This window comes from Leptolyngbya sp. FACHB-1624 (genome assembly GCF_047649235.1).
GTDB lineage: Bacteria > Cyanobacteriota > Cyanobacteriia > Leptolyngbyales > Leptolyngbyaceae > Leptolyngbya > Leptolyngbya boryana.
In genome coordinates, this window is record NZ_CP180258.1 from 6,255,911 (window position 1) to 6,367,585 (window position 111,675).

Annotated in this window: 121 protein-coding genes, 1 tRNA gene and 4 pseudogenes (2 of these 126 only partly in view); 58 read left to right on the forward strand and 68 right to left on the reverse strand. The window is 46.0% G+C overall.

Annotated features, from left to right (window positions below; genetic code table 11):
- The 10 genes from ACMUEV_RS29710 to ACMUEV_RS29755 all read left to right on the forward strand — a co-directional run.
- A protein-coding gene (locus tag ACMUEV_RS29710; protein WP_190650137.1) for a hypothetical protein crosses the window boundary here: on the forward strand, window positions 1-343 show its final stretch. It extends 503 nt beyond the left edge of the window; only the last 343 of its 846 coding nucleotides appear in the window; the start codon falls outside the window, past its left edge; it ends in the stop codon at window positions 341-343.
- 9 nt (window positions 344-352) lie between these two features.
- Complete coding sequence (locus ACMUEV_RS29715) at window positions 353-937, forward strand: WcaF family extracellular polysaccharide biosynthesis acetyltransferase (protein ID WP_415354716.1); 585 nt, start codon at window positions 353-355, stop codon at window positions 935-937.
- A complete protein-coding gene (locus tag ACMUEV_RS29720) occupies window positions 934-1,689 on the forward strand; it encodes a glycosyltransferase family 2 protein (protein ID WP_017285603.1) in 756 nt (251 codons plus the stop codon). Before ACMUEV_RS29715 ends, ACMUEV_RS29720 begins: the two co-directional genes overlap by 4 nt.
- On the forward strand, window positions 1,686-2,627 hold the full coding sequence (locus ACMUEV_RS29725; protein WP_190650135.1) for a UDP-glucose 4-epimerase family protein: 942 nt from the start codon (window positions 1,686-1,688) through the stop codon (window positions 2,625-2,627). Before ACMUEV_RS29720 ends, ACMUEV_RS29725 begins: the two co-directional genes overlap by 4 nt.
- A gap of 71 nt (window positions 2,628-2,698) precedes the next feature.
- Window positions 2,699-3,742: an MraY family glycosyltransferase gene (locus ACMUEV_RS29730; RefSeq protein ID WP_017285601.1), complete on the forward strand. Its 1,044-nt coding sequence runs from the start codon at window positions 2,699-2,701 to the stop codon at window positions 3,740-3,742.
- Between the two features lie 316 nt (window positions 3,743-4,058).
- Window positions 4,059-4,760 carry a response regulator transcription factor gene (locus tag ACMUEV_RS29735; RefSeq protein WP_017285600.1) on the forward strand — a complete coding sequence of 234 codons (702 nt, stop codon included), beginning with the start codon at window positions 4,059-4,061 and terminating at the stop codon, window positions 4,758-4,760.
- Window positions 4,761-4,963: 203 nt separating this feature from the next.
- Complete coding sequence (locus ACMUEV_RS29740) at window positions 4,964-5,890, forward strand: glycosyltransferase family 2 protein (RefSeq protein WP_190650133.1); 927 nt, start codon at window positions 4,964-4,966, stop codon at window positions 5,888-5,890.
- Window positions 5,887-6,483 (forward strand): hormogonium polysaccharide biosynthesis acetyltransferase HpsU, encoded by a 597-nt coding sequence (gene hpsU, locus ACMUEV_RS29745; protein ID WP_190650131.1) that lies wholly within the window; start codon window positions 5,887-5,889, stop codon window positions 6,481-6,483. Before ACMUEV_RS29740 ends, hpsU begins: the two co-directional genes overlap by 4 nt.
- A gap of 205 nt (window positions 6,484-6,688) precedes the next feature.
- Entirely contained in the window at window positions 6,689-7,606 is a 918-nt protein-coding gene (locus ACMUEV_RS29750) for an NAD(P)-dependent oxidoreductase (RefSeq protein ID WP_347277597.1), read from the forward strand.
- Between the two features lie 70 nt (window positions 7,607-7,676).
- Window positions 7,677-9,182, forward strand: coding sequence for an aldehyde dehydrogenase family protein (locus tag ACMUEV_RS29755; RefSeq protein WP_190650127.1), 1,506 nt, complete (start codon window positions 7,677-7,679; stop codon window positions 9,180-9,182).
- 135 nt (window positions 9,183-9,317) lie between these two features.
- Here ACMUEV_RS29755 and galK read toward each other — a convergent pair whose 3' ends face one another.
- The 5 genes from galK to ACMUEV_RS29780 all read right to left on the reverse strand — a co-directional run bounded on the left by galK (window position 9,318) and on the right by ACMUEV_RS29780 (window position 14,571).
- Window positions 9,318-10,403, reverse strand: a complete 1,086-nt coding sequence (gene galK / locus ACMUEV_RS29760) for a galactokinase (RefSeq protein ID WP_190650125.1) — start codon at window positions 10,401-10,403, stop codon at window positions 9,318-9,320.
- 10 nt (window positions 10,404-10,413) lie between these two features.
- Complete coding sequence (locus tag ACMUEV_RS29765) at window positions 10,414-11,577, reverse strand: M24 family metallopeptidase (RefSeq protein ID WP_190650123.1); 1,164 nt, start codon at window positions 11,575-11,577, stop codon at window positions 10,414-10,416.
- A gap of 281 nt (window positions 11,578-11,858) precedes the next feature.
- Window positions 11,859-12,959, reverse strand: a complete 1,101-nt coding sequence (galT, locus tag ACMUEV_RS29770) for a galactose-1-phosphate uridylyltransferase (RefSeq protein WP_190650121.1) — start codon at window positions 12,957-12,959, stop codon at window positions 11,859-11,861.
- A 3-nt stretch (window positions 12,960-12,962) separates the two neighbouring features.
- The gene (locus ACMUEV_RS29775; RefSeq protein ID WP_347277594.1) at window positions 12,963-13,232 is read right to left on the reverse strand and encodes a hypothetical protein; all 270 of its coding nucleotides are present in this window, start codon (window positions 13,230-13,232) and stop codon (window positions 12,963-12,965) included.
- Window positions 13,233-13,329: 97 nt separating this feature from the next.
- Window positions 13,330-14,571, reverse strand: a complete 1,242-nt coding sequence (locus ACMUEV_RS29780; RefSeq protein ID WP_190650119.1) for a dicarboxylate/amino acid:cation symporter — start codon at window positions 14,569-14,571, stop codon at window positions 13,330-13,332.
- Between the two features lie 118 nt (window positions 14,572-14,689).
- On the opposite strand from ACMUEV_RS29780, the gene ACMUEV_RS29785 reads away from it, so the two are divergent.
- Window positions 14,690-15,271, forward strand: coding sequence for a cytochrome b/b6 domain-containing protein (locus ACMUEV_RS29785; RefSeq protein WP_190650117.1), 582 nt, complete (start codon window positions 14,690-14,692; stop codon window positions 15,269-15,271).
- A 5-nt stretch (window positions 15,272-15,276) separates the two neighbouring features.
- A complete protein-coding gene (locus ACMUEV_RS29790) occupies window positions 15,277-15,978 on the forward strand; it encodes a molybdopterin-dependent oxidoreductase (protein ID WP_190650115.1) in 702 nt (233 codons plus the stop codon).
- Window positions 15,979-16,121: 143 nt separating this feature from the next.
- Here the strand turns inward: ACMUEV_RS29790 and ACMUEV_RS29795 are convergent, their stop codons facing one another.
- Window positions 16,122-17,564, reverse strand: a complete 1,443-nt coding sequence (locus ACMUEV_RS29795; RefSeq protein WP_017285581.1) for an ATP-binding protein — start codon at window positions 17,562-17,564, stop codon at window positions 16,122-16,124.
- Between the two features lie 432 nt (window positions 17,565-17,996).
- Here ACMUEV_RS29795 and ACMUEV_RS29800 point away from each other — a divergent pair, with 432 nt between their 5' ends.
- The gene (locus ACMUEV_RS29800; protein WP_017285580.1) at window positions 17,997-18,254 is read left to right on the forward strand and encodes a hypothetical protein; all 258 of its coding nucleotides are present in this window, start codon (window positions 17,997-17,999) and stop codon (window positions 18,252-18,254) included.
- A gap of 14 nt (window positions 18,255-18,268) precedes the next feature.
- Here the strand turns inward: ACMUEV_RS29800 and ACMUEV_RS29805 are convergent, their stop codons facing one another.
- The 3 genes from ACMUEV_RS29805 to ACMUEV_RS29815 form a co-directional block, all read right to left on the reverse strand.
- Entirely contained in the window at window positions 18,269-19,318 is a 1,050-nt protein-coding gene (locus tag ACMUEV_RS29805) for a tetratricopeptide repeat protein (protein WP_017285579.1), read from the reverse strand.
- Between the two features lie 127 nt (window positions 19,319-19,445).
- On the reverse strand, window positions 19,446-20,339 hold the full coding sequence (locus ACMUEV_RS29810) for an alpha/beta fold hydrolase (protein WP_017285578.1): 894 nt from the start codon (window positions 20,337-20,339) through the stop codon (window positions 19,446-19,448).
- 36 nt (window positions 20,340-20,375) lie between these two features.
- Window positions 20,376-20,870 carry a hypothetical protein gene (locus tag ACMUEV_RS29815; protein ID WP_190650113.1) on the reverse strand — a complete coding sequence of 165 codons (495 nt, stop codon included), beginning with the start codon at window positions 20,868-20,870 and terminating at the stop codon, window positions 20,376-20,378.
- Window positions 20,871-21,028: 158 nt separating this feature from the next.
- On the opposite strand from ACMUEV_RS29815, the gene ACMUEV_RS29820 reads away from it, so the two are divergent.
- Window positions 21,029-21,100, forward strand: a tRNA-Gly gene (locus tag ACMUEV_RS29820).
- A 234-nt stretch (window positions 21,101-21,334) separates the two neighbouring features.
- On the opposite strand, the gene ACMUEV_RS29825 is transcribed toward ACMUEV_RS29820, so the two are convergent.
- On the reverse strand, window positions 21,335-21,754 hold the full coding sequence (locus ACMUEV_RS29825; RefSeq protein WP_190650111.1) for a transposase family protein: 420 nt from the start codon (window positions 21,752-21,754) through the stop codon (window positions 21,335-21,337).
- A 139-nt stretch (window positions 21,755-21,893) separates the two neighbouring features.
- Between ACMUEV_RS29825 and ACMUEV_RS29830 the strand changes: the two genes are divergently transcribed.
- Window positions 21,894-22,106 (forward strand): transposase family protein, encoded by a 213-nt coding sequence (locus ACMUEV_RS29830; protein ID WP_242044329.1) that lies wholly within the window; start codon window positions 21,894-21,896, stop codon window positions 22,104-22,106.
- 240 nt (window positions 22,107-22,346) lie between these two features.
- On the opposite strand, the gene egtD is transcribed toward ACMUEV_RS29830, so the two are convergent.
- The 4 genes from egtD to ACMUEV_RS29850 form a co-directional block, all read right to left on the reverse strand.
- Window positions 22,347-23,369 (reverse strand): L-histidine N(alpha)-methyltransferase, encoded by a 1,023-nt coding sequence (gene egtD / locus ACMUEV_RS29835; protein WP_242044328.1) that lies wholly within the window; start codon window positions 23,367-23,369, stop codon window positions 22,347-22,349.
- A 137-nt stretch (window positions 23,370-23,506) separates the two neighbouring features.
- Entirely contained in the window at window positions 23,507-24,232 is a 726-nt protein-coding gene (locus ACMUEV_RS29840; protein WP_190650107.1) for a DUF2808 domain-containing protein, read from the reverse strand.
- A gap of 279 nt (window positions 24,233-24,511) precedes the next feature.
- The gene (locus ACMUEV_RS29845) at window positions 24,512-27,169 is read right to left on the reverse strand and encodes an MGH1-like glycoside hydrolase domain-containing protein (RefSeq protein WP_190650105.1); all 2,658 of its coding nucleotides are present in this window, start codon (window positions 27,167-27,169) and stop codon (window positions 24,512-24,514) included.
- Window positions 27,170-27,210: 41 nt separating this feature from the next.
- Window positions 27,211-27,573: a hypothetical protein gene (locus ACMUEV_RS29850; protein WP_190650103.1), complete on the reverse strand. Its 363-nt coding sequence runs from the start codon at window positions 27,571-27,573 to the stop codon at window positions 27,211-27,213.
- 196 nt (window positions 27,574-27,769) lie between these two features.
- Between ACMUEV_RS29850 and ACMUEV_RS29855 the strand changes: the two genes are divergently transcribed.
- Entirely contained in the window at window positions 27,770-28,057 is a 288-nt protein-coding gene (locus ACMUEV_RS29855) for a hypothetical protein (RefSeq protein WP_190650101.1), read from the forward strand.
- A gap of 171 nt (window positions 28,058-28,228) precedes the next feature.
- On the opposite strand, the gene ACMUEV_RS29860 is transcribed toward ACMUEV_RS29855, so the two are convergent.
- The 11 genes from ACMUEV_RS29860 to msrB form a co-directional block, all read right to left on the reverse strand.
- A complete protein-coding gene (locus ACMUEV_RS29860) occupies window positions 28,229-29,395 on the reverse strand; it encodes a helix-turn-helix domain-containing protein (protein ID WP_190650099.1) in 1,167 nt (388 codons plus the stop codon).
- A gap of 452 nt (window positions 29,396-29,847) precedes the next feature.
- Entirely contained in the window at window positions 29,848-30,582 is a 735-nt protein-coding gene (locus tag ACMUEV_RS29865; protein WP_190650097.1) for a DUF2808 domain-containing protein, read from the reverse strand.
- Between the two features lie 156 nt (window positions 30,583-30,738).
- A complete protein-coding gene (locus ACMUEV_RS29870) occupies window positions 30,739-31,809 on the reverse strand; it encodes a VOC family protein (RefSeq protein ID WP_190650077.1) in 1,071 nt (356 codons plus the stop codon).
- A 22-nt stretch (window positions 31,810-31,831) separates the two neighbouring features.
- Entirely contained in the window at window positions 31,832-33,079 is a 1,248-nt protein-coding gene (gene egtB, locus ACMUEV_RS29875; RefSeq protein ID WP_190650075.1) for an ergothioneine biosynthesis protein EgtB, read from the reverse strand.
- Window positions 33,080-33,086: 7 nt separating this feature from the next.
- On the reverse strand, window positions 33,087-33,893 hold the full coding sequence (locus ACMUEV_RS29880; RefSeq protein WP_190650073.1) for an MIP/aquaporin family protein: 807 nt from the start codon (window positions 33,891-33,893) through the stop codon (window positions 33,087-33,089).
- 29 nt (window positions 33,894-33,922) lie between these two features.
- Window positions 33,923-34,432 (reverse strand): YkgB family protein, encoded by a 510-nt coding sequence (locus tag ACMUEV_RS29885; protein WP_190650071.1) that lies wholly within the window; start codon window positions 34,430-34,432, stop codon window positions 33,923-33,925.
- A gap of 16 nt (window positions 34,433-34,448) precedes the next feature.
- A complete protein-coding gene (locus ACMUEV_RS29890) occupies window positions 34,449-36,011 on the reverse strand; it encodes a GMC oxidoreductase (protein WP_190650069.1) in 1,563 nt (520 codons plus the stop codon).
- Window positions 36,012-36,162: 151 nt separating this feature from the next.
- Complete coding sequence (locus ACMUEV_RS29895) at window positions 36,163-36,738, reverse strand: NADPH-dependent FMN reductase (protein ID WP_190650067.1); 576 nt, start codon at window positions 36,736-36,738, stop codon at window positions 36,163-36,165.
- A 1-nt stretch (window position 36,739) separates the two neighbouring features.
- Window positions 36,740-37,537 (reverse strand): SDR family NAD(P)-dependent oxidoreductase, encoded by a 798-nt coding sequence (locus tag ACMUEV_RS29900; RefSeq protein ID WP_190650065.1) that lies wholly within the window; start codon window positions 37,535-37,537, stop codon window positions 36,740-36,742.
- A gap of 303 nt (window positions 37,538-37,840) precedes the next feature.
- On the reverse strand, window positions 37,841-38,899 hold the full coding sequence (locus tag ACMUEV_RS29905) for an aromatic ring-hydroxylating oxygenase subunit alpha (RefSeq protein ID WP_017285560.1): 1,059 nt from the start codon (window positions 38,897-38,899) through the stop codon (window positions 37,841-37,843).
- A gap of 54 nt (window positions 38,900-38,953) precedes the next feature.
- On the reverse strand, window positions 38,954-39,442 hold the full coding sequence (gene msrB, locus ACMUEV_RS29910; protein WP_190650063.1) for a peptide-methionine (R)-S-oxide reductase MsrB: 489 nt from the start codon (window positions 39,440-39,442) through the stop codon (window positions 38,954-38,956).
- 243 nt (window positions 39,443-39,685) lie between these two features.
- Here msrB and ACMUEV_RS29915 point away from each other — a divergent pair, with 243 nt between their 5' ends.
- On the forward strand, window positions 39,686-40,360 hold the full coding sequence (locus ACMUEV_RS29915) for a response regulator transcription factor (protein WP_017285558.1): 675 nt from the start codon (window positions 39,686-39,688) through the stop codon (window positions 40,358-40,360).
- A gap of 28 nt (window positions 40,361-40,388) precedes the next feature.
- Here ACMUEV_RS29915 and ACMUEV_RS29920 read toward each other — a convergent pair whose 3' ends face one another.
- The 14 genes from ACMUEV_RS29920 to msrA form a co-directional block, all read right to left on the reverse strand.
- Window positions 40,389-41,495, reverse strand: coding sequence for a sensor histidine kinase (locus ACMUEV_RS29920; RefSeq protein ID WP_190650061.1), 1,107 nt, complete (start codon window positions 41,493-41,495; stop codon window positions 40,389-40,391).
- A gap of 272 nt (window positions 41,496-41,767) precedes the next feature.
- Window positions 41,768-42,469 carry a molybdopterin-dependent oxidoreductase gene (locus tag ACMUEV_RS29925; protein WP_190650059.1) on the reverse strand — a complete coding sequence of 234 codons (702 nt, stop codon included), beginning with the start codon at window positions 42,467-42,469 and terminating at the stop codon, window positions 41,768-41,770.
- A 13-nt stretch (window positions 42,470-42,482) separates the two neighbouring features.
- Window positions 42,483-43,082 carry a cytochrome b/b6 domain-containing protein gene (locus ACMUEV_RS29930; RefSeq protein ID WP_190650057.1) on the reverse strand — a complete coding sequence of 200 codons (600 nt, stop codon included), beginning with the start codon at window positions 43,080-43,082 and terminating at the stop codon, window positions 42,483-42,485.
- A 12-nt stretch (window positions 43,083-43,094) separates the two neighbouring features.
- Window positions 43,095-43,787: a cytochrome c biogenesis CcdA family protein gene (locus tag ACMUEV_RS29935; protein ID WP_190650055.1), complete on the reverse strand. Its 693-nt coding sequence runs from the start codon at window positions 43,785-43,787 to the stop codon at window positions 43,095-43,097.
- A complete protein-coding gene (locus ACMUEV_RS29940; RefSeq protein WP_190650053.1) occupies window positions 43,784-44,395 on the reverse strand; it encodes a thioredoxin family protein in 612 nt (203 codons plus the stop codon). The genes ACMUEV_RS29935 and ACMUEV_RS29940 overlap by 4 nt, the downstream gene beginning before the upstream one ends.
- 39 nt (window positions 44,396-44,434) lie before the next feature.
- Window positions 44,435-44,770 (reverse strand): pentapeptide MXKDX repeat protein, encoded by a 336-nt coding sequence (locus ACMUEV_RS29945; RefSeq protein ID WP_190650051.1) that lies wholly within the window; start codon window positions 44,768-44,770, stop codon window positions 44,435-44,437.
- A gap of 138 nt (window positions 44,771-44,908) precedes the next feature.
- Entirely contained in the window at window positions 44,909-45,349 is a 441-nt protein-coding gene (locus ACMUEV_RS29950; RefSeq protein WP_017285551.1) for a PadR family transcriptional regulator, read from the reverse strand.
- Window positions 45,321-46,292 (reverse strand): class I fructose-bisphosphate aldolase, encoded by a 972-nt coding sequence (locus tag ACMUEV_RS29955; RefSeq protein ID WP_190650049.1) that lies wholly within the window; start codon window positions 46,290-46,292, stop codon window positions 45,321-45,323. Before ACMUEV_RS29955 ends, ACMUEV_RS29950 begins: the two co-directional genes overlap by 29 nt.
- Before the next feature lie 34 nt (window positions 46,293-46,326).
- Complete coding sequence (gene fbp / locus ACMUEV_RS29960; protein WP_199329411.1) at window positions 46,327-47,304, reverse strand: class 1 fructose-bisphosphatase; 978 nt, start codon at window positions 47,302-47,304, stop codon at window positions 46,327-46,329.
- Entirely contained in the window at window positions 47,301-48,803 is a 1,503-nt protein-coding gene (gene zwf, locus ACMUEV_RS29965; protein WP_190650047.1) for a glucose-6-phosphate dehydrogenase, read from the reverse strand. Before zwf ends, fbp begins: the two co-directional genes overlap by 4 nt.
- Window positions 48,800-49,789: a phosphogluconate dehydrogenase (NAD(+)-dependent, decarboxylating) gene (gene gnd, locus ACMUEV_RS29970; RefSeq protein WP_190650045.1), complete on the reverse strand. Its 990-nt coding sequence runs from the start codon at window positions 49,787-49,789 to the stop codon at window positions 48,800-48,802. Before gnd ends, zwf begins: the two co-directional genes overlap by 4 nt.
- 31 nt (window positions 49,790-49,820) lie before the next feature.
- Window positions 49,821-52,709: a bifunctional transaldolase/phosoglucose isomerase gene (locus ACMUEV_RS29975; RefSeq protein WP_190650043.1), complete on the reverse strand. Its 2,889-nt coding sequence runs from the start codon at window positions 52,707-52,709 to the stop codon at window positions 49,821-49,823.
- A gap of 15 nt (window positions 52,710-52,724) precedes the next feature.
- Entirely contained in the window at window positions 52,725-53,765 is a 1,041-nt protein-coding gene (locus ACMUEV_RS29980; protein ID WP_190650041.1) for a glucokinase, read from the reverse strand.
- A gap of 5 nt (window positions 53,766-53,770) precedes the next feature.
- Window positions 53,771-54,532 carry a peptide-methionine (S)-S-oxide reductase MsrA gene (msrA, locus tag ACMUEV_RS29985; RefSeq protein WP_242044327.1) on the reverse strand — a complete coding sequence of 254 codons (762 nt, stop codon included), beginning with the start codon at window positions 54,530-54,532 and terminating at the stop codon, window positions 53,771-53,773.
- A gap of 342 nt (window positions 54,533-54,874) precedes the next feature.
- Between msrA and ACMUEV_RS29990 the strand changes: the two genes are divergently transcribed.
- From ACMUEV_RS29990 to ACMUEV_RS30005, 4 genes are all read left to right on the forward strand, one after another.
- Window positions 54,875-55,285, forward strand: a complete 411-nt coding sequence (locus ACMUEV_RS29990) for a DUF5367 family protein (RefSeq protein WP_190650039.1) — start codon at window positions 54,875-54,877, stop codon at window positions 55,283-55,285.
- A gap of 10 nt (window positions 55,286-55,295) precedes the next feature.
- Window positions 55,296-55,718 carry a hypothetical protein gene (locus tag ACMUEV_RS29995; protein ID WP_190650037.1) on the forward strand — a complete coding sequence of 141 codons (423 nt, stop codon included), beginning with the start codon at window positions 55,296-55,298 and terminating at the stop codon, window positions 55,716-55,718.
- 71 nt (window positions 55,719-55,789) lie between these two features.
- The gene (locus tag ACMUEV_RS30000) at window positions 55,790-56,344 is read left to right on the forward strand and encodes a chlorite dismutase family protein (protein ID WP_190650034.1); all 555 of its coding nucleotides are present in this window, start codon (window positions 55,790-55,792) and stop codon (window positions 56,342-56,344) included.
- Window position 56,345: 1 nt separating this feature from the next.
- Entirely contained in the window at window positions 56,346-56,795 is a 450-nt protein-coding gene (locus tag ACMUEV_RS30005) for a GNAT family N-acetyltransferase (protein WP_190650032.1), read from the forward strand.
- Window positions 56,796-56,800: 5 nt separating this feature from the next.
- On the opposite strand, the gene ACMUEV_RS30010 is transcribed toward ACMUEV_RS30005, so the two are convergent.
- From ACMUEV_RS30010 to ACMUEV_RS30025, 4 genes are read right to left on the reverse strand one after another with little or no spacing between them, the layout of a single operon-like run.
- Complete coding sequence (locus tag ACMUEV_RS30010; RefSeq protein ID WP_348251529.1) at window positions 56,801-58,066, reverse strand: ATP-binding protein; 1,266 nt, start codon at window positions 58,064-58,066, stop codon at window positions 56,801-56,803.
- A gap of 33 nt (window positions 58,067-58,099) precedes the next feature.
- A complete protein-coding gene (locus ACMUEV_RS30015) occupies window positions 58,100-58,648 on the reverse strand; it encodes a DsbA family protein (protein WP_190650031.1) in 549 nt (182 codons plus the stop codon).
- A 49-nt stretch (window positions 58,649-58,697) separates the two neighbouring features.
- The gene (locus ACMUEV_RS30020) at window positions 58,698-59,438 is read right to left on the reverse strand and encodes an SDR family oxidoreductase (RefSeq protein ID WP_190650029.1); all 741 of its coding nucleotides are present in this window, start codon (window positions 59,436-59,438) and stop codon (window positions 58,698-58,700) included.
- Window positions 59,439-59,496: 58 nt separating this feature from the next.
- A complete protein-coding gene (locus tag ACMUEV_RS30025) occupies window positions 59,497-60,711 on the reverse strand; it encodes a hypothetical protein (RefSeq protein ID WP_190650026.1) in 1,215 nt (404 codons plus the stop codon).
- A 191-nt stretch (window positions 60,712-60,902) separates the two neighbouring features.
- Here ACMUEV_RS30025 and ACMUEV_RS30030 point away from each other — a divergent pair, with 191 nt between their 5' ends.
- A complete protein-coding gene (locus ACMUEV_RS30030; RefSeq protein ID WP_190650024.1) occupies window positions 60,903-61,400 on the forward strand; it encodes a DUF2721 domain-containing protein in 498 nt (165 codons plus the stop codon).
- On the opposite strand, the gene ACMUEV_RS30035 is transcribed toward ACMUEV_RS30030, so the two are convergent.
- From ACMUEV_RS30035 to ACMUEV_RS30055, 5 genes are all read right to left on the reverse strand, one after another.
- Window positions 61,401-62,027, reverse strand: coding sequence for a response regulator (locus tag ACMUEV_RS30035; protein ID WP_017285532.1), 627 nt, complete (start codon window positions 62,025-62,027; stop codon window positions 61,401-61,403).
- A gap of 27 nt (window positions 62,028-62,054) precedes the next feature.
- The gene (locus tag ACMUEV_RS30040; RefSeq protein ID WP_190650022.1) at window positions 62,055-64,781 is read right to left on the reverse strand and encodes a GAF domain-containing protein; all 2,727 of its coding nucleotides are present in this window, start codon (window positions 64,779-64,781) and stop codon (window positions 62,055-62,057) included.
- Between the two features lie 124 nt (window positions 64,782-64,905).
- Window positions 64,906-65,403, reverse strand: coding sequence for a MauE/DoxX family redox-associated membrane protein (locus ACMUEV_RS30045; RefSeq protein WP_190650021.1), 498 nt, complete (start codon window positions 65,401-65,403; stop codon window positions 64,906-64,908).
- Between the two features lie 39 nt (window positions 65,404-65,442).
- On the reverse strand, window positions 65,443-66,870 hold the full coding sequence (locus ACMUEV_RS30050; RefSeq protein ID WP_190650018.1) for an NAD(P)/FAD-dependent oxidoreductase: 1,428 nt from the start codon (window positions 66,868-66,870) through the stop codon (window positions 65,443-65,445).
- Window positions 66,871-67,008: 138 nt separating this feature from the next.
- On the reverse strand, window positions 67,009-67,416 hold the full coding sequence (locus tag ACMUEV_RS30055) for a response regulator transcription factor (RefSeq protein ID WP_190650016.1): 408 nt from the start codon (window positions 67,414-67,416) through the stop codon (window positions 67,009-67,011).
- Between the two features lie 276 nt (window positions 67,417-67,692).
- Between ACMUEV_RS30055 and ACMUEV_RS30060 the strand changes: the two genes are divergently transcribed.
- Together ACMUEV_RS30060 and folE are read left to right on the forward strand one after the other, a co-directional pair.
- Complete coding sequence (locus tag ACMUEV_RS30060; RefSeq protein ID WP_017285526.1) at window positions 67,693-68,187, forward strand: hypothetical protein; 495 nt, start codon at window positions 67,693-67,695, stop codon at window positions 68,185-68,187.
- 118 nt (window positions 68,188-68,305) lie between these two features.
- Window positions 68,306-68,791 (forward strand): annotated as a pseudogene (gene folE, locus ACMUEV_RS30065) (GTP cyclohydrolase I FolE); the annotation flags it as partial.
- Window positions 68,792-68,867: 76 nt separating this feature from the next.
- Here folE and ACMUEV_RS30070 read toward each other — a convergent pair.
- Window positions 68,868-69,086: pseudogene (locus tag ACMUEV_RS30070) on the reverse strand (EamA family transporter); the annotation flags it as partial.
- A gap of 137 nt (window positions 69,087-69,223) precedes the next feature.
- Between ACMUEV_RS30070 and ACMUEV_RS30075 the strand changes: the two are divergent.
- Window positions 69,224-70,381 carry a transposase gene (locus ACMUEV_RS30075; RefSeq protein WP_415354608.1) on the forward strand — a complete coding sequence of 386 codons (1,158 nt, stop codon included), beginning with the start codon at window positions 69,224-69,226 and terminating at the stop codon, window positions 70,379-70,381.
- Window positions 70,382-70,397: 16 nt separating this feature from the next.
- Here the strand turns inward: ACMUEV_RS30075 and ACMUEV_RS30080 are convergent, their stop codons facing one another.
- Entirely contained in the window at window positions 70,398-71,213 is an 816-nt protein-coding gene (locus ACMUEV_RS30080) for a DMT family transporter (protein ID WP_415354717.1), read from the reverse strand.
- 148 nt (window positions 71,214-71,361) lie between these two features.
- A complete protein-coding gene (locus tag ACMUEV_RS30085; protein ID WP_199329725.1) occupies window positions 71,362-71,748 on the reverse strand; it encodes a hypothetical protein in 387 nt (128 codons plus the stop codon).
- A gap of 211 nt (window positions 71,749-71,959) precedes the next feature.
- Between ACMUEV_RS30085 and ACMUEV_RS30090 the strand changes: the two genes are divergently transcribed.
- From ACMUEV_RS30090 to ACMUEV_RS30100, 3 genes are all read left to right on the forward strand, one after another.
- Window positions 71,960-72,304 carry a hypothetical protein gene (locus tag ACMUEV_RS30090; protein ID WP_190653403.1) on the forward strand — a complete coding sequence of 115 codons (345 nt, stop codon included), beginning with the start codon at window positions 71,960-71,962 and terminating at the stop codon, window positions 72,302-72,304.
- A gap of 148 nt (window positions 72,305-72,452) precedes the next feature.
- On the forward strand, window positions 72,453-72,941 hold the full coding sequence (locus ACMUEV_RS30095) for a hypothetical protein (RefSeq protein ID WP_190653402.1): 489 nt from the start codon (window positions 72,453-72,455) through the stop codon (window positions 72,939-72,941).
- Window positions 72,942-73,301: 360 nt separating this feature from the next.
- Window positions 73,302-75,572 carry a glycosyltransferase gene (locus ACMUEV_RS30100; protein ID WP_190653401.1) on the forward strand — a complete coding sequence of 757 codons (2,271 nt, stop codon included), beginning with the start codon at window positions 73,302-73,304 and terminating at the stop codon, window positions 75,570-75,572.
- Between the two features lie 112 nt (window positions 75,573-75,684).
- On the opposite strand, the gene ACMUEV_RS30105 is transcribed toward ACMUEV_RS30100, so the two are convergent.
- Both ACMUEV_RS30105 and ACMUEV_RS30110 read right to left on the reverse strand, forming a co-directional pair.
- Complete coding sequence (locus ACMUEV_RS30105) at window positions 75,685-76,371, reverse strand: response regulator transcription factor (protein WP_415354718.1); 687 nt, start codon at window positions 76,369-76,371, stop codon at window positions 75,685-75,687.
- Window positions 76,368-77,399 (reverse strand): sensor histidine kinase, encoded by a 1,032-nt coding sequence (locus tag ACMUEV_RS30110; protein WP_242044814.1) that lies wholly within the window; start codon window positions 77,397-77,399, stop codon window positions 76,368-76,370. Before ACMUEV_RS30110 ends, ACMUEV_RS30105 begins: the two co-directional genes overlap by 4 nt.
- A 322-nt stretch (window positions 77,400-77,721) precedes the next feature.
- On the opposite strand from ACMUEV_RS30110, the gene ACMUEV_RS30115 reads away from it, so the two are divergent.
- Both ACMUEV_RS30115 and ACMUEV_RS30120 read left to right on the forward strand, forming a co-directional pair.
- Entirely contained in the window at window positions 77,722-78,321 is a 600-nt protein-coding gene (locus tag ACMUEV_RS30115; protein ID WP_190653398.1) for a Crp/Fnr family transcriptional regulator, read from the forward strand.
- Window positions 78,322-78,460: 139 nt separating this feature from the next.
- Window positions 78,461-79,702: a GAF domain-containing sensor histidine kinase gene (locus ACMUEV_RS30120; protein WP_190653397.1), complete on the forward strand. Its 1,242-nt coding sequence runs from the start codon at window positions 78,461-78,463 to the stop codon at window positions 79,700-79,702.
- 89 nt (window positions 79,703-79,791) lie between these two features.
- On the opposite strand, the pseudogene ACMUEV_RS30125 reads toward ACMUEV_RS30120, so the two are convergent.
- Window positions 79,792-80,444: pseudogene (locus ACMUEV_RS30125) on the reverse strand (IS1 family transposase); the annotation flags it as partial.
- 89 nt (window positions 80,445-80,533) lie between these two features.
- On the opposite strand from ACMUEV_RS30125, the gene ACMUEV_RS30130 reads away from it, so the two are divergent.
- On the forward strand, window positions 80,534-80,869 hold the full coding sequence (locus ACMUEV_RS30130; protein ID WP_190653395.1) for a TipAS antibiotic-recognition domain-containing protein: 336 nt from the start codon (window positions 80,534-80,536) through the stop codon (window positions 80,867-80,869).
- 163 nt (window positions 80,870-81,032) lie between these two features.
- Here the strand turns inward: ACMUEV_RS30130 and ACMUEV_RS30135 are convergent, their stop codons facing one another.
- The gene (locus tag ACMUEV_RS30135; protein WP_190653407.1) at window positions 81,033-81,191 is read right to left on the reverse strand and encodes a hypothetical protein; all 159 of its coding nucleotides are present in this window, start codon (window positions 81,189-81,191) and stop codon (window positions 81,033-81,035) included.
- 542 nt (window positions 81,192-81,733) lie between these two features.
- Here ACMUEV_RS30135 and ACMUEV_RS30140 point away from each other — a divergent pair.
- The 14 genes from ACMUEV_RS30140 to ACMUEV_RS30205 all read left to right on the forward strand — a co-directional run bounded on the left by ACMUEV_RS30140 (window position 81,734) and on the right by ACMUEV_RS30205 (window position 92,713).
- Window positions 81,734-84,025, forward strand: coding sequence for a PAS domain S-box protein (locus ACMUEV_RS30140; protein WP_190653394.1), 2,292 nt, complete (start codon window positions 81,734-81,736; stop codon window positions 84,023-84,025).
- A complete protein-coding gene (locus ACMUEV_RS30145) occupies window positions 84,022-84,681 on the forward strand; it encodes a response regulator (RefSeq protein ID WP_268242457.1) in 660 nt (219 codons plus the stop codon). Before ACMUEV_RS30140 ends, ACMUEV_RS30145 begins: the two co-directional genes overlap by 4 nt.
- 463 nt (window positions 84,682-85,144) lie before the next feature.
- Window positions 85,145-85,582, forward strand: a complete 438-nt coding sequence (locus tag ACMUEV_RS30150) for an RDD family protein (protein ID WP_190653393.1) — start codon at window positions 85,145-85,147, stop codon at window positions 85,580-85,582.
- A 331-nt stretch (window positions 85,583-85,913) separates the two neighbouring features.
- Complete coding sequence (locus ACMUEV_RS30155) at window positions 85,914-86,594, forward strand: GOLPH3/VPS74 family protein (protein WP_190653392.1); 681 nt, start codon at window positions 85,914-85,916, stop codon at window positions 86,592-86,594.
- 104 nt (window positions 86,595-86,698) lie between these two features.
- On the forward strand, window positions 86,699-87,256 hold the full coding sequence (locus tag ACMUEV_RS30160; protein ID WP_190653391.1) for a DsbA family protein: 558 nt from the start codon (window positions 86,699-86,701) through the stop codon (window positions 87,254-87,256).
- Between the two features lie 65 nt (window positions 87,257-87,321).
- Window positions 87,322-87,777 (forward strand): peptidoglycan-binding domain-containing protein, encoded by a 456-nt coding sequence (locus ACMUEV_RS30165; protein WP_348251651.1) that lies wholly within the window; start codon window positions 87,322-87,324, stop codon window positions 87,775-87,777.
- 47 nt (window positions 87,778-87,824) lie between these two features.
- A complete protein-coding gene (locus tag ACMUEV_RS30170) occupies window positions 87,825-88,112 on the forward strand; it encodes a hypothetical protein (RefSeq protein WP_026148303.1) in 288 nt (95 codons plus the stop codon).
- 51 nt (window positions 88,113-88,163) lie between these two features.
- Window positions 88,164-89,126 carry a CPBP family intramembrane glutamic endopeptidase gene (locus ACMUEV_RS30175; RefSeq protein WP_190653390.1) on the forward strand — a complete coding sequence of 321 codons (963 nt, stop codon included), beginning with the start codon at window positions 88,164-88,166 and terminating at the stop codon, window positions 89,124-89,126.
- A 35-nt stretch (window positions 89,127-89,161) separates the two neighbouring features.
- On the forward strand, window positions 89,162-89,884 hold the full coding sequence (locus tag ACMUEV_RS30180) for a CPBP family intramembrane glutamic endopeptidase (protein WP_190653389.1): 723 nt from the start codon (window positions 89,162-89,164) through the stop codon (window positions 89,882-89,884).
- A 28-nt stretch (window positions 89,885-89,912) separates the two neighbouring features.
- Window positions 89,913-90,704 (forward strand): CPBP family intramembrane glutamic endopeptidase, encoded by a 792-nt coding sequence (locus ACMUEV_RS30185; protein WP_190653388.1) that lies wholly within the window; start codon window positions 89,913-89,915, stop codon window positions 90,702-90,704.
- Between the two features lie 53 nt (window positions 90,705-90,757).
- Window positions 90,758-91,453 (forward strand): stage II sporulation protein M, encoded by a 696-nt coding sequence (locus ACMUEV_RS30190; RefSeq protein ID WP_190653387.1) that lies wholly within the window; start codon window positions 90,758-90,760, stop codon window positions 91,451-91,453.
- A 107-nt stretch (window positions 91,454-91,560) separates the two neighbouring features.
- Complete coding sequence (locus ACMUEV_RS30195; RefSeq protein ID WP_017285487.1) at window positions 91,561-91,869, forward strand: hypothetical protein; 309 nt, start codon at window positions 91,561-91,563, stop codon at window positions 91,867-91,869.
- Between the two features lie 226 nt (window positions 91,870-92,095).
- Window positions 92,096-92,497: a RidA family protein gene (locus tag ACMUEV_RS30200; protein WP_190653386.1), complete on the forward strand. Its 402-nt coding sequence runs from the start codon at window positions 92,096-92,098 to the stop codon at window positions 92,495-92,497.
- Window positions 92,498-92,563: 66 nt separating this feature from the next.
- The gene (locus tag ACMUEV_RS30205) at window positions 92,564-92,713 is read left to right on the forward strand and encodes a hypothetical protein (protein ID WP_199329724.1); all 150 of its coding nucleotides are present in this window, start codon (window positions 92,564-92,566) and stop codon (window positions 92,711-92,713) included.
- A 32-nt stretch (window positions 92,714-92,745) separates the two neighbouring features.
- Here the strand turns inward: ACMUEV_RS30205 and ACMUEV_RS30210 are convergent, their stop codons facing one another.
- From ACMUEV_RS30210 to ACMUEV_RS30220, 3 genes are all read right to left on the reverse strand, one after another.
- Window positions 92,746-93,537 carry an IS5 family transposase gene (locus ACMUEV_RS30210; RefSeq protein ID WP_415354614.1) on the reverse strand — a complete coding sequence of 264 codons (792 nt, stop codon included), beginning with the start codon at window positions 93,535-93,537 and terminating at the stop codon, window positions 92,746-92,748.
- 115 nt (window positions 93,538-93,652) lie between these two features.
- Window positions 93,653-94,561: an SDR family oxidoreductase gene (locus tag ACMUEV_RS30215; protein WP_415354719.1), complete on the reverse strand. Its 909-nt coding sequence runs from the start codon at window positions 94,559-94,561 to the stop codon at window positions 93,653-93,655.
- Window positions 94,562-94,626: 65 nt separating this feature from the next.
- A complete protein-coding gene (locus ACMUEV_RS30220) occupies window positions 94,627-95,028 on the reverse strand; it encodes an ester cyclase (protein ID WP_415354720.1) in 402 nt (133 codons plus the stop codon).
- Between the two features lie 12 nt (window positions 95,029-95,040).
- Here ACMUEV_RS30220 and ACMUEV_RS30225 point away from each other — a divergent pair, with 12 nt between their 5' ends.
- Together ACMUEV_RS30225 and ACMUEV_RS30230 are read left to right on the forward strand one after the other, a co-directional pair.
- The gene (locus ACMUEV_RS30225) at window positions 95,041-95,832 is read left to right on the forward strand and encodes an IS5 family transposase (RefSeq protein ID WP_415354614.1); all 792 of its coding nucleotides are present in this window, start codon (window positions 95,041-95,043) and stop codon (window positions 95,830-95,832) included.
- A gap of 254 nt (window positions 95,833-96,086) precedes the next feature.
- The gene (locus ACMUEV_RS30230; protein ID WP_190650627.1) at window positions 96,087-97,058 is read left to right on the forward strand and encodes a helix-turn-helix transcriptional regulator; all 972 of its coding nucleotides are present in this window, start codon (window positions 96,087-96,089) and stop codon (window positions 97,056-97,058) included.
- Here ACMUEV_RS30230 and ACMUEV_RS30235 read toward each other — a convergent pair.
- A complete protein-coding gene (locus ACMUEV_RS30235; protein ID WP_017291500.1) occupies window positions 97,055-97,627 on the reverse strand; it encodes a dihydrofolate reductase family protein in 573 nt (190 codons plus the stop codon). The genes ACMUEV_RS30230 and ACMUEV_RS30235 overlap by 4 nt on opposite strands.
- A 215-nt stretch (window positions 97,628-97,842) precedes the next feature.
- Here ACMUEV_RS30235 and ACMUEV_RS30240 point away from each other — a divergent pair, with 215 nt between their 5' ends.
- From ACMUEV_RS30240 to ACMUEV_RS30275, 8 genes are all read left to right on the forward strand, one after another.
- Window positions 97,843-98,475: an FMN-dependent NADH-azoreductase gene (locus tag ACMUEV_RS30240; RefSeq protein WP_190650625.1), complete on the forward strand. Its 633-nt coding sequence runs from the start codon at window positions 97,843-97,845 to the stop codon at window positions 98,473-98,475.
- Between the two features lie 15 nt (window positions 98,476-98,490).
- Window positions 98,491-98,988 carry a DUF1772 domain-containing protein gene (locus ACMUEV_RS30245; RefSeq protein WP_026149050.1) on the forward strand — a complete coding sequence of 166 codons (498 nt, stop codon included), beginning with the start codon at window positions 98,491-98,493 and terminating at the stop codon, window positions 98,986-98,988.
- Between the two features lie 6 nt (window positions 98,989-98,994).
- The gene (locus tag ACMUEV_RS30250) at window positions 98,995-99,555 is read left to right on the forward strand and encodes a putative glycolipid-binding domain-containing protein (RefSeq protein ID WP_190650623.1); all 561 of its coding nucleotides are present in this window, start codon (window positions 98,995-98,997) and stop codon (window positions 99,553-99,555) included.
- Window positions 99,556-100,118: 563 nt separating this feature from the next.
- The gene (locus ACMUEV_RS30255; protein WP_190650621.1) at window positions 100,119-100,523 is read left to right on the forward strand and encodes a VOC family protein; all 405 of its coding nucleotides are present in this window, start codon (window positions 100,119-100,121) and stop codon (window positions 100,521-100,523) included.
- Window positions 100,524-100,544: 21 nt separating this feature from the next.
- Window positions 100,545-101,111 (forward strand): GNAT family N-acetyltransferase, encoded by a 567-nt coding sequence (locus tag ACMUEV_RS30260; RefSeq protein WP_017291494.1) that lies wholly within the window; start codon window positions 100,545-100,547, stop codon window positions 101,109-101,111.
- Between the two features lie 105 nt (window positions 101,112-101,216).
- The gene (locus ACMUEV_RS30265) at window positions 101,217-101,831 is read left to right on the forward strand and encodes a type 1 glutamine amidotransferase family protein (protein WP_017291493.1); all 615 of its coding nucleotides are present in this window, start codon (window positions 101,217-101,219) and stop codon (window positions 101,829-101,831) included.
- 72 nt (window positions 101,832-101,903) lie between these two features.
- Window positions 101,904-103,400 (forward strand): serine hydrolase domain-containing protein, encoded by a 1,497-nt coding sequence (locus ACMUEV_RS30270; protein WP_190650619.1) that lies wholly within the window; start codon window positions 101,904-101,906, stop codon window positions 103,398-103,400.
- Between the two features lie 74 nt (window positions 103,401-103,474).
- Complete coding sequence (locus ACMUEV_RS30275) at window positions 103,475-103,747, forward strand: hypothetical protein (protein ID WP_190650617.1); 273 nt, start codon at window positions 103,475-103,477, stop codon at window positions 103,745-103,747.
- A gap of 211 nt (window positions 103,748-103,958) precedes the next feature.
- Here the strand turns inward: ACMUEV_RS30275 and ACMUEV_RS30280 are convergent, their stop codons facing one another.
- From ACMUEV_RS30280 to ACMUEV_RS30300, 5 genes are all read right to left on the reverse strand, one after another.
- Window positions 103,959-104,474 (reverse strand): DUF1579 domain-containing protein, encoded by a 516-nt coding sequence (locus tag ACMUEV_RS30280; RefSeq protein ID WP_190650615.1) that lies wholly within the window; start codon window positions 104,472-104,474, stop codon window positions 103,959-103,961.
- Window positions 104,475-104,539: 65 nt separating this feature from the next.
- Window positions 104,540-105,268 carry a DUF899 domain-containing protein gene (locus ACMUEV_RS30285; protein ID WP_190650614.1) on the reverse strand — a complete coding sequence of 243 codons (729 nt, stop codon included), beginning with the start codon at window positions 105,266-105,268 and terminating at the stop codon, window positions 104,540-104,542.
- A 27-nt stretch (window positions 105,269-105,295) separates the two neighbouring features.
- Window positions 105,296-105,538, reverse strand: a complete 243-nt coding sequence (locus ACMUEV_RS30290) for a hypothetical protein (RefSeq protein ID WP_242044360.1) — start codon at window positions 105,536-105,538, stop codon at window positions 105,296-105,298.
- Window positions 105,507-105,704: a VOC family protein gene (locus tag ACMUEV_RS30295; RefSeq protein WP_242044358.1), complete on the reverse strand. Its 198-nt coding sequence runs from the start codon at window positions 105,702-105,704 to the stop codon at window positions 105,507-105,509. The genes ACMUEV_RS30290 and ACMUEV_RS30295 overlap by 32 nt, the downstream gene beginning before the upstream one ends.
- 83 nt (window positions 105,705-105,787) lie before the next feature.
- Window positions 105,788-106,144 (reverse strand): YciI family protein, encoded by a 357-nt coding sequence (locus tag ACMUEV_RS30300; RefSeq protein ID WP_026149049.1) that lies wholly within the window; start codon window positions 106,142-106,144, stop codon window positions 105,788-105,790.
- 161 nt (window positions 106,145-106,305) lie between these two features.
- Between ACMUEV_RS30300 and ACMUEV_RS30305 the strand changes: the two genes are divergently transcribed.
- On the forward strand, window positions 106,306-106,509 hold the full coding sequence (locus ACMUEV_RS30305) for a hypothetical protein (protein ID WP_242044357.1): 204 nt from the start codon (window positions 106,306-106,308) through the stop codon (window positions 106,507-106,509).
- A 198-nt stretch (window positions 106,510-106,707) separates the two neighbouring features.
- Window positions 106,708-107,562: an RNA polymerase sigma factor gene (locus tag ACMUEV_RS30310; protein ID WP_415354721.1), complete on the forward strand. Its 855-nt coding sequence runs from the start codon at window positions 106,708-106,710 to the stop codon at window positions 107,560-107,562.
- 329 nt (window positions 107,563-107,891) lie between these two features.
- On the opposite strand, the gene ACMUEV_RS30315 is transcribed toward ACMUEV_RS30310, so the two are convergent.
- A complete protein-coding gene (locus tag ACMUEV_RS30315; RefSeq protein WP_415354722.1) occupies window positions 107,892-108,500 on the reverse strand; it encodes a hypothetical protein in 609 nt (202 codons plus the stop codon).
- 135 nt (window positions 108,501-108,635) lie between these two features.
- Between ACMUEV_RS30315 and ACMUEV_RS30320 the strand changes: the two genes are divergently transcribed.
- Window positions 108,636-108,866 carry a DNA/RNA non-specific endonuclease gene (locus ACMUEV_RS30320; RefSeq protein ID WP_190650612.1) on the forward strand — a complete coding sequence of 77 codons (231 nt, stop codon included), beginning with the start codon at window positions 108,636-108,638 and terminating at the stop codon, window positions 108,864-108,866.
- Window positions 108,867-109,272: 406 nt separating this feature from the next.
- Here ACMUEV_RS30320 and istB read toward each other — a convergent pair whose 3' ends face one another.
- The 3 genes and pseudogenes from istB to ACMUEV_RS30335 form a co-directional block, all read right to left on the reverse strand.
- On the reverse strand, window positions 109,273-110,070 hold the full coding sequence (istB, locus tag ACMUEV_RS30325; RefSeq protein ID WP_415354657.1) for an IS21-like element helper ATPase IstB: 798 nt from the start codon (window positions 110,068-110,070) through the stop codon (window positions 109,273-109,275).
- A 379-nt stretch (window positions 110,071-110,449) separates the two neighbouring features.
- Window positions 110,450-111,505, reverse strand: a pseudogene (gene istA, locus ACMUEV_RS30330) (IS21 family transposase); the annotation flags it as partial.
- A gap of 117 nt (window positions 111,506-111,622) precedes the next feature.
- Window positions 111,623-111,675, reverse strand: partial view of a hypothetical protein gene (locus ACMUEV_RS30335; protein WP_190652213.1) — the 3' portion only. It continues 484 nt past the right edge of the window; 53 of the gene's 537 nt are visible here — the last part of the coding sequence; its start codon lies beyond the right edge, outside the window; its stop codon occupies window positions 111,623-111,625.

Sequence of the window (111,675 nt, forward strand, 5' to 3'; positions counted from 1 at the left end):
GATCGCGGATGCCTCTGACTTTATCACGCCATCGCTGTATACCTTTTATGACGATGTTCCCGGATGGGTGACTTATGCCAGCGGAAACATCGAAGAAGCACAACAGTTTGGTAAACCTGTGTATCCGTTTCTCTGGTGTCGCTATCATCCGAGCAATCGTCAGCGGCGCAATCAGTTTATCGATGGAAACTTCTGGCGAACGCAGCTAGAAACAGTGCGCGATCGCGGCGCGAATGGTCTAGTACTGTGGGATTGGGCAGGGCATGACAATCCCAGAACAAACGTCTTAGACACTCGGCAGGCTTGGTGGCAAGAAACCGTCAAATTCAAAGCAACGCTCTGAGATAGAACTGTGACAGTTATTCATCTTGATCAATATACAATTCGCGAATATACTCCCGGCGCACCTGTTTGGAAGCAATTGCTTTGGTTTTTCATCGGAGATCCGATCGTCCGAAGTCGATTGCTCCCGATCTCTAGTCTCAAAGTTAGGGTACTCCGATCGTTTGGCGCATCGATCGGGCAAGGTGTCCGAATTAAACCGGGAGTCCAAGTAAAATTTCCGTGGCGATTGACGATCGGGAATCATTGCTGGATTGGAGAAAACGCCTGGTTTGATAATCTTGCTCCGATTGTTTTAGAGGATCATATCTGTGTGTCCCAATCGGTTTATTTCTGTACTGGAAATCATGATTGGACAGCTTCAACTTTTGATTTGCGAGTTGCACCCATTACCGTAAAATCTGGCGCTTGGTTAGCCGCACGATCGACGATCGCTCCCGGTGTTGAAATTGGCGAAGGCTCGGTTCTGAGCTTGGGAAGCGTTGCTGTAAAATCACTTGATTCTTGGACAATCTACGCGGGCAATCCTGCGGTTGCGATTAAACCTCGCGCTATCAAAGAGCAAAGCTTTTCTTCTAGTCTGTTAAACCCATGAAAGTTTCTATCATTACTGTTACCTACAATGCTGCTGCCACGATTCGAGACACGATCGAATCCGTTCTTGCTCAGGATTACCCCAATATTGAACACATCATTATTGATGGAGCATCCAAAGATAATACGGTCGAAATTGTTCAATCTTATGGCGATCGCATTGCTCGATTTGTCTCAGAACCCGATCGCGGCATGTATGACGGAATGAATAAAGGCATCAAGCTCGCGACAGGCGACGCGATTGCAATTCTGAATGCAGATGATGTGTATCTCAATTCACACGTTATTTCCACGATCGTCAATCAGTTCGAGCAGCACCAAGTCGATTCTGTATTTGCAGATCTCGTATACGTGAAGCATGACGAGCCAGATAAAATCGTGCGCTACTACAGTTCTGCCCATTTCCATCCGGATAAATTTGCTTATGGTTGGATGCCTGCTCATCCGACTTTTGTCGTAAAACGATGGGCATTTGATCGCTATGGTTTTTTCAAAACCGATTATAAGATTGCAGCAGACTACGAACTCTTGATTCGGTTTCTAGCAATTCATCAAATGAGCTATCACTACATTCCACAAGTTCTCGTCAAGATGCGGACTGGAGGAGCTAGCACTGCAAACCTCTCAAGCAATTGGATTCTGAACCGAGAGATCGTTCGAGGATGCCTAGAAAATGGCATCCAAACAAACATGACCAAGGTTCTGTCTAAATACTTTGTTAAGGTCTTTCAACTCGTCGCACGCCCCGCATGAACTTTTTGATTACTGGCGCAACTGGCTTTGTTGGCTCAGCCCTCTGTCAGCTTTTAGAACATTCAGAACATACCGTTTATGGCGTAGTTCGCAGTGATGCAGTGTTACCTCCCTCTGTAACACCAATTTTAGTCTCCTCGATCGCAGAATTGGATAATCATCCCATCCTGCCTCAAATCGATGTTGTCATTCACCTTGCAGCCCGAGTCCATCAGATGAACGATACTGCGGCTGATCCCTTGAGTGAATTTCGGGCAGTCAATACTGAAGCGACCAAATCGCTCGCGATCGCTGCTGCTACTGCTGGAGTCAAACGCTTTGTCTATCTCAGTTCGATTAAAGTCAACGGAGATGGACAAGCATCACCTTACACCGAGCGCAGTACGCCTCAACCTGCTGATGCCTATGGCATCAGTAAATGGGAAGCAGAATGTGCGCTCAATGAGATTGCAGCCACCACTGATTTAGAGATTGTAATTTTGCGCCCCCCATTAGTTTATGGAGCAGGGGTCAAAGCGAATTTTCTCAACTTGATGAACCTAGTCAAAACAGGCATTCCACTCCCGCTCGGTGGAATTCACAACCAGCGGAGTCTAGTCTATGTCGGCAATTTAGTGGATGCGATCGTCACTTGCGCCACACATCCTCAAGCCGCTGGACAGACGTTTCTTGTCAGTGATAGCACAGACGTTTCTACCCCAGAACTCGTTAGAAAAATTTCGGAATCGATGCGGAAACCTGTCCGGTTGATGCCAATCTCGCCTGTAATACTAACTAACCTCGCCCGGATCTTGGGTAAAACGGCAACGCTCGATCGTTTATTTGGTTCACTGACGATCGATAGTTCAAAGCTTCGCCAGACTCTTAACTGGCAGCCTCCGTTTACCCTCGAACAAGGTCTGGAACAAACTGCGAGAGGGTTCCAAGATACACACTGACTTGTTGAAGTAAAAAAAGCTGAAGGGGTCTATCTAAAAGCGGCTCAAAAAATCGTTTCGGTTTCGTTCCTATGAATATTTTTCCCAGTCTGCTACTGGCAAGTGGTGGCTTGAGTTTTGTGCTAGTCGCCTCGATTAGACAGTATCTCAGTCAGTATCTTCTTGATGTGCCAAACCATCGCAGTTCGCATACTCAACCGACACCCCGTGGAGGAGGACTTGGGTTTGTGATTGCATTTGCTCTCGTGAGCGCTATGCTAGCGTGGCTGGATTGGCAAACCTTCACTGCTAGCAATGCGTTATTCATTTGGGCGGCTTTAATTCCGTTAATTATTGTTGGCTTTTTCGATGATCGCGGTGATGTTCCCGCTCGAATTCGCTATCTTGTACAACTTAGCTCTGCTGGAATTGCGATCGCAGCGTTCAGCCCTTTTCCTCAACCTTGGCTAGCTCCACTGGGCATGGTTGGAGCGATGCTTGCGATTGCATTAACCATGATTGGGATGACTGCGCTGATCAATTTCTATAACTTTATGGATGGGTTAGATGGATTAGTTGCAGGCGTGTCTTTTGTGCAATTCACGTACTTAGCGATCGAATATAACCAGCCAATGCTCGCGCTGCTGGCGATTTCATTGCTCGGCTTTCTCTGGTGGAATTGGTCACCTGCCAAAATTTTCATGGGGGATGTCGGCAGTACTGTTTTGGGCGCGATGATTGCAATCTCGCTGCTAAATCAGTCTGGTGGTGCGGTGCAGGCTTGGTCATCTTTAGCGATTACATTACCACTGATTGCAGATGCGATTTACACGCTGATTCGGCGTGTGATTCGGAAAGAGAATATCTTTCAGCCGCATCGCACTCACCTTTATCAGAGACTACAGCAATCGGGCTGGAACCACGCTCAAGTTGCTAGCACTTATATTCTGGTCACGCTTGCGATCGCGCTGAATTTACATTTTCTACAGGAATTTGGAGCATGGCTCAGTTTGAGCGAAGTTGTCTGTGCGATCGCGCTTGGAGAAAGATATCTGAGCCATCAGCAAGGCATCAAAATGCGAACGGTAATTTATTCGTCTGTTCGGAACTTAATTATGGGAACCCGAGCTGGATGACGAAAAAATAGTCAGATTGAGCAGTGTTTAACGAGATGGAGAGAGATACAGTCAGTAATTTTGCTGAAATCTTCTATGATCTCTCTCAATCTCTTTCACAAAAGCTTAAAGAAATTACGAAAAGATACTGAAATTGGTCAAGTTCTTGTGTAGGATGTACTGTATAGCGATTAAGTTTGGCGAAAGTAAATTTGCAAACCTTGATCGATAGGCTTCAAAGGGGTTGATCTACAAGGGCAAGTTCGACAGATTTGCTCTCATCGCTTCGGCAGAGAAAGCGGATTGCTAGCCAGTGCAGTTTACCTTGGGATAGTCAATGAACAGTGTTTTAGTGATCGAAGACGATCAAGAAATCTTAGAAAATATTGAAGAGATTCTAGAGCTTCAAAGTTTCCAAGCACTGACGACGAGTAGTAGTGTTGCCGGGTTGCAATTGGCGAAAGAAGCACTGCCGAGCCTTGTGATCTGTGATGTCGTCATGCCTGAAATGGATGGCTATACGGTGTTGAGCGAATTACGTCAGCAGGCTGAAACGGCAACGATTCCGTTTATTTTTCTGACCGGGCGTTCTGAGCGCACAGATGTGCGAATGGGAATGGAATTGGGCGCAGATGATTATCTGACCAAGCCTTTTACTCAAGAAGAACTGATCGGCGCGGTGCAGAGTTGCTTAAATAAGTACGATCGCTTAACTCGTCAGTCTGAGGCACAAGCACAAGCTGCCCAATCAATTGAGAAGCAACTCCAAACCAGTCAAGAGCTAGCTGAGATGAATAGTATGCTGTTGCAGAAGCTATCCCAAGGCTTACGGCATCCTGTCTCGAATATTACGATCGCGACTTATATGTTGAAACAACATATCTCTGATCAAGATCTCGATCGCTATATTGCAATCTTAGAAGAAGAATGTGCTCGCAGTACATCGCTGTTGAATGAAGTTTCAGGATTGCAAGAGTATTTGAATCCATCAAAGATTAATTTGCTGCGTGGTAAGTTAAAGCTTCGGATTCCCTTGTAGGAGTTGGGAAAATGGAGTGCTCCGAAGACAGTGATCAATACTTCTTCCGTGATTACCTCAGTCTCTATTCAAGCAAATTTTCACTAGACGATCAGGCGTTATCTACAAGAACTTTTGGACAAGACTTTTGAGTGTGATCCCAAAATTGGATTGGGAATACTGGGAGCGACGTGGTTGCGTCAAGCCCTTTCTGCACCCGAATTATGTCTAGTCTCTCTAAACTCCCAGTTTCTGTTCTAATTCCCGCCCGTAATGAAGAAGCAAATTTGCCCGCTTGTCTAGAAAGTGTTGCGCGAGCGGATCAGGTGTTTGTCGTCGATTCGCAAAGTAGCGATCTCTCTGTGGAAATTGCAGAGAGCTATGGGGCGAATGTGGTGCAGTTTCACTTCAATGGACGCTGGCCGAAGAAGAAAAATTGGTCGCTGGAAAATCTTCCATTTCGCAATGAGTGGGTGTTGATTGTAGACTGCGATGAGCGGATCACACCAGAACTGTGGGATGAGATTGAGACTGCAATTGAAAATCCAGAGTACGAAGGGTACTATCTGAATCGCCGTGTGTTCTTCTTAGGACAATGGATTCGCTATGGTGGCAAGTATCCCGACTGGAATTTGCGCTTGTTTAAACACGCAAAAGGTCGCTACGAAAACCTCAGCACTGAGGCAATTCGCAACACGGGGGACAACGAAGTCCATGAGCATGTTGTCATGTCTGAGAAAGTGGGCTATCTGCAAAATGATATGCTCCACATTGACTTCAAAGATCTTTATCACTGGCTAGACCGACACAATCGCTATTCTAATTGGGAAGCGAAGGTTTACCTAAATTTGCTCAATGGCAAAGACGATCAAGGAACGATCGGTGCAAATTTCTTTGGCGATTCGGTACAGCGCAAGCGATTTTTGAAGCGGATCTGGGTAAGATTGCCCTTCAAACCGACGCTAAGGTTCTTACTGGCTTATGTGTTCCGGCTTGGATTCCTAGATGGGAGAGCAGGCTATATCTATGCACGGTTGCTCAGCCAGTACGAGTTTCAAATTGGGGTGAAGCTGTATGAGCTACAGCAGTTTGGGGGAACGTTAAACACCCCGAAACCGAATCCAACTCCGATCGTACAACCAGAATCATGACAAGTTTGAAAGGGTCTGCGATCGACATAGATGCGCCTCCGCTCGTCGATTTACATTGTTATGATCAATCCTGGTACGATCGCGGTCGTCCAGGCTGGTATGTCTTACTATGGTGGTTGGTTCAATCGATCGTATTTCCCATCACTCCTCAACCTTTGAATCAAGTTCGCTGTGCCGTGTTGCGACTATTTGGGGCAAAAGTTGGCAAAGGGGTGCTCGTTCGTCCGACGGCACGGTTTACTTATCCCTGGAAAGTTGAGATCGGGGACTATAGCTGGATTGGCGATAATGTCGTGTTTTATAGTCTCGATCGTATTTCGGTTGGTTCTCATTGTGTGATTTCACAAAAGAGCTATCTGTGTACGGGAAGCCATGATTTGAGCGATCGCGCGTTTGGACTTGTCACACAAACGATTGAGATTGGGCATGGAGCCTGGATTGCGACAGATTGCTTTATTGCACCGGGAGTGCAGATTGGTTCCAATGCAGTGATTGGGGCGCGGAGCACCGTACTCAAGTCGATGCCAGCGCAATCAGTTTGTTGGGGGTCTCCTTGTCGATCGCACTATTTGCGAGAGATGCGAGTGCATTAGAGGAATCGCGAAGTATCCTATCGTTCTAGAGCATATTGATTCTGAGAATTGTGCAGAGAATTCCAGTTTCTCTCTCGTTCGTTAGAGGAGCAGAATCAATTGCGTCTCTAGGATGATCTGATGTCGCGTGAAAAGATTGCTCCTTTCCCGAAGTTTTCTGGACTCACTGCTTCAGTTGCTCCGAGAGTAATCTTTACGCAACAAGATTGCTTCAACCTCATGCAAGGACAATTTCATGGAACGAATTGCCTATTTAGGGCTAGGAACGATGGGTAGTGGTATGGCAGCTAATCTACTCAAAGCAGGATATTCTCTGACTGTTTGGAATCGCAGCCCAGAAGCCGGAAAGGCACTTGTCGAAAAGGGTGCAACTCAAGCAGAAACTCCTGCTCAAGCCGTCCAAGATGCGGATGTAATTTTCTATTGCCTTGCAAATGATCAGGTCGTTGAAGAAGTCGTCTTTGGACAGAATGGGATTTTATCGAATGTGCGATCGGGACAAATTGCGATCGACCAAAGTACCGTGCATCCCAGTACATCTCAGCGTCAAGCCGCAGCTTATGCAGAAAAACAAGTTGAGTTTCTAGATGCTCCAGTGTTTGGGAGTAAAAATGAATCGGCGGCAGGTGGATTGTGGATTGTAGTTGGCGGAAAACGAGCAGTCTTCGATCGTGTGCAGCCGATGCTCAATGCAATGAGCGAATCTGTTCACTACATGGGCGACACAGGCAAAGGCGCATCAATGAAGCTTGTAGGTAATTCGATCGTAGCAACTCAAATCGAAGCCCTTGGCGAAGCACTGGTGCTAGCAACGAAAGCAGGACTAAATCCGAAAGATGTCTTAGACGTGCTACATCGGGTTGATTTTCGTTCTCCGCTGTTTGATGGAATGGGTCAGACCCTCATCGATCGCGATTTCACACCGAGCTTTGCACTCAAACATTTACTCAAAGATGCCAACTTGATTGCTCGATTTGCTCAAGATCTAAACGCTCCAACTCCTGCGGCAGTCGCCGTACGAGAAACTATCAAAGCCGCTGTAAATCAAGGATGGGGCGAAGAAAATGCGTCTGCATTTATCAAAATGCTGGAACTCGAAGCAGATGTAACGATTGCACCTTAAATTGCAGATTTCCATCACTTTTTAACCAATCATTTTTTGACTAATCACGTTTTAATCAGGAGAAGCTACCATGACTGCTACCGCTCCAAAACGCCCCCCTCAATCGACTGCACCTACTCCCTACACAGGTCTCGATCGCTTATTTATCGGTGGACGCTGGGTACAAGGTCGCTCTGAACACAAAGTTACTTTGATCGATCCTTATCGCAAAACCTCGATCGCTGAATTTCAAGCTGCGAGTGAACAAGACATTCAGGAAGCTTATCAAGCGGCGAAGAAAGCTCAAATTGAGTGGGCACAGGCATTACCGAGTGAGCGATCACAAGTCATGCAGCGAGCTACCGAAATCATGAAAGCGCGTCAAGAAGAAATTGTCTCTTGGCTGATTCGAGAAGCAGGCAGCCCGCGCAATAAAGCGATGCTCGAATGGCAAGCGGCTTATGCGCTCATGCAGCAAGCGGTTGGAATTCCGTATCAAGCAGAAGGTCATGTGCTACCTGCTGACCTGCCTGGAAAAGAAAGTCGCGTGTATCGTCAACCTGTGGGCGTTGTTGGGGTTGTCAGTCCTTGGGATTTTGCGCTACACCTTGCGAATCGATCGATTGCTCCTGCTCTAGCCCTTGGCAATGCAGTTGTACAAAAGACACCTTCGACTACTCCGATTTCTGGTGGTCTAATCCTTGCCAAAATCTATGAGGAAGCGGGTCTTCCGCCGGGTGTGTTTAGTGTGATTGCTGGAAAAGCTAGTGAGATCGGTGATGTTTTTGTGACGCATCCGATTCCACGAGTGATTACCTTTACAGGTTCAACTAAAGCAGGGCGGCATATTGGACAACTCGCGATGAGTAGCCCAATTATGAAACGAGTGTCACTTGAACTCGGTGGAAGTAGTCCATTTGTTGTCTTAGATGATGCAGACCTAGAGCTTGCTGTGAATGCTGCGGTGTTTGGTAAGTTCTTGAATTCCGGTCAGATTTGTATGAGCATCAATCGCTTTGTGGTTGATCAGCGGGTGCATGATGAATTTGTCGATCGCTTTGTCGATCGAGTTCGCGCTCTTAAAATCGGCGACCCGAATGATCCGGATACTGTGATTGGTCCAATCATTGATCAAGCTCAGCTCGATTCACTGCTAGAGCATATCGAATCGGCTCATCAAGAGGGTGCGCGTCAATTGTTAGGCGGTGAACCAGAAGGATTAGTTCTACCGCCGCATGTCTTTGTTGATGTAAACAATGAAATGCGAGTGGCACGCGAGGAAATGTTTGGACCGATCGCTTCAATTCTGAAAGTACGCGACGAAGCAGAAGCGCTACAGATCGCAAATGCGACTGAATATGGACTATCGAGTGCAGTATTCACTCGTGATGAAGGTCGAGGATTGCGGTTTGCACTGCAAGTCGAAGCAGGCATGACACACATCAATGATCAGACTGTGAATGATTTACCGAATGCACCGTTTGGCGGTGAGAAAAACAGCGGAATTGGTCGATTTGGAGGCAGTTGGGTGGTTGAAGAATTTACCACTGACCATTGGATCACAGTGCAACATACACCGCGTGTTTATCCTTTCTAGCTAGAGATCGTAGAGGATGCTTTAAGAGTAATTGTTGAGACGCATTTGCCTGCCCCGGAATGCATTCGGGGCGGAGGCAGGTCACACGTCGGAACCTTTGACGCACACTAATTTACCAATTTCTTAAAACACACTCTAAGGACGATCAACTAAGATTTTGCCAGTATAGCCTGCGTTATGATAGCGATCGAGAACTGCTTGGATCGCATTTTTAAGCTCAGCATTAGAATCAATTAGAGCTACACAAGCCCCTCCAAATCCTGCACCTGTCAGTCTTGCTCCTAATACGCCTGGGGTCTCCTGCAGGATTGCGACCAGCATATCTAATCCTTCCACCGACACATCATAGTCATCTCGTAAGCTTGCATGAGACGCATTCATCAATTGCCCAAAACGTTGAGCAGATACCCCAAGGCGTGCTTCTAAAACCCGATTATTTTCTGTAATGACATGACGCGCACGTTCTTGTAGCGGACTCGGTAAAGCAGCGATATCGCTGATATCCTGAACATCTCTCAGCGCTGGAACACTGAGCAATCTTGCTGCTTCCTCACATTCTGACCGACGCTGATTGTATCCACTCCCTGCTAACGTGCGCGGAATCCCACTATCTATCACCAAAAATGTAGATGCTTCTGGAAATGGCAGTAATTCTCGATCGAGTGTTCGCGTGTCAAGAAATAAAAGATGCTCAGAATCAGCTAGGCTTGATGCCATCTGATCCATAATGCCGCACTGTACGCCAGCAAAAGTTCGTTCTGCATACTGCCCAAACTGTGCAATCTGAACATCATCGATTTTGAGATTGAGAAGCGATCGTAACGCACGTAGCATCGCCACTTCTAACGCAGCACTACTCGATAAACCAGAACCAATCGGAACAGAAGACGTGACAAAGATATTCAGCGGTGGAATAACTATACCTTGTTCTTCGATCGCACGAATACAGCCGATCACATAGCGACTAAATCCTTGAGGAATCGGATCACGCGAAGAGAAATTGACTTGCTCTTCTAAATCGTGAGAGTAAATATGAAATTGATCATCGGAGCTAGTTCCAAGGCAAACCGTAGTATGTTGGGGAATTGCTGTGGGCAGAACAAAGCCGTCATTGTAATCAGTATGTTCGCCGAGTAAATTCACTCGTCCGGGTGCGATCGCTTGCACATCGGGAGCAGCGTTAAAAATTTGCTCAAATGTAAATGTAGTGGCTGTACTCATATCAGTCAAACTAGATTCGTTCTAGAGGCAGAGGACGTTGTTGCTGATGCACTTCGATGCTATTCCAGCTTGGATCAAGGGTGAGATTTTCGAGATGATCATCTTCGTGGAGCAAGAAGGTATCTTCGATTTTTGCTCCTGATAAACTGGGATTCCAAGCGATCGCTGTATTTGCAGCTAAGCGATCGCTTGTAGTCGGGGTTGCAATCACTTCACGGGATAAATACCCAGTTGTTCCACCCTGATGATGTTCACGAATCGCATTTGGATAACCATGCTGTTCGTATGCTTGTTGTAAAGTGAGATAAATCTGATCTAGGGGCGTTCCCACTCGACATTGATTGAGCGCCGCAGCTTCAATTTCTCGAACTTGATGGTGTAAGCTTGCTTCTGTCTCTGAGAGACGATCGAAGTAAACAAAGCGGGTCAGATTGGCATATAGACCGAATCCACGCGCACAAAAGACTAGCATCGCAGCTCGTCCAATTTTTTCTTGTTTAGGAAGCGTATGGCGATATTTTTGCAGACGTTGTTCTCCAGCAGCTAGAGTCAAAGCAGGATGAAGTCCTCTTGTCCAAAGAGCAGCAGCTCCCGCTCCCGCAAGTTGCACTTCTGTCCAATCGGGGCGAGCCTGGGTCAGCACTTCGGTCATGGCTGCGCTAGCGAGTTTTCCAATTTGGCGATAGCGCTCGACTTCACTAGGCAACAGCGATCGTTTACGATTTACCAACGTATTCGGCAGAGATGTTTCTGCTAGGATAGGGCGATCGTTGAGAGTCATCAAGGGTAAATCACTGATGATTCGTCCGCCTTGAGTTGTCTCTCGCACAAAAGCTTCTCGAATATCGATCTCTGTCCAGGGATTGACGGTGAACTGATAAGCAGATCCAGCGGAAAGTTCTTCGTCTTGAAGCCGTTGAGCTTCGATTTCATCCGTCAAAATCCAAGCTCCGTCTAGGGTAACCAGTACTTCAGCCACACCTGTCTCAGCAGCTAGTAAAACCATATTCGAGCCGCCTGCGGTTGCCCAGGAAAACCAATCAATTCCGCGCAACCGCAAACCCGTCGCATGAGTTTCGTGCAACGCTTTACGCATCCAGCTTAGTTTTTGTTCGATCTCCGCATTGCGTTGCTGGTTAAGCGTTGAGGGATGGTCGCTGAGTTGGGTTCGCATTATTGTTCTCCTGATTCTAAGATGGGGATCGCAGTACACTAGCTCCGTTTAATGTTTAAATTCTCTGTTAAAGAATGTTCTAAAGGTCATCGTTGAGATGCATTCACCTGCCCCGGACTGGAAGTCGGGGCTAATTGAACGAAGTCCCTGCAGGGGACTAACAGCCAATCAGAATTAGGTCTTCAGTCCTTTTCAAAGGACTTCGCACTGTTAGCCCCGACTTCCAGTCCGGGGCGAGATAGAACGCAGCGAGGAAACCGTTGATATTTTTAAACATCCTCTTAAACCTTCACTCTGTCATCTAGTTGGACTGTTACAGCTTGTAGTTCTTTGACTTTATCTTCGGGAAGGGCATCATTCGCAAACATACCTGCTGCTAGTTCTGTGCCTGCTAGATATTTGAGTCGATCTGAGGTGCGGTAAGGCGGATAGAACTCTGCATGTAAGTGCCATTCAGGATGTGCTTGTCCATCTATCGGCGCTTGATACCACGCCATAAGGTAGGGAAACGCTCGCTGCCATAAGCCATCAAATTTCAACGTGACAGTTTTGAGTGCTCTTGCTAGCCCTTCACGCTGCTCAGGCGTTAAATCCATCAAGGTTGCAACTGGCTCAATCGGAGCGACCCAAACTTCGTAAGGATAGCGGGCACAGACGGGAACAAACGCGATCGCAACTTCATCCCGATACAAAATTCGTTGATCATCCGCAATTTCTTGCTGAATGAGGTCTTGTAATAGTCCGCGCTGGTGGCTTTGATAGTAAGCTTGCTGCTGCTGTCCCATGCGAGCTGGAACAGGCGGCACAAAAGGATAAGCATAGATTTGCCCATGCGGGTGATGAAGTGTAACACCAACTTCGACTCCTTTATTCTCAAACGGGAGAACATATTGAATCTGAGGAACTGCGCTCAACACACGAGTGCGATCGCCCCAAACTTGGATGAGCAACTCTAAGTGATCTAATTCCAGCGATGCTAGGGAAGCTTGCGGATCTTGAGTGAAGACAACAACTTCGCAAGCACCATTCGCAGGGAGCGTTTCAACAATTTCATGCGGCGCAGTTGTTGCTGTGACTAGCATCGAAGGAAACCGATTTTCAAACACTGCGACATCATAGTTTCCTTGGGGTAACTCGGTTGGAAATTCAGGATCACGGGTTGGAGCTAGGGGATTGTATTCTGGAGGCGGCATAAAGGTTCGCCCTTGACGGTGGCTTGCATAACAGACCCACTCGCCGCGCAAGGGATGCCATCGCAGATGAGGATTTGCCTGAATCGGCTCAGGGCTTGGGCTAGGAGCAATGATGTTTTCAGCGATCGCATTTCGACTATACAGAGTCAGTTTGCGACCATCCGGTTTGAGCAAAGTTTGAGAATACATACTCTATTGGCGCGCGAGGGTTTCGATAGACGGGGAAGACATCTCTTCTGATGCTGAAGTTATCTGATCAGGCTGTTGAGCATGTCGCTTTTGATGCCATTGCCACGCATGACTCAGAATACTCCGCAAATCAGCATGTTGAGGCTGCCATTTTAGAATTTGGCGTGCTTTCTCACTGCTGCCAACCAGAATCGGCGGATCGCCTGGACGACGATCGCGTTCTATCACCTGAATCGGGCTTCCTGTCACCTGTCGCGCCGTCTCAATTACCACTCTTTACGCAGGTTACTCTGGATCTTGACTCAGGAACTTCGCTAATTCTGGGTAACGTTACTTTATGACTAGTACTCAGATTTTGGCTGTGTATCCCTCAGTCGATAGCTCTCAGCATTTCATTTTGAGATTCTGACGGTTGCGGAGCTTCCCAGCGATCGAGAATCACTGCATTTGACACATTACCGATGATATTCATCACCGTTTTAAATCCATCCGTTAACCGGTCAACGCCTGCAACGATCGCAATTCCCTGTAACGGTAAACCTGCTGCGCTCAGAACAGTTGTCATCATAATAATTCCAGCGCCTGGAACTCCTGGGGTACTAAAAGAAACCAAAAAAGTACTGAGTGAGATCGCTAAAACTAAAGATGTGGTCAGTGGAATATCGTACATTTGAGCAATGAACACAGCATTGAATCCTTGCAGAATGGCAGAGCCATCGCGTTTTAAGGCTGTCCCTAACGGAATTGCGAAACTTGCGATGTCTTCGCGCAATCCATACTCTTCCTGAACGTCTTTGAGTAAGATCGGGAGCGCTGCGTTAGAACTGGCTGTTCCAAATGCTAAAGATAGCGCAGGAACTAGACTTTGTAGTAATTTGATCGGTTTTGCTTTGAGAAAAAAGAGGATCAATAGATAAAAGCCCACCATCAGCAGACTACCAACGAGGAGAAAGAACACATAATTAAAGAGCTTAAGAATCAGTTGCAATCCCTCTGTCGCAATCACCGAGCTAATCAAAGCAAACACACCGATCGGGGCGACGTACAAAATGAGAGAGAGAACTTTCTCAAAAATTGCATAACAGCTCTCAACAAAGCTGACGAAACTCGCTGCCTTTTCTCCAACAAGCTGAATCGCTACGCCGATCAATGCTGATGAAAAAATCACCTGAAGCAAATTTCCATTGCTCAACGCTTCGATCGGATTCGTCGGGATCAAACTGACCAGCCAATCAATCAGCGACTGAGATTGTGCGATCGCTTCCATATCGATTGTTCCAGACCCAGATACACCAACTCCAGGACGGATCACCACTGCCAGCACCAATCCCACAACGACGGCAACTCCGCTTGTTAAGCAGTAACTCAAAATCAGCTTGACGGCATAGCGTCCAACCTGAGCCGCATTTTGAATCCGAGTCAGTCCCAAAATTAGTGAAGAAAACACGATCGGGACAACCACGAATTGGATCAATCGTAAAAAAGAAGTCCCCACGGGTGTGAGCAAATACTGATCGAGTGGAGCGATCGCACTCGGAAAGAAATCATGTAACACTGACCCAAATCCAATCCCAATTCCCATCGCCACGAGGATGAGCGTTGATAAACTCATAGCTGACATCAAGTAAAAACTGCCCTCAATCTATCATCGTCGATTGCCCCAAACTGCTTGACGCGCAACTTTCACAGTTTTATGTCACATTACAAGATGTAAAGATTGCGCGATCCCGATGGAATTAAAAGTTCTCCCAAAACAGGCAATTCTTGCCAAAACCTTTCACTGGATCAATGTTGTCAGTTTATTTATCATGCTGACCAGTGGAATCCAGATCTACAATGCCAATCCTGTGTTTGGAGGACGGCAAGGCATGACCATTCCGCCCATTTTTGCCTTAGGAGGATGGCTGGCAGGTGGGCGAGATTGGCACTTTGCAGGCATGTGGCTTTTCTCACTCAATTTACTTTGGTATGGGATTTACGTACTTGTGACCCGGCGATGGCGGCATCGATTTGTGGGCACAAACGATATTCAAGCCCTGCAAACTGGAAAGAATCCCAAACGCAAAGCGTATGCGTGGCATCGACTCGTTTATACGTCGATCGTGCCGATTCTCCTGCTTGCCATTCTCAGCGGGATTGGTATGTATAAACCCGCTCAATTTCCTTGGATTGTCGAGATGTTTGGCGACTGGCAAGCGTTGCGAGTGGTGCATTTCCTAAGTGTGCCAACGGTGATTGGATTTGCGATCGTTCATTCTCTCCTCGTGCTGAAAGTCGGCGGCAGTCGCCTCATCGATTCAATGTTCTGGTAAACCTCATGCAAAACTTTTCGCGACGTGACTTTCTCAAAATTGCTGGCATTTCAAGCTCAGGGTTAATTCTGGGTGGCTGTGGAGTCCCTATCTTTGCAGATGTGGTTGGAGCCGTTTCAGAACCCTTCAATCAAAAATTTGAAGAACTGCTATTCAAGCCCCAAACTCCCGTGCCAGAATTCGCAGTGAGTCAGATTGAACCGGCTCAATTGATCGTCAACACCTTCGGATTCACCCCACAAATCGATCCTGCTCGCTTCCGTCTGATCATTGATGGCGAAGTCAATCAACCGATGTCACTTAGCCTAGAAGACATTTACAAATTACCCTTGACCTCAATGATCATTCGTCACGTGTGTGTCGAGGGTTGGGCAGCGATCGTGCAATGGGGCGGAGTTAGACTGCGCGATTTAATTCAACTCGCACAGCCTAAACCCGGTGTGCAATATGTCTATTTTCAATCTGCCGATCGCTATTTAGAAAGTTGGGATCTGCGATCGTGTTTGCATCCTCAAACACTGATGGCTTATCAAAAGAACGGTCAACCCTTACCGATCGAAAATGGCGCACCTCTCCGCCTCGCCTCCCCGATCAAATTAGGCTACAAACAAAGCAAATGGGTGACTCGCATTACGCTCGTCAGCCAACTCGGTCGCTCAAAAGGCTACTGGGAAGATCAAGGCTACGAATGGTTTGCAGGATTATAAAGTCTTACATTCAATGTTCATGTTTCACCTGTGCTCAGCCTTCAAAACCGACACAATTTGTGGGCTGAGCAGAGCCGAAATCCGATCATCGCAGTCTATTTAATTCAGTCTTTTTGAATCAGGTTCTCTCAAATATTTAAGACTTACCCTTCTTCTGATCCTCGATAAATCGGCAGTAGCACATTAAACGTCGATCCATCTCCTACCCGGCTCTTTACCGAGATAGAACCTCCGCAATGCAGCAACAATTTTTGAACGATCGTTAAACCCAATCCAGCCCCGCCCATATCTTCATCCACCGCTTGCCGCACCCGATAAAAGCGATCGAAAATCTTCGGAATCTCTCCAGCCGCAATGCCAATGCCCGTATCGCGAAACTCAAGCTGCACATAATCACCCTGCTGCTTCGCTCTCACCCAGACCTGTCCCCCTCGCGGTGTGAACTTGATTCCGTTGTGCAACAGATTAATCACAATCTGCTTCAACCAAGTCGGAAAGCACGAAATTGCAGGCAAATTCTCTGGAATCGTATAGGCTAACCGCACCCCTTTCTCTTCTGCTAGTGGTTGATATGTACTCACGACTCCCGGCACAATATCCCCCAAACTTAACGCCTGAACCGTGGTTTGCTCTGCCATCTGATCTAAGCTCACGAGATCGAGCAAACTTGTAATCAGTGAACTTTGGCGATCGCATTCTCTCGCCAACAAATCCATATAGCGCTGCTTTTGAGGCGGCTTTAGACTCGGCGAATTTAGCAACGTCAATGCCGTTTTCATATTGGTCAATGGCGTGCGTAACTCCTGCCCTACATTATGCAGAAACTCATCTTTCAACCGAATTGTACTCAGTAATTCCTCATTCTGAAGCTGAAGCAAATTCGCCATTTCAGCTTGTTTGCGATGGGTACTTGCCCGCTGCCATAATTCCTCTTGTCGCTGAATATGCTTTGTTAACAATTGATTGACGAGCATCGGATCGAACGTCTCCCACTCTGGCAACGTCGCACTCCTAGGCATAAGAGGCTGTAAACTTGCGATCGCTTCGCGCACGACGATCGGATCAACGACCAAAAATGCCATCAAAGACTGCTTCTTCTCAGTGCCGTCTTCATCCACTTGAACCAGCGTATCCCCTTCCCGTAAAACCGGGGCAAGTCTTGCCCGATGCCCCACTAACAAACCACAAAACTGTTTCGACCAGATCAGCAAAAAATATTCTCGTCTTAACGGACTCTCCGGCGATACTAAAACTGTTGAGGGCTGGTTTGTCCCCGTCCGCTCAAGCCCTGCGAATGCCTGTTTTAAGTCAGCATCGGGATTGTCGTCTCGCTGATTCTTAAAGCAGTGAATTTGTTGATCCGCCCCTGCTCGCTCCAAATAGCGATCAAACTCTGTTTGCCACGCATCTCCCTTCGGTAACTTTACCCATACCGAAGCTGTATCATTCTGCTCAACCAGTAGATCGAGGAGGCTACTCATCAATGCCTTAAATGTCACCGGGCTAACTTGCATCGCAAACGGCGCTGAAGTCGAACCCGCGACCAGTTCATATAAAGAAATCTCAGAAGCCAAAACTGATGTCATAGAAAGTTATCAAGGGAAATGGGGAACAAAAAGCAGAATCGTGCAATCTGAATGTTCTTCTATATCTATCCGCAATTCAAGAAAATAGATAAGAAATTTTGAATAATCTTCAGATATATAGAAAAAAAAGCCGGAAATTACGGAGAAAATAGCGTTTTTAGGAATAAACGCCATACTTTCATCTCAGCGACTGTTCCTCAGCAGTTTACTCTTCCTATGTCATTTCAGCACGAGGGATCTGACCCTAGAATTCGTCAGATGCCTCGATTTCTATCCCCATTAATCATCCGCAAGATATAATTCTTTGACCCATAATTCTGCCTTTTTATCAATGATTTTTAATAAATGGTGACATAATGTGGGCGTAATCAGTTGAGAGGCGACTGAAGCCTTTCAATATCAACCGTCGTTTTCACTGGAGAAATCACTGCAATGGCTGGACAAATGTGCTGGTTGGCAGGATTGGGTGGGGGTACGAAGATTCTGCATTTACGTGAACAGTCCCACCAAACTTGGACACCTTATCACTCGTTTCCCCAATACCGCGTTCCCGATTTACAAATTCGCGGCGCATCGAAGGGATGGACAACTTATCAGAAGCTTCGCAATGCCGGATGGTCTCTGATTGCAACGGCAGATGCCTACAAACCCCAATATTCTCAGTCGGAAGCAATCAATCGACCGTCTTAGATTGCAACTTCGCACTAGCCTAGTCTTGCTTGTGCGCTATATTCACTCGCTTTGGTATAGTCTCCAAGCATCGAGAATGCTGACTTGAGATTGCTGAGTAAATACAACTCCAATCGCTCATCCTGGTTCTGACGTGCCAGTTCCAATCGCTGCTGATAATATTTGATTGCGCAAGTCGTTCGACCTAATGCTTCATAAGCCACACACAGGCTCCCCAACGCTTGTTCCTGTGTGCGGACATCACCTAATTTTTGTGCAATCTCAACTCGCCGCAGATTATATGCGATCGCAGTTTCATAATTTCCGGTCACATTACAAGCGTTGCCTAAATTCCGTAAAACCTGCAATTCCAACCGCTGGTCACCTAATTTACCTGCTAACTCTAATCGTTGTTGGTAATAAGCGATGGCTTGCTCAAAATCGCCGAGCGCGTAGAAGGCGTTGCCTAAATTCTTCAAAATCTGTCCCGTGGCGACATAATCTTGCAATTTCTGGGCGATTTCCAATGCTTTCTGCTCACACTTGATCGCGATCTCCGGTTCATTTGCTGCCTTGTAGGCTAATCCCAAATTGTTCAGGGCTGCCATCTCACTCCGCTGATCGCGAAGTTCCTGCGCTAACATCAAACTCTGTTTCTGATAGTCGATCGCTTTCTCGTGGTCTGCAAGATGTCGATACGCATTTCCGAGTGTTCCCAACAGTTTGACGCTACTGAGATACTGCCGAATTTGCTGCGCTAGGACAAGACTCCGCTGCGAATAATCGATCGCTTTTGCATACTCGCCCAACGTATAGCAGACTTGTCCTAATGCCTCAAGAGCCTGCTTTGCGCCTTGCTGATCATTCATTTCCCAATACAGAAGATGCGCTTTCTGCAATGTATTGAGCGCTGCATGGAGTTCTCCGCGTTGATGTAACTCTATTCCCAAGTTCAACAGTTGATTTGCCTCGGCACCATCTGCATGGAATGATTCTGAGACAACTCTGTTCGCATCTTCGATCGGGAGAACAGTGTCGCGCTCCACTGAAAGCTGATCGTGCTTGGGATTTGAATCAAGAGTCATAGCAACACCCCGCCCTACGTTAGGATTTCAGGAATTTCACCCTAGAGCCTAGCTTGTTCATCCCTGTGGAGCGTTCCGTGAAACTGCGAGTTTTACTTCTCCAAGCACGGTGCCAGCTAAAATCTGCCTATTTCTGTTCGGTGAGCCACTGAATAATGAACTCATTGACAACCTCTGGACGCTCGTCATGGGGGCAATGTCCTGCATTAGGAATTGAGACGAATTGCACAGGCTGGGAGTGGACAAGGGATTGGTAGATTTGTGATCCTGCGATCGGTGTCCAAGGGTCTGCTTCCCCCCAAATCACCAGAAGCGGGGATTGAATATTCGGTAATAACTCGGTTGGTTTCGGTCCCGGCGGTGCCATCAACACAGATGCAAAGACTTGCTGAGCGCCTGGGTGACAAGACGGCTCATGCAATAAATCCACTAATTCATCTGTGATCGCCTCCGGATCGCGGTAAACCTGCCTGAGACTGTTGCGAATTCGTCCTTTCTGACGCACTTGATCAAACATCCATCGTCCAAACTGCTTTGATCCAACCAATTTGGCAAATGTTCCCATGACCAATCGCAACGGCAGGTTTAACTCCTCCGGGCGATGATTCAGTCCGCCTGCTGGATTGAGCAAAACTCCACCTGCTGCGATTTCAGGGTGATTCGCTAAAATCATGAGGCAGAGCAATCCCCCGATCGAATTTCCGATAAACACGGTGGGTCGCTGAATGTTTGCTGCCCAAAAATCTCGAATTAATTCCACCCAAAGTTCAACGGTGTAGTCGAGTGCAGGCTTTGCCGATCCTCCAAATCCGAGCAGATCGATCGCATATACCTGATATCCTGCCTGTGCCAAGACTGGAATATTTTTTCGCCAATGCCCGATCGAAGCTCCGAACCCATGAATCAATACCAAAGGCTCCCCAGTTCCCAGGACGGTGTACTGAATCGAATGCCCTTGCCAATCCCACGTCAGTTTCTCAAACGTGGGCAGAGAGACGACTTGATTTGCAGTGCCAGTCATTTTATGAAGTTTTCTTAACTAATCTTCACTTATATTCTACTTCTTTCTCGGCTCTGGCTCTGAGGATTGCAATGCCCGATCTAAAATGGTGCGGGCTTGTTCGGCTTGCGATCGCGCTTCTCGATATCTCAGATTAGTCTGGGCATAGCTTTTCAAAACTTTAAAACCTTCTTTCAGCCCATTGATTTCTTCTTCGGTGACGAGATCATCTGTGAAGAGAACATCGATATGCTTCCGAACTTGGAGGGCTTCCGATCGAGATTCCTGTGCCTTTAATTTCAAAGTTGCCAGACTGCTTAACGTTTGCACAGCTTGATTAATCGCGTCTTCATCACTGGAAGGCTGACTACCAGGGTCTTTAATTTCGATAAAATTTTGCGGTCCGAAGCCATCTGCCAAGTCTGTTGGTAGTTTCTCTTCATCCATCAGTTCCATGAGTTGATCCATTGCTTTCTCGCGGGCTTTGGGCGAGTCTTTACCGGAAACAGTGAGGATAATTTCGGGGCTTTGAGCGAGGGTGTACTGAACCATTGAATGTAGCGCTAATTAACAATAAGAATATACATACTAACCTTATCTCTGAATAATGCGAATTGACCGGGGAGATCTCTGCAGTTAGGTCTCGAATTTTTTTGTTGGAGTTTCTTGACAGTTCCAAGTTAGTGTGCGATATTAATAAAGTACCAAATGCGGGTATAGCTCAGTGGTAGAGCGTCACCTTGCCAAGGTGAATGTCGCGCGTTCGAATCGCGTTACCCGCTTTCTAAAAGAAGTCTTCAAAAAGCCTTTGTTCCAAAGGCTTTTTGGGCCTTAAAGTGATATTTCTCTGACAGCAAACTTAGTGTAGTAGTGCTATCGTTTGGGTGTTTTTCAGGCGATTCCGGTAGTTTATTGAGGTAAGATTGGGGTAGATCTGAACCCCTTATCCCTGGAGAATTTTATGTACTTAAACTCTCCAGGTAAAGCTTTCAAGGAATCGGTTCAGGTTAAGAATTCTAAAGACTACTGCCACTGACGACATAGCCCAGTTGTTTCACAAGAGTTGAGCCAGCAGCACCGCCCACTAACCCGAACTGCTGCAATTGCTGCACCAAACGCAGTGTTTTTCTTGCCCAAGGTGCTGCCACTGCTGGAATCCGCTCGGTAAAGATTCGACGCAAACAGGTCGGATTGAGACAGAAGAACTTTCGCACTTTGACCTGGAGCGTCAGGCGGCATTGTGCCATTGACAAGTCTTCTAAGGTTCGTTGATAACGGCTATGCACTCGTTGGCTAGATTGACGACAAGCCGGGCATTCCGCCCTTGTCTGAGTTGAGGTGACGACCGCCCATAAGTGAGGTTCTGAATCCTTAAAATGCCAATGTTCGAGCCGAAGTTTTTGAGAGTCAGGCAGAAAATGTTGGAGGAGTTTCACAGCCTCTAGAATCCTGACGAGACGGATAGTTCTATTATGAGGCAAGATCACCAAAAGCTCGGAAGTTCCACATCAGGTACTTGTCCAAATTTGGTGAAGCAATTCGCTAGAATAGGGCAAGGAACGCTTCAGATGACTCGTGGAACTTTTACAACTACTACCTGACTCAGAACACATACAGATTCAAACCTATGAGCTAGATCGCGTTCAGAAGCAAGTGCAAATCAGTCTTTGCTCAACGCAAGCTTCTGCGCCCTGTCCAATTTGTCAGCAGGAAGCAATTCGAGTGCATAGCCGATATGAACGAACAATCGGGGATTTACCGTGGGAGGACTATCGGGTGGTGATGTAATTTGAAGTGCGAAAATTCTTCTGTGATAACGCCTCCTGTCATCGTCGGATCTTCAGCGAACGACTACATGAGATCGCTGCACCTTGGGCACGAATTGACGGGAGACACTCCCTGATCCAATTCCCTATGTCTAGAACACTACCCATTTCACGACCTAAGCCCAGGAAAGCTGAGACAAATATGAGAATTTGCTGAGAAGCTCCAAAGAGAAGCTTCTTTCAGCATAGTAGACATCAAAATTTATGGACAATCCAGCGAAGTACATTGACGCTGACAGAGGAGAACTCCAAAATGAGATCGCGCATCAGTCCAGATTTGGAGAGGGTGCAATGCGTGATGTTCAAGCTCTAGCTCTAGAATCGGGAGATGGAACTTATGAGAGAGTTCAGTGCGAATCGTTTCCCCTACCTGTAATGCAACTTGATAGTTTAGTGCATCTAACTTAACAATCTGATTGATGAGACTTTGTAAATGCATTTCAATGCGATCCTCTACAGGATTGTAAAAAGCGAGATGCTGAAACTGGGTGAGATCGAAATTGCCCTGAAATTGCTGATTGAGATGCTGCAAAATATTGAGATTAAATGCGGCCGTAACTTCCTGAGCGTCGTTATAAGCAGCTTCGAGAAGATCAACCGACTTCTGCAAGTCTACCCCTAACAAGAAAAACTCCCCAGGCTTGAGCGCATGTTGGATTTGTGTGAGAAAGCGATCGCGCTCTGACTGATCCAAATTTCCTAGAGTACTTCCTAGAAAAATTAGCATTCGATTTTCTAATTCAGAGGAGGGCAGTTCTGCTAAGGCTTGTTCGTAAGTTCCAGCTAACCCACAAACCCGCAAAGTTGGATACTGATTTAATAGATCGAGAGCAGTACTTCTGAGAATGCCTTCGCTGACATCGATCGGAAAATAATAGAGAGGTTGCTCCAACTGCCCATAAGCTTCGAGGAGGACACGAGTTTTCCGAGAACTGCCACTACCCAGTTCAATCAATTCACAATTTCCTGTCAGTTTCACAATCTCTGGGGCATATCTTTCTAAGATGCCTTGTTCAGTGCGGGTTGGATAGTATTCTGGGGTATCACAGATCTGCTCGAATAGTTGTGAACCGCGATCGTCATAAAAATAACGGCAAGGCAGCGTTTTCGGATTGCCTGCTAGTCCTTGAATGACTTCTTCACCTGTATCAGCTTGGGGAATTGATTTGCTCAATGGAATCCAGCGAAAGCGATCGAGTTGTGAGTTCTTTTGTGTTGCTATCATCGGGTGCTTCATGAATGAGATCTACCTGAATTCGTCTAGATTGATAGTCGAAAATCAATTGAATGTGTGTTAACAGAACAATGGCTGTAATTCGTTATCAATCACAGCCGAAATTATGGTTCTAGGTCAACTTCGTTTTATTGCGCCCCACCACTATAGAAATTGAGCCGTCCAAATCCTAAGAATTGGCTCATACTCTGCTCTCCAACTGGAAAAGCAGTGACTCCGAACTCATAGATTCCACCAGAAGCTGGATTTGCTTTTGCTTCTAAGACAACAGTGACTGTACTTCCAGGTTGAACAGGTTGATCAAACACGATCGTAGCTTCTCCCGGAACTGATTCTCCTCCAACATTCGCCAAAGGAATTTCAGCACCGCTTGCATACCGAGCGCCTGCAAATGCTTTGCTTCTGCCGACATCAAACTTCACGGTTTCTAAGTTGCGCTCTTGAGCAATTCGTACTGCTTTGAGCGCCGGTCCTGCATCCGAGGGAACAACCAGAGTAAACTCATAAGTCGATGGCACGTAAGCTTGCGATTGAGACGTATAAGCGCGCATGAGGCGAGGGGGATGTGAGAAAAAAGCTTGCCCACCATTGAACTGGACTGGAGCCATTTGGGATTCAGTCATCTGTGTAGGCATCATTGTTGACATTCCAATCTCAGAGAGCCTAGGCTGAGTCGAATTCTTAAATTGACTGTGAGTGGGTGGATGCAAGGAAAAGGTTGGGGATGTGCCAATTTCAGAGAGCCGGGTGTGTGTTGGGTTGCTGGCGTTAGTTTGCGAGAAGGCTGAGGGTTGGGTGCTGATAGTTGCAGCGATCGCGATCATCATTCCTAGTGCAAGTCTTTGAAATAGCATCGTCAAATCTCCTTGTGAAATGAAAGGTTCTGGTTTCAGTTAAGTTAAGTGAACTTCTGAAGCTTCACTCTAATTAAACGAAGTGAAACTGAGAGCCGTATGAGGAAAAAACGTCGGATGTGCTAAATCTTTCCTGAGAAGAAGCTGAGAAATCTCACGTAGTCGTTACTATCTGAATCACAGCACATTGTTCTGTTACCCTTGGATTCTATTCCGGGGCGGATAGGCAACAAAGCATAGGGATCTGATTTGATTGCCTATCCTTTAACTGCAAGAAGGTTAACCTTCTGCATACTGGCTAATCTGGTGAATCAGTTTTGCAACTAATCCTGTCCATCCGGTTTGATGGCTGGCTCCAATTCCAGCCCCGTTGTCTCCATGAAAATATTCATAAAACAGCATCAAATCTTGCCAATTCGGATCAGTTTGAAAAAGCTCTGTTGCCCCATAGACAGGTCGCCGCCCAGATGGATCTTGAAGAAAAATCTGAATCAGCCGATGTGAGAGTTCTAAAGCAACTTCCCAAAGAGTTAGCCATTGCCCTGAACCAGTTGGGCACTCTACTTTGAAATCATTGCCTAAGTAATGATGAAACTTTTGCAGTGACTCAATCAGTAAGAAATTGACCGGAAACCAAACAGTCCCCCGCCAATTCGAGTTTCCTCCAAATAGACCACTGCTAGATTCAGCAGGTTCATAGTCTACTCGAAACTGTGTTCCATCCACATCAAACGTATAAGGATGTATCGCATGATGTTTCGAGAGTGCCCGAATTCCGTGAGAACTGAGAAATTCAGTTTCATCCAGCATCTTCTGTAAAATTCGTCGAAGCTTGTCTTGAGACACGATCGCTAACAATCTCCTGGCTTGCATCCCTTTTGTCTCCATACAAGCCACATTACGCCTCAAGTCAGGACGATGTTGAATAACCCATTCTAGCCGCTTCTTAAAAGCAGGTAATTGATGAAGTGTTTCTGGCTCTAATGTTTCGATCGCGAATAAAGGAATCAGCCCGACCATCGATCTCACTTTCAATTCAATCTGCTGGTCATTCGGTAAGTGTAGAACATCATAGTAAAATCCATCGGTCTCATTCCATAGTGAAGTTTCTGCTTCTCCAATACGATTCATTGCATCAGCAATGTAGAGATAATGTTCAAAGAATTTAGTCGCAATGTCTTCATAGACTGGATTGGTTTGAGCAAGTTCAAGCGAGATCGCAAGTAAATTTAAACAATACATCCCCATCCAACTTGTGCCGTCGGATTGATCGATATGGCCGCCTGTTGGAAGTGTTGCACTACGATCGAACACTCCAATATTGTCGAGTCCTAGAAATCCACCTTGAAAGATGTTTCTCCCTTCTACATCTTTGCGATTTACCCACCAAGTAAAATTTAGTAAAAGCTTTTGAAACACGCGCTCTAAGAAAACGCGATCGCTGCGTCCATACATTTTCTGCTCAATCTTATACACACGCCAAGTTGCCCAAGCATGAACCGGCGGATTCACATCACCGAACGCCCATTCATAAGCTGGAATTTGCCCATTGGGGTGCATGTACCATTCCCGCGTCAAAATATCTAGCTGATATTTCGCAAACTCCGGATCAATCATCGCCAGTGGAATGCAATGAAATGCTAGATCCCAAGCTGCAAACCAAGGATATTCCCACTTGTCAGGCATCGAAAGAATGTCATCTGTATGAAGATGGAACCATTCACGATTGCGTCCATATTTGCGCTCTGAAGGAGCAGGAGCAATCGGATCGCCTTTGAGCCAAGCTTCTACACTGTAATGATAGTATTGCTTGCTCCAGAGCATTCCAGCAAATGCTTGACGTTGGACATTTCGCATCTCATCGCTCAGTGGAAAGGGTGTAATGCGATGGTAGAATTCATCAGCTTCTTGTTGTCTAGCTCTGACTATCGCATCAAAATCAGCAAAAGGAGTCGTTAAATTTGCACGATCGCTGAGCCGTAATTGAATTGTTTGAGTCGCATACGCTGGAATGATCAATTGATAATGTACGGCTGCTTTTGTGCCGATTTTATCTGGGTTCACGGCTTCCTCATTGCCATGAATAATATAATCATTGATACCATCCTTGACATAAGCAGAATGATTCGCGGAACTCAGGATTCTCTCATTGTTGGTTTCGTTTTCTGTGAAAAGTAATCCTTCACCTTTCTCACAGTACAACCATCGCTTGTTGAGGGTTGGATGATCTGCTTCGATTACATCATAGGTATGATTCGATCGCACAATTTTGAGTGAGGGCTTTGAACTATCTTGAGTCCAAGACCAAGTATTCCGAAACCACAGGGTTGGAAGGACATGAATAGGCTTTGTTTCGGAACTACGATTGGTGATTTTAATTTGAATCAGAATATCTTCAGCATCCTGCTTTGCATATTCAACCATCACGTCAAAGTAGCGCTGCTGATCAAATATGCCTGTGTCGAGGAGTTCAAATTCTGGCTCTTGGCGAGTTCGATGCTGATTTTCTTTAACGAGTTGCGTGTAAGGGAAAGTGCTTTGTGGATATTTGTACAGCGCTTTCATGTAGGAATGAGTTGGCGTGTTATCCAAGTAGAAATAGTACTCTTTGACATCTTCGCCATGATTCCCTTCGTTTCCGGTAAGTCCAAACAATCGTTCTTTCAAAATCGGATCGGCTTTATTCCACAGCGCGATCGCAAAACATAGTCGTTGATGATTGTCTGAAATTCCCAATAAACCATCTTCACCCCAACGATAAGCACGCGATCGCGCTTGATCATGAGAAAAGTAATCCCAGGCAGTTCCAGACGGACTGTAATCTTCGCGAACGGTTCCCCATTGTCGATCGCTGAGATAAGATCCCCATCTGCGCCAATGAGCTTTGTGGGTTCGAGCAGCTTCCAATCTAAGTTCTTCTTGAGTTGGAACAGTCATGGTTTAGTACCTTGATGAAAAGTGAGCGATCGCGAAGTAATCTAGTGGCTATCAATTCCAGAGATTTGAAGATTCACAGCATTGAGATAACCCCGATCATTCAAAGTGCTAGCAGGCAGTCGATTTGTAACAATCGCCGCTTGAACAATATCTTTTGCGTGAACTCGCCCAGCTTTGTAATCATAGATCAGTTGGCTGTAGCTCGAAATTCCTTGATCGCGTAAATAGCCACGATAAGCTAAATTGGCTAGATCGCTCGGCGTGAGCGTGTTGTTCAGAACTTGGCTTGGCACCGATTGAATCATACTCAGTTCTTGATCAATTCGAGTTTCAGCATGGGCAGCCGTTGCGGTTACAGCAGATAACAGTAAAACAGATAATCCTGCAATGAGTTGACGTTTCATAGGAATTGCCTCATTAATGATTGAACTGCTTCCTAGAATGAACGATGCGGCTGAATATCCGTTGATGATTAGCTGAGAATTTAGTGAGTAAAGGTAGAATCGATATTTTACTTTGTTCAGTCTTTTCTCAGCTTTGACTCAGAATGCTTGAAGCATCGATCGATATACTAAAACGAATTGAGTTCAAGACGATATCATGCAAACGAAAACATCAGCAATTGCATTACTATTAACGCAGGCAGATCAAGCACATCACGACTATGAACAAAGCGTATTGAAAGGTCTGTATGACCAGGATTGGGCAGACTGGTATGCTGAATATGTGATTCAGAATGGCTTAAGTGAATTGTTGGAACAGGAGGTCACAGTTCAGCAAGTCAGCCAGTTTTTTACCCAAAGTTATGAAGCGTACAAGGGCAAAAAATCTGGAGAGAGTTGGGCGGATTACACAGCAAAGGAAATGCAACAGAGACAATTTGTCTGAAGAAGTGCGATCGCATTAATCAAAATCTCGTTTATTAGATTGTGAAATACTGCGATCGCTGAGGAACTAATCAGATAACGTTCGTGATCAGTGGCGGCTAGTAACTTTTGTAGTCCAACCAAGATCTTGATACCAATCGCTGCAACATAGTTGTTCGACGTTAGTCTGACTCTAGATTTTGAAAAAATTAGTCTGCCCCATAGACATCAAATCTTCTATTGTCAGAGAAGACTCGCTTAGTGAAGCAGATATTGTAAGAGTCAGCTCAGAGGGGTAAGGAAGATTATCGGCATAAACTGCTCCGACAAGATTATCGCGATTTTCGGTTTTCTTACCGATGTAGAAGACATCAGAGAACACTCTCCTCCCTGGCTGTAGATCTCCACAATCAATCTCAACAGTTAGTTGGTTAGCCGCTTGATTGATGCATACACTCCCTGGTGTCTTAGGTCTGTTAAATCTCATTCTACTTAGGTCAGGGCCGAGAGATTGTTTTTCGGGCATTTTAGGAAGATCTTTCTTTTCAAGCATCTCTATCTGCATTGAAGAGTTAACTGAGACCTCAACTCTGACATTCCGTGCAGCGACACGCCCAATATTTGAGATAGATAGCCGAACTGGGCGAAATAGTTTGCATATGTAGATGTAGTGAGCTAGCTCATGGTAATATTTTCGATTTGTTCTATAGATTGATATTGAATCAAGTCCATAGATATTTTTGGGTGGATCAAGCAAAGATGGGATGCTTTGAGATGACGGCAAGTTGAATAATTCAGCTTCAATTGATAAGTGTGAGCCAATCAGTTCCGCTGTATGTGGATTGGAAAATTCAACCGAAAGATTAGCGTCAATCTCTTCAGGTTCCACCCTCATTCGTGCAATTTCTTCCAAACGAGCTGGTTTTGTTGGATCGGTTGAACTTCCTCTCCTCACATACACCTGCTCTTTATCTAGCTTTCCATATTTCCTCTTAAGATATATTGGTCTTGTTTGCTGTTCAATCCGGATAACACCTACTTGCTTGCCCTCAATAGCGACAGCTTCATAATGAAAGAGAACTGGCTGATTAGTAAGGTTATTGATAAATTGCTGAAGTGTGTGATCATCGAGATGATTTTGTATTCCTACTACCTTACTCTTCCCTCCACGTATTTCCTCTACTCCAATCAAGATGTATGCCTCGGATCTTCGCCATACGTTTGCGAATCCTAGAATATCCTTGACAAGTTCAGACTTCTCGTCCTCAGTTGCCTGTGAGAACGGATATTGCTCTTTTTTAAAGTCAAGCGTTGGACTTTCTTCTTCGTAAAGCAGGCTTTCAAGTAGTTGAGTTTTCATTTAATTGATTTTGCTTCCCACGGATTAGCCTCTGTATCAGCTTACAGTGTTGAATCGTAGTTTAGAGGTGTACGTCGAAATTATTTTTAGACAGATCTAGCTCTTTCTACATTCAGCACGTTATCCGAACGCAAATCTGTATAACGCCCTAAATCAGCACATTGTACAGACGAAGATCTGTATAACATCCCAGAATTGAATGATTAGGCAGACAGGGATCTGTGTAACACCCCTGTACGGCATTTTATCCAGATCGGCAGTTTGGATAATAGCTGCGTTTATTGAAGTGCATTTATATTTCTTCAGCAAATCTTTATTCACTGGTTTTTAGCCACGACGATCGCTATCACAACAAATGAGCTTTCGTACAGAATGAGGGCTAAATGATGCCTGGAAAGCTCTGCTGATCGCGATCAGCAGAGTCTCAGTTAAGCACTCGTCTCAAATCATACCTATTCACCACCACTATAAAGATTGATTCGTCCAAAACCTAAAAATTGACCTACCCCGTTGTCTCCTGCCGGAAATGCGGTCACTCCAAATTCATAAGCGCCTCCAAATTCTGGATTAGCCTTCGCTTCAAGTGCAACCGTCACTGTGCTACCAGGCTGTACGGGTTGATCAAATACGATCGTAGCTTCCCCAGGAGCAGGCTTCTCACCACCGACACTTGCCAGAGGAATCTCCGCTCCTGCTGCAAATCGTTCTCCTGCAAATGCTTTACTTCTGCTCGCATCAAATTTCACTGTGCCCAAATTTCGTTCCTGAGCAATCCGAACTGCTTTCAAAGGCTGTCCAGCATTAGCGGGAACAGTCAAAGTAAACTCATAGGTCGATGGAGTATAGGCTTGGGTTTGAGAAGCGTGAACACGAACTAACTGAGGGGAATGAGAGAAGTAAGCTTGTCCATTGTTCAGTGGAGCTTGGCTCATTGGAGCCTCAACCATTTGAGTCATCGGAGACTGCATCGAGTTAGAGGTGCCAATTTCAGACAATCTGAGGTGAGTGGAATTCTTAAATTGGCTTTGAGAGGGTTGACGCGAGATATTTGTTTGAGCAGTGCTGATTTCCGAAAGGTAGGGATGAGTCGGGTTCTTGAACGTTGTTTGAGAAAAAGCTGAGGATTGTGTGCTGACTGTTGCAGCGATCGCGAACATTGTACTGATTGCCAATTTCTGAAATAGCATGATCAAATCTCCATAAAATTAGAAGTAGATTGCGCCTCGTCAAATTCGGGATTGACTTGAAGCTTGAGTATGATTAAACGCTGTCTGTCTGAGAGTCGCCTAAAGAAAAGCTTGAGTTAGATAAACGTTTACTGAGAAAAAGATGAGAATGAGCAACTATTTTTCAACCAAGCGCATCACATGACCATCTGGATCGCGAACCAGTAATCCTCGTTTAAACCCCAAAGTCTGCCCTGGGATCGTTACAACATTGGAAGAAACAAGCTGCGATCGCTTTAGTTGTTGCGCGATCGCTTTCACATCATTCACTACCAAAGTTGTTTGCCAACTGAGTAAATCATTGGGTCGAGCATCCATAGGAAGTGATCGACCATCACGCGGCTCCAAGTATTCTAAAAATTCAATTCCCACTCCAGTCGGCGCTCTTAATCCACTAATATGCAATCTCGCTCCTTCCACATTGTTCAGATGTGCTTGCTCTGTTCCATAGTTCATACTTTCTCCTACTACTTTTAGACCAAGCAGATCCCGATAGAAGCTCAAACTATTTGCAGTATTGGAAACAACGATCGCAGTATGATCAATCCCTAGAAATATCTGATTCGTAGACTTTTGCCATTTCGGATTGCCTTTTCCTGGAGGGAAGTAAATGAGTTCTAGATTGTGACCATCTAGGTCTTTGAAATAGAAGGCACGAATTCCAGCTGCTGCTTTATTCCAATCTGGAATTCGTTGAGGAGCAGTAGAAGTATGTTGAACTTTATATTTTCGTAGGTGCTGATATGCTTTATCGATGTCGTTGACCACGATCGCAATGTGTTGAAACCAGCGATCGTGACTCCGGGAATCGATCGGAATAGGTTTACCTTTGGGTGTGAGGTACTCTGTAAGTTCAAGCACTTCACCGCCCAGTTGCATTTTGACGACTCGCATCCGAATCCCGAATAGCCCTTGAAGTTGTTCATAGTTTGAACCCAGAACTTCTACATCCGAAATTTTCTGAAAGGGCAAAACTTGAGAATAGAATGAGATAGCTTTATCCATATCAGAAACTGTTATTCCAACAGATTCGACTGCTAGCACAGGTTGCTGAGATTGAGCAGCACTTTGAACAGCCTGAGATGCTACTTGTGGATAAGCTTGCTGATAAGGAGAAATTGAGATCGCAAACAATGTAAAACAAGCAAGCACCGTGTATCGAATTCTTCTATGGATTGTAGTCTTCATGATTCAAATCAAGATGTTGAACTTACTGAGCAAGTCGAATTCCTGAAAACTGCCAACGGGTTGACGCTGGAAAGAAATTGCGATAGCTAGGACGAATATGACTCTGAGGCGTAACACATGAGCCACCTCGTAGCACCATCTGATTGCACATAAATTTTCCGTTATACTCTCCAACGGCTCCCTTCGCAGGCTGAAATCCTGGATAAGCAAGATAAGCGCTCTGTGTCCACTCCCACACATCGCCAAACATCTGAGCAGGTCGAGTCATTCCCTGCGCTCCAGAAGGATGTAATCGCCCACTCTCCAAGAAATTTCCTTGTATTGCAACCTGTCTTGCTGCAATTTCCCATTCTGCTTCAGTGGGTAGTCTTTTCCCTGCCCAACGCGCATAAGCATCTGCTTCGTAAAAGCTCACATGACACACAGGCTCATTGCTGTCTAGAGGACGCAATCCTGCAAGTGTCATGATCCACCAAGTTCTATCCATCTGTTCCCAATATAAAGGCGCAGACCATCGCTCTGCTTGCACAGTTGCCCAACCATCAGAAAGCCAAAATTCTGGCCGATTGTATCCACCTGCTTGGATAAACTCTAGATACTCTCCATTTGTAACTAATCGATCGGCGAGTTCATAGTCTTGTAGATACACTGAATGACGTGGAGACTCATTATCAAACGCAAAGGATTCGCCTTCATGCCCGATCGTATAAATTCCCCCGCAGTAGCTCAACCAACCCATTTTTGAAGCAATAGATGCAGGCAAGGAAAGGTCTGATCGATAAGCTGGACGCAGTGGATTGAGTGCTAGATTGTATTTAATATCCGTGAGCAGCAGTTCTTGATGTTGTTGTTCATGCTGTAAGCCGAGTAGAATCAAAGATTCCAAAGGTACTTCTGCAAATTCCTGCAAAAATAATCCCATTGCTTGATCCACGTAAGCGCGATAACGATAAATCTCTTCGACTGTTGGACGAGAGAGCAATCCTCTGTGAGGTCGCGGGTGACGACTTCCTACTGCTTCGTAGTAAGAATTGAACAAATAGTTAAACTGGGGATGAAACACTTCATAACCTGGCAAATATGGAACCAGTAGAAAAGTTTCAAAAAACCAGGTGGTATGTGCTAAGTGCCATTTTGGAGGACTGACATCGGGCATCGCTTGCAGGATGTAGTCTTCGATCGCTAAAGGTTGACAGATCTGTTCACTGACTCGACGTATAGACTGATAGCGATCGAGGAGTGCGGTTTGAGGTTTAAGTTGAGAAAGCATAAGAGATTCAGATGTCTGGTAGTTGATCGCTCAATTTCTGAGCTTTGAATCCGCATCTAAAAATGCAGCGTTTGTGATTTTGGTGATGAAGTTTGGCACAACAAACGGCCTGCTGTCCCTTGATTCGCACATAGATCTCAGAAGCTAAAAACATCCCAAGAATCGGTGCGGTTAAGTAAACCCAAATCGCAGTCCAATTGTTTGCCGGAATTGCAGAAGCAATGGTTCGAGCAGGGTTCATACTCATCCCGGATAATGGAGCCTCGATTATGATATAGGTCGCCACCAAAGCTCCTGCAAAGAGTCCTGTCCATCGTGCGAGTCGTGCCGTGTTTGACACTGTGAGAACAGTCATCATTAAACCGAAAGAAATGACCAATTCAGCAAAAAACGCAATGATTGCTCCTTGAGTTCCTGGAATTGTCACAATGTAGTCAACTGAAGGATGTGAGAGCATGTTTCCTAATAACCCTGCTGCAATTAAAATTCCGAGTGATCCACCGATCAATTGAGCAATGACATAGCAAAATGCATCTTTCGGCTTCACTTTACCTAAGCGGAGAAACGTTAACGTCACCGCAGGATTGTAATGTGCACCTGATTGCTTTCCCCAAGGAGAATAGATCAGCGAAATTGCTGTCAGTCCCATGCCAATTCCGATCAACGATCGCTGAAGTAACGGATCGATCTGAGAGATCGGCGAACTAGGATGTACGACTGCTGCTGTAATCACCGCAGCAGCAACCATGAAAATCCCTAATCCTGCTGCTTCCATCAAATATTCAGGATAGTGATGACGAATTGTATTGATCATGGTTAGACTCTCTAAGTGCTGCCTCAGTGCTATCGGATTCTCTGCAATTCACGATCGCTGTGACGAACACCCTTCACTGCCCGCAGAGATTCTCCCAATGACCAAACTGCACCGCCCAGGAGCAAGATATCTTTGAGTAAAAATTGTCCCGGTACAACTGATAAAGCCGGAAATCCGAGTGTCGGTTCCCAACCTGGTGTAGAAAATAAAAAGCTCAAGGTTAACAAGCAGGTAACTACTGCCATCCCACTGCCAACGACAGAAGCAATCGGTAACCACGAGCGCAATGCCATCAAGACCGCAGTTGCAACTTCAATCACACCAATCAGATTAGACACTCCCTGAACACTGATAACGCGATACATCCAACTCATGAATGGGCTATGTTCTACAAGTGGCTTAATTGCATTCGCTTCGTAAGGTGTAAACTTCATCAAGCCGATCCAAAATAAAATCAGCACGATTCCATACCGCATCAGAGCAAGCCCAATGAGTTCTAGAAGTCGGCTAACTGCTTTTCGATCATTTGTCGTTGCCATTTTTAATTCTCCTTATTTATCTCAATCGATCAATCAAGTGATCTCCTACCCGCAAGGCATTCGCAATGATTGTCAGAGTTGGATTGACCGCAGCACTAGCCGGAAAGAAGCTACCATCGACAACATACAAATTGTCCACGTCATGAGTTCGACAGTTGATATCCAGCACAGAGGTTTGTGAATCTTCTCCATAGCGGCAAGTTCCACATTGATGCGCGACCCCTTGAAGTGGGATTTTTTTACGGAAGTAGAACGAACAAGGTAAGAAGCGATCGCCACAATCAATCGATTTCAAAACTTCTGTCCAGCGATGTAATAATCGATCGAATGCAACCGTGTTATTGTCTTTGTAGCTTAGATGAATCTTGTCTCCTTTCACCTGTACACGATTGTTTGGATCAGGTAAATCTTCTGCTGTGAGCCACCAATCTACAGAATGACTGGCAAGCGATGCGAAGACTTCACGATCTTGAAATGAAACTCCAGCAATCTTCGGAGAATCCAGTGCAATCATGTCAGCATTGACCTTGCCGAGCAGTTGAATATGACCCATTGGATAGTCAAATCCTGCTTCTCCCCAGTAAAAATCATTCACAGCTAGGGTTTTCTGAAATTGAGTTGGATTTGGCTTTTTCGTCAATCCAACGATCGCACCATTCTGATGCCTCATAAAATTCCGTCCAACCTGATCAGAACGATTCGCTAATCCAGTTGGGTGTTGATCATTCGCAGATCGTAGTAGCAGAGCCGCAGAGTTAATTGCACCACAAGAGACAACAACAATATCTGCAGAAAACATCTGGATTTGACCTGCAACATCGACCTCAACCGCTGTGACTTCTCGACCCGATGGACTTGTATGCAAACGGAGTACCTTCGCTGAAGTGAGTAAGGTTAAATTCTCAGCACGATCGATCGCAGGACGTACACAATTGATCTCTGCATCTGCTTTCGCATTAACTAAACAAGGAAACCCATCGCAAGTATCACAACGAATGCAAAAACTCAAATGGCGATTCGCTTCGTTGAGCTTAATGGCTAGCGGAAGATAAAACGGATGCAAGCCTTTTGCTTGTAGCGCATCATGAATCTCTTGAATTCGCGGCTCGTGTTGGATGGCTGGAAAAGGATAGTCTTGACTTGCCTGTGGCTCGGTTGGGTCTAGTCCATGCTGTCCATGCACTTCATAGAGTGCTTCTGCCTGAGTGTAGTAAGGTTCAAAATCGCGATACTTCAAAGGAGATTCTAGCGAAATGCCTCCTTGATGTTGAACTTGGTCAAAATCACGCTCGCGCCACCGAAACAGCGCTCCACCGTAGACTTTTGTATTGCCCCCGACAAAGTAACCTGTTCCAGGATGTAAGGCTTGCCCGTCTTGATCTCGCCAAACTTCTTTAGTGTGATAGCGATCGTGGTGAAAAACCTCAACTGTATCCCAGTTCTGCTTTTCTCTTGGTAGAAACGAGCCTCGTTCTAGCACTAAGATCTTTTTTCCGGTTGGAGCAAGACGATGTGCAAGTGTGCCTCCGCCTGCTCCTGTACCGATGATAATCACATCGTAATGAGCTTGAGTTGTCATAGTTCTTACCTTATTTTAACCGTGAGTTCATCCTCTAACTGAGTCACCTGCCATCGCGTCTGTTCACCTTCCTGGTAGAAATGCAAAGAAACAATCGCATCTCCCACTCTCAATTGCTTCACCGTTAAATCTGGCAATTAATCTGTTGAGTTTATTCCTCCATTGCATTCAATGGGTTTTGCCGTCCGTATCGCAATACTGTTGACATCCATACCAATTCATCTAAAAAGCGATCGAGCCGACGAATCTGAGTCGCTTCATCAATCAAATGACCCATTTCATCAAACAAAGATTGAACATTACTAAAATTTAGATCATAGAAAGTTGTCACTAATCCAAGCTCACGCATCACAGGCAGCAGGTTCTGAATCACCCTTGTTCCACCAAATGCACCTGCTGAAACTCCGCATAATCCCACAGCCTTATGAATGTATTCCTTGAGGCAAGTATCCAATACATGTTTCAACAAACCCGGATAGCCGTGGTTATATTCTGGAACAACAATGATCAAGCCATCAGCACGTTCCATCGTGGCGGAGAACTGAGAATTTTTGATTGATTCACCTGCATCATCAACTGCAATCTCAATCGTGCGAATATCAATTAACTCAGTCTCAACTCCGTCTCTCGCAGCAACTTGCTCTACCACAAATTGAGCGACCAATTCGCTCTGACGACCTTGTCGAGATGTCCCCAAAATCACGGGAATAAATAACGCTTTGCGCATACTACTGCTCCTGATAGTTCCAAAGCAATCCACCATCGACCACAAATGTGCTGCCCGTAATGTAATTTGCGTCTTCAGATGCCAAGAATGCTACCAAAGATGCAACATCTTGAGTGTGCCCTAACCGCCCTAATGGAATGTTGTTCAGCAATGCCTGTAATTTTTCAGGATTGTTCAAAAGCTGTGTGTTGATCGGAGTCTCGATCGCACCAGGAGCCACATTGTTAATCGTAATCCCAAGCGCACCTAGCTCAACTGCTAGATTACGAGTCATCATTCTCATTCCGCCTTTACTAGCACAATAAGCTGTAAAGTTGGGAAAGGGCAATTCTTCATGGACAGAGCTAATGTTGATGACTTTCCCAGGACGGTTTGTTTCGATTAAATGCTGCACAAAAGTTTGCGTAGCAAAGAAAACGCCTTTCAAGTTAACATTCATCACCGCATCATACTCTGCTTCCGTAACTTCCCAGAAGGGAGCATGTTTCTCAATTCCAGCATTGTTGACCAAAATATCTAGCTTGCCAAAATGCTCAATGCTCTCAGTAATCAATTCTCGCACCATGTCAACACTACCGAGATCAGCTTGAATTGAATACGCTTGTGAGTGCGGACATTCCGCAAGATAGCACTTTCCTCCGATCGCATTAACTTTTTCTAGCGTTTCTTGAGCGCCTTCTGGATGAGATCGATAGTTGATCACCACATCTGCTCCTATTGCTGCTAAATGTAGAACAATTTCTTGCCCAATCCCTTGACTGCTGCCTGTAACTAAAGCAACTTTTCCATCAAGTCGCATATCTTACTTCCTCAATCAACAATGTCATTCATTGTGACTGAGAGAAGAAGCTGAAAGATGAGTTCTATCTAAGAACTCCAGCTTAAATTGCTAACATTTTAATGAAAAAATTCTTAGGTGATTTTCAGCAGATTCTCATATTGGAAGGCTTCACATTCAGTGTCCAAGCCACGGTAGTGTCAGAGTAACTTTGTGTCACGATTGTCTAGATCGCTAAATCGTTGTAAAATACCGACGCACCTGGCTTCTCGCTCAGATTCGGCACAATCCAAGATGCAAGGATCGATTCCTCGATCCAGACAGTCAAGATTCCCCTGTGCTGCAATCCAGGGAAAAATTATACTGGCGTATCATCACCCTTTGTAGAGCGATAATTGCAGGATTTACCTCTACATATCGTCGAGAACGATCGCGTAAATAGTTCTCATACTCACTCTCAATCATTGCGATATCTTGTGCTAAAAATCTCATAAATAGACGGTTGCGAATCACACGCTCTAGCACAGGTTGTAATAGGGCAATGAGCCATTTTGGGAGGCGAACGTTAACAAACAGAAGTGAGAATGAACGACTTTCGTGTTGAGAGATCGGCGATCGCATCAGATAGAGGTAAGACAAATCTTGCAGAGAATTGATGTAGTTAGGATATTGATAATTTACTGAAATCGTTCGAGTGATCACTTTAGAAGTATCATTTAATCCTAAAAATCTTGCGATCGCTCCTCGATATGACACCCGATAATCGGCTCGGACAGAAGCTTCCGCTTCTTCCAACTTGAGCAATACGGGATCAAACCATCCCTGTAGATTTCGATGCAGATATCCGTGAAAAACATCCATCGTATTTTCATTGCAAATCGTGTAGTGAGCATTAAAATGTGCGCTCACTGGAATCATTAACCAGTTGGGATTTGCATATTGCGGAATGTCTAGGAGAGGAATCTGATCTGCTTGGGCTGGATCGCCTGGAAAAACAAAAATAATACCGTACTGTTCTCGAACAGGAAAAGTTCTCAAACAAGCAGTCGGCAACTTCTGATCAATTGGAAAATATGGAATGTGAGTGCATTGTCCATTTTGAAATTTCCAGCCATGATAAGGACAAACAATTGCATCTCTCTGAACAACACCCCGATGCAATGCTACTCCTTTATGTGGGCAGCGATTTTCTACCGCTCTCACAATGTTTTGATCATCACAATAGATAGCAAGCTCTTGATTCCAGAGTGTGATTGCAAGGATTTGCAAAGGCTTGATCTCATGTGCCCAGGCTACGGCATACCAGTAGTTGGGGTTGATGCCAATCTCGCGCACTTGCCCTTTGAGTCTGTGTTCTGACAGTGCAGGTGTAAGCTCTATCATGCTCTTGTTAAGAATACGATTGTTTGTCTGTGGTAGTCAGGTCGTCTATCAGGACTATCCTGCAATAAAATCTAATGCAATTCCGTTGATGCAATAGCGTTTACCTGTAGGTCGAGGCCCGTCTTGAAATACATGCCCCAGATGCCCACCACAGCGACGACAATGAACTTCTGTGCGAGCAATAGAAATCGTATAATCAGGTGATGTCGCGATCGCATTTGCAATCGGCGTGTGAAAACTGGGCCACCCTGTTCCACTATTGAATTTTGTTTCTGAAGTAAAGAGCGGAAGTTTACAGGCAGCACAGACATAGCTTCCCTTGCTGTACTGTTTGTCAAGTGGGCTTGTTCCTGCTCGTTCTGTGCCATGCTTGCGGAGGACATAAAACTGCTCTGGTGTTAGCAGATTGCGCCACTCTGTTTCAGTTTTGATGATTTCAAATGAACGTTCTGGCATATTTTTTGGATTCTGGCGGAGGGTATGGGATACCCAAACGGTTCCTGCAAGCGCTAAACCTGCTTGCACAAAATATCGTCTATTCATCGTTCGGTCGTTCGGGGATTCGTACATTGAACTATTCAGGACTGAGAAACTTCTGAAGTGAAGGTTTAAATTCGATAAAGCTTGCCTGAGAAAACAATGAGAATAAATATTTGAGCGTAAAAAGCGGCGACAGAGTTCAGATTAATTAGAGCTTCTCAGCTTGTTTTCAGAATTCTTTCAGATATAGCTCAGGCTTATATTCTATGCTCAATTCCTAGTGATAGCAGCTTATTGTTTACCGCTATGGCGCATATTCTTTTAGTCGAAGATGAAGTTGCACTTGCACAATTTATTTCACTTGAGCTAAGTAATGAAGGATATCAGGTCAGTACAGCCCACGATGGGATGACTGGACTTGCTATTGCACGGCAATCTCTGCCAGATCTTGCCATTCTGGATTGGATGCTACCGGGACTGTCTGGGATAGAACTTTGCCGCCGATTGAGAACCACAGGAATCAAGATTCCAATCATCATGATGACAGCAAAAAATGAAGTAGAAGACCGAGTTGATGGACTAGATGCTGGAGCAGATGATTATATTACAAAGCCGTTTAGTGTAGAAGAACTGTTCGCACGAATTCGTGCTCATCTTCGCCGAACTCAAGAAGTGTATGAAAATATCTTGCAAGTAGGTGAGCTAAAATTGGATCGACTGACTCATCAAGTATTACGGGGAGATCGCTTAATCGATTTAACGGTCAAAGAATTTGATCTTCTCGCTTACTTAATGCAGAATCCTCAACAGGTTTTTACGAAAGAGCAGATTTTGGAAAACGTCTGGGGATACAATTTTGGCGGGGATTCAAACGTGATTGAAGTCTACATTCGGTACTTGCGATTAAAACTCGAGCAGCAAGGTGAAACACGCATCATTCATACCGTACGTGGAGTGGGCTATGTTATCCGAGAATCATAGTCAATGAATCATAATCAATCCTCTTTGCTCAACTTCGTAGCATGGGTAACGAAACAATGAAGGTCGTACCTATGCCGGGTTCAGAATCAAGGGAAAGCGTTCCACCCATTTTCTCAACTAAAATTTTGACGATCGCCAGTCCTAATCCGGTTCCTCCTGTGGCTCGACTGCGCGAAGGATCAATGCGATGAAAAGGTTCAAAGATCAACACTTGATCAGACTGGGGAATTCCTTCGCCACGATCGCTCACCTGAATGACAGCACAACCATTCTCTTGAGTTAACTGGATCACAATTGGTAAATCGGGTTGAGAATATCGAATCGCATTCTCAATCAGGTGATCTAGCACTTGCATGAGGTGATCCCGACGTGCTTGAACGCGAATCGGAATCGGCGAAATTTCAAGCTGAATATTCGGATGATCAAACTTACCCCGCATATTTGCGATATTGCGCACAAACTCATTGAGAATCAGAGGCTCTTGAGGAAGCGAAACATCTAAGCTCTCTGCTCTTGCAAGATCGATCAGGTCTTGTAGAATCAAGGTCATTCGCTCTGCTTCTTCGGTTACCATTTTCAGGCTCTCTTCCTGACTGAGAGACATAGGAATACGCTTGACGGTGCGCTGAAGGTATCCATAAATCACACTGAGAGGAGATCGCAGCTCATGAGCAACATTGCTAATAAATTGCCGCTGCTGCTGCTTGATGGCGGCTTTCTGACTGAGCGTCTCGCTCCATGCTTGAGCAACGACTCGAATCTCGCTTGGCATTGCTCTAGTTGTAAAGGGATTGGATTGGGAATTTGTTGCTGTGGTCTGTATCCAGTGCTGCAATTGATTGACGGGACGCAACAAGAGCCAGGTTACTGCTAAAGTTGCGATCGTCATTCCAATCATCACAATCAAGCTCAGGTTGACCAACTGACTAGAGATCGTCAGAAATTGTGCTTCAGTCAACTGATCGGAGTACATCATCAGCACAGTCTGAATGCTCCAATGACTCAATTGCTGATAGATCGCAATTGCGATCGCACAAATTCCAATTACAGTGACAGCAAGCCGAAACTGCAATGAAGCGAAATCAAATCTTTTCCGCCTGTTCTGCCCATTTGAAACCTGCCCTGGCCGATTCATTAACTTTACTCATATGTAGAGGGAGTTCGTTTTAGATTAGAGAGTGTTTGAAAAGTTGATTACCTCACCCGTCCCGACTTGCAAATCCAGGTCTAACTGTGCGAAGTCTGTTGCAATAAACCGAAGAAATAATGATAGTCGGCTTCTAATTCTTTCAGTAGACTTCGTTCTACTAGCACCAGGCTGGAAGATAGCAACCAGAGTGAAGAGATTTCTGAGACTTTTCAAACATCTTCTTAAATTGAAATTCTAAATATATATTTTTATTGATCTCACAGTCCTCCAAACCACTCGTATCCTTGATCTTCCCAATATCCTTTTTGAGGCATCAGTTGCGCTGTGAGGATAATTTGAGTCACCCATTTACTTTGCTTGTACCCTAACTTGACCGGAGAAGCTAAACGTAAAGGAGCACCATGCTCGACTGAGAGCAGGTTTCCATTATGCTGATATGCCATCAAGGTTTGAGGATGCATTGCTGAGGCAAAATCCCAACTTTCGTAGTAGCCATCAGCCGACTTAAAGTAAACATAGCGGGCGTTCAATTTTGGTTGTGCTAGTTTCAACAAATCCTGAAGCTTCACTCCGCCCCATTGGACAATTGCAGCCCATCCTTCTACACAGACATGCTGAATCACCATTGAGGTAAAAGGTAGCGACTGGAGATTAGCAAGGCTCAACTGCATCGGATGGTTTACTTCCCCTGAAATTTCTAAACGATATTGGGCTGGATCGATTTTTGGCGTTTGATCAAAAGTATTAATCAGTAATTTATCGGGTTCAACTTGACGGATAGAAAATTCAGGCACAGGCTTTTGGCTGAGCAGCAAAGATTGTGTCGCTTGGTTCAAAGGTTCAATGACCTGTCCGATTTCTTGTGTCCCAAAATTTGAACCGCAACTGCTGAGCAATAAACCTGCTCCGGATAATCCAGACCACTGGAGTAATTGACGACGAGAAATCGGTTTAGACATCGTTCGATCACTCCTAGATAAACATCGATTTCACAAGCCGAATTGTGCCAACTTTGAGTGCCAAAATTGAATGCACAGCTGTGAATACAACAACAATTGGAACAGTAATAAAATGAATTGTTCGCAGTGTTTGCCAATTGATAAATAAACTGTACAAACCGTGAAACTGAGCAGGCTTATACATCGCTAAACCCGATGCGATCGACAAAATGAGAATGGGAACGATCGCAGTGTAAACTACTCGATGCAGCGCATAATTTTTACGTTTTGCATTTTGACTAACGCGCAGTGCTTTAACATCACTACTGCTAGCATATCGATGCTGCCAACGGCGAGACAAACCAACATAGATACCGTATCCCAAAAGATTGAGTGAGTAAATCCACATCGCTGCAAAATGCCAATTCCGTCCCCCTGCTAGCCATCCACCTAGCGTCAAAAAACTAGGAAAATGCCACCCGCCTCGTCCCCCAAACACCGGATTCGCATTATAGATCTGTAATCCACTGAACAGCATAATGAACAGGCTAATCAAATTTGTCCAGTGGAATATCTTAGCGAGTAAAGCTTGAGAAGGAGTCGGAGGAGATTTTTGGCGTTTTACAGTCTCCATGATCGCAGTGCCTCACAGTGAAGTTTTCGGGAAAAATGGTGCGAGCCAGAGTTGAACTTGCACATCCCAACCTAGTAAGATTGCGATTGCACTCAAAATCACAATGCTTCCACCAATTTTTTGCAAGGTCATACTCTGCGATCGTAAGTTCAACAAGTGCTGAGTCAACTTTCGCCCACCATAAGCAATCATCAGCAAGGGTAGAGCAGCTCCCAATCCATATGCCAACAATAACCAAAAGGCGCTCATGGCTTGATGTTGTACAGCCGCCAACACTAAAATCCCGCCGAGTACGGGACCAGCACAAGGTGTCCACAACAATCCTAACTGAGTCCCCAACCAAAATTCGCCCCACAATCCAATGCGTGGAGAATTCTGAACCCATTTCAGAGTGGGGAAATAGCTCAAAAGAGTATAGCTCCAGCTTGGGCATAGGGTGAGAAGTCCAAGCCCTAATAAGATTGCGATCGCAGTGTATCTCAAGAAGTTCGCAATTCCTGTTAGCCAGCTTGTACTGATTCCCAGTAAACTTCCAGCTACAGCGAATCCTCCAACTAAACCGAAAATTAGAGCAATTGGACCATAGCGATGAGATTGCAGCGATCGACCAATAAGCACTGGAAGAATTGGCAATATGCAAGGAGAGAGGATCGTGAGGATCCCTGCCAAAATTGCAATCTGAATAGAAAGGGTCGATGGATTCATAACACTCTCTCTTTAAGGAGGGTTTGAATCATCTGCTCGGTCGTGTCATATGCACCTTCGCCGATATGGTCGTACCGCATTAACCCACGTCGATCAGCTAAAAACAGATGAGGCCAGTACTCATTTTGATAAGCTTTCCAGGTTTTGTACTCATTATCAACTGGAACTGGATAGGTAATTTGATGCTTTTCGATAGCTTTCCGAATATTGTTAGGCTCACGCTCAAATGCGAATTCTGGGGTATGAATCCCAATGACTTTTAAGCCTTGTGCTGCATACTGGCGATGCCATCGAGTAATGTATGGGAGAGTTCGTTGGCAATTGATACAGGCAAATGTCCAGAATTGAATCAGAACCACATTGCCCTTGAGATCTGCGATCGAGAGTGGAGTTGAATTTAGCCACTGCTGAATTCCCTGGAAGTCGGGTAATGGATTGCCAGATGCTTGCACACTGACAAGATCTTGCTTGGGATCTAGGATGGGTTGTCCAATGAAAGATTGCTTATCTTGGCTAGGCTTGAGTTTTAGGGCAGTAGCTCCAGCACCGACCACACCCAACCCTAAGTAAAGAAGAAGCTGACGACGCTGCCGGAAAATTCTACCCATAAAACTTACCAAAAGTGAGAATTGATCGCCCTGATAACACTATGGCTTTGTCGCATCACCATCTTTCTTCATGGCATCACCATCTTTCTTCATAGCATCGCCTTGTTTCATCGCATCACCTTGTTTCATCGCATCACCTTGTTTCATCGCATCACCCTGTTTCATCGCATCGCCATCTTTCTTCATCGCATCACCCTGTTTCATCGCATCACCATCTTTCTTCATGGCATCACCATCTTTCTTCATGGCATCGCCTTGTTTCATGGCATCAGGCTGAACTGGGTTAGTTGTAGCGGGCTTTTGACTATTGGGAGTGGAGCAAGCGACAAGCATACCCACTGAAGCTAGAATAATCAGAGAAGCAATTGTTTTCATGGTTTTCACTACCCATATGATATAAGTTCTAAACTGTGCTATTCACTCGAATGGCAAACACTCAAGCGCCTGCTACTCTTTGGAGTATGGGGGACTAAACTAAGCTGTGCATGAATATAGCCCTAAAATTTGCTGAGTTTAGTCTGAGAATTGGCTGAGAATAGAGGACTTATTCTCAATATAATCTCGCCATAGTTGTGCAAGGTCTTGTGCTTTCTGTTGTTTTTCTGAAACAACTTGGTAGATTCGTCGAGGACGACCGCGTTTTGCTGGCTTCTTCCAATAGCTTACGACCATTCCTTCACGTTCTAGAAATCGTATTGAACTCTGTAAGATTGTGTCAGACAGTCGGTAGCCTACATGGTCATTCCTAAGTTTCTGGACAAGCTCAGCCCCGTAAGATTCCCCTTTTGACAGTAACACTGACAGCACATAGCAAACTGTTAGCTCCTGATTGAGAAAGATGACTGGCGGAGCCTGAAAAAATTGATAAATATCTTGCAAGGTCAGGGATTGCTGAGTGTTTGACATTTGGAGATCAATACGAATGTTACTGCTTAAGTACTGTTGTTGCTGCATTACTTTGGCGATTAGCAGAATGAGTCGCGGTGCTGCTGTAAATCTCTGTGATTGAATCAAGTAATTTTAAGGCTTCAGGATACGATCGCTGAAATGAATTTCGCCCAATGATCGAACCGAATCCATTTCCTGCATGAATAGCATGAATTTCATCGAGTAAGGCACGATCGCTGTCGAACGCACCACCTGAGAAAATCACAATGCGCCGTCCGTTAAACGTGCATTGCACCACATGCCTGACTCGCTCTTCCAGCGTTGTAATAGGAATGTTTTGTGCTTGATAGATTTTACGCGCTTCATCTTGCTCGATATGCTCTGAAGGGAGCTTAACTTTAATAATGTGTGCGCCAAGTTGAGCCGCAATATGAGCAGCGTAGGCAGTCACATCGATCGCAGTTTCTCCAGCCTTACTCAGTCCTGCTCCACGCGGATAAGACCAGATAATAACAACTAAGCCGTGGCGCTTTGCTTCTTCGGCTAAAGCACGGATTTGTCCATACATCTCTAAGCGATGAGATGAGCCTGGGTAAATGGTAAATCCGATCCCAACACAGCCCAATCGCAAGGCATCTTGAACACTGCCTGTTATTGCTTGATCAGGATCAGTTTCATTCAGGAGCAGATCGTGATCGTTGACTTTGAGAATCAATGGAATTTGACCCGCAAATTCGCGCGCACCTGCTTCTAAAAAACCAAGGGGTGCAGCATAAGCATTACAGCCAGAATCGATCGCGAGCTGAAAATGATAAAGCGGATCATAAGCAGGTGGATTGAGCGCAAAGCTGCGAGCAGGTCCATGTTCAAAGCCCTGATCAACAGGTAAAATTACGAGTCTCCCTGTCCCTGTAAGCTTACCGTGATTGAGCAAACGAGCGAGATTGGTTAGTGTTCCAGGATTGTCACTACCATACCAACTCAGAATCTCTTGGATGCGTTGAGTCATTGGAAGTTCCTTAGTAGGTTTGAGGTATTACAGTCTACGCTGGCAGCATTTGTTCGTAAAGTGTCAGAGTTGCCTTGCTGCCAATGATTAACGGCGATCGCTGATGAATTGATAGAGGTTGAAGCTCTAAAACACGCTTTGTCTCGGTTAATGCCATTCCCCCAGCTTGCTCGACAATAAAAGCAAGGGGCGCACATTCGTAGAGCAGTCGGAGTTTGCCATCAGGATAGTCAGGAGTTGACGGATAGAGATAAACCCCGCCCTCAATCAAGCTCCGATGGACGTCTGCAACGAGCGCACCGCTATATCTTAATGAGGTATGTTGCTGATTGAGATGAACAATGAGTTTCTGAATGTGCGGTTGCCATTCTTGGGCATAGCTGAGATTTGCGCTGTAGTATTTACTTTCACTTGGGCATTGAAGGTTCAGGTGAGAGAGTAAAAATTCGCCCAAGCTTGTATCGAGTGTAAATCCATTGACCCCATGACCACAGGTGCAAACCAAAACTGTACTCGTACCATAAAGAATATAGCCTGCTGCAACCATCTCTGTGCCTGAGCGCAAAATATCTTGCTCTACGCTACAGCATCCATTGTAAGTTTTGCGCTGATAAACACCAAAAATGGTTCCCAAGGCTCCACTACTATCGATATTAGAGGAGCCATCCAGCGGATCAATACACAGAACATAAGGCGTATGATTGCGACAATCCATAAATTTTGCCATTTCAAGCTCTTCAGAAGCTAGAGCCGCTACTAGCCCTGTGTCTGAGAAGGCTTCAATGATAGTTTGATTGCTGAAAACATCGAGTTTTTTTTGAGCGTCCCCGGTTGCATTCTTATCTCCGACTAACCCTAGCTGTCCAACCAAGGCGGCACGGCTAATTTCACGAGTTAGAATCTTTGCAGTATAACCGATCTGGCTGATTAGAATCGAGAGTTCTACTGGAATATTGAAGGCTTTTTGCTGCTGCCAAAGATATCGATCAAGGGTCATTGCTTGTGTAATCATGTCCCTACCTCCCACCAATGTCGCTGATCCTGTTGCAGTAGAGCGTCTGATTCCTGTGGTCCCCAGCTGCCTGCTGTGTAGTTCGGGAAATTGCGTGGGGGCAATGATTGCCACACATCCAGGACTGGTGTGATCACATCCCAACTAATTTCAACCGTATCAGCACGCTGAAAGAGTGTTGCATCTCCAATCATGCAATCATAAAGTAAAGTTTCATAGCCCGTACTTGGAGAGGTTCCAAAATGCTTGGCATAGCAAAAATCCATTTCAACCGCACCCGTTTTCATCACAGGCCCAGGAACTTTAGCACCAAATTGGACATGAATCCCTTCATTCGGTTGAATTCTAAGTCGAATTAGGTTAGGTGTAGGTTGCTCCATTGAAGTTTGGCGAAAAAATACTTGAGGAACTTGCTTGAACTGAACGACTATCTCACTAACTCTTTTTGCCATTGCTTTCCCTGTACGAAGATAGAAAGGGACTCCTGTCCAACGCCAGTTATCAATGAATAATTTCAGAGCGACAAACGTTTCGGTGACTGAATCTGAAGCAACTTTAGGGTCATCCTGATAGGCAGTTAGAGGTTTGTTTTGCACAGTTCCTGCTTTGTACTGACCTCGGACAGTATCGGTAAGAACTTGCTCTGGTTGAAGTGGACGAATCGATCGCAGAAGCTTAGTCTTTTCATCTCGGACTGCATCTGCTTCAAAAGAAATCGGCAGCTCCATTGCAATCATTGCGAGTAACTGAAAGAGATGGTTTTGAACCATGTCTCGCAATGCCCCTGTCACATCATAGTAACCCCCTCGATTCTCAACTCCAACTTGTTCAGCTACGGTAATTTGTACATGATCGATGTAGCGATGATTCCACAGCGGATCAAATAAGCCATTACCGAACCGAAAGACGAGAATGTTTTGAACCGTTTCTTTGCCTAGATAGTGATCAATGCGATAAATCTGATGTTCTTTTAGAGCCTTGCTCAAAGTTTGGTTGAGCACGCGGGCTGAGATGAGATCATGCCCGAATGGTTTCTCGAGAATTGCACGTCGCCATTGACCTGCTGTTTCGTCAACAAGTCCTAAGGAGTGGAGTTGCCAGATAATTTCGCAGAAAAACTCAGGAGCAGTCGCAAGATAATAGAGATAGTTACCCTGAGTATGATGGGTGTGGTCAATTTGATCCAGGAGTTGTTGCAGTCGATCGTAGGTTTCAGCCTGCTTGAATTCGCCTGAGAGGTAGTAGAGCCGCTTGCATAACCAATCTCGCTGCTCAGATTCAAGGTAAGGAGCAAGCTCTTGCATTGCAGAGTTCATCGCTTGACGGAATTCTTCATGATTCATGGAAGCGCGCGCGACTCCAACGATCGCAAAGTTTTCCGGTAGTAGATGACCCTTTGCTAAATTCCCCAAAGCAGGAATGAGCTTGCGTTTGGTCAAGTCTCCGGCGGCTCCAAAAATGACGATCGTACAAGGCGGAATAGATGGAGATTTCGTCATGGCGATAGCTCCGCAACTGGCTCAACATGCCCTCCAAACTGCTGACGCATAGCAGACAACATCTTTTCAGCAAAGGTATGATCTTGTCTGGAGCGAAATCGAGCATACAATGCAGCAGACAAAACTTCTGCTGGAACGGCAGATTCGATCGCTGCCATAATCGTCCAACGTCCCTCTCCAGAGTCTTGGACATACCCAGTGTAATTAGAGAGCGATGGATTTTCAGTTAATGCGATCGCAGCAAGATCTAACAGCCACGATCCCACCACACTGCCACGTCTCCAAACCTCTGCAATCTCAGAAACATTGAAATCATAGCTATGAGATTCAGAGATTTCTGGAGAATTTGCATTTCGTAGAATGTCAAAACCTTCGGCATAAGATTGCATCAAGGCATATTCAATGCCGTTGTGAACCATTTTTACAAAATGTCCTGCTCCATGCGAACCGCAATGTAAATACCCTAACTCTGCTGTAGAATTTAGCTGCGCTTGTCCAGGAGTCCGAGGAATACTACCGATTCCAGGTGCAAGAGATGCAAAAATTGGATCGAGCTTCTGAACGATAGAGGTTTCTCCACCAATCATCAGGCAGTAGCCTCGCTCTAGCCCCCAAATGCCGCCACTTGTTCCAACATCAATATAGTGAATACTACGATCGTGAAGCCATTTTGCTCGACGCACATCATCCTTGTAGTAAGAGTTGCCTCCATCAATGATGATGTCTCCAGGAGACAACCTTGCGGCGACCTCTAAAAGGCTTTCTTCAGTCACAACGCCTGATGGCAACATCAACCAGATCACGCGCGGAGCTGCTAATTGCTCAACGAATTCGTCAAGCGTATTTGCTCTTTTCGCCCCTTCAGTAACAAGCTGCTTCACTTTGTCCAAACTGCGATTAAACACCACACATTCATGCCCATGTTTGAGCAAGCGACGGACAATATTTGCGCCCATGCGTCCCAGTCCGAAAACACCAATTTGCATTCTGTTCTCCTGTCAAAGACTTCAATATCAACTAAATCAATGCGATACGTACTGCGGTCTGTAAAAGCTCTAAATCTGCCTGTGTATTCTGGCTCAGATGCAACCTAAGTAATCGACGATTGCGTTCTGCTAAAACCTGAAAATCACCCTGTGCTTGAGCTGCTTTGACGACTCCAAAGCTATAGTTCTGTCCAGGAATGTCAAGATCATTCTCAGGCTCGTTCGTAATTTGTAGAAATACCCCTGTATTTGGGCCACCCTTGTAGACTTGCCCTGTGGAATGGAGAAATCTTGGTCCAAAGCCTAGACAAGTTGCGACTTGTTTAGCATCCCGAATTGCATGGCGAATTGCTTGCAAACACTCGTAATACACAGGATTCATTTCGATGTAAGCCAAGAGCGCAAAATAATCTCCAGGTTTCAGCCGATTCAAATGCGATCGCAAATAGCTTGTTAAAGAGTTCTCGATCGCTGCTTTTGCGAAGGCATCCTTGTCATGTGGAGCCGAATATATCTGAATTTCTAGTTGCGTAGTGAGCGGCTCTGCTGTAGAAAGAATCCTAGTTTTTTCATAGTCTAGCATGAGCTGCTTTGTTGCAATTTTACTCGCTTCTACATCAGGCTGGTCAAAAGGATTGATCTCTAGAATTGCTCCTGCTACTGCGGTTGCGATTTCCCATCGGAAAAATTCTTGTCCTAAATGCTCAGGAGTCGCGACTGCGATTCTGACCACTGGAAATCCTGATTGTTCTAAAAGAGCGATCGCAGCATCTTGAGCTAAATTGGGTGCAGATTCCAAGCGAATGTAGATGAATAATCGATCTCTACCATACTTTTCAGGTGTAGAGAGTGCCTCTTGATCGATTGGAATGATTCCTTTCCCAATCTTGCCGGTTGATTCTGCTAGAAGTTGCTCTAACCAAGCCCCCAAACTTGCAATGCTGGGAGAGGTCGTCAAAGTAACTTTATCGTATCCTTGATTAGCAAGCACCCCTAAAATTGTTCCAAGAACGACACCTGGATTATCTTCAGCAGGAACAGAAGGCGCACAAGAATGTACCATTTCTTCCGTTAGGCGTAAAAATCTTGCAATATCGACTCCCATGAGTGCAGCAGGAACCATACCAAAGTTAGACAGCACAGAATAGCGTCCACCAATGCAAGGTAATCCCAGGAATGTTTGATAGAAGCGATCGTTGATTGCAATCTGCTGAAGTTGAGAACTAGGATCAGTAATGGCAATGAACTGTTGTCCTGCTGCTTCTACTCCAACAATTTGTTGCACTCGGTCGAAAAAATACTGCTTGAAAATATGAGGTTCCAAAGTACTGCCAGATTTACTAGAGACAATAAACAGTGTTCGCGGCAGGTTAATTCTGCTTTCAATTGCTCGAATTTGGGCAGGATCAGTCGAGTCGAGTATATGCAATTCTGGGAAGTTTGGAGTCTTGCCAAATGTCTGCTTCATCACTTCAGGACCAAGAGAAGAACCGCCCATTCCCAACAGTACAACATGGGTAAAATCGCGCGATCGCACAGCATGAACAACTTGCTTCAGAGGATCCAGATGAGCCAGTTGATTATCTGTAATTCCAAGCCAGCCGAGCCAGTAATTTTCATCCGTATCTGTCCAGAGTGACGCGTCTTGCGCCCACAAACGGCGAATTTTTCCACTCTGCCGCCATTCAAATAGATGCATTTGAACCGCTTCATCAAGTGCAGGAGGCAGACGATAGGTCATGCGATCAATTTGATCTCCTAGTATCGTCTCGCGCTTTCGAGCGACAGCACTAAGAAGTGCATCAAATGCGTCTTGAAAAAGCTTTATGCCTTGCTGGAGCAGGTGATCTGCAATTTGTGAGAGTGAGATTCCCACCTGTTCTAACTTTAATAAAACAGCTTCTGCTGCTTCAATCTGTTCTGGCAGACTCAAGCGAGGCTGACCATGATCTAGAAATGCTGCCAATGTAACCGGTGGTACTGTATTGACTGTATCTGCTCCGATCAGCTCTTCAACATAAACCACATCTCGATAATGTGGATTTTTACTGCCTGTACTGGCCCACAGCAGTCTTTGAGGATGAGCGCCTTTCTCTGCTAATTTTTGCCAGCGAGGACTGGTGTATAACTGCTGATACTTGCGATAAGTCAATTTTGCATTCGCGATCGCGCTTTTTCCTAATAGACCTCTTAGGAAATTGCAGGTATGAGAATCTGAATTCGCGCTGAGTTGAGCATTGAGTAATCCATCGATCGCGGTATCGATTCGACTAATAAAAAAGCTGGCAACACTCGCAACCTGGCTGACATGTCCTCCTTGCGCTGCAAATCTCTCTAATCCTGCCAGATAAGCATCAGCGACTTTTTCATAAGCCGATTGAGAAAATAGCAAGGTTACGTTAACATTTATGCCATTCCCAATCAGTGCTTCGATCGCAGCAATTCCCTCAGGAGTCGCCGGAACTTTGATCATCAAATTAGGACGTGCAACCGCTTGCCATAGTCGATGCGCTTCTGCAATCGTTTCAGCAGTCTTGTCAGCAAGATAGGGAGAAACTTCCAAGCTCACGTAGCCATCTTGCTTTTGAGTACGAATGTAGGTTGGAAGTAAAATATCAGCCGCCGCTTGAATGTCAGCAATTGCAAGTTCTTCGTAGATTGATAATGCATCGCGATCCTGAACCTTTTCGAGCACATTCAAAACTTGATCATAATCACTGCTTCCAGCGATCGCCGTTTGAAAGATAGCAGGATTAGAAGTCACACCCTGAACTTTACCAGAACCGACTAATTCTTGAAGTTCGCCACTAGTAATGAGACTGCGACGAATGTAATCTAGCCAAATCGATTGTCCATAGTAATGTAGAGACTGGAGCGAGGTGATGGGATGATTGTCAGACTGTACGAGAGATCGAGTCATAGCTTAAAATTCCTCCTAGCTTAGATCAATAAGCGAACAATGATTGTTTGAATTAGCCTGATGTCTTGTTTCCTTGAGATATCGTGCTGCCCCTATCAAACCGACATAGGGATTTAAGACGATGTGGATAGGAATTTGCTCTAGTAGTGCACTCACTCTGCCTTTTGCAAGAAATGCTTTAAGGAAAGTTCCCTCTTGCATGAGGGGCAAAATCTTAGCGGCAATCCCCCCTGCAATATAGATACCTCCATATGGCAAAAGCTTTAGCGCCAAATTTCCTGCTTCTGCACCATAGGCTTTGACAAATATCTGTAATGCTTTCTCCGCTAAAGGGTCTTGTGCATTCAGCGCTGCTTCAGTAATTTTAGAGGTTAAGTCGATATCTTCTTCAGGGAGAAGTTGGTCTAGCCCAGTGTGATATCGCAAAAATTGGTAGATTGCTAAAATTCCATTTCCAGAAACGACCTGCTCAACAGAAACATGCTGAGTTGGAGATCGCTTGAGTAAATATTGCAACATTTGACATTCTAGTTCAGTTTGTGGAGCAAAGTCTGCATGTCCACCCTCTGACGCATAGACTTGACGGTTGCTCCTAGTATGATGGAGCAAAAAGCCTTCTCCTAAGCCAGTACCTGCACCAATGACTGCAATTGGTGCGCAAGGTCTTGATTGCCCGACTTGAATCGTAGATAAATCAGCCTGAGTTAGATCAAGTAATCCATAGCTGACGGCTTCAAAATCGTTTATCAATGCAATATTTGGAATGCCCGTTTCTTGAGTCAGGCGAGACACTTCTAAAATCCAGCCGAGGTTTGTGAGATGTGACGTATTGTTGATCACAGGTCCTGCGATCGCAAAACAAGCTGCATCCGCTCTGATCGGTCGATTCAGCTTTGCGATCGCTTCTGCTGAGAATTTGGAGAGCACCTCAGTCAAATCTGAGAAATCTCGACTGCGATATCGACCTTCACATAAAATTTGGGACGATTGTGGAGTAACTTCTGAGAAGCGCAGAATTGTCTTTGTTCCTCCGACATCTCCGGTTAGGATGATCACGGCATTTACCTCGAATAAAGGCTTGATAGCTTGATTTGATCTCGATAGAGTTCAGGAAACTGCTTCTCAAGTCGTTTAAGCTTGGGCAAATCATGAACTATGACATAGGGATAGTTCGGATTATGCTGGACGAAATCCTGATGATAAGTTTCCGCCTCATAGAATTTCTGCAAAGGCACAACTTGCGTCACAATCGGTTTTTGAAAGCGCTGTGCTTGATCAAGTTGCTGAATGTAGGCTTGTGCAACTTGTTGCTGCTCAGGAGTTGTGAAAAAGATTGCAGATCGGTATTGAGATCCACGATCGGGCAATTGCTGATTCAGTTGGGTCGGATCATGTGCGACAGCAAAGTAAACTTTCAGCAGTTGACCATAGGAGATTTGAGTCGGATCGTAGGTGATTTTTACAGCCTCTGCATGTTGTGTTTTACCTAAACTAACTTGGCTGTAAGTTGCAGTTTCAGCACTTCCTCCTGAATAGCCAGAGACCACTTGGGAAACGCCCTTTAACTGCTCAAAGATTGCTTCTATCCCCCAGAAGCATCCACCTGCTAGCACGATCGTCTGCTGATTCAGGTTGCTTGGAACAGCAATATCGATCTCTGGATCAGGAAGTGCAACAAGGTTAGTATCGGATGGAAGGCTTGAATTGAAAGATGGTGTTCGGAGTGTTATTCGGCTACTGAGTGAAATCGCGATCGCAGCAAGCAAAACGACAGAGGAAGCAAGCATTAAAGGGCGAATCCACGAAAACGGTTGATATCTCATAGCGTTAACCTTCTCTGTCAGGTGAGGTTGGGATAGTTTCTATCTTGCGCGACTTGCCTGAGAAGCAGATGAATATGACCTGATAATTTCTACAGATTTTCCTGAGATATTTCAATCTACTTTCAGGTTATTTCTTACACTATTCTGCTATCAAAAATCAGTAAAAAATATACTTTACAAATGAAATTAATCGTCTACTATGATATTAGTCTGTTCAGCGATAATGTCCTCAAACAGCACTTACTCGAAAATTTCAAAATTGCACCATAGTCGCTCCAAAACAAATCTCAAGGAATCAGGGTTGGACTAAATTGCTAGTCACTAAATAGGTAAGAGAGTAGTATGACTCAAACATATCGAGATGGAAAATTGCTCAAAACAGCTTTATTTGTCGTGCTGGGAGCAGTATTTTGGCTGGAGGGTTTTTTAGCAATTCGATTTGAAGGAAGCCTACTGCTTGTTAAAAGCAATTTTCGGCTTTTGTTTCTATTCACGAGTGCCCTGCCAATCTCATGGATTTTTGTCAAAATCGGCGCAGTGGTCAGTAACACGAAGGGACAAGATTTGCTTGGTGGAGTTGTGCTGATGTCGATAACAGCACTGCTATTAGATGGGATTGGACTCACCTGGTTTCAGAGTTGGTATGGGCTTGAGCTTACACAACTGATACTTGCGGCTGCTTGGCTTCTCTGGGGTGTTGGAGTCGGTTTAGCGATCGGATATTGGCAATCCTATTTGAATGTAGAAAACTAGGAGAAAATGAATGTCAAGATTTTGGCAAAATTGGATGACCGCTTGGTGCATCGGAATTGGTTTATTTGGAATTACGCTAGCAGCAGGGGCTTTAGAAGCAACTAGCGAACCAACTCGGATCGTATTTCAACTGCTGAATGGCCCTGGAGAACTCAATCTTGACCCACATATGCGCTTTAGTTTGGCGGTACTCGGAGCCGTATCAATCGGTTGGGGCATCACCTTGTTTGCCACAATGCAAGCCGTGAACCAACTTGACAAAGCTGCGAGCAAGCCAATCTGGATATTAGTCATCGTTTCAGTGTTGACCTGGGCAACGATCGACACCACTTTATCGATCGCCACCGGGTTCTGGCGCAATGCGATTCCTAACCTTGCATATGTGCTGACTTTTTTATTGCCAGTGTTGCAGAGCGGTGTACTGAAAGACTGAAAAAATTGTACAAAAGCAGTAGTGTAGATTGCACAGCTATTTGCTACTTTAAATCGATTTGAGCAAGAACTATGAACAACCGATTCTCATTTGTTGGGGGCAAGCAGGGCGGATGGCGCGTTACCAAAATGCAAGGAATGATCGGGAACAGCTTAGCTCCTGTTGAACGGGTCAATGTTGTGAACGATGCCATTACAGAGCTTCCCTCAGATAGCTTGTGGATGCTACAAAGCTTTACTAGCAATGTCCGGTATGCAAAGCGCGACGAGATTACTATGCTTCAAGCGGTACAGCCCGGATTGAATCGAGCAGAAGCTACGATCGCAGTACTCATTCCCATTAAGAAATCGGCTCAGTGGTGGGAAATGGCACAGGATGAACGACGTGCCATTTTCGAGGAAGAATCTCATCACACAGCAGTTGGATTGGAGTATCTTCCGGGGGTTGCTCGTCGGTTAATGCACTGCCGAGACTTAGGAGAACCGTTTGATTTTTTAACTTGGTTTGAGTTCGCGCCAGAACATACTCAGGCATTTGATGAGTTACTGGTGCGGATGCGGGCAAGCAAAGAATGGGAGTATGTAGAACGCGAAGTTGAAATTCGTCTAGAACGTGATCTGGAGTGAAATGGAAGCAGAGATTAAGATCGCGACGATCGAGAATTTAGAAATTTTGCTGCCACTGGTTCAAGAGTTTCACGCAGTTGCAGATTTGCAGCTTGCAGACTCTCGAAGAGAGAATTCCGTCAAGATGCTGCTTACACATGCGGAACTTGGCGGAATTTGGTTGATTTGTTGTAGAGGTCAAGTTGTCGGTTACATTGCACTCTGTACTGGTTATAGTATTGAATTTGGCGGAAAAGATGCGTTTATTGATGAGTTTTACATCAGACCCGATTTTCAAGGAAAAGGTCTTGGCAAACATACCTTAGAACAAATTAAGATCATTGCAAAAGCGCTTGGTATTGGTGCAATTCACCTCGAAGTTTTGCAGTCGAATCTAAGCGCTCAAAAACTTTACCGCAATTCAAAATTTGAGAATCGTGAGCAATATGTTTTAATGTCAGTTAGCTTGTAGCCAATTCATAGATTCATCGGGAGATACACACTTACTTTGGTTCCTGATACAGATGATTCAATTATTAGCTCCCCGCCATGTGCCGCAATAATCCGTTTTGAAATTGCTAGTCCTAGTCCTGTTCCAGAAGGCTTAGTTGAGCAAAATGGAGTTCCAATTTGGGGCAGTAGCTCTGATGGAATCGGAGTGCCACCGTTGTGAATCTCAATGCAAATCGAATTTACATTGATGCCTGGGCGAATTGAGCAATCGACAGCTTCCTGGGGAGAGATCGCTTCAAATGCGTTCCGAAATAAATTCAAGAATACTTGCTTTAACTTATCAAGGTCTGCCATCACTGCAACTTCTGGAAGGCTGTTAGTATACTTGATTCGGCGGTCAACTGCTTCAGGTACATCTTGAACCTGAAGCAGAAATTCATCTAGAAACAGACTGAGATTGAGTCTTGAGAGTTTTAAAGTTTGCGGCTTTGCGTAATACAGAATGTCATTGAGAAGATGCTTCAGTCGTTCAGATTCCTTTAAAGCAAGGTTAAGACGCTGTTGGTCAGAATCAGGCTGCAATACTTTTTGAGCGTATCTCAAGCCCAGTTCGATCGTAGTCAGTGGATTTCGCACTTCATGGACAATCATTGTTGTAAACTCACCAATTGCGGCTAACCGTTCTTGCTCAATCAGTTGACCTTGCGATCGCTTCAAGTCAATTGAGCAAGCTGCTGCCTCTTGAGAGAGTTGATGATTAACTTGTAGCTGATGTTGATAGAGCCAAAAATTCTCGATCGCGGTTGCTGCTCGCTCAGCAAATAATTCAACCATCTTTACTTCAGCTTCTGTAAATGAGCGGGGGTGACATAAAAACGAGCAAATCGTGCCAATTGCTGCTTGGTTCCTCATTTTTAGCGGCACTCCCAGATAGGCGTGATACTCACTTGCAAGATTGTGATCCCGCATATCTTGGCGGTTTTCGATGACCAGAGATCGCACGGATTGAACCACTTCTGCTGCCAGGGTGCGATGAACGCTGAAGCTAGCACTTTCCCGCCGCATCTCAAGATTGCTTGCAATGATTTGCCCGGTCTCCCCTTGGCAAAGCGTCACGATCGTCCAATCCGACTGAATCAATCGACTCACGCTCCGTGAAATTTCAGTTAAATAGGCAGCCAAATCGCCCGATCGATAATTTAACGTCGTCAAATACTCCATTTCTAATTCGGGAGAGACAGTAGGCATAAAACTAGCAGAATTCACGGGTGGCTGAGACTTAGACATCATCTGTTACCTCAATTTGAATAGAGCAAGTGCGCTTCAACAGTTGCGCTCAGCTTTTACAACTGCCTCTAACAGCGTTTCCAAGTGATCATCATCTCCATGCTTTATCCCATTAATAAAGAAAGTCGGAGTTTTGATCACGCTACTTTGGATGCCACTTTTAATATCTTCCTGAACGCGTGCCATATGACGATCACTGGTCATTTCTGCCAGAAATTGATCGACATTGAGGCAAAGCGCGATCGCATACCTGACTAAATCGCTATCTGCCAATTGCGCTTGATGATGAAATAAATAGCTGTGCATTTCCCAAAACTTACTTTGTGATGCAGCGGCTTCGGCAGCTTCGGCAGCATGGTAGGCTTCTGGATGCAGACTCGATCTCGGAAAATGACGAAACACAAATCGAATCTGTTCTCCCAACTGCTGCTGAATCAACGGAATAATCTGCTGCGCTGCCCAACAGTGAGGACATTGATAATCGCCATACTCGACCAAGGTGACTTTTGCGATCGAGCTGCCTTGGCAATGATCGCGATCGCTCACAGGGAGGGTAAGACAATTAGGTTCTCTGGATGATGCCATTAGATAAAGACTCACAATATCTTAAATTCAAGTTGTGGCTTCGCCATCGCTAAACATCATCACTTGATCCAGCAGCGAATTGTTTCTCAATCGCTTTGTGATCTTGTCTCCAAGCTGCATAGAATTGAGCAGACATAGGATCTGGAAAAATATCCTCGTGACCTGCTTCAATCCCTGCTAGCACAGCCACTGCAACATCCGCAGGGCTTGTTTTGCTAAATTCAATGCCCGCAGCCATATCAGTATCTACAGGACCAGGAAAAACAGCATGAACCATAATCCTTTTTTCTGCAACACTAGCTCGTAGAGATTGAGTCATTGACCAAGCTGCCGCTTTAGAAGCATTATAAGCAGCTAATGCAGGCATACTTACAAGCGATACGACCGACAACAGATTCACGATCGCCCCTCCGTTGTTCTGCTCAATCACTGGAACCAGCGCACGAGCTACATTTAGCGAGCCGTAAAAATTAGTATTGAACTGACTAGCGATTACCTCCATTGGCACATCAAGGATACTTCCAAAAGCGAGAATTCCAGCGTTATTGATTAAGAGGTTAACATCAGGTGATTGTGCAGGCAGGGTATTGATTAGGCAGGAGTCTGTGACATCAAGTTGGAGAGGGATGACTCGGCTAGTATCCAAACTCGTAACATCTTTGAGCGTATTGATATCACGGGCAGTGGTATAGACTTTCTGAGCGCCTGCCTGTAGCAGAGCGTTGACGAATGCGTAGCCAATACCACGATTTGCGCCTGTTACCAATGCCGTTGCATTTTGGATTTGCATGATCCTATTCCTGTATATAGGTATTCTGAGTCATCACAGTTGAGACAATGATGATGAACTAATTGACGCGATAAACTACTGGACAATTGACAATGAATCCAACGGCTCGAAGGCTGCCACCGTCGAGAGATCGAATATAGCCTTTAGCACCCATATCTTCGATGTGGATGGCATCACTCATGCGAGCACGGTAGCCTTTTTTGATCGCTTCTTCTGTCCAGACTGCCGGAAAAATCCGCCACATCGGACTGTAATCTAAGTTAATCGTTGGAATGCCACCTAATACATTCAACGGTCCTCGTCTGTCAGTTAATGCACTGTACAAACCTTGCCGATGCGGATTGTCTAAGCCAGTTGCTCCATTGACAAAGACATAAATGCGTTCAGCAGATTCGCCAGGCAGTGCATCTTCATGGGCAAAGGGTAAGTCTTCCATGGCAGGGGCGTAGGTTGCAGTCTCCAGCGTAGCGACGACTGGATCGTTGGCTTCAGTAGAGAGATAGAGAATCGGTTTACTGAAGGTAAATCCGATCGTTAGCTCTAAAGTCACCGTTCCTTCACGCGGACAGATTGCAACCACTTTGTCATGAACTAAATCATGATTCGGCTTGCCATTACAAAAGGCATTAAGCTGCTCTTCCGTCTGATTGAATGCCACCATTGGAGCATTAAACAACACATCTTTCGTCGCATTCGTAACTTTGACTAAAGGCGTGTAATTGTTATCGCCTACTGATCCAGGTTGAGCCGCTTGAGGTGGAAAAGGAGCGCTAGCAGCACCTGGTGTAATGCTCAGTTTCGGCTTGAAGTCTACTTTGCCTCGGTTGAATACCCAAGTCCCATCTTTACTGATCGTTGCTGTTCGTTGATTGCGTCCTGTAAACCCGTAGGCAAGCTTGGGTGAATAGTTTACACCATGCAGGTTAGACAGATTCTCATCTGTTGCATCAGTGATGATAAACCAGGCTGTTTCACCTGAAGCGAGTTTTCCCTTGTGTAAGGGAAGTTTTGCAGTGCCTTTGACCAAATCAACCTGAGCAGATTTCATGAGCAGCACAGGACCTAGAAACGAGGGGTTCACTTCAGATGGAGAAGGCTGCCCAACGACAATCTTGACATCAGGTTGGAGAAAATCGGGCGCGGGGCGTGCTTCGTGGTAGGGACCAGATTCAATGCCTCGATTAATCACTTCAGCCTGAATTGGAGCAGCATTCAGCGTGACTAAACTTCCGAGTAGTAGAGCAATGTGGTTAGCCCATCTTTGTTTTGACATGATTGGGTTTCCTCAATTTGTGTAATGCTGAGATAACATTTGAAGATAATTCATACTCTACAGAAACTGTTCTGATTCTTTACTACGCCAGACAATGATTGTTTCCCCCCTCAGGCGTTGAGTATTTTCCCCACCCAAATGGGTAGTTGACAGACCAAAGGACTACCCTTCAAGAATTTTTGGAGTTTTTTATGAATCATGAAACCCTCGTTAAAACGATTAACCTGATCATTGCTCCCGTCGTCATGATTACCACTTGTGGGATTATCTTGAATGGGATTATTGCGCGGTATACCTGGCTAAGCGATCGCATTCGTTCTATTCATGAGGAACAGCTTAGCTTGCTAGAGTTGGATCTGACTCAACATCAAGCAAAAGCTGAAAAACTTCACCATCTTGACCATTTGCTGCCCAATCTACTCAAGCACCATCATCAGGTTCATCATGTTTTGGTGCTCGTTTATCTTGCGATTCTGGTCTTTATGCTGGATATGTTGGTGATTGCTTTCGCGATCGCTAACAATAGCGAATGGCTCCAGCAAATCGTCGTGATTGTTTTTTTACTTGGAATTAGCGTTTTGCTCTTGGGGATGGCTCTGATTGCTGATGAGCTAAGATCCTCTCATCAGTTGATTCAGTTGGAAGTTCATCATCAATGTCAGTCCTGCAAAATTAACTTTCGCAAGTAACTACAATTTGATCAATCCTTGCTGAAGAGCATTGACGACTGCGTGAGTTCGATCGCTAGCACCCAGTTTGAGCAGAACATTTGTCACATGGAATTTGACCGTGTTTTCAGTAATCGATAGTTCAGATGAGATCGCCTTGTTATTTTTACCTTGTGCCATCAGCTTCAACACCTCAAACTCACGATCGCTCAAATTTGGGCGTTCCATCCGCGCTGCTAACTTCGTCCCAATTCCTGCTGGCACATACCGCTGTCCATCGTTCACCGCTCGAATCACCTCTAAAATTTCAGGACAAGGGGTGTCTTTGAGCAAATAGGCTTTTGCTCCAGCCCGAAGTCCCTGATAGATATCTTCATCCGTTTCATAGATCGAAAACATGATGATTGCAGCATTGGGAAATTCCGATCGAATCGTCGCGATCGCTTCTACTCCCCCGACTTGTGGCATCCGTAAATCGAGCAGCGTGACATCGGGCTGATGCAATCGGAACTGTTCGATCGCTTCTTTCCCGTTGGTTGCTTCAGCAACGACCTTCATATCCGGTTGGTCATTCAAAATTGCAACTAAACCTTGACTCACAATGGGATGATCATCGGCAATCAGAATTCGGATGGTTTTGGTCAGCATAGGTGAAATAGAGCGTAGATGTAGAATTTATGGAATCACAGGATTGCTCAGAGTGACGGTAATCGTCGTTCCTTCGCTGGGGCGACTGACAAGATGCCAGGATGCACCAATTCGGGCTGCTCTTTGCTGCATCCCCAGTAACCCAAATCCAGCAGTAGACGATTGGGGATCAAAGCCACAACCGTCATCTTGGATCGTGAGTTGTACAGTCTGAGGGCAATAGCTGAGGTAAATTTGCACCCTTTGAGCATGGGCATGTCGCAGAGCATTTGTGAGCGATTCTTGGGCAATACGGAGCAAATTTAGTCCTGGATCAGGATGGAGACGATAAGGTATACCATCGATTGTCAGATTAATTGATACGGATGGATCAGAGGGAGTTTGTTCAATAAATTTAGCGATCGCTTGAGCGAGATCCTCATATTCAGTAGTTTCGAGGTAAAGCGTCCAAACCGATCGGCGTGCCTCAGCCAGCCCTTCTTGAGCGATTTTTTGAGCAACCAGCAAATGTGACTGAGCTTTTTCAGGCTGACTGACCGCAAAGTACTGAGCGGCTTGTAACTGCATCAAAATCCCGCCAAAGGCTTGCGCCAAAGTGTCGTGAATTTCCTGTGCCATGCGAGTCCGTTCTTGTAATAGAGCGGTCTGCTGAGCTTCCTGTGCAAGACGGGTCAGTTCTAGAGCGAGGGTGAGCTGTTGTGCTAAAGCATGAGCGAGTTCAATGGTTTGTCCAGGAAAGTGACGATGGGCAAGCAAGTAAATCGACAGCGCTCCAATATTGCTCTCTCCGACACTGAGGGGAATATCGAGAAATGGAATCAATCCTGATGAAGTGACATTCAAGATGGAAGCATTGGCAGCACTAAGCACTTGACCTTGCCAGTATGTCAGATGAACTGAAGCTGGCTCTTCTGACTGAGAATAAACCCAGTATTCAATCAAGGGAGAATCGAACTGCTGAGCAATCGCTTTGAGTGTATTTCCAATGAAGCGATCGAGATCTGAATCAGCAGCAAAAGTATCGAGAGATTGCTTCAGGGCTGTATTTGCCTGAGCCAACTCAGTCACTCGTGTTTGTTCAGCCTGCAACATCGTTTTCTGAGTGCGATCGCGTTGAATCGCGCTACCGATACAATCTGCGATCGCCATCAGCACTGAAATTTCAGCAGTACTCACCTGTATCGGCGCTCGATAATAATCTAAACTCAATGCTCCCCACCACTGCCCATTCACGCGAATCGGAACCGCGTAGGTAGACTGGACTTGAACAGAGGCTAACGCGCTGCGTAAAGGCTCGTCCCAGACTTCAGTGAGTCCCCCAAAGCCATCCCCCTCCAGAAAGTACTGTCTCATGAAGTCCAATCCTAGCAAGTCAGCCGGGAGCGAGGTTGAACCAAAAGCAACGCTAATAGGCAGAAACCCAGGGGCAGCCCATTCGTAAATGAATTCGCAGGAATTCGGCAAGGGAGATGAGGACTCAAATCTATTTTCCAGAACTACGACACAATCACAGTCAGTGCCTTCTCCAATAAACTGAAGGGCTGCGTTAACAGCTTGGTCAAAGTCTTCCGATGTCAGTAAAACATTTGCGGCTTTCGCTGTCGCTTTAAACAGGCGATCTCGTTCTCGCTGAGTGAGATTGCGCTGAATTGCACTACCAAGACAGTCAGCGATCGTTCTCAAAACCGCAACTTCACCAGGGCTGAATTGAATGGGGGCGTGGCAGTAATCAAAACACAATATGCCCCACCAATGACCATTAACCCGAATGGGAACCGCATAAGTAGACTGAATTTGAAGCGTCGCTAACCAGCTTCTCAGCGGTTCATCCCACTCCGCCAAAACTCCACCAAAGCCATCCATCTCCAGGAAATACTTCTGAAAGAGATCCTTTAGCTCGAGGGCTTCGACAGATTCAATGTTGAAGGAGCCAATTTCAAATCTGGAGTCGAGGCACTTATGAGCTGTACTGAGGTAACGAATCGGCATCGGAGATGAGGCTTCGTAGACATTTTCGAGAATCTCCAAGCGATCGCAACCGATTCCCTCAATCAAAACTGTGAGTGCAGAATCAATCGCCACGTCAATGTTATCTAGCGTTAGCAACACATTGGCTGCTCTGGCAGTCAACTCCAATAGTCGATCGCGCCCTTGTAGCATTCGATTGTATCCTTCTAGGTCAGCAACTCTCTGTTGAGAGGTTTGTTGATGTTCGTGCTTCAGGCGATTTTGTTGAATCGCGCTGCCAATACAATCTGCGATCGTCATTAAAACTGAAATTTCGGCACTACTCACCTGAATGGGCGAGCGACAATAATCAAGACATAAAGTTCCCCACCACTCGCCATTCACGCGAATCGGAACCGCATAAGCTGACTGGATTTGAACAGAAGCTAAGAGACTGCGAAAGGGTTCATTCCAGACTTCAAGCAGCCCTCCAAAGCCGTTTCCTTTGAGAAGATATTTCTCTAAAAATTCTATTCCTAGCAATCCCACCGGAAGAACCGTTGCTCCAAAGGTCTTGCTGAGCAGTGGAAAGCCAGGGGAAGCCCACTCGTAGATGAAATTGCAGATTTCAGGGAATGGAGATGAAGACTCATAAACATTTTCTAAAACAATGGCGAAATCGCAACCGATCCCTTCTCCGATGATGCTCAGCGCAGTATTCACCGCTTCGTCAAAATTATCTAGAGTGAGTAGAACATGAGCCGATCTAACAGTGGTTTCCAGAAGGTGATCACTTCTTTGCGTCATTGAACTAAAAGGGATCAATTAAATCTTAAAGGTACTAAATTCCATCTTAGTTCAATTTTGTAGCTGAAGATGAAAGCGATCGCGCCTAAATTTCAAGCGAGATCGCAATCCCTGTCCCATATCTCTAAAGTTCGCCCGATTTTTCTCGACGTGCGACAAGATAGTGATCATAGGCGGCACAGATCCAAGCCCCGATCAGCATAAACACATTCTTATCCCAGTTCCCCTGATTATTGGGGATCAACCCATCCGGTCCAATCAAACCAAAAGCAATAATAAAGCTGAAGAGCATGAGCATCATCACGATGCCTGTCCAGCGAACAAATCGATTGATCATGAATGATACGCCCACAATCATTTCAACGAGCGGAAGTAGGTAAGCATAGGGCAAAGCAATAATTAGAGGTAGAGGACCAATTCCTTCAAATCCCCATCCCCAGAGCTTGAGCTTGAGTTGTGTCACTGTTTCAAAGAAGCCACCCGGCGCATTGAAGTAAAGATAGTTCGCGATGCCTGACAGCACAAAGAAAAGCCCTAGCAAAAATCGCATTGTCGTCACCGATTGTCGAAATAAACGCTGTTCGCTGCGTAAGCCAGGTTGAGTATGAGTGTCTAAAATCATGAGAGTTCTCCAAAATTTGAGAGTACAAAAGTTTCGTCTCTATCCCTGTTTTTGCTGAAGTCGATCGAGCAATGCGGGCAACTGTGTCGATCGCAAAGTCTGCTCGAACTGGGTCGGTTGAGCAGCACGCCACAGCAAAAGCCCACTACTCATGACCACGATCGCAGCCGCAACATCTCCAACGCGCTGAAGCAATCGCATCGAGGTCAAAGGTTTCAAGCTAGTTCGACTCGGACGCTGAAAGATCTCATCTGTCAGCCAACCTACCGTCGCTTTGAAATTGTGAACATACACGGGGAGGAGTTCTAAATAGGTTCCATGTCGTACTAGATGCCCTGCCCGTCCTGTAATTGGTACTCGATCGAAGAGATTCGCAACGCTCTCGCCTAAACCCAATTTCATCAGTGTTCCTCGTAGCGCAACTGTTGCGGGTTTTGGGGGCTGCCCTTGTGCGATCGCATATAAATTATGTGCGATCGCGGCTCCTTGTTGGTAGGCAACTTGCGCCGTTGCGGGTAGAGGCTTCTCTAACACGGCGCAATCTCCACCCACAAAAACCTCCGGGAAGTCAGGCAGTTGTAGTGTGGGGACAACTCGCAACCGACCTGTGCGATCGCGATTTTCATCCGAAATTGCTAACTGTTGAACTAGAGGATGAAGTCCATTGCCCGCTGTCCAGATCACAGTCGCAGTTTGAAGTACTTTAATCTCATGATTTTGCTCATACTTCAAAGCATCCGGCAATACAGCTTTAACAGCAACGCCTTGAATAATTTCAACAGAAACCTTACGGGTTTGAAGGGCAGTTTGGACAATTTCTCGCAGATGTCCGTTAATGTCATCTTTGAGAATTTCATGGCTACGATTCAACACAACAATCCGAATATCTTTGGGATCACCGTGCAGTCGGTCGTACCATTTGGGCAACAAGTCTGCTAATGTTGCTGCCATTTCTAGTCCAGCAGGTCCTGCTCCTACGATCGCAATCGTCAATAATGTCTGTCGCTGTTCAACGTCTGCTTGAGTTGCCCTTTGCAGACAATCTCGCAACTGTCGCCGCAATGCGATCGCATCCTCACCTGTGCGAAATGCAAAAGTATGAGCTTCTGCTCCTAAAATGTCAAAGTAAGTCGGAACACTACCAAGTCCTAAAACCAAATTGCCATATCGATAGCAAAGTCCTGAAGTGAGCTTAACCGTTCGCGTTTCTAAATCGATCGTTGCAATATCATCCTGCACAAACGTCACACTATCACACTCAAATAACTCGGCATAACGAGGCTGTACTTGAGTATCGGTCATTTCGCCACTCAGGAGTTCATAGAGCAGAGGCTTAAACACAAACCGTTCTGCTCGATCAATCAGTACAATATGATGAGGGTAGCGGCGATGACACAGGTGCAAGGTTGCAAATAGTCCCGTAAAACCAGCGCCCAAAATTACAGTTGGCAGAGTCGTTTCATGCATCTCGGTATCCTGCTGCTGTAGTGTGAAGCAATCTTGTCAGAAAGTCCTCTTTACGAGTTTCGTTGAGAGAGACGAGTTCTGAATGATGAGTCGTTAAGAAGTTTTATAGAACAAGCTGAAAATTTGATAAGTAAATCCTCAGCCGATTCTCAGCATCCTCTCAGGTTGAGGTGAATTAACAAATAATGGCGTGTGGCGAACTTGATCAATGGCTTTGAACAAGTCAGACATACAGAAGGGTTTCATCAGCCAAACCATTTCATTGAGTTCAGGCGATAAGACATGACGAGGTTTGGTATCAACTGTCATTACCACAATTGGAACCTTATTTCCGAGCGATCTAAGCTGGTGATACGCTCTTGAAGCAGCCTCTCCAGGTAGATCCCAACTCATGATGATGATGTCAGGACATAGCACCTGAGCTGCGATTAATCCAATTTTGGCATGATGTTCGACACTCACCTGATATCCCTCAGCCCTCAGTTCTAGGGCAATGAAGTGAGCGAGATTGATTTGGTCTTCGATAAGAAGCAAGCGCGTTTTCATACTACATTCGCAAATATTGATTCAATTTCAATCATCTTGTCTCATCAGCCTTCAGAAGTCCTGAGAAGAAGCTTAAAACTGCCTGAATTTAGAGAACTAAATGATGAGAATAAGCTTTGTTTGCAGATCAACGAGTGACTTTCCTTTTCCTCAGTAAATCATTCAGAAATTCTCAGGTTGCGATCAGCAAGTTCTCAGCTTGAACGGTCAAGATAGTGAGCAAGCTTCCTTGAAGCCTTTCGAGAACTTTGATTCTTAGTACTCAACGAGAAACTTATGAGACGATTCATCTATAGCAGCTTATCTGCATTGCTTCTTTCGGCTTCAATCCTCTCTCCAGCTTTAGCATCTGCTCCCAAAATTGAACTGAGTGCATCGGGTAGTATGGTTTTCGATTTTACTGCTCCTTTTATCAGTAGTTCTGGGTTACTCAACGATAGTCATATCATCCAAGTCATGGTGCTTGGGATGTCTCTAGAAGACTTGACGATTTCGATTCCGCCACAAATGGGCAAATTTAGTCGGGTTCAAGTCACTGATGGAACTGGGAAAGCAGTTGCCGCAAAAATTACCACGAACAAGAAGCAAGTTGCGATCGCATTTGATCAGCCTGTCAATCCAGGGCAACTGCTACAAATCAACATTGTCGGCATCCAGACTGACCAAGAAGAGGGATCTATCTTACTCTACGGATTGACTGGACACCGTGCAGGGATCCGAGACGAAATTCCGATCGGAACTGCCAGAATTCAAGTTCCGGGACGAGGTTAAGACTCAATCTGATCGCATCTCAAAGATACTCAAATTGATTCCTACTCTGAATTTGAACTCATAGACCGCTATCTCCTTGAACGAATCGAGTGTGCAATCAGAACTGCATCAAAGTCTCATGATAGAAGTGGTGAAAACGCTTCTATTGGGGATGGGTGAAAATCCCGATCGAGAACGGCTACTCAAAACGCCGAAACGAGTGGCAAAAGCCATGCAATTTCTGACAAGCGGCTATCAGCAATCTTTGGAAGAACTGATCAACGGGGCAATTTTTGATGAAGGGCACAGCGAAATGGTCTTAGTTCGAGACATTAATATATTTAGTCTGTGTGAACATCATCTCTTGCCTTTTGTGGGTCGGGCACATATCGCCTACATTCCAAATCAGAGGGTTGTTGGCTTGAGCAAGTTAGCACGAATTGTCGAAATGTATTCACGCCGCTTGCAAGTACAAGAACGCCTGACTCATCAGATTGCCGATGCGATTCAAACCGTTCTTGAACCGCAGGGGGTCGCGGTTGTTATCGAAGTAACACATCTTTGTATGACAATGCGTGGTGTACACAAGTCAGCAGCTTGGACTGTGACCAGTGCAATGGTGGGTGACAGCGACTAGAAGAAGCGCGATCGCGTCAGGTGCATTGGTGCAGATGGGATTCGTATCTCAGCGATCGTAGTTTTTAGAGTCCTTTAAATCCGATTCCATTCTCAACTTCCATCGGTTCCACCTGCGGTAAATTTCTGCGGTGAGCCATCTGTAAGCTTCCCATTTGACTAAGAAATAACCCAAACAAAATCACACTTCCACCAATATACTGAGCTTGAGTCGGAGCCTCATCGAGAATCCAGTAAGCCGCAAAAACTCCTACAATCGGTGTAAATGAACTGATCAGTGAGGCAGTCGAAACAGTAGATGCTCCTTAGTGATGTAGAAAAGTCCTGAAACGTCTGATTTATCGAGAGTCTCATGTGAGACAAGAATGGCTTGGGCGGGGCAAATTGTGAGAGGCTTAAGTTCCTACACAAAAACAATCTCATGCAACTGCCCCATCTGTATCGTGAACTAATCGACCAATTCCGTCAATGGATTCAACCGCGTGACCAACGGCACTTAGAGGGCGTATCCGAAGCGGTTGCTGCAATTCTACAATCCGAGAGCGCCTGCTTGAATCATTGGTTGCCCTATTTGAGCCATCGCGGTTGTACCGCCCGCAGTCACCATGCTCGCTTGAATTACTTACTGACCAATCCGCAGGTCAATGCTGAAACCTTCTATGTTCCATTATTGCAGCAATTGCTCTGTGCCTTTGCCGGGACAGACTTGCTGCTGACGCTCGATACCAGTGTGTTGTGGGATCAGTTCTGTTGGATTGGGGTCTGCTTTGTTTGGGGTGGACGCTCGTTCACCTTAGCTCAGATGGTTTTGGAACATGGCAGTGCAACAGTTGCTTTTGAAGCTTATCTTCCTGTCTTAGAGCAAGTTTTCAGCCTGTTGCCCTCTGATTGTCGGGTGACGCTGCTGGCAGACCGTGGCTTTGAGCATGGCGAACTGATGCGGTGGTGCAATCGACACGCATGGGACTGGTTGATTCGGGCTAAAAGCAATCTCACGATTACCCTCGCTCCCGGTGTATCGCAGTCTGTTGCTCAATTGCTGTCTCCAGTCGAGCAGGCTTACTTGTTCCCGAACGTGACAATTCTCGAAGACATCCCCTGCCATCTCGCCACTGCTACACTGCCAGGGGGACAAGAGCCTTGGGCTGTCCTCAGTAGCCAACCCCCTTCATTACAGACGTTTGAGCGCTATGGTCATCGCTTTGGCGGAATTGAACCGCACATTAAAGACTACAAATCTGCTGCCTTTGACATCATTGGCTCTCATTTACGCGATGCCACAGGGCTTACCCGTCTGTTCATGCTGCTCGATATGGCAACGCTGATTGCTTTGGTTTTAGGCTTTTTGCTCGTGCGTTGCGGTCAACGCAAACGGCTCGATTCCCATCCAGAGCGAGGCTTGAGTTTTCTGCAACTTGGTTTGCGCTATCTCAAACAACTTCGTCATTTGGGTCAACCCTTGCCCCGATTTCAGCCTCTGCCACGTCGGAGTCCACCGACGGCATGTGCTTCTCAAAGTAAGCGCGATCGTTTAAATCAAAGGATTCTATTCTCCAAAGTCACCACGTTCTCATCGTGAGACAGCAAAAAGTTTTCTACATCACTAAGGTAGATGCTCTCAAGCCACGAACCCAAAATGATTGTCCTAGAACAACAATTATCACACCATAGATCAGCATCCATCGCCACAAAAATGGAGAGAAGATCTCGACAAAATGATGGCTGCCATATAAAACTAAGGCTGCAAAGAAAAAGACAATCGTGCCTAATGCAGTCCGGAAGATTCCATAAATTGCTGTAGGAACTTCACTCAGCCACTTTTTGCTAATAATCGTTGAGATTGCCAGCAAGATCGCACCGATCACTGCCAAACTTTCACCCACCCCTGCGATTCTAAAATTCATCCCCTGTAAGGATGGCTGCAAAAAAATTGTCAAAAGAACACCCATCAATGCCAGGGCTGTGCCGATCACCTCCCATCGATTTGAGCGTTCCCGTAGCAGCCATATCGAAAGTGCTAAAGTGAATGGTGGCTCCAATCGCCCAATCAGCACAACATTGTTTACCTGTGTCAGAGCTAAGGCTTGAAAAAATAAAGCGGGCGCGATCGCGCCTGACAGAATCGCAACAAGTGTCAGATTTAACCAGTTTCGCTGCGATAATTGTCTTAGGTTTGCTCGATTCCACTGCCGCCCGTACAGGATCAATAAAACGAGTAGCGCACAGAGATTTCCAACAAACAAGACATTGCACAATGAGATTGGATTGTGCCCATCCATGAAGTGTTGAGCGCCAAGTTCGGTCAGCTTACGAGTCACAGCGCTAGAAGCTCCGAAGATCAGCACAGCTAGCCAGAGATAAAGTTGCCCTGGGATTTTACGCTGAGATGGAGTCTTGTTTAAATTTGTCACGATCGTAGTTCCGAATAAAGCACATACTAAAAATCCGAACTAGCGATAAAACCTCCTACTAGGGATTTTATCACCAGTCCAGAATATCTTCTAGCAACAAGGGAATCATTGGTGCAATGCAACAGAGTGTCCCCGACATACAATGCGATTATTTGACTTCGCTAGCCGGAAACTGTGCAACTCTACCTGTTTTTACAGCGACAACCACATCATAAGTTGCACAATAGGAAAAGGTAGTATTGTTTGCCTTGTTGTAGAGATTGACAACCATTCCTGCACCTCCAGGCTGCACTCCCAGGGGTTCTAGATCGCCAAAAAAGTATCGTCTCAGTTCATCGCCACCCCCAAACTGCCCTTTATGCTGGGTCACCCTAGCAATTTTTTGTTGAGCAGTTAACCCAGTACTATCTTTCATTTCTGCGGCAGATGCTTGTACCAATTGAGGACTCAATGTTTTTAGCGGAGCATCCCATAGCGTAACCATACTCATCAAGGTTGCTGTTGTTAGCAAAACGGGAAATTTCATCTTGGTCATTTTGGTGAGTTCCTTATACGTCCACTCAACTCCAGCATAAGTAGCAATCCTGAGTAGAAGCTGAGATTCACTTAAAAACTCTCTGAGTTTTTCTGTAGAAAAGATTCAACGATTTTTTTAAGTCCTCAGTCAATTCTCATGGTCTTATCAGACCTCATTCAGGTAGATTTGTCATGCTGATCTGATATCAACCCGTTGAGGATGTCACACAATGAAACGTTTTCTACAAATATCATTCCTGCTGATGCTGTTCTCTAGTTTCTCAGGAGCAAGCGCGATCGCTCAAACTAAGGAAGCGATGAACATGACAATCGCTCAAGAAGTCATTAGACTTACACCCGCCGATCTTGCTACCTTTGCTTATCGAGGATATTTCAAAAGTCAGGGAATCAGTGGTTATGGGGGACTGATTCAAGATCACTCTTCAGGGAAAGTCTCAAACAAAGATATCGTACAAGCTGCGATCGCAATGCATCTACTCCCCGATTCCACGTTAAACAATCGTGGCTACTTGAATGCTTTGGATAATCAACTGCGAGAAATCAATCTGCATTGAGAATGAGTTAGGATGATTTTCAATCTCTCAGCTAACTTTAAGCTGACTCTCAGACTCTCTAAAGCTTCGTACTTCATCCTAGGAAAATGCAATCTTATTACTCTACAGTCCGTTGCATTCAGCCATCCTTTGTATCTGGGAGAATCCTATGAAACGGTTTGCCTTAGTTAGCTTCTCTACGATCGCGTTAGCCATTGCAGCAAGCCTTCCTGCTACTGCAACGGCTCCTGTAATTTTGCCTCAGTCCGCGATGTCATTTAGCTTCAATGCTCCTTTTATCAGTAGTTCTGGTCTTCGAGGCGAACATCACCTGATCCGTGTCATGGTGCTTGGAATGTCTCTCGAAGATTTGATGGTGCTGATTCCTCCACAAATGGCAGAATTCAGTAGCATCACTGTCACGGACGAATCAGGTAAAACGATCCCTGCAAAGATCAGTCGGGCTGAAAGCAGAGTGGCAGTCGTCTTCGATCAACCTGTGACTCCAGGGCGTACGATCGAGCTTGATTTTACCAATGGAGATACTGCAATGGAACAAGGCGAGATCTTGCTCTACCGTATCACAGCGAAACAGGCTGGCATTAATACGGAAATTCCAATTGGCACAGCCCGCATTCAAGTTCCAAGCCATCAATAATTGAGTTGTTTCCACGTTTGCACCAATGTTGGACAAAGCCCTAGACTTATGGCTTTGTCCATTTTTTGAAAATTAGTTCGACACTTTCTGCGGCTCTTTGTATGACTACAACTTTTGTATGATTACAACTTTTCAAGAGCCTGAGCGAGACTTCTGTCATTAGATCTCACTCACCCAGTCTCACACTTAGAATCGTATAGATGATGAGCTAAGCTCATCCATCTTCCCAAAACGTTAGCTCTATCCATTAGAAAAATTACAATATCACTACATTCTAGATGTTTTCAGGAAATTCTCAGGAAACACTCATTTTTGCGCTGCATACTCTGATATATCGCAATCTAAAAGTGAAGTAGAAAGATGAAGCAGTATGCTCGATCGATGTTTCTAGGGTTTAATCGGAACAATCTACAACTCCCCCAATCCGCCACTTTGATCATGCTAGGCGTTGTTGCGATCTCAGCACTCATCGTTACTGCTTGGTTTGCTGGGCAGGGGGCAATTCCGACGTTATTTGAGCGGCTAAATCAGATTCAGCAGACTCCGCCGGGTTGGTTGATGGTTCCGATGGTAGCTGGCGAGTATCTTTTGGCTTGGGCAGTACTCTTAACGTTCCTAGTCTTCGCGATTACAAAGATTTCGCCACGTCCTCAGCCCTGGTCGAGAGTACTTGTGGTGGCTGTTTTAGGGATTTTGATGATTCGCTATTTTGTTTGGCGATCGCTGTCTACGCTCAATTTTAGTAATCCGTTGGATGGTGTTTTTAGCCTGGGGTTATTCTTGTTAGAACTCCTTATCCTGAGTGGCAGCATGATTCAGCTTATCCTGTTGCTAAGAGTCAGAGATAGAAAGCCAGAAGCAGATCAACTGTCGATCGCAGTTCTAAACCAGAGCTATGTGCCTCATGTCGATATCTTGATTCCCACTTATAACGAGCCAGCGTTTATCTTGAGACGCACAATCATAGGGTGTCAAGCATTAAATTATTCTGCTAAAAGTGTGTATTTGCTCGACGATCGTAGACGACCTGAAATCAGAGATCTCTGTCTCGAACTTGGCTGTCAGTACCTCACTCGACCAGATAATCGGCATGCAAAAGCAGGGAACCTAAATCATGCCATTCCTCAAACAAGTGGTGAACTGATCGCTGTATTTGATGCTGATTTTATTCCGACTCAGAACTTTCTCACTCGTACAGTCGGCTTTTTTCAAGATTCAACAGTCGGTCTAGTCCAAACCCCACAGACATTTTACAATGCTGATCCAATTGCTCGAAACCTTGGATTAGAAGATATTCTGACACCAGAAGAGGAAGTCTTTTATCGGCAAATTCAACCTATTCGGGATGCTGCTGGGGGCGTTATCTGTGCTGGAACTTCGTTTGTAGTGCGGCGCTCTGCTTTGATTGAAGCAGGATATTTTTTTACAGGAGCCTTGAGCGAAGACTACTATACCGGAATTCGATTAGCTGCGAAAGGCTATCGATTGATCTATCTCAATGAAAAATTGAGCGCAGGTCTTGCAGCAGAGAGTATTGCAGCCCAAGCACTTCAGAGATTACGGTGGGCACGAGGGACGCTGCAAGCTTTTTTTGTCGATGCAAATCCACTTACAATTAAAGGATTGCGTCCGATGCAACGGCTTGCTCATTTAGAGGGAATTTTACATTGGTTTACCAGTCTTTCGCGCGTTGGATTTCTCTTGTTTCCCATTGCTTATGCGTTTTTGCACATCATTCCAGTCAGAGCGACAAATGCTGAAATTTTGTATTACTTTCTGCCGTTTTACCTCGTTCAGATCACAACTTTCTCTTGGCTCAATCATCGATCTCGGTCTGCTTTCCTAGCAGATCTTTATGCTTTGGTACTCGCGTTTCCACTGGCTTTGACTGTGATTCAAGTGATGCTTAATCCTTTTGGGCAGGAATTTCGGGTGACCCCTAAAGGAACGAGTCGCGATCGCTTTCAGTTTAACTGGAGATTGGCTGCACCTTTGATCATCTTTTTCATCGCAACTGCAATGAGTTTGTGGATGAACTTAGGCTATGCAATTCTAATGGGAGCATGGCAGCCGATGACAGACGATATTGCGAATCAGATGAAAGGGGTCGATCTCGGTTGGATCTGGAGCATTTTTAATCTACTCACGCTCAGCATTGCATTGCTGATTCTAATTGATGTGCCTCGACCTCACGCTTATGATGAGTTCGATCTGCGTCGTACTCTCAAGGTACAGATTGGGGATCAAGTCAGATGGGGCTTTACGACAGGAATTTCAGAAGTTGGAGCAACGATCGCGATAACTCAACAAATTACTCCAAAAGATTCTCGAATTCAAGTAGACTTTCTAGAAGAGGATCTTACACTGCCAGCACAGGTCACTCAAGTAGAAGATCGCCCTTCAAGCAGTGAGTTTCCGCTCTTGCACATTCACTTTGAACCCCTCTCACTTGAACAGGAGCGATGTTTGATCCAAATGCTATATTGTCGTCCTGGACAGTGGCGTAGTCAATGTGCTCCGGGAGAACTGCGATCGCTCTGGCTACTCTTTCAGGTTTTACTGAAACCTCGTGTGATCTTCGATCGAACTGCAAGAGCGAGCATAGTTTCTGTGGCTCAAGTATCGCCTTAGCTATCAACTCAGGTTAATGCTTGAAAATATAGTCCTAATGAACATTTGCCCCAACTTTCAGCCCTGAGCAAGTGACTGTGATTAATGATGGGACTTTAATCACGGGTAAATCCTAATCTTCTCGCAAAGCGTAGCCAACTCCTCGTATCGTATGAATTAAGCGGGGTTCGTGCGATCCTTCTAGCTTCAAGCGCAAATATCGAACATACACCTCAATGATGTTAGAGTCTCCAACAAAATCATATCCCCATACTGTTTCGAGAATTTGATCGCGCGTCAGAACTTGGCGAGGATGCCGCAAAAAGTACTCTAGTAAATCAAACTCTTTTGCGGTTAATTCAATCGATCGTCCTCCCCGATAAACCTCTCGTGTTTTGTGGTTGAGCCTTAACGTTCCAAACTGCAAGACTTCTTCATCCGTCTCTTGATTTCGACGCAGATGAGCGCGAACTCTCGCAATCAATTCCTCAATGCTAAAGGGCTTAACAACATAATCATCTGCTCCAGCATCCAGTCCTGCAACCCGATCACCCACTTCGTCTTTTGCAGTCAAAAAGATGATCGGTGCTTTAAACCCAGTCGATCGCAATCGGCGGCAAAGTTCAATCCCTGATAGACCCGGTAGCATCCAATCGAGCAACGCCAAGTCAGGAGATATTTCACGAGCCAGCATTAATCCATTCATGCCATCGTGGGCAACACTCACCTGATAGCCTTCACTTTCTAACTCTAGGGCAATAAACCGTGCAAGTTGCACCTCGTCTTCGACAATCAGAATGTGGGGAATGCTCATCCTCATCGTCCTAATATCGGTAAGGTCAATGTGAAGGTTGTGCCAACCCCAGGCTCAGAATCGAGAGAAAGCGTGCCTCCCATCTTTTCGATCAAAGTCTTGACGATCGCAAGTCCTAGTCCTGTTCCTCCCGTTGCTCGACTACGCGAGGGATCAATGCGATGAAAAGGTTCAAAAATCATCACTTGATCGGATGGAGGAATCCCTTCACCACGATCGATCACTTGAATCACTGCGAAATTGTCAACTTGCTTGAGTCGAATCAAAACCGGTGAATTGGGATCAGAATATCGAACCGCATTCTGGATGAGATGATCTAGCACCTGCATTAAGTAATCCCGATGCGTCTGCACTCGAATAGGCATCGGAGCGATTTCAGTCTGAATATTCGGATGATCAAACTTTTCTGTCATGCTGGAAATGTCCCGCACAAATTCATTGAGAATGAGTGGTTCTTGAGCAAGAGTACTATCAAAACTTTCCGCTCGTGCGAGACTAATTAAATCCTGTAAAATCAGCGTCATCCGCTCGGCTTCCGAAGTCGCCATTTCAAGACTTTCTTGCTGAGACACGGATAGATTGGGGATTCGTCTGACAGTACGTTGAAGATAACCATAGACCGTACTTAACGGCGATCGCAGTTCATGAGCCACATCGCTGATAAATTGACGCTGCTGCTGTTTGACGGCTGCTCGCTGGCTGAGGAGTTCATCCCATGCCTGTGCTAAAGTCCGAATCTCGCTAGGGGCAGCACGTGCATTAAAGATCGTTAACTGAGCAACAGTAGTTGTCGTTTGCACCCAATACTGAAATTGCTTCAAGGGACGGAGGAGTAGCCAAATCCCCCCTAGAATCGTGGCAGCCATTGCGCTGATCACAAGCAGACTGAGTGTTGCGAGTTGTTCTGTAATCGTTAAAAATTGCGCGATCGTCAGTTGCTCGGAGTGCATCATTAGCACCGTTTGGATGCTCCAATGACTGAACAATTTATAGCTAGCAAGTGCGATCGCGCAAATCACAATCACTACGACCATCAGCCGAACCTGTAATGAGGCGAAATCAAGCCATTTTCGCCTTCTACTCCACCGATTTGAACCTTGACCCAGCGGATTCATCGACTTCACTCATTACCTAGAGAGGATTCATTCCACATTAAGCTGAAATGCTCAAAATGCGGCTAATGATATGAAATTCTTGAGATACGGTTACTCGACAAAACTCAGCGACTTCTTAAGAATTAGATATTATCTTTTATATTTTATCCAGTTCTTACGTGTCTCTCATCTTGAATTAAGCAATTCTAGCAATAGTAGTTAAATTGCTTACTTAAGCTAATTCGTTCTGTTTTGCAATTCTATGATTTTTTTGGATGTCGAAGAGCTTTTGTCTCATTTTCGCTCGATTGTAACCTATCAGGACTTAGCACTAGGAGACTATCTCTTCTACCAAAATGATCCCGCTCACTCCATCTTTGCTCTACAGTCAGGCACCATTCGACTGCTCCATTACACGAATGAAGGTCAAGAAATCGACCATTATCGAGTTCATGCTGGAGAAATCTTTGCAGAAATTGCTCTGTTTAAGGAATCTTATGTATGCACTGCGATCGTAGAAGAACCAGCACGAGTCGCCCGATTTCCCAAATCGGAGTTTTGGCCAGCACTGCAACAAGATCCTGCACTGTCTAGTGCATTTATGGAACTTCTCGCACATCGATTACACCAAACCAAGATCATGTTAGAAATTCGTGGAATTCGGTCTACGCGCGAACGAATTTTACACTATCTTCGCTACATGGCGGATTCAGGTAAAGAAATCATGCAGTTTCATCGATCGATGAGGGTAATTGCACAAGATTTAGGTGTGAGTCCTGAAAGCTTATCTCGCACCCTAAAACAACTCCAGAAAGAGGGGATCATTACTCGAACAAAACGCATGATTCAACTCAACAAGTGAGCGCAGATACTAACGCTTCGCGAAGGAGAAATTCTTAAGACAACCTAAAAATTTCTCAAGCTTGATTTCAATCAAAGACGTAGGCATAGGCTTTGTTCTACGCTCATTAACATCATTTTTTTGGTGTGGAGACGCGCTTATGAATTTACAGAACAGCCAATCAGTTGAACAACAGCGGTATGTTCTGGAATCTTTAGCGGAATTGAACGATCAAGCTTATATCTTAAGTCGATACTTGCATGGAATTACCCGTGAAGTTTGTCAATTGTTGAACTCAAACTGGACAATTATAACTATCTGCGAGGAAGGAGATTGGCAAATTCTTGCCAGCCACCCGCTTCTCCATGAAGCAGGCCCTGAATCTTCTTTTCATACAGAACTTTCGGCAATTCTACTTCAGCATGGATTGCTTCAGCACATTGATGATGTAGAACACCACCTCGACCATCAAGAGCAACTCGGCAGCTACACTTATTCTCTGGGAGTACCACTGCGAACTATCTATGGCAGAGTCATCGGAACGCTTTACGCATTTCATCAGCATCCTTGTCAACACAGTTCAGAACAGATCTCGATCGTTCAATCGCTTGCAGAACGCACAGCAATGGCGATCGAGAACTATCAACTCTACCAGCAGAAACGATTGAGCGATCAACGTTTAGAGCAGGAAATTGCGACTGGGCTGAGAGAACTACAAGCAATCCAATCAAAATTGGCAACACAGGAACGCCTAGCTGAGATTGGAGAATTCACAGCCTTAATTATTCATGAGATTCGCAATCCTCTCACCACGATCGAGATGGGGTTGAACTATGCCAAAAAACGATTGCTTAACACCTCTGATCAAAAACGATTAGCCTTAGCTCTCAATGAATCTCAACGTCTGAAGCAGTTACTCACTGAAATCTTGCTCTACACAAAGCCGCAGGTCTTGAAGCGCTCCAGGTTGAATCTTGGCGACTTTTTGAGCGAGCTGCTCATACAACTTAAGGACATGCCCGAAGCAACTGATCGTCAGATAGAATTAACCTTCACACAACCGGACATTCACATTTCCGCCGATCGAGATAAGCTCAAGCAGGTCTTTATCAATCTAGTTCGGAATGCTTTTGAAGCAATCTCGCCTGGAGAAAAGATCAGGTGTGAGATTAGCTCCCTCCATTCAGAGCGAGTTTGCATCCATATTCATAACAATGGAGAACCCATTCCGCCAGAAATCTTACCTCACCTAACAACACCTTTCTGTTCTACGAAGCCTTCTGGAACAGGATTAGGACTCGCGATCGTAAAGCGAATTATCACCGCACATGATGGAGAATTGACCATTCATTCTTCTGCAGCAGGCACAACTGTAAGCGTTCAATTGTCAATCGTGCCTTAAATGAACCTCATCAAGTTCAATCTCCTTCTGCAATGATTTGAGGCTAAAAGTAACGTGCGATTTAACAGCAATCGATAATCGGTAGTGCATCAGGATAATGTGGGATAAGTTGCTATATCGTACCACGCCCAAGAACGAACTGTTAATCCTGCCCGTTGTGCTGCAGTGGATTTGAAGCGGCTGTGCTGCCAGATCCAATTGAAGTAGCTCATGACTAACCGGGTAGTGACTTTCGTCTGTTCCCACACCTTGCCAAACTTGTTCTGTCGTCGATGCCATCTTCCGGTTTGTTGTCGAACTATCCCATTAATCCGCTCTAATCGCTGTGTTTTATCTTTGCCGATGTGGTGCTGAATTTCGAGAGGTAAGACTCGCTCATAGCCGCCCCAATCGTCACTATTGAATCGCTTGCAGTTTGTTTTACCTTCGGTGTTCATCACTAACTGCTCAAGCAGTTCATCATTGTGTTGACCGACTCGTGCAGCCAAAATTAATCCACTGCTGTTCGCCAAGCTCAGTCCAATCCAGCAATCTCCAGTTTCTCGCTCTTGGCTCAAGCATTGCTTTTGTTTTTTGAGACAAATGACTACAGTTCATCAGCACTGACCTCGCTTGTTTCGACCGCTTGAACTTCTGCATTATGTACCAGTTGCGCTCTCTGACTCGCTGCTCGAACAATGCTGACGACTGTGTTGTAAGCGAGTCCAGTGATCCGACTCACCCCGCGTAGACTGCTGCCTTCTGTGCCGCGTCAATTACTTTTGGGCTTCGCGTCAATTAGAACAAATGCTCAAATCCTTGCAAATATACAGCGATCGCATCTCAGTATAATTGTCGCGAACCCGGTTTGTAATTGACGCGGCATATCAGGAATCATTAGGCGAAGAACGGATTCAGCAAGTTCAAGCTGACTGGCAAGATTTATTTGATCAAGTCCAGGTAGAGATGGCGAAAGGGACTGATCTAACCGCCGCACCCGTTAAAGCTCTAGCGCGACGATCAATTGAATTAATCCAAGCGTTTACAGGAGGTGATCCTGGAGTTGAACAAGCCTTAAACCGGATGTGGCAACAGGAGCAGCCTGAAGTGGTTAGTCGAGGAATGGTCGATGCAGCGATGATGGAATATTTGGCCAGAGCTAGATCTGCTCTGGAGCAATCCGAGTGATAGAAGTGGGCGGTCTGATTTGCTTGCGATCGCCCACTATAGGGCATTAAGAGCGCTGAGTTCATTTCCTCGCCACAGCCCAACTAAACCAGCAACGGGAAAAAACAGGTGGGTAATGAGGCTCAGTCCAATGGCAAAAGACATATTATGCCTCTGTTGAGATTTATCTTTTACTTTGCTCAAGCACAAGATTAAGAGCGATCGCAACAGCTAAACCAATGCCGATTCCAAAAACAAGATTTTCTACGATTAATCCAATTGTAACTCCAATCGATAAACCCAAAGCAATACTCGCACCCATGCTACGTTGTGAATTTCCCATCACTGATTCCTCCGCATTTGAGGTTGTCGATTAATTGTGGTCCTGAAGTTCAAATCCTGGTAGTGATCGCTTGAGTCTTAAAAATTGCTGCTTTATCGATCGTATCGAACTCGTCGGAAACTGCGTGAGAATGGATAAAGTTTCTGGCAAACTCATGCCCTGCTTGCTGACATCGGTGTTACCACATTTGTCTCTCTCAAAACATCAGTTAGACTGAGACAACAGCAGCCCTTGATGAATGATCTGCTTACAGATTGGCAAAATTCCTCCTGTTAGAGAGATGTTGACGTAGGCATCGGCTTATAAGTTGGTTTCTTTAGTTAAAGCCATCTGACACAACAGTTCAAACGCCTCACGGGGATAATCTCCAAGTAGGTTCGCTAATGGCTTAAGAATCTGACAAACTATATCTCATCATTCAAGGCTTTAATGCAACCATTGGAAAACCTTCAAAAAATTCGTCCAGAAGCTTAATTTTCTGGATTTTGTCAAGCGATATACTTTGGGAGGTGGCTGACAGTCCTTCGTCGGAGGAGCATTTAATGATCCATCTTGAGCAATTAACAGCCACATTGATGCAGGGGGTGATCGAATATGCAGGAGCCGAAAGGGGCGCTCTGATTCTCTTGGAAGAGGATCAACTCATTGTAGTCGCTCAATGCAGCGGAAATAGACAGTGTGACCTGGAAAAGCTTGCTGTTGCTGATTGTGCAACGATTCCTGTCTCCGTCATTCACTCGGTAGAACGCACTCAAGAAACTTTAGTGCTTGATGATGCAGTCACCGAATTGTCTTTTTCAACTGCTCCTTACATCCAACACCACCAGACGCGATCTCTCCTGTGTATGCCAATTCTTCAGCAACGTCAGCTGATCGGCATCCTTTATCTAGAGAACAATCTCAGTACCGGAGTGTTTACCCGCGATCGCTTACAAATTCTTGAACTGTTGATAGCTCAGGCAACAATTTCACTAGAAAATACTCGGCAGTATGAACGGTTAGCAAACTATGCCGAAACACTGGAAAAGAAACTAGAAGAACAAACTCAAGCCCTACAGCAGGAGATCATCGATCGCGAACGAACAGAAGACGCATTACGACAAAGTGAAGCAAATTATCGCAACCTGCTACAAACCGCGAATTCAGTCATCATTCGCTACGATCCGCAAGGACGGATTCGCTACATCAATGATTATGGGATAAAACTTCTGGGCTATGAAGAACATCAGATTTTAGGGCGAACCTTATTTGAAACCATCATTCCAGACATCGAAATCTCTGGACGCGATGTTAAACCCTTTGTCCATGATTTACTTCGCAATCCCAAATCGTACCCGCAAGGCGAGGGTGAAAACCTGTGTCGAGACGGTCGGCGCATTTGGATGGTCTGGTCGAATCAAGCTATTTTTAATGACCAGGGAGATGTCGTTGAAATCTTATCGGTGGGCAATGACACCACTCAGCGTAGACAAGCAGAAGAGGCATTACAACGCAGTGAAGCTAAGTTCCGCAACATCTTTGCAAACTCGCAGGTTGGTATCTACCGTACTCGTATCGGTGATGGATTAATTCTCGATGCTAATCAACGCTTTGCCGATCTGTTTGGCTTTGATTCACCCCAGGAGATGATTGGGATTGAACACACTACAGGCTACTGGGTCAATCTCAGAGATCGCCAACAAGGCATCGAGGTGATGAAGCGGGATGGGGAAGTGCGAAGCTATGAAGCACAGATGCGAAAACGAGATGGGACAGTCTTTTGGGGGCTTTTCTCTTCTTATCTGAATACAGGGGATGACTACATCGAAGGAGTGATTGCGGATATTAGCGATCGTAAACAGGCAGAAGTCGCGTTGCAAACCTCTGAAGCAGAACTGCGATCGCTCTTTTCAGCCATTCCCGATCCAATGTGTATCTTCAATGGTGAGGGGCAATTGATCTGTGCAATCAAAGGGAATCCGTCCTATGGAGAGTTATATCGGGAGGAGTATATTGGTAAGACACTGCATCGACTCTATGACAGGGAACAAGCCGATGAATTCCTGAGTTATATTCAGCAGGTGTTGAGAACTCAACAAGTACTTACAGTTGAATACAGTCAGTGGATAGCTGGACGAGAAATCTGGTTTTCGGCTCGCATTTCCCCGATTCGGCATGAGCAGGTGATTTGGTTGGCGCGAGATATTACGCCACAAAAGCAAGCAGAAGCCGCATCGATTCTGGAAGAACGCAACCGTATGGCACGCGAGATTCACGACACCCTTGCTCAGTCGTTTACAGGCATTCTGGCTCAAGTCGGAGCGGCAAACCAGGTGCTAACGGATGATGTAGAAGCAACCCAGGCGCACCTAGACCTGATCAAAGAATTGGCGCGAACTGGACTGACTGAAGCACGGCGATCGGTTGTGGCGCTCCGTCCTCAGCTTTTAGAGGAAGGCAGTTTACAGAGTGCTCTCCATCGTCTCGTCGCTCAACTCAGAACTGCCGCACTAGATACCACTTTGTATTATGAGATTGAGGGTGCAGTGTATGCTCTACCGAGTGAAGTTGAGAGTAATCTACTGCGGATTGGGCAGGAAGCCTTAACCAATGCGATTAAACACGCCCATGCTAACGAAATTCGAGTGGAGCTAGTTTACGATCGTGATCAATTTTGCTTGCGCGTGAAAGACAATGGACAGGGCTTTGGAGTGGGCAGTATTCCATCTTCTGAGGGATTTGGCTTACTCGGCATGAGCGAACGAGCAGAGCGCATCGGCGCACAACTCACGATTCGGAGTCAGCCTGGACAAGGAACAGAGATTGTTGTGGTAGTTGGAGTGTATAACCAGTGACTACTCCACACCCCACACCCCACACCTCACACCCCATACCCCCAATTCGAGTTCTAATTGCAGACGATCATGCTATTTTTCGGCAAGGATTAGCCACGATTATTAACCGTGATCCAGAGATGAACGTGATTGCCCAAGCTGAAAATGGGGAACAAGCGATCGCGCTATTTGAGGAACACCAACCGGATGTCACGCTGATGGATCTGCGAATGCCGGAAGTGGAAGGCGTTGCCGCCATTGCTGCAATTTGTGCGATCGCTAAATCGGCTCGGATTATTGTGCTGACCACCTATGATAGTGACGAAGATATCTATCGGGGATTGCAGGCAGGAGCCAAAGGATATCTGTTGAAAGAAACTGAACCGGACGAGCTTCTGAATGCGATTCGCACCGTCCATCGGGGTCAGCAGTATATTCCGCCAGATGTGGGAGCAAAGTTAGCACAGCGCCTCAGCAATCCAGAACTGAGTGAACGAGAACTAGAAGTACTCCGCTCACTGTCCCAGGGAATGAGTAATGCTGAGATTGCCACTGCTTTGAGTATTGGTGAAGGTACGGTTAAATCTCATGTGAATCGGATTTTGAATAAGTTAGATGTGGGCGATCGCACTCAAGCTGTGATTGTTGCCGTTAAACGCGGCATTGTCAGTTTGTAGAGTGTACTTTCGATCGAATTCGGATTCTAACTTAAGTTATAACCAGTCTTCTACTTTGAGATCGCAGGGGCACTCTATCAATTTGTACTGTAAAAAATTCAACCCACTGTAGACGACGGACTGAAGGCAATTTCCTATATTGAATTTATGCAAACAGTTATACAGTCAGAAAATAAATTTATGACCGGAGTGGCAATGCGCTAATTCAACTGACTGATGTAGCCATCTACTACGAGCCGTCGGACTATTCCTATCAAGAAGGGGCGTTTGAATGATTGCAATCGCAACTCTCTCGTTTAGTTCTAGATGAATTTGCTCGCTGCTAGCAGAACCTACGCTAATGTAAGTTCGAGATAATTCCTGAGCGCTCGGCGGTTGGAATTCGCCAAAGCGTATTGAGTGATTTCTTATCCCGAACTCGCCTTAGATAGACTTTGGGAACTATTGAAATAGGAGTATAAAGGTGCCTCAGGCAAACTTTTTGCAACGTTTTTTGGCTTGGTTGATTGATCAAGCGATTCTTATAATTCTCTATTCGCTAGCGATGTTTGCGATTGGATTAGCTGCTGGAGTCTATAACCGGAGTCAGATACAAATTCCCGACTTATTACTGTCTCTGGGCTTGATCGGATTTTTGCTTGTTCTCTGGCTTGGGCATTTTTTGTACTTTGGTTACTTTTGGAGTCGTCGAGAACGATCTATTGGAATGGGAATGATGAATATCCGAGTTGTTAAAGTTAATTACAGTTCTTTGTCTTTTGTAGTAGCGGGTTTGCGCGGTTCGATCGGATACTATCTGAGTAGTCTGATCTTTTGTTTAGGTTACCTCTGGTTCTTTGTCGATGAACAGCAGCAAACTTGGCACGACAAGATTTTTAATACGGTCGTGCTGAAAGGATAAACGTTGAACCAGGAGATAACGGTGAGTATTAAACTCTGACTGCTGACAAAAGTTCCTCGCGTTACGCTAACGCATCAGTCACCGACTCAAAGTGATTCAGCTAATGTTCAAGTTGCTTACGCTAGGCATGTCCTAAATCATCAGGTTTTTCCCAGCTTTTATAGCAAGGTTCCCTGCTTCAATGCTCTGCCCCTGACTATGTTCCTTTTTTGATCGCACAGGCATATAGACAGAAGCCGTTTAAGATCCTCACCTTTCGGCATCCAACTTGGGATTAGTGCCGAGGCGCAACTCCGAAGGAACCGCAGCACACCTCAATCATGAATTCATCATGCAATATCTTTCACAGGACTTAATCCTTCTTGCACTCAATCCCCAAACTGGGAAAACTCGCTTTTCTTGGTACTCTGCACTCGACTATGGCTTGGTCGGTTCTTTATTACTAGACTTAGTACTGCAAGGCAAACTTGAGATCGACAACGATAATCGTGTGATCGGTGCGATTAGCGCTTTGCGCAACTCCGCAGGAATCACAGGCAACACAGGCAATGAATTCTTAGATCAACGCCTCAGTGAGGTTCTAGCATCGTCTCGTCCTCGAACTGCAAGGTTCTGGGTGACTCGCTGGAGACGAAGATACCTGGGCATTCAAACGATTGTGTTGCAGAACTTAGTTGATTTAGGGGTTTTAGAACGACAAGAGCAACGCATTCTTGGACTGTTCCCAACGCAGCGATATTTTCTCACCGATGAATCCATTCAACGCGAGATTGTCCAGCAAGTTCGTGCAGCCGTATTAGAAGGCATTGGACTGAATTCTCGAATGGCAGCATTGATTAGTTTGATGCAAGCCTCTCACCTGACCGATGCGGTGTTCACGCCTGAAGCACGTCCTGAAGCACGATCGCGAATTAAGGCGATCGCAGAAGGGGAGTTGGTCGGCAAAGCAGTTTCAAAAGCAATTTTCACCGTTCAAACAGCCGCGACTCTGGGTGCAGTCAATGTCAGATGAAATCGTTAGGGGTTGTATAGAACAATCGTTCGGACAATTTTTGACAGGAAAGCTTTTCTATCAGACTTGTCCAGAGTATTGCTGCTTGATGCAAACGTAGAAAAATGAACGACGATAGTAGTCACAGTCCCTTACTTGTCCCTCCTTCAACCCAAGATTGGATGCAAGGTGTGCTGAGTGCAAAGGTTGTGTTGGTGATGTATGGAGACTATCAAGACCCTAAAAGTGCGGACGCTTACAAGCTGATTAAACGGCTCAAACAAGAGCATAGTGCTTCTCTTGGAGAAGATTATTTATGCTTTGTCTTCCGTCATTTTCCGCAAACACAGATTCATCCTCATGCTCAACGAGCCGCCGAAGTTGCTGAAGCCGCCGCTGCCCAGGGACAGTTTTGGTCAATGCACGATACTTTATTTGTTCATCAACAGAAGTTAGAGAACGGCTACCTTCTAGAATACGCCAACGATTTGGAGCTTGATATTCCGCAGTTTCTCAAAGACTTGTCTAAACATGTCCATATCGATCGCATCAATGAAGATATCGAAGGTGGAATACACAGTGGAGTAAAAACGGCTCCAGCCCTATTTATCAACAACATTCGCTATACCAGACGCTGGAAAATAACAGAATTGACGACAGCTATGATTGCTGCAAGTCATTAAGGAATACCCTCAAAACAGGTTCGCTTACACGATGCAAATCATTCATAGCGACAAATAGGAGAAAGATGATGCAATTAACCACAATACGACGATTATCTAGAATCACTGCGATATTTGCTAAAACTACTCTATCAATCATCACGGTGACAGGAGTGATTGGGAGTTCACGAACGCACCCAGCGATCGCCACCCCTCCACCGCAACAATCTCCTATTCTCGTTGCAACCGCCTACACGGATCTGACGTTGCCAACCCTAAGACGGGGCGATCGTGGTAGAGAGGTACAAATGTTGCAGCAAATTCTCTCGGATAATGGTTTTTTGCATGCTGCCGGAGTCAGGTTAGGAACTCCCAATGGTGCTGCTGTTGATGGTGTATTTGGTGCGATTACAGAGTCTGCGGTGAGAGATTTACAACAACGCTACGACATCTCCGTCACAGGACAGGTCAACCCTATGACTTGGGAAGTGCTGGATATGCGGGAGAATCCCTATCGATCGCCGCTTCCCTGGAAATCCTAATTAATCATTCAGAAAAACTTCCGAAAAAACTCATAAGGACACTTCTAATGAATAAGATTCTGTCCAGGCTTCAACAATCCCCGCGAGTTATTTCAGCAACAATACTGGTCAGCCTATTGTTGCTGTTCAGTTTCCCATCTCTAGCTCAAATTAGTCCACAGGTGATTCCCAGAATTGAAGTAATTGAAAGTTCTGAAGGAATTCCACCCGCTTACCGTTTAGTCATTAGCCAACCTCAGGACATTGTGTATGCTTTCTGTCCTACGGATTTTGAGCCTGAGTTGAGCTATCTACGAAATGTGAAAGCAATTCAGTGTAAGCGTTCTCCCACGTAACTAGCGGTCAGATCCAGGCACTACATCCACACAAAAGTTAAGGAGACAAAGATGAGATTCAAAGCAACCAAAGGAACGCCGAGAATCGGAACGGAAGTTAAAGACGCGACTTACGTCGAGGCTGCTGGGTGGGGTAAGTATCGGTGGTGGCGGTATGTTCTGGGGCTGATGATTATCCTCTTTGCATGGATGGTCGTCGCCAACTTTGCCAGTGCGCTTGTCGCGCTGGCGCTCGGCGGCAAAGAGGGTGCCGCAGCGCTTGGTCGGCTGGATTTCGCGGCGTTTGGTCCTGTGGGGGGCTTCGTCGTGTCCATGGCGGGTTTTCCGGCGTTCCTCGCAGGAATTCTCATCGCCGTCACCCTCATCCACCAGCGCCATCCCCGGACGCTGATCACGGCGCGGGAGCAGATCAGTTGGACTCGCGTCGGTCACGGCTTCGTGGCTGGGTTCGTGCCGTGGGTTCTGCTCGCTGGACTGGGGCAATACCTCCTCTACCCCAATAGCTTCTCCTTCAACTCCGACCTCAAGACGTTCGCGCTCTTTGTACCGATCGCGCTAATCCTCACTGCAATCCAGACGACCACCGAGGAGCTTTTCTTTCGCGGGTACATTGTGCAGGGTGCAAGCCTAATCTGGTCGAACCGTGTGTTTCTGGCGATCGTCTCAGCCGTGATCTTCACCCTGCCGCACGCCACTAACCCAGAGTCACAGGAGGGTGGCTGGATCGGGATGTTCGTCGGAATCTTCGTCGGCACGGGTCTGCTGTATGCAATCGTTTCATTGATCGACGGCACGACCGAGCTTGCGATCGGCGCACACTTTGCCAACAACATCGCGTATTTTCTCTTGTTCAACTGGTCTGGAAGCTTCTTCTCCGCGCCAGCCCTATTCAGCATCAGTGAGTACCACGCAAGATTCTACGACATCACCTCTCTCGTGCTGATTCCCGTCTTCCTGGCGATCTCTTACAAGGTGTTCAAGCGTGACAAGGCAGCCGAACCCGTCGATTCCTGAACCCATCAGCAACTCGATCAAAGGAGTTCATCACCATGTCCAAAGTGTCTTCTAACCACCCACAAAAGACCCCTGCCGCGATCGCACCAAACCGTGCCTCTCGTCCGGGTTGGTCTGAAATCGCCGTCGGTCTTGTCGTCTTCGCGATCGTTGGAATCGGGGTTGGCTCGCAACTCAAGCGGCTCGGTCTTAACCCCGTGGTTTACGGACTGGTCTTCACCGCGCTCTCTGGTATCGCTGGAATTGCCGGATTTGCAGTAGCAGTGCTACTGCGGATTCGTTCCCTGAACGCCTTTGGTTTGCGTCCGGTCTCTAAGCGCTGGTTCCTCATCGCGATCGGAGTCGGACTGGTTGCCTTCGTACTCAAAGGGCTGGCAGTTCTGGGTTGGATTCAGATCACCGGGAACAATAACAGTGTCCAGAGTGTGTACGCAGAGGGCGGTAGCGGCGGAGTACTATCTTTGGTTTTAGCAACATTTTTCCTTGGAATCGTCACGCCCCTCGGCGAGGAGTTGCTCTTTCGGGGGGTCGTCACCAACGCGCTGCTGCGCTATGGTCCTTTCATTGGGGTTGTGGGTAGCACCCTGATCTTTGCCCTTGTTCATGGCATCAACATTGTCTTTCCCGCAGCTATAGTGGCTGGTCTCGCTACTGCCGAGATCTTCCGCCATAGCGGATCAATTTGGACTGCTGTCGTTGTTCACGTCGTTTTCAATTTGCCTACAATCCCAGTGATGATAATTGCTGGCATGAGCTAATAGGACAGAGCATCTGGAGATTAAACCAATGGCAATTCTGAAACAATTCGGGATTTTATTTGTATTGGGCAGTGTGGGAATTGTGATGTTTACGGTCACGTCTATTCCTTTAATCGAGCAACAGTTAGCGAAACTGTCTCCAGAAACAATGGAAAAAGTGCCTCCATTGTGGATTTTAATGCTTCTGCAAGGACTACAGTATTCAGTTCTACTGGCAATCAGCATTCTGATCGGCATTGGTTGTGCCTACCGTGTTGGATTACGCTCCCATTTGGTTGATCATTGGGTGTTTCATACCACTAAGTCTCTATCTTTTGCTGTTGAGATGAAGTGGAGTTTGGGTGTGGGCGCAGCGGCGGCGCTCGTTCTCTTTTTGCTCGATCGGTTGATGCAACCTGCCCTACCTGAAGCACTACGGGCAGCCAATAATACAGAACGAAGTTGGTTGAATTTGCTCACAGCAATGTTCTATGGCGGCATCACTGAGGAAATTTTGATGCGTTGGGGTTTAATGTCGTTGCTTGTTTGGATCGCGTGGAAAGGTCTAAAACAAGGCGTTACGCTGCCAAGTCAAGGAATTTATCAAGGTGCGATCGTTCTAGCCGCGTTGGTATTTGGACTGCTACACCTGCCAGCGACTGCCGCAGTAGTTCCACTCACTCCGCTTGTGATTATCCGAGCGATCTTACTCAATGGGATTGCTGGCATTGCGTTTGGTTGGCTCTTTTGGCAATACTCGCTTGAGGCTGCGATGTTATCCCATGTCAGCTTTCATGCCTTTTCCTTTGCTCTTAGCCTTTTGCTGGCAAGATCTGCCTAAGCTTTTTGCTGGCAAGCATCACTGTATCCATCACCCAATATTGGAGCTAAAACATGTCACGCAAAACGATCGCCACCAAAGACCAGTCTCCACAACGATCGCTTACTCCTAGTGCCAAAAACCCGCTTCGGCGGTTTCTTCGCAAACCCCTTCAGATCATTGGCACTAATTTTCGCGCCTACCTCACTATCAACGCCATTGTGTATGGCTTAGTCATCATCGGGTTGGTAGTGGCGATGGTCTTCCCCAACCTGAGCGCAACTCAAGCAGCCATCCTGGAAGACAACGGAACGGCGGCTCTTGTCCGATCTCTATTCAATAACCCCTGGCTGTTCTCGCTGACTATCCTGGGAGTTAACCTCACGACCGGCGCGCTGTGGATCGTGCTCCCTTCGCTGATCGTTCCCTTTGCTGGTATCGCCATGTTTGCGTATAAGACGTTCACTCTGGGTTTAGCAATGGCTCCGACTACCAAGATGATGGCGGTGGCACTGATCCCGCACTCGCTGACAATACTCATCGAATTCCAAGCTTACGCCCTCCTGATGTTTGGCGCATATATCCTGGGTCGGTCTTGGGTTCGCCCCGCCACCATCGGCACTCGGAACCATCGTCAGGGTTACGTCCGTGGGCTGCAACAGTTCGGTTGGCTAAGTCTATCCACGCTCCCACTGTTCATCGTCGGCGCGATCTGGGAGGCGTTCTCGCTGCGCTACCTGGTTCCTCCGCTGACCCAATGGTTGTTGTAGCCAGTAGGTGATACTGCCCACAAAACTTTACTGTGAAGAGTTTTACAGACTGTTCGCAGTGTGATTTTGGGCTGAAAGTCGGTCTTGATTAAAACAGGAGAAGCAGAATGAGACAAGATGAAGTGGCTTTGATTAAGTACAAAGATTTTGCGCCTCGAATTACTGAACGGGGACCCTTCGGCGGAGCTTCCGATTATGAATCCTTCTCTGATGTTGTTAGTACTGTAAATCAGTGGATCGAAAGTACAACGATACAGGTAATCAATGTTGAAACCGTTGTTTTACCCGATCGCATCGAAGGCACCAGTGATGATGTCTACGGAGTGACGACCAGTAATGCTTTCCACCCAGTGATGATCAGCCAGGGTCTTGCAATCAATTGCTTTCAATGTGTGCGTGTCTGGTACAGAGAATAAGCTTCATCGGAGAAAGTAATGAAATGATCTACCTGGTTTACTTTCCTGTATCTAGCGCTCGGAGTTTGCCTGACGGCGATCGCGCTTGAGAGTCAGAACTGGACGATGGAAGCCATGTTACAAGCGTTTTCGTGGCTATTAGCCGTCTTAATACTTGCAGAAATCATTGTGATTACATGGCAAGTAAATCCTGAACATTAGTATCTAAATCAGAACAAGGAACACCATGAATAAGCCCGAGTTTTTTGTTACCCCCGGCTATGGGGAATACATGCTGAATAACTTGCATTACTCGCAAGCGGTAAAGATTGGCGATCGCGTAGAGACATCCGGTCAAGGTGGCTGGAATGACAACCTACAAATTCCTGAATCGTTCGCGGACGAGATTGCTCAGGCGTTTCGGAACGTGGAGCAAACCCTGGCAACTGCCGGGGCAGGTTGGGAACACGTTGTCCACGTCAATTCTTACCATGTTGGCGGGTTGCCCCCAGAGGTTAACGATGTGATGGTCAGACTATATCGCCATTACATGCCCAACCATGCCCCAATTTGGACACAGGTAGGAGTCGCGGCTCTTGGACTTCCAACGATGCGAATTGAAATCCGCGTTACTGCAATTGTTCCATGAGTTTCGTACCAGTGGCAGCAGAGGCGGCTCCGTTAAAGTATCCACTTGAACAGAGGAGAAATTTAGATGTCAGACAACAGTAAAGCCATCTTAGAAGCGGCAAACGCGGCGATCGCCCAAGGCAACTATGAAAGATTTTTGTCGTTCTGCACCGACGACAACGATCCTGATGCACTAGACGTTCTGGAACCGTGTTCGGGCGATCGCCCACCTTAGAGGGTGTTTTAAAAGTCGGAGTCGGTCAAATTTTATGCCAATCTCCTAACCATGATCCGAATCATTGCTAAGTAAATCCAAGTCTCTGAAGTTTCTGGAAGTAACTCATAATCCCGAACTAAGCGACGACAGTGCATCAGCCAGCCCAGAGTTCGTTCCACCACCCATCGCTTTTTGAGCAGGACAAAGCCTTTGGTTTGTTCCGGGCGTAAGACCACTTGGACAATCCAACGACAGATGGTGACCACCCAGTGCATAAAGGGAAAGCCATCGAAGCCGCCATCCACCCAAATCGTGTGTAGACGAGACACGGCTTTCCCGCGTTGTCGCACCCGCTGGAGAACAGTTTTGCCGCCGGCGCGTTCTGGGGTGCTGGCAGCAGTGACAAAGACCCGTAAGATCAATCCCAGCGTATCGACCGTGATGAATCGCTTGCGCCCTTTGATCACCTTACCTGCATCAAATCCGATTGCTGCATGCACTCCTGCCGCACTTTTCACGCTTTGGCTATCGACAATTGCTTCAGATGGGCTCGGAGAGCGCCCGACTTCGATGCGGATGCAGCGATAGAGACGGTCGTGAATGCTCAACCAGGTTCCATCCTTACGCCAATTACGAAAGTAAGTGTAGACCGTTTGCCAAGCTGGAAAATCTCCAGGTAACGCTCGCCACCGCACTCCTTCGACTAAAACATAAAAAATTGCATTGAGAATGTCCCATAAGTCTACTTCTCGCGGTCGTCCCCCTGGTTTTGCATCAGGTAGCAGGTCGCTCAACAATTCATATTGGGCAGGAGTGAGGTTACTGGGATACGATTTACTCATGTAGCTCTCTCGGTGCTGTGCTTTTACGTATTTACAGCTTATGACCGGAGAGCTTTTTTACAGCCTCAATTGTCTTTTAAAACATCCTCTGAGAGAATCAGAGTAAGTGCTGATCTCATCGGTATCCAGTTGCATCAGCAGGTTTGCCCATTTCTGTTACCTCCTGAATGTAACGCCAAGCATCCGGTTGAGAACCATCCAAATCAGTAAAACCATACACTTTAGCAAGTTGACCACTGGAAAGCGATTGACCATTCCAACGGGCGACCTCCGGATCAACCGCCAGATGAGCAACGGCACGTCCAACAAAGTGGGGTGTTTCGGAAACGATGAAGTGCGGTTCCTTGACTGTCGCATCCTGCCAGTTCGCTTCACTCACACCAAAACTATCCAGCATCATTTCCGATCGCAACCAACCGGGAGTCAGGCACACTGCTGTACAGCCATGCGGTTGAAGCTCTTGCGCTAATGCCCACGCCATCCGAATAATTGCATTCTTTGCGACATCATAAATTAAGGCTTGCCGATAGTGCTGATTGTTGTAATCTGCTGTTCCATCGGTGAGTTCAACGACGAATCCTCCTGGATTCTGGATCAGCAGTGGCAGGGCAAAGTGACTGGTAATGAGATGAGTCTCAATCGCCGATCGTAACAGGCGTAATCCCCGGTCTAAATCAACTTCCCAAATGGGTTTATCAAACTCGGCAAAATGTTCTGCTCCAATATCATTTACCAAAATATCTAACCGCCCTTGCTCTTGCTCCACACGAACGATAAGCGATCGCACCTGTTCTGGGTCTAAATGATCCACTTGAACGGCAATGCCCTTTCCACCAGCTTGAGTCACTAACTCTGCGGTTTCCTCGATGGTTTCTGGGCGATCGTAATCTGATCGTTGGGTACGGGTGCTTCGTCCTGTCACATACACGATCGCTCCGGCTGCACCCAGTTCGGTTGCAATGCCTCGCCCTGCTCCACGAGTGCCTCCCGCCACGATCGCTACTTTATCTTTTAGTGGTTGCATAATGACCTCTCAAAATTGTTCTAAAAAGTAAATTCAATTCACTGTTCTTGGGATAGTTCATTTGCTTATCGAGATGCAGAGCCAGCATTGAGTTGGTTTATCAGTCCCATCACATCATTTTTTACCCAGCTATCGGTGATCCGACCGTCAACAATTCGCACGATCGTCATCCCCGTCATTGCTACGACGTTGCCTGTTGCAGGTATCCCAAAGATTTCTCCCTGATGCGTTCCGCACGTAGTGGCGCGTGAGCAAACTTGATCGCCTTCAGCAATTTGGTCGTCGATCGTCATCTCTAGGTCAGGAAACGCGGCACGAAACATAGACACGACTTGCCTAATCCCCTCAGCCCCTGGTAACGTTCCGGGTGGTGCTTCATGATAAACATAAGAGGATGTTTTAAAAGACAATTGAGGCTGTAAAAAAGCTCTCCGGTCATAAGCTGTAAATACGTAAAAGCACAGCACCGAGAGAGCTACATGAGTAAATCGTATCCCAGTAACCTCACTCCTGCCCAATATGAATTGTTGAGCGACCTGCTACCTGATGCAAAACCAGGGGGACGACCGCGAGAAGTAGACTTATGGGACATTCTCAATGCAATTTTTTATGTTTTAGTCGAAGGAGTGCGGTGGCGAGCGTTACCTGGAGATTTTCCAGCTTGGCAAACGGTCTACACTTACTTTCGTAATTGGCGTAAGGATGGAACCTGGTTGAGCATTCACGACCGTCTCTATCGCTGCATCCGCATCGAAGTCGGGCGCTCTCCGAGCCCATCTGAAGCAATTGTCGATAGCCAAAGCGTGAAAAGTGCGGCAGGAGTGCATGCAGCAATCGGATTTGATGCAGGTAAGGTGATCAAAGGGCGCAAGCGATTCATCACGGTCGATACGCTGGGATTGATCTTACGGGTCTTTGTCACTGCTGCCAGCACCCCAGAACGCGCCGGCGGCAAAACTGTTCTCCAGCGGGTGCGACAACGCGGGAAAGCCGTGTCTCGTCTACACACGATTTGGGTGGATGGCGGCTTCGATGGCTTTCCCTTTATGCACTGGGTGGTCACCATCTGTCGTTGGATTGTCCAAGTGGTCTTACGCCCGGAACAAACCAAAGGCTTTGTCCTGCTCAAAAAGCGATGGGTGGTGGAACGAACTCTGGGCTGGCTGATGCACTGTCGTCGCTTAGTTCGGGATTATGAGTTACTTCCAGAAACTTCAGAGACTTGGATTTACTTAGCAATGATTCGGATCATGGTTAGGAGATTGGCATAAAATTTGACCGACTCCGACTTTTAAAACACCCTCTAAGACGGAGACAGAAGCTCATCCAACAGATCCACTCTCCCTTTGTTAAATACCTGTTGGATATAACGTCGATAGATGGCTTTGTTGCGTTCAAGCGTGTCATTGGTCGTCATTAGCTTTCCTCCAACGGTCATGCTCACAGCATAAGGGCGACTTCATGACACCCCCTGTCATATTTCGGCGTTAGTGTAGAAGAAGTTGCCAGGGTTCCAGAAATCGTTATGCGTGCCGATCGCCTCCTCTCTATCCTGATGCTGTTGCAGGTTCATACTCGCTTAACCACACGAGAACTGGCAGAGCGACTGGAAGTGTCTGAGCGTACCATTCATCGAGATATGGATGCTCTCAGCAGTGCAGGAGTTCCAGTAGTGGCAGAACGGGGTAAGGGTGGTGGATGGGGGCTGTTGGAGCAGTATCAAACCACGCTGACCGGACTCAACCTGGCAGAAATTCAGGCGTTATTTGTGCCAAAGTCGCCTCATCTACTTGCAGATTTAGGGTGGGGTCAGGCGTTTGAAGCTGCGTTACTCAAGCTTCTAGCCGCCTTACCCGCCGCCAATCGTCAGCAAGCAGAAATAGTGAGCCAGCGCATCCACGTTGACCCAACTGGATGGCAGCACTGGGATGAAGAAATGTCAGCATTTCCGGTTTTGCAAGCCGCCATTTGGCAGGAACGGCAAGTTTTGTTGAGCTACGAACGCGGAAACGGTCAGCGAATTGAACGATTGGTCAACCCGTTGGGATTAGTTGCCAAAGGAAGTGTCTGGTATCTGGTCGCGGCAGTGGATGAAGACGTGCGCTCTTACCGCATTTCACGAGTGCAGAATGCCGTGCTGCTGGATTCTCATTGTATTCGTCCAGTTGGGTTCAATTTAGCTAACTATTGGCAGCGATCGATGATGGAGTTCAAAGCAAATCTCCCTTACTATGGCGTAACGGTGCGAGTTGCTCCAGAGGCAATGCCCTGGCTACGTTATGCGGGGTACTTTGCTCGTATCGAACAGATGATTGATGCCCCCGATGCTGACAGGTGGGTTCATATCTCACTTCGGTTTGATATTGAGAAAGCAGCTTGCGCCTATGTATTGGGGTTTGGTGGACAGATGGAAGTAATTGAACCCCTAGAGTTACGCGATCGCGTGTTGCAAGCAGCAAAAGAGGCGATCTCACTTTATACCAAAGGCATGGCTTAATGATTCACTTGATAGTGCAACAACATGAAACCGTTCTTATAAATTTTGCTGTCGGTTAATTCCAGAGAAGTGAGTGGAATCTTTCCAGAGAAGAGTGGAATCCCTGAACCAAGGAGAAAGGGATGTACTTTCAAAACCACCTCATCGATCGCTGGAAACAGAACAGTGGCTAAATCTCCACCCCCACACAACCAAATATCTTTACCCGATCGCTGTTTGAGTGCTTGAACAAAGGTAGCTGGATCAGATGAAACCAGTTCAACGGCAGGATCGGGGCTTTGCTGAAGAGTACGGGAAAAAAGATACTGCTTCATGTGCGGGTAGGGATTTGTAATTCCCTCTTTAACGCCAACTTCGTAAGTTCTGCGTCCCATCAAAACGCTATCAAAGTGCTGATTCTCAACCGTAATGCCTAACATTCCTCGCAAATGATCTGGAATCGTTTCAGGAAAAGTAGAAAGCAAATCCGCAACGTGTTCTCCCTCCATTAGAAAGAAATCAAACGAACCATCTTTACGGGCAATAAAGCGATCGACCGTACAAGAAATTAGATAAATGAGTTTAGACATACACAGTACCCTCTCAAATCACCGTCTTAACTCACTTCACCCAACCAGGTGAGAGCAAAATTTATCTGTCTTTGGATAGATCGTTGATCACTGCTTGTTCAGCAGCTCATCTCAGGAAGGTGATAGTGCTGCAAGAATAAGATAGCGAGACGATAGAGCATTTTCCTAATTTATAAAGGGTCTGAAGAAATCAATCTGTGAATTAGGAGAAACAAATGGCACAGTTGCTACACATTGATGCAAGTCCCCGTGGAGAGCGTTCTCATTCTCGTCGTATGACTCGTGAGTTTGTCCAACAGTCGCAACAGAGCCATCCCAATGATGCGATCGCTTATCGAGATGTGGGTCGCAATCCCATTCCCCATGTCTATGAAGCCTGGATTGCAGCAGCTTTTTCATCGCCCGAACAATACCCCCCCCGACTCCAGGAAGCGATTCGCCTCAGTGATCAACTGGTAGACGAATTTCTGGCAGCAGATATTTATGTCATCGGTGTTCCCATGTATAACTTTAGCGTTCCCAGCGGATTCAAGGCGTATATCGACCAAATTGTTCGCATCGGGCGCACCGTTGATATTGAATCCAATGAGTCTGGTAATGTGTATACACCGCTCGTCCTCGACAAGAAAATGTATATCATTGAAGCACGGGGGGATTCTGGCTTTCAACCAGGTGGACGCTACGAAGCCATGAACCATCATGACCCTTACCTCGCAACCGTTTTCGGGTTTATGGGTATCACAGATATTACCTCTGTTCACGTCGAAAATGATGAGTCTGGTGGACAAACGTTAGCAGAATCAATTGCCAATGCTCGTCACAAAATCGCTGAGCTAGTTGCTGCATAGGAGTAAATGCTGGTTATGGTAGGAATTACATATCTGTATATTCTGAAACTATTTGCAGCCCTTGGGTGTGGGGTGATCGCTGGAGTATTCTTCGCCTTCTCAACCTTTGTTATGAACGCTCTGGCTCAACAACCTCCCGCTCAGGGAATTGCCACGATGCAATCCATCAACATTACGGTGATTAATCCCTGGTTTATGGCTGCCTTTCTGGGGACGAGTCTTGTTTGTCTGATTTTAATTGCCTTTTCACTCCTCCGATGGCAACAACCCGGTACTGCTTATTTGCTGGTCAGTGCTTTGTTCTACCTGATCGGTTGTTTTGGAGTGACAATGGTGTTTAACGTTCCGCTGAATGATGCGTTAGCTGCTGCCAATCCCAACAGTCCAGAAGGTGCAAATCTCTGGGCTAGATACCTGACGAATTGGACGTTTTGGAATCATGTGCGGGCGATCGCCGCATTCATCGCAGCCGCCTTATTCACAATGGCACTCAATGCTTCACCAAAACCGTAGAGTCCGATGAATTCACTGGAATATACGATTCTTTGGCGCAGATTAGATTGTCCTGGACACGATAGTTGTTGTCTCTGGAAGTCTGGTGATGGTTGGCAATTATCTGGAACAGCCATCTTCTTGTTTGAGCAACAGCCTTGTCTTTTATCCTATGAAGTGAATACTGATAGCAACTGGGAAACCCGCACCGCAAACATTTCAGATTATATCGGTAAATCAATCATTGCTCTGACAATTGCTCGTACTCCAAATAATCGTTGGAGTATCAATGACAAAGAATTACAGAACGCAGCAGACTGCATTGATTTAGATCTAGGATTTACTCCAGCCACTAATTTGATTGCCATTCGTCGGTTGGCGTTGGCGGTTGGAGCGCGATCGCCAGCCCCTGCTGCATGGCTAGATTTTCCAGACTTCATGCTGAAACGATTGGAACAACACTACCACCGATTATCCCACGATAGCTACAAGTACACATCGCCCGATGCAGGCTATGCCAATGTTTTAGAAGTAGATGATTATGGGGCAATCACTCGTTATCCTCAACTTTGGGCGCAGGAGATATGAACATCAAACTCGCTTAGCAGAAGATAAAGGGACAGGATGACCAATCAAGGATGACTCTCGCAGATTCTCATTCCCCGATAAATCAACCATGTTGCGACGTTTTTCTTCCAGTTCCAACTTAGTCCTGATCGGCATCAAAATGATTGAGATCGCCTTCATTATTCTATTTTTTCTACCGTCACTTGTTAGCCTTCGTCTTAATCTATTAATCTCGTTACTGGTTAATCAACGCGGTAGCGTCTTAACGGATAGTCCAGAGATCATTGCCTTAAGAAAAATCATTGCTGACAGTTATCTTCTTCAAAACGCTTATCTCTTCTTAACGGGTATTGTTTGCTAGCTGCCGGACTATTTAAACAAACCAATCGCTAGAACATATCCGAGAATCACGCCCGCAAGCTCAAAATTTCTCAAGCCAGGAGGAATATGAGCGACGTATGAGAATTCCTCTCTTCCTGTTTATTTCAGCACGTAAATCAATTCACGCTTCCCCAGCCCGCCTCTCTCACAAACCAACAGGAAAGCGATAGAACTTAAGGAGTACATGACGAACCATCTAACTTATGGAACCCTACATCAGCTTGATTACGCTCGGAGTTTCTGACCTTGTTCGCTCCACTGCCTTTTACAAGCAGGGGTTGGGTTTACCTGCGAAAGAAGAGTTTGAGGGTGTGACTTTTTTGAATCTTAGAGGAACCTGGTTGGCTCTTTATGCGCGTGAGGCACTTGCAGCCGATGCTCACATTTCAGCAGCAGGAAGTGGTTTTTCAGGGTTTACTCTGGCACACAATGTGAAGTCGAAGGAAGCGGTCGATGCCGTCCTTGAACAAGCAAGAGCGGCAGGAGCTACCATGCTCAAACCTGCACAAGATACTGATTGGGGTGGATATTCTGGCTACTTCGCCGATCCAGATGGTTACCTGTGGGAAGTCGCCTGGAGCCCTCATTTTGATTTGACCAATAGATAGCTGTTCATTGGGTAGGAAGCTGTGGAGATTATCACCAAACGATTTCTTCTACGTGATTTTGTTCAGGAGGATGAGCCTGCATTCCTTGCCTATCATGCTGACCCTCGTTATGCCGAGTTCTGTTCACCGGAAGAAGTGACACCTGACTTTACTGATCAACTGTTTCAACGGTTTATGCAGTGGGCAACCGACGTTCCGCGATGCAATTACCAGTTAGCAGTCATCGATCGCCGCAATCTGGAATTAATTGGCTGTGGTGGATTGCGGCAGGATAATGATGCTACTGGGCAGGCAGAACTTGGCATTGAGCTAGCACCTCTATACTGGGGGCGTTATGCCTATGCGATCGAAATCGGGAAAGCACTGATTGATTTTGGGTTCCGCAATTTGGGACTGGAGGAAATTATCGGTATTTCTGTGAGTGCTAACCTGAGAGTATCCCGGCTAGCAGAACGTTACGGATTCCAGGTGCTCGATGCACAACCGGGTTCTGACTGGATGCAGATGCAGGGGTGGAGCCAGATTAAGTGGCAGCTTACCAGAGAATCATGGGAGCATTTATTTCCTTTGCCCCGTTCGGTTAATTGAGCTTGTTGGAAGAGGAAGCAACGTAATTCAAGATATTCCACCTCGCATGATTGGTTTTGGGCTATTTCCTCCCCACGTGCAGGTTTAGAGATTAGGAGATGTTTTATGGAAAAACAAATTGTTCATCTGTTTGTATTTAACACGCTTGCTGACTGGGAAACAGGATATGCCGTCGCTGGAATCAATAATCCAGATATGCAAAAACAGCCGGGACAGTATCAGATCCAAACGGTTGGTTTAGACGCTGAACCTGTCGCCACAATCGGCGGACTCACAATTCTTCCTGATATCACCCTCGATGAATTGGAACCGGGAGCTATGCTGATTTTGCCAGGTGGTGAAGCTTGGGATAGAGGTGAAAACTCGAAAATTCTGGAGTCTACGAAAGCATTGTTGGCAGCGAATATTCCGGTTGCTGCTATCTGTGGTGCAACCGCAGGATTGGCGCGTGCTGGCATTCTGGATGATATTCCTCACACCAGCAATGCCCCAGAGTATCTGCAAGTAACAAATTATCGAGGGGCAGCCCTGTATCAAAATCAGCCCGTTGTTACTTCCGGTAATGTCATTACAGCGAACTCCACTGCACCCCTTGAGTTTGCCTACCACATCTTCAAGAAACTCGACCTTTACGAGCCTCCCGTCTTAGAAGCCTGGTATAGGCTATTCAAAACGGGGGATGCCTCGTACTACTTCACGCTGGAACAGCTAACCACTTGACCTATTTTCAAGTGAGGCGATCTAAACGATCTATTCTGGAAAAAGAGACGCGATCGCGTAAGTTGACTAGCGATGATGAAAGACAGAATGAGGTTGCGCTACAGATTACTTCTGCTAGGGACGTTGATTGTGCTGGTGTTCCAACTCAGAGCAAACGCGGTTCAGCCAAGCCTTGAGATGAAAATCGATCGCTTCATTACTCACCAGATGACCACTCAACACATTCCTGGTCTAGCTTTAGCAATTACCCACGAAAATCAGGTGATGTATGTCAAAGGCTATGGTAAAGCGATCGCTCAGCAACCTGTCACGCCACAAACCCCATTTCCGATCGCCTCACTGAGCAAATCCTTTACAGCGATCGCTGTGCTGCAATTAGTAGAAGCTGGGAAAATTGATTTGGATGCCCCTGTGAAACAATACCTGCCAAACTTCACTCTGGCTGATACTAAAACGGCTGATCTAATCACGATTCGTCACTTACTGAATCACACCAGTGGGTTATCTGACCTGAGCTTTTCAGAAGCATTTCTACCCCAACCCACTACAAATGCAGAGCGAATACAGAGTGTGCAAAAAGCTCGTCCTGTTGCGGTTCATGGAACCCAATTTCACTATTTCAATCCTAACTATGATGTCTTGGCACGAGTTGTGGAAGTGGTCAGCGGTCAATCTTTTGGAGAGTATTTGCGATCGCACATTTTCATCCCGCTTCAGATGTCCCAGACATTTCATGCCACAACAATGGCTGAGGCACTTCAACGCGGTGATCGTATGGCAACGGGACATCTAATGGCGTTCGCAATCCCGTTTGCGGCTCAAGAACTATCGGGCTATCTGGGCGGCAATGCTGGCGTTATTTCTACAGCAGAGGATATGGCGAAGTATCTGATTTTGCACACGAATGAGGGACGGTTTGAAGACAAGCAATTTCTAACTTTAGACAGCATGGCTCTCATGCATATGCCACCACCGCAAATTAAAAGTCCTTATGCAATGGGATGGTTTGTCACAACGGAAAATGGCAGAAAGACTCTCCAACATAATGGTATTTTGTCTACGTTCTACACCGATGTTGCGGTATTACCGGACGAAAAGTACGGTATTGCTCTGCTCTACACCATTAGTGCAACGTCGCTCATTGCGTTTGCACTACCGCAAATTAAAGCGGGATTAATTCAATTACTAACAGATGGAATGCTTCCTCCAGATAGTTTTAACATTAATCTCTGGGGTATCAGTCTCGCAATCTTGACAACTATTGGTGTAGCATTAGCAATTCGTAGTCTACTGTATTTTCCTCAGTGGAAACGAAAGACCCGCGCAACATCTAGATGGCAAATTCTATTGGGTATTGCATGGATGTTTTTCCCGTTAGTTGTCATGCTAGCGATGCCTTGGCTAGTAGGGATGATGAGCGATCGCATTTTCAACTACCAACAACTCTTCCGAGCCATGCCAGATGTGATGCTTTGGCTGGGTCTGTGTGCAGGGTTGGGTTCCATCAACGGAACGATCCGTCTGATCGCTTGTGCTAATGATAGGCAGTCGAAGGAAAGCGGAAGATGAGCAAGCCTAATGTGGTACGAAAGTTTTTCAGTTCCCATTAAAAGCTTTGCCGCTTCAATTAATTAACTTTGTCTATGCCCAGGTACCTAGAAGAGTCGATCCGCTGGGTGCAACAGATGGAAAATACCTATCGCACGATCCTAACCAAGCAGCGTCCAATTGTAGAGAGTGATTCCATCTTTGAAACAGCTTCAGTCAGAGCTTGTGGCTACTGGATGTTGGATACATTAACGCGACATCTTGAATCTGCTGTACGAAAGGATCTGAATTGGGGAATTTCTACTACCCGCCAACGGATTTTGGCTCGCTTAGAAGCATTCATTACAACAACGCAAGAATTCAATTAACTTCCTGGTTTACGCGGCACTGCTAGTCGGTTGTTGGATCTGTTGCAGCAGCGTTGGAGAGGTACGCCTTCTCTCCCTGATTACCCAGCATTCAGATGACTATCGTGGAAATGAAAGATTCATGCGATACCCAAATGGCAAACCCTATTGGGTATCGCATGGAGAATAAGCTTTTTTGCAGGACTTGGTTTCGTCAATGGAACAATACGGCTTATTGCTTGCGTCGATAATGGGCGGTCATGAACTGCTGCCACTGCCCATCATCGCTCAACATATGTGAGGTTAATACCCGGTGATCGTCACTCTTGAACTCGATCACATCTTTGTACTTGCCTAGCTTCTCCTCACCCGTCATGACAGGTCCATCAGAGTTGAGTGTTAGTGCAGTTTCAGAAGCATCTAGTTCACCGTCATATATCCAGAGATACGTCATCATTGAGCCAATCCAGGTGCCCACATAGCGCTGTTTCTGTGGGTCGTAGCCAAGGGTCATCAGAGTTGTTGCAGAACCACAGCCACCCATCTCACCCTGTCCTTCTGCCAATATCCAGAGTCCACCCAGAGAGCGCACCGTTTCTGTTCCCATTGATTTGACGGGAGGTTGATCAGGTTCCATCATCGCTTCGATTTCATACGTCCACTCACCAACGAGTTTCTGGAGCCACTGATGTTCTTTCTGCGGTTGAGCAGGCATAGATGGAGTTTGTTCAGTTTGAATCGTTTCCATTTTGTTCTCCTTGTGATGAATGAGAAGTGCGATCGCAGTAGATTTAACGTAGAAGTGCCGCGTTTCTATCCATAGGTCGGCTTTTGCGGATATCCAGGGGGTGAGTCTTCAAAGTCTTCCTGCCGTCCGTAGGGGGTCATATCCAGCAGGCTGTAGGAGTCAGTGAGGGATTCAACGCCACGGGCGTAGGTCGAGTAGGTGTGGAAAACATCGTCGCCTAGACGGAAGAAAACGCTGAGTCCGTGGCTCTCGCCTTGTATTACATTGGGTCCGTTTAATCGCTCTAACTCCGCCTTGTCTCGATAGTTGTATTCGGTGGGTGCAATAGTTTCATCCAGCGTGACATGGAAGTCGTAGTTGAAATCACTGCCAAAGGAGGAATACCAGGGAAGCGTCCATCCCTTCAGCGTCTTGTAGGCTTCCAACTTGGGTAACGGGGCGCGCGCGACTAACGCAAAGGTCGTATCCCGTTCATTCAGCATAGATAAATCGCCCAGCGAATGAACAAAGCCTGTGCAACCCATACAGCCCTTCTCCCACTCTGGTGCAAACATGAAGTGGTAGATGATCAGTTGAGTTCGTCCCTCAAACAAATCAACGAGTTTGGTAGCACCGTTTGATCCTTCAAAAGCGTATTCCTTGTCAAGTTTGACCATTGGTAGCCTACGTCGTTCTGCGTTGATACGATCGCGCTGCTTAGTCAACTCTTTTTCGTGTTCAAGCAATGTTTTCCGAGCAGTCAACCACTCATCTTTTCCAACAACTTTTGGATGTGAAATTGTATTCTGAACCATTGTGAATCTCCATGAATAATAAAAAGCTCAAGCGACCTGATCGCAGTTGACCATCCACAGTTTGCCAAACTGATCAACTAACATGCCGAAGCGAACGGACCAGAACGTTTGCGCGATCGCCATTTTTACTTTGCCGTTTTCTGCCAGAGCGCGAAAAATTCTTTCTGCCTCGTCTGGGTCAGATACGCTCACCTGGACGTAGAAGCCTTGAGGGGGTTCAAAATATCCCGGTGGGCAGTCAGCCCATAAGGAAGCGATCTTCCAGTTCAAGGCAGGCGTGCATGATTTTGTCGTGCAATTCAGCTGAAACATTTTCTGCGGAGGGTGCTTCCTTGTGAGTCATCATCATGGTGATTTTTCCACCCAGACATTGCTCGTAGAACTTGAACGCTGCCTCACAGTTTCTGTCGAACATGAGATAAGAATTGATTTTCATGACTACTTCTGGGGTTCCTTCAAAGGATTGCGTTTTTTTCCTTTGGTTTGAACTTCAAATTGCTGATGGATTGAGTCTCAACGTCAAGATTTTGGAAGTCCTGCAATTTCAAGAACAGGGCGAATTTCGACCGTACCGACTCGCGCCCCTGGAATTCGATTGGCGATCGCGATCGCTTCATCCAGATCCTGAGCATTGACCAGGTAGAACCCGCCCAATTGCTCACGGGTTTCGGCAAAGGGTCCATCGGTTACAAGCGATTTGCCCTCACGGACGCGAACACTGGTAGCCGTTGCAACAGGATGAAGGGGAGCAGATGCCACAAATTGTCCCTTTGCATGGAGATCCTGGGCGACCTGGGCAGACTCCACGTAGCAATGCTCGCGCTCGGTATCACTCATGGCGTTTTCGTCCATATAGATCAGCAGCAAATATTTCATTGGGTTGTCTCCTTTGTGATTCAGTCGAATGGGAATTGCCCAAATCGACACCTGACAGCAAAAATTTTGTTTAGTACAATTGAACTTTAGCTCTCTTTGTTAGTCAGTCGAACGGGAATCACCCAAATCGACATTTTGCCCAAACTTTTTTGTGTCGTTTTATGACAGGTACGGCTTCAACTCCAAAATCCGACGTTGCTCAGGCAATTGCCTCTGTCTATAAGACGGAATGGGGGCGAATTGTTGCTATCCTCATTCGCTTGTTGGGAGATTTTGATTTAGCTGAAGAAGCTGCACAAGAGGCGTTTGCAGCAGCAGTCAATCAATGGGAAACCAGTGGGATTCCCGATCTTCCTCGTGCCTGAATTATCCGAACTGCTCGATATAAAGAGATCGATCGCCTGCGACGACGAACACGACTAACCGAAAAACTAGAGTGGTACGCGGCATCAGGGTTAATTCCGTCGAGTGAAGAACCAACCTATGGCAGTGATGAAATTGAAGACGATCGCCTGCGATTAATCTTCACTTGTTGCCACCCAGCACTGGCGATCGAAACTCAGGTGGCATTGACGCTGCGAATGCTAGGAGGACTGGAAACCGACGAAATTGCCCGCGCCTTTCTGGTTCCTACAGCAACGATGGCACAGCGGTTGGTACGTGCTAAACGCAAGATTCGAGATGCAGGCATTCCCTATAAAGTGCCAGAGACAACCGACCTCTCCCCTCGGATAGAGGCAGTACTGACGGTAATCTATCTCATCTTTAATGAAGGTTATGCTGCAACCAAAGGTAATTCGATCGTGCGGGCTGACTTTTGCACTGAAGCAATTCGGCTGGGGCAACTGGTGCGAGAATTGATGTCGCCTCAACCTCCATCTGAAGTCACAGCACTCGTGGCGCTGATGTTGCTACACGACTCGCGACGTGATGCCCGTTTGGATGAGGCAGGCGATCTAATTTTGTTGGAAGATCAGGATCGGAGTCGTTGGAACCACCCCCAGATTGCTGAGGCATTGCCTCTGGTAGAAGAAGCCTTACGGGGTGGAACGGGAGTGTATGCTCTACAAGCGGCGATCGCTGCCCTCCACTGTCAGGCAGCCCGCGCCGAACAAACGGACTGGGTACAGATTGTGCGACTCTACGAAGTGTTGGAACGCTTGCAGCCTTCACCGATTGTGACCTTGAATCGAGCAGTGGCGATCGCAATGGCAGACGGTCCCCAATCGGCGTTTGCACTGGTTGATCAACTTGCTCCAGAACTTGATAGCTATCATCTGTTTCATGCCACCCGTGCAGATTTATTCCGGCGTGTTGGAGCATTAGAGGAAGCGAGCCAGAACTATACACGGGCACTGGAATTGGTGACAAACGACAGTGAGCGTCGCTTCTTGGAGCGTCGATTGCGCGAAGTATAGTCTAACATTCAGCTCGGCTAAAGGTTTGCAACCGTTTAGCTTGAGCAAGCGCGATTGTACAATGACTTTTTATATGTCATAGTGACGAATTAGTGTCGTTGAGTTAGTGTCGTTGAGACTGTAAAGCTTGTCTCTTCTGACGTTTAGCGTCCAGTGCAAATTCAGAGAATATAACCTTACCTCCAGCTCAAGACTTGGAAGTTTGTTGGGGCAAGACTATCTCAATGACAAGATTTTGTCTCGATGTCATTTAATTTGGCACTGTACAGCAATTGTCACATTTGTCCCCATAGAAAGTCGATCGACCCCAGTTGCTTGTTGCTATTTGGTTACGAAGGTGGAATACCGAGCAAGTGGTGAATTTTGTTAGCCCTTTGTACATTTGCGGAAATTAGATCAGATGACGATTTAGATAACCCATTGGATAAGCCGATGATGTTGCTTGCAACTTCTCTGACTTTATCTCCTGAAGGCAGTCGAAACACTTTAGAAGTAAAGGAATAACAAGGAATTAAATACATTTGAGCGTGAAGGCGTGAAGATAGTTTTCGCAAATTTACTGAAGCCAGCTTTTCAACTTCTTCACCAGCCACACCAGGATTCGCATAAATATTTGCGTATTCAATTAATGCAAGGGCAATATCAGCAACAGTCCTTCTAAATTCATGAACTGGCTCTATAAGCGAATAACAAGGAATTAAATACATTTGAGCGTGAAGGCGTGAAGATAGTTTTCGCAAATTTACTGAAGCCAGCTTTTCAACTTCTTCACCAGCCACACCAGGATTCGCATAAATATTTGCGTATTCAATTAATGCAAGGGCAATATCAGCAACAGTCCTTCTAAATTCATGAACTGGCTCTATAAGCAGTTTGAGTAAAATTTGCCCTAGTACAAAAGTTGCAACACCAGAAATAATAGTTACAAATACCGTCATCGTTCTTATGTAGAGCGTGTTCCTAGCTGTGCTGGGGTTTCTACCTGTCTAACAGTTATGGACAACGTTCCTGCACAGTTTCAATGCCTCTTTTGTAACCTATTTCTGAACCCCATCCTATAAGCACTGGCACTATTGACGAGATCAGCGACAGATGCGCTAGTTCTCGATCGTTCGGGCATCAAGCCAAAAGACGTGACCGAGAAGGTAAGCCGCACGATCGGTCTTGTTGTCCCTAATCAGCAAGGGGTGAACTTGAAGCCCTGGAAGAAGTATGTAACTTCGGTGGATGAAGTTGAGCGGCTGACTGGGCACGATTTTTTCGGGAACCTGCCTGATGCTGTTCAGGAAGTAATTGAAACGTGAGTTCGATGAGGGAAAGTAGCGCAAAAGAAAAGCTGAGACTACGTTTGAAAGAGTAATCAAAATCTTTCGAGCCTCAGCTTATGTGTCTCCCGTCAATTACATTGGCACATTTAGAGCATCAATTTTCTCCTCCTTTTTGCTACAAAATTCAACTTCAAATCAATGGAATCAGGTAGTGTTCGCATCCAAGTTGAAAGTAAGGTGTAGATGATCACGTTTCCAAACGACAACTAAAAATGCTGTACTACTCGGATGGACTGAAGATGGACTCAAGCTGAGTAGTACAGGGACAAAAAAGCAGCACAAATTGTCAAACTGAATCGTTGAAATCCAGGCTGGACGGAAGAACTTCTGCACTTTTAAGCAGAGCCTCAAGGTAAAGTGAGTTCAGGATAGGAGTGCTGAATTAAGTCGTGTGAGTGCGTGAGATTGCGGCTTGTTTGCGAAAACTCTCGGCTTGCATTTCGAGAATGGTCGCGTGATGGACTAAGCGATCTATGGCAGCGACCGTCATCATCGAGTCCGTAAAGATGCTATCCCACTGGCTGAAAGGTTGATTGGCTGTAATCAGTAGACTGCGCCGTTCATAGCGATGAGCAATCAACTCAAACAGCACCGAGGTTTCCGCCTCTGACTTTTTGACATAGCCCAAGTCGTCAATGATCAGCAGATCGTACTTATCGAGTTTGACAAGAAAAGCAGGTAATTGCAGTTGTAGTTTTGCTTGCTGAAGTTGCTGAACGAGCGTGGTGGCAGGCAGGAACTTCACCCATTTGCCCAACTCTATCATGGAACGCCCTAGTGCCGAACTGACATGTGTTTTCCCAGTTCCACTCGGTCCAAAGATGAGGATATTGGAGGCAGTTTGCAACCAACTGGTCGATTCGGCAAATTGCATCACCACTGCCGGATTGAGACTAGGAACATGAGCGAACTCAAAATTAGACCAGGATTTTCCGCAAGGCAATTGCGCTTCGGTGAGCGCGCGGGCAATCCGAGCCTGGTCGCGACGGGTTGCTTCCCCTTCGGCGAGTGCTAAGAGGAATTGAGCGTAGCTCCAATTCTCCTGAGTGGCTTGATGTTCGACCGTCTGCCAATCGGACAGGAAGTGGCTCAACTTGAGGCGTTTGAGCACCGTCGTCAGGGTTTGGTAGGGACTCAACTGGGACTGGGGATTGTTTCTGTGTTTGGAAGAGTTGGTCATAGCTCGATAGTGCGTGTTGCATTGAAGCAACTTCGGGAACAGGTAGGGATTTCATCAGATTGAATCGATGTTGGAGACGAGAGAGGGTGAATGTACCGGCTGCAAGCTCAGTTTTGAGATAGTTCGCCACTTCGACTTCTCGGTCTTGAGTGGCTGCAATGTACAAGGCCTCAACCATCCAACGAGCAGCAGTATCGGGATCAGTGCCGCGTTTCATCTGTTGCCAGAGTTCGCGCCAGTCGGCATCGGGCAGTAAGTCTTCCTGCCATTGGCAGTGCAGAAATGCTCTGGGTTTTCGACGCAGACTCTCGACGATATGGCGATAGTTGATGCAGCGCGCCCGTCGAATCGTTGCACTGCCATGGACATGAAGACGAGGCAACACAACGACTTGAGTCGTGCCGACAAAGCCCGCAATCTGGTCGTGATAGAGATGTAATGTCAGTTGCTGCCCAATCAGTCGAGACGGCACACTGTAAAGAATGCAACGCACACTGATGGTACTGTGGGCACTGACTCGACTACTTAAAACCTCATAATCCGCCGTCCGATATTGCGGTAAGCTTTGCAAAGTGGAACGTTCCAGCTCAAATTTTTGCTGGCACTTGGCATTGAGCTTTGCTATCACCGATTCGATGAACACCTGATACTGAGCGACACTCTCAAAATCAAAGCTGCCTCGACGGTACAGCGCCTGACACAATCGGCGTTTGAAGTACCCATGAGACGACTCGATGGAACCGTTTTCATGAGCCACGCCTGGGTTGTTTCGAGTCGGTTGCATCCGGTAGTGGTCACAGATCGCGGCATACATTTGCGTCAATTGCGGATTGCGGCTACCCGTGTTGCGATATGCCGCACTGAGACTATCGGTGCGATGTTGCTGGGGCACTCCTCCACAGGCAAACAGCGCATTTTGTAAGCCTTGGGATAAGCCCACAAAGCTCTCCCCACCCTGAATTACCTGCACATATTGCCACCCACTAAACGCCAGTCGATAGTGATACAAAATGTGCTGAAACGCTTGTCCTCTGACTGTTACGGTGACACCCTTGAGGTGCGTAAAGTCAGACAGTCCCAGGACTCCCGGAGAATGCTGAATCTTGAACATCACTTCTTTCGGTTTCCCGTGTTGAGCTTTCCAATCTTTGACCCGTCGTTCTACGGTTCTCAGTTTGTCGTCATATTGTCCGGGATATAACTCTTGCAGCGTTTCAAACAACGTGATGGGGTGTAGGCGAGGTTCTCGTTCTAGCATCGGAAGCAAGTCTGCTTCCCAATGCCCATCGAGTGGGTCTTTGCGGGTTTTCCAATCTCTCGGTCGTCCGCGTTTGGGTCGATGCGTCCCATTTTCAATCCGCTGGGCGGTACGTCTTGAAATCCCAGCTTTGGCTGCCGAGGTTTGTCGGGAATGTCCCGATTGTTTCGCGTTCATGTACAGTTGAACCTGTTGATATTTTATTGATACGGGCACTAGGAAGTCTCGAATTGCAAGTTTGGACGCATCCTAGTGTCTTTTCTTTGAAGATCTCGTTGGATCAAGATTGCTGAATCAAGCTGCTCGATCTGATCCGGTTTGCAAATGAGAAGGTGTTCTCTTATTTG

What these genes read in the sequence shown, in the direction of transcription:
- ACMUEV_RS30275 (WP_190650617.1), top strand. Translation starts at nt 103,475, where the DNA reads ATGCCCAGGTACCTAGAAGAGTCGATCCGCTGGGTGCAACAGATGGAA.
- ACMUEV_RS29765 (WP_190650123.1), bottom strand. Translation starts at nt 11,577, where the DNA reads ATGCGAACCCAACTCAGCGACCATCCCTCAACGCTTAACCAGCAACGC.
- ACMUEV_RS29900 (WP_190650065.1), bottom strand. Translation starts at nt 37,537, where the DNA reads ATGCGACTTGATGGAAAAGTTGCTTTAGTTACAGGCAGCAGTCAAGGG.
- ACMUEV_RS29915 (WP_017285558.1), top strand. Translation starts at nt 39,686, where the DNA reads ATGGCGCATATTCTTTTAGTCGAAGATGAAGTTGCACTTGCACAATTT.
- hpsU (WP_190650131.1), top strand. Translation starts at nt 5,887, where the DNA reads ATGACAAGTTTGAAAGGGTCTGCGATCGACATAGATGCGCCTCCGCTC.
- ACMUEV_RS29905 (WP_017285560.1), bottom strand. Translation starts at nt 38,899, where the DNA reads ATGATAGAGCTTACACCTGCACTGTCAGAACACAGACTCAAAGGGCAA.
- ACMUEV_RS29880 (WP_190650073.1), bottom strand. Translation starts at nt 33,893, where the DNA reads ATGATCAATACAATTCGTCATCACTATCCTGAATATTTGATGGAAGCA.
- ACMUEV_RS30270 (WP_190650619.1), top strand. Translation starts at nt 101,904, where the DNA reads ATGATGAAAGACAGAATGAGGTTGCGCTACAGATTACTTCTGCTAGGG.
- ACMUEV_RS30095 (WP_190653402.1), top strand. Translation starts at nt 72,453, where the DNA reads ATGAAACGGTTTGCCTTAGTTAGCTTCTCTACGATCGCGTTAGCCATT.
- ACMUEV_RS30105 (WP_415354718.1), bottom strand. Translation starts at nt 76,371, where the DNA reads ATGAGGATGAGCATTCCCCACATTCTGATTGTCGAAGACGAGGTGCAA.
- gnd (WP_190650045.1), bottom strand. Translation starts at nt 49,789, where the DNA reads ATGCAAATTGGTGTTTTCGGACTGGGACGCATGGGCGCAAATATTGTC.
- ACMUEV_RS29990 (WP_190650039.1), top strand. Translation starts at nt 54,875, where the DNA reads ATGACTCAAACATATCGAGATGGAAAATTGCTCAAAACAGCTTTATTT.
- fbp (WP_199329411.1), bottom strand. Translation starts at nt 47,304, where the DNA reads ATGATTACACAAGCAATGACCCTTGATCGATATCTTTGGCAGCAGCAA.
- ACMUEV_RS30170 (WP_026148303.1), top strand. Translation starts at nt 87,825, where the DNA reads ATGAATAAGATTCTGTCCAGGCTTCAACAATCCCCGCGAGTTATTTCA.
- ACMUEV_RS30000 (WP_190650034.1), top strand. Translation starts at nt 55,790, where the DNA reads ATGAACAACCGATTCTCATTTGTTGGGGGCAAGCAGGGCGGATGGCGC.
- ACMUEV_RS30135 (WP_190653407.1), bottom strand. Translation starts at nt 81,191, where the DNA reads ATGGGAAATTCACAACGTAGCATGGGTGCGAGTATTGCTTTGGGTTTA.
- ACMUEV_RS29945 (WP_190650051.1), bottom strand. Translation starts at nt 44,770, where the DNA reads ATGAAAACAATTGCTTCTCTGATTATTCTAGCTTCAGTGGGTATGCTT.
- istB (WP_415354657.1), bottom strand. Translation starts at nt 110,070, where the DNA reads ATGACCAACTCTTCCAAACACAGAAACAATCCCCAGTCCCAGTTGAGT.
- ACMUEV_RS30155 (WP_190653392.1), top strand. Translation starts at nt 85,914, where the DNA reads ATGCAATATCTTTCACAGGACTTAATCCTTCTTGCACTCAATCCCCAA.
- ACMUEV_RS29850 (WP_190650103.1), bottom strand. Translation starts at nt 27,573, where the DNA reads ATGAAACGTCAACTCATTGCAGGATTATCTGTTTTACTGTTATCTGCT.
- ACMUEV_RS29855 (WP_190650101.1), top strand. Translation starts at nt 27,770, where the DNA reads ATGCAAACGAAAACATCAGCAATTGCATTACTATTAACGCAGGCAGAT.
- ACMUEV_RS29920 (WP_190650061.1), bottom strand. Translation starts at nt 41,495, where the DNA reads ATGAATCGGCCAGGGCAGGTTTCAAATGGGCAGAACAGGCGGAAAAGA.
- ACMUEV_RS30115 (WP_190653398.1), top strand. Translation starts at nt 77,722, where the DNA reads ATGATTTTTTTGGATGTCGAAGAGCTTTTGTCTCATTTTCGCTCGATT.
- ACMUEV_RS30225 (WP_415354614.1), top strand. Translation starts at nt 95,041, where the DNA reads ATGAGTAAATCGTATCCCAGTAACCTCACTCCTGCCCAATATGAATTG.
- ACMUEV_RS29935 (WP_190650055.1), bottom strand. Translation starts at nt 43,787, where the DNA reads ATGAATCCATCGACCCTTTCTATTCAGATTGCAATTTTGGCAGGGATC.
- ACMUEV_RS29940 (WP_190650053.1), bottom strand. Translation starts at nt 44,395, where the DNA reads ATGGGTAGAATTTTCCGGCAGCGTCGTCAGCTTCTTCTTTACTTAGGG.
- ACMUEV_RS29725 (WP_190650135.1), top strand. Translation starts at nt 1,686, where the DNA reads ATGAACTTTTTGATTACTGGCGCAACTGGCTTTGTTGGCTCAGCCCTC.
- ACMUEV_RS30215 (WP_415354719.1), bottom strand. Translation starts at nt 94,561, where the DNA reads ATGCAACCACTAAAAGATAAAGTAGCGATCGTGGCGGGAGGCACTCGT.
- ACMUEV_RS29845 (WP_190650105.1), bottom strand. Translation starts at nt 27,169, where the DNA reads ATGACTGTTCCAACTCAAGAAGAACTTAGATTGGAAGCTGCTCGAACC.
- ACMUEV_RS30240 (WP_190650625.1), top strand. Translation starts at nt 97,843, where the DNA reads ATGGCACAGTTGCTACACATTGATGCAAGTCCCCGTGGAGAGCGTTCT.
- zwf (WP_190650047.1), bottom strand. Translation starts at nt 48,803, where the DNA reads ATGACGAAATCTCCATCTATTCCGCCTTGTACGATCGTCATTTTTGGA.
- ACMUEV_RS29930 (WP_190650057.1), bottom strand. Translation starts at nt 43,082, where the DNA reads ATGGAGACTGTAAAACGCCAAAAATCTCCTCCGACTCCTTCTCAAGCT.
- ACMUEV_RS30140 (WP_190653394.1), top strand. Translation starts at nt 81,734, where the DNA reads ATGATCCATCTTGAGCAATTAACAGCCACATTGATGCAGGGGGTGATC.
- ACMUEV_RS30250 (WP_190650623.1), top strand. Translation starts at nt 98,995, where the DNA reads ATGAATTCACTGGAATATACGATTCTTTGGCGCAGATTAGATTGTCCT.
- ACMUEV_RS30175 (WP_190653390.1), top strand. Translation starts at nt 88,164, where the DNA reads ATGAGATTCAAAGCAACCAAAGGAACGCCGAGAATCGGAACGGAAGTT.
- ACMUEV_RS30210 (WP_415354614.1), bottom strand. Translation starts at nt 93,537, where the DNA reads ATGAGTAAATCGTATCCCAGTAACCTCACTCCTGCCCAATATGAATTG.
- ACMUEV_RS30180 (WP_190653389.1), top strand. Translation starts at nt 89,162, where the DNA reads ATGTCCAAAGTGTCTTCTAACCACCCACAAAAGACCCCTGCCGCGATC.
- ACMUEV_RS30255 (WP_190650621.1), top strand. Translation starts at nt 100,119, where the DNA reads ATGGAACCCTACATCAGCTTGATTACGCTCGGAGTTTCTGACCTTGTT.
- ACMUEV_RS30110 (WP_242044814.1), bottom strand. Translation starts at nt 77,399, where the DNA reads ATGGTCGTAGTGATTGTGATTTGCGCGATCGCACTTGCTAGCTATAAA.
- ACMUEV_RS30280 (WP_190650615.1), bottom strand. Translation starts at nt 104,474, where the DNA reads ATGGAAACGATTCAAACTGAACAAACTCCATCTATGCCTGCTCAACCG.
- ACMUEV_RS29735 (WP_017285600.1), top strand. Translation starts at nt 4,059, where the DNA reads ATGAACAGTGTTTTAGTGATCGAAGACGATCAAGAAATCTTAGAAAAT.
- ACMUEV_RS30050 (WP_190650018.1), bottom strand. Translation starts at nt 66,870, where the DNA reads ATGCATGAAACGACTCTGCCAACTGTAATTTTGGGCGCTGGTTTTACG.
- ACMUEV_RS29755 (WP_190650127.1), top strand. Translation starts at nt 7,677, where the DNA reads ATGACTGCTACCGCTCCAAAACGCCCCCCTCAATCGACTGCACCTACT.
- ACMUEV_RS30030 (WP_190650024.1), top strand. Translation starts at nt 60,903, where the DNA reads ATGAATCATGAAACCCTCGTTAAAACGATTAACCTGATCATTGCTCCC.
- ACMUEV_RS29925 (WP_190650059.1), bottom strand. Translation starts at nt 42,469, where the DNA reads ATGTCTAAACCGATTTCTCGTCGTCAATTACTCCAGTGGTCTGGATTA.
- ACMUEV_RS29790 (WP_190650115.1), top strand. Translation starts at nt 15,277, where the DNA reads ATGCAAAACTTTTCGCGACGTGACTTTCTCAAAATTGCTGGCATTTCA.
- ACMUEV_RS30005 (WP_190650032.1), top strand. Translation starts at nt 56,346, where the DNA reads ATGGAAGCAGAGATTAAGATCGCGACGATCGAGAATTTAGAAATTTTG.
- msrB (WP_190650063.1), bottom strand. Translation starts at nt 39,442, where the DNA reads ATGAATAGACGATATTTTGTGCAAGCAGGTTTAGCGCTTGCAGGAACC.
- ACMUEV_RS30185 (WP_190653388.1), top strand. Translation starts at nt 89,913, where the DNA reads ATGGCAATTCTGAAACAATTCGGGATTTTATTTGTATTGGGCAGTGTG.
- ACMUEV_RS30265 (WP_017291493.1), top strand. Translation starts at nt 101,217, where the DNA reads ATGGAAAAACAAATTGTTCATCTGTTTGTATTTAACACGCTTGCTGAC.
- ACMUEV_RS30300 (WP_026149049.1), bottom strand. Translation starts at nt 106,144, where the DNA reads ATGAAATATTTGCTGCTGATCTATATGGACGAAAACGCCATGAGTGAT.
- ACMUEV_RS30230 (WP_190650627.1), top strand. Translation starts at nt 96,087, where the DNA reads ATGCGTGCCGATCGCCTCCTCTCTATCCTGATGCTGTTGCAGGTTCAT.
- ACMUEV_RS29975 (WP_190650043.1), bottom strand. Translation starts at nt 52,709, where the DNA reads ATGACTCGATCTCTCGTACAGTCTGACAATCATCCCATCACCTCGCTC.
- ACMUEV_RS29805 (WP_017285579.1), bottom strand. Translation starts at nt 19,318, where the DNA reads ATGACTCTTGATTCAAATCCCAAGCACGATCAGCTTTCAGTGGAGCGC.
- ACMUEV_RS29730 (WP_017285601.1), top strand. Translation starts at nt 2,699, where the DNA reads ATGAATATTTTTCCCAGTCTGCTACTGGCAAGTGGTGGCTTGAGTTTT.
- ACMUEV_RS30305 (WP_242044357.1), top strand. Translation starts at nt 106,306, where the DNA reads ATGACAGGTACGGCTTCAACTCCAAAATCCGACGTTGCTCAGGCAATT.
- ACMUEV_RS30025 (WP_190650026.1), bottom strand. Translation starts at nt 60,711, where the DNA reads ATGTCAAAACAAAGATGGGCTAACCACATTGCTCTACTACTCGGAAGT.
- ACMUEV_RS30100 (WP_190653401.1), top strand. Translation starts at nt 73,302, where the DNA reads ATGAAGCAGTATGCTCGATCGATGTTTCTAGGGTTTAATCGGAACAAT.
- ACMUEV_RS29780 (WP_190650119.1), bottom strand. Translation starts at nt 14,571, where the DNA reads ATGAGTTTATCAACGCTCATCCTCGTGGCGATGGGAATTGGGATTGGA.
- ACMUEV_RS30060 (WP_017285526.1), top strand. Translation starts at nt 67,693, where the DNA reads ATGAGACGATTCATCTATAGCAGCTTATCTGCATTGCTTCTTTCGGCT.
- ACMUEV_RS29810 (WP_017285578.1), bottom strand. Translation starts at nt 20,339, where the DNA reads ATGACTGGCACTGCAAATCAAGTCGTCTCTCTGCCCACGTTTGAGAAA.
- ACMUEV_RS30160 (WP_190653391.1), top strand. Translation starts at nt 86,699, where the DNA reads ATGAACGACGATAGTAGTCACAGTCCCTTACTTGTCCCTCCTTCAACC.
- msrA (WP_242044327.1), bottom strand. Translation starts at nt 54,532, where the DNA reads ATGAGATATCAACCGTTTTCGTGGATTCGCCCTTTAATGCTTGCTTCC.
- egtD (WP_242044328.1), bottom strand. Translation starts at nt 23,369, where the DNA reads ATGATAGCAACACAAAAGAACTCACAACTCGATCGCTTTCGCTGGATT.
- ACMUEV_RS30200 (WP_190653386.1), top strand. Translation starts at nt 92,096, where the DNA reads ATGAATAAGCCCGAGTTTTTTGTTACCCCCGGCTATGGGGAATACATG.
- ACMUEV_RS29890 (WP_190650069.1), bottom strand. Translation starts at nt 36,011, where the DNA reads ATGACAACTCAAGCTCATTACGATGTGATTATCATCGGTACAGGAGCA.
- ACMUEV_RS29950 (WP_017285551.1), bottom strand. Translation starts at nt 45,349, where the DNA reads ATGCAGCAACAACAGTACTTAAGCAGTAACATTCGTATTGATCTCCAA.
- ACMUEV_RS30040 (WP_190650022.1), bottom strand. Translation starts at nt 64,781, where the DNA reads ATGACGCAAAGAAGTGATCACCTTCTGGAAACCACTGTTAGATCGGCT.
- ACMUEV_RS29895 (WP_190650067.1), bottom strand. Translation starts at nt 36,738, where the DNA reads ATGCGCAAAGCGTTATTTATTCCCGTGATTTTGGGGACATCTCGACAA.
- ACMUEV_RS30165 (WP_348251651.1), top strand. Translation starts at nt 87,322, where the DNA reads ATGATGCAATTAACCACAATACGACGATTATCTAGAATCACTGCGATA.
- ACMUEV_RS29860 (WP_190650099.1), bottom strand. Translation starts at nt 29,395, where the DNA reads ATGAAAACTCAACTACTTGAAAGCCTGCTTTACGAAGAAGAAAGTCCA.
- ACMUEV_RS29800 (WP_017285580.1), top strand. Translation starts at nt 17,997, where the DNA reads ATGGCTGGACAAATGTGCTGGTTGGCAGGATTGGGTGGGGGTACGAAG.
- ACMUEV_RS29815 (WP_190650113.1), bottom strand. Translation starts at nt 20,870, where the DNA reads ATGGTTCAGTACACCCTCGCTCAAAGCCCCGAAATTATCCTCACTGTT.
- ACMUEV_RS30085 (WP_199329725.1), bottom strand. Translation starts at nt 71,748, where the DNA reads ATGACCAAGATGAAATTTCCCGTTTTGCTAACAACAGCAACCTTGATG.
- ACMUEV_RS29720 (WP_017285603.1), top strand. Translation starts at nt 934, where the DNA reads ATGAAAGTTTCTATCATTACTGTTACCTACAATGCTGCTGCCACGATT.
- ACMUEV_RS30035 (WP_017285532.1), bottom strand. Translation starts at nt 62,027, where the DNA reads ATGCTGACCAAAACCATCCGAATTCTGATTGCCGATGATCATCCCATT.
- ACMUEV_RS30205 (WP_199329724.1), top strand. Translation starts at nt 92,564, where the DNA reads ATGTCAGACAACAGTAAAGCCATCTTAGAAGCGGCAAACGCGGCGATC.
- ACMUEV_RS30245 (WP_026149050.1), top strand. Translation starts at nt 98,491, where the DNA reads ATGGTAGGAATTACATATCTGTATATTCTGAAACTATTTGCAGCCCTT.
- ACMUEV_RS30020 (WP_190650029.1), bottom strand. Translation starts at nt 59,438, where the DNA reads ATGCAAATCCAAAATGCAACGGCATTGGTAACAGGCGCAAATCGTGGT.
- galK (WP_190650125.1), bottom strand. Translation starts at nt 10,403, where the DNA reads ATGAGTACAGCCACTACATTTACATTTGAGCAAATTTTTAACGCTGCT.
- ACMUEV_RS30285 (WP_190650614.1), bottom strand. Translation starts at nt 105,268, where the DNA reads ATGGTTCAGAATACAATTTCACATCCAAAAGTTGTTGGAAAAGATGAG.
- ACMUEV_RS30045 (WP_190650021.1), bottom strand. Translation starts at nt 65,403, where the DNA reads ATGATTTTAGACACTCATACTCAACCTGGCTTACGCAGCGAACAGCGT.
- ACMUEV_RS30195 (WP_017285487.1), top strand. Translation starts at nt 91,561, where the DNA reads ATGAGACAAGATGAAGTGGCTTTGATTAAGTACAAAGATTTTGCGCCT.
- ACMUEV_RS30120 (WP_190653397.1), top strand. Translation starts at nt 78,461, where the DNA reads ATGAATTTACAGAACAGCCAATCAGTTGAACAACAGCGGTATGTTCTG.
- ACMUEV_RS30055 (WP_190650016.1), bottom strand. Translation starts at nt 67,416, where the DNA reads ATGAAAACGCGCTTGCTTCTTATCGAAGACCAAATCAATCTCGCTCAC.
- ACMUEV_RS30295 (WP_242044358.1), bottom strand. Translation starts at nt 105,704, where the DNA reads ATGAAAATCAATTCTTATCTCATGTTCGACAGAAACTGTGAGGCAGCG.
- ACMUEV_RS29795 (WP_017285581.1), bottom strand. Translation starts at nt 17,564, where the DNA reads ATGACATCAGTTTTGGCTTCTGAGATTTCTTTATATGAACTGGTCGCG.
- ACMUEV_RS29995 (WP_190650037.1), top strand. Translation starts at nt 55,296, where the DNA reads ATGTCAAGATTTTGGCAAAATTGGATGACCGCTTGGTGCATCGGAATT.
- ACMUEV_RS30190 (WP_190653387.1), top strand. Translation starts at nt 90,758, where the DNA reads ATGTCACGCAAAACGATCGCCACCAAAGACCAGTCTCCACAACGATCG.
- ACMUEV_RS30015 (WP_190650031.1), bottom strand. Translation starts at nt 58,648, where the DNA reads ATGGCATCATCCAGAGAACCTAATTGTCTTACCCTCCCTGTGAGCGAT.
- galT (WP_190650121.1), bottom strand. Translation starts at nt 12,959, where the DNA reads ATGTATTCTCAAACTTTGCTCAAACCGGATGGTCGCAAACTGACTCTG.
- ACMUEV_RS29870 (WP_190650077.1), bottom strand. Translation starts at nt 31,809, where the DNA reads ATGAAGACTACAATCCATAGAAGAATTCGATACACGGTGCTTGCTTGT.
- ACMUEV_RS29740 (WP_190650133.1), top strand. Translation starts at nt 4,964, where the DNA reads ATGTCTAGTCTCTCTAAACTCCCAGTTTCTGTTCTAATTCCCGCCCGT.
- ACMUEV_RS29865 (WP_190650097.1), bottom strand. Translation starts at nt 30,582, where the DNA reads ATGCTATTTCAGAAATTGGCAATCAGTACAATGTTCGCGATCGCTGCA.
- ACMUEV_RS30090 (WP_190653403.1), top strand. Translation starts at nt 71,960, where the DNA reads ATGAAACGTTTTCTACAAATATCATTCCTGCTGATGCTGTTCTCTAGT.
- ACMUEV_RS29785 (WP_190650117.1), top strand. Translation starts at nt 14,690, where the DNA reads ATGGAATTAAAAGTTCTCCCAAAACAGGCAATTCTTGCCAAAACCTTT.
- ACMUEV_RS29955 (WP_190650049.1), bottom strand. Translation starts at nt 46,292, where the DNA reads ATGACTCAACGCATCCAAGAGATTCTGAGTTGGTATGGTAGTGACAAT.
- ACMUEV_RS30235 (WP_017291500.1), bottom strand. Translation starts at nt 97,627, where the DNA reads ATGTCTAAACTCATTTATCTAATTTCTTGTACGGTCGATCGCTTTATT.
- ACMUEV_RS29885 (WP_190650071.1), bottom strand. Translation starts at nt 34,432, where the DNA reads ATGGCAACGACAAATGATCGAAAAGCAGTTAGCCGACTTCTAGAACTC.
- egtB (WP_190650075.1), bottom strand. Translation starts at nt 33,079, where the DNA reads ATGCTTTCTCAACTTAAACCTCAAACCGCACTCCTCGATCGCTATCAG.
- ACMUEV_RS30010 (WP_348251529.1), bottom strand. Translation starts at nt 58,066, where the DNA reads ATGATGTCTAAGTCTCAGCCACCCGTGAATTCTGCTAGTTTTATGCCT.
- ACMUEV_RS29840 (WP_190650107.1), bottom strand. Translation starts at nt 24,232, where the DNA reads ATGCTATTTCAAAGACTTGCACTAGGAATGATGATCGCGATCGCTGCA.
- ACMUEV_RS30315 (WP_415354722.1), bottom strand. Translation starts at nt 108,500, where the DNA reads ATGACGGTATTTGTAACTATTATTTCTGGTGTTGCAACTTTTGTACTA.
- ACMUEV_RS30075 (WP_415354608.1), top strand. Translation starts at nt 69,224, where the DNA reads ATGCAACTGCCCCATCTGTATCGTGAACTAATCGACCAATTCCGTCAA.